The organism is Flavobacterium granuli (assembly GCF_900129705.1).
GTDB classification, from domain to species: domain Bacteria; phylum Bacteroidota; class Bacteroidia; order Flavobacteriales; family Flavobacteriaceae; genus Flavobacterium; species Flavobacterium granuli.
Window position 1 is genome coordinate 1 of record NZ_FQWO01000007.1, and the last position, 115,343, is coordinate 115,343.

Annotated in this window: 100 protein-coding genes, 1 tRNA gene and 1 pseudogene (1 of these 102 running past the window's edge); 58 read left to right on the forward strand and 44 right to left on the reverse strand. The window is 35.8% G+C overall.

The window, feature by feature from the left end:
- The 7 genes from BUB25_RS10170 to BUB25_RS10200 form a co-directional block, all read left to right on the forward strand.
- On the forward strand, positions 1 to 1,056 hold a 1,056-nt coding region (locus BUB25_RS10170), incomplete at its 5' end, for a T9SS type B sorting domain-containing protein (RefSeq protein ID WP_139256904.1).
- A gap of 58 nt (positions 1,057 to 1,114) precedes the next feature.
- Entirely contained in the window at positions 1,115 to 2,023 is a 909-nt protein-coding gene (locus BUB25_RS10175) for a PorP/SprF family type IX secretion system membrane protein (protein WP_072943844.1), read from the forward strand.
- 21 nt (positions 2,024 to 2,044) lie between these two features.
- Positions 2,045 to 3,982: an OmpA family protein gene (locus tag BUB25_RS10180; protein WP_072943846.1), complete on the forward strand. Its 1,938-nt coding sequence runs from the start codon at positions 2,045 to 2,047 to the stop codon at positions 3,980 to 3,982.
- Positions 3,983 to 4,807: 825 nt separating this feature from the next.
- Positions 4,808 to 10,507 (forward strand): DUF7507 domain-containing protein, encoded by a 5,700-nt coding sequence (locus BUB25_RS10185; protein ID WP_084089492.1) that lies wholly within the window; start codon positions 4,808 to 4,810, stop codon positions 10,505 to 10,507.
- A 60-nt stretch (positions 10,508 to 10,567) separates the two neighbouring features.
- Positions 10,568 to 11,476, forward strand: coding sequence for a PorP/SprF family type IX secretion system membrane protein (locus tag BUB25_RS10190; RefSeq protein ID WP_072943850.1), 909 nt, complete (start codon positions 10,568 to 10,570; stop codon positions 11,474 to 11,476).
- Between the two features lie 9 nt (positions 11,477 to 11,485).
- On the forward strand, positions 11,486 to 11,884 hold the full coding sequence (locus tag BUB25_RS10195; RefSeq protein WP_072943852.1) for a flagellar motor protein MotB: 399 nt from the start codon (positions 11,486 to 11,488) through the stop codon (positions 11,882 to 11,884).
- 37 nt (positions 11,885 to 11,921) lie between these two features.
- A complete protein-coding gene (locus BUB25_RS10200) occupies positions 11,922 to 13,859 on the forward strand; it encodes an OmpA family protein (protein WP_072943854.1) in 1,938 nt (645 codons plus the stop codon).
- A gap of 56 nt (positions 13,860 to 13,915) precedes the next feature.
- On the opposite strand, the gene BUB25_RS10205 is transcribed toward BUB25_RS10200, so the two are convergent.
- The 8 genes from BUB25_RS10205 to pyrR form a co-directional block, all read right to left on the reverse strand.
- Positions 13,916 to 14,371, reverse strand: coding sequence for a CAP domain-containing protein (locus BUB25_RS10205; RefSeq protein WP_317047069.1), 456 nt, complete (start codon positions 14,369 to 14,371; stop codon positions 13,916 to 13,918).
- Positions 14,372 to 14,742: 371 nt separating this feature from the next.
- The gene (locus BUB25_RS10210; RefSeq protein WP_072943868.1) at positions 14,743 to 15,246 is read right to left on the reverse strand and encodes a CAP domain-containing protein; all 504 of its coding nucleotides are present in this window, start codon (positions 15,244 to 15,246) and stop codon (positions 14,743 to 14,745) included.
- A 356-nt stretch (positions 15,247 to 15,602) separates the two neighbouring features.
- Positions 15,603 to 16,106 (reverse strand): CAP domain-containing protein, encoded by a 504-nt coding sequence (locus BUB25_RS10215; protein ID WP_072943870.1) that lies wholly within the window; start codon positions 16,104 to 16,106, stop codon positions 15,603 to 15,605.
- Positions 16,107 to 16,270: 164 nt separating this feature from the next.
- A complete protein-coding gene (gene pdxH / locus BUB25_RS10220) occupies positions 16,271 to 16,915 on the reverse strand; it encodes a pyridoxamine 5'-phosphate oxidase (RefSeq protein ID WP_072943872.1) in 645 nt (214 codons plus the stop codon).
- Positions 16,916 to 17,020: 105 nt separating this feature from the next.
- Complete coding sequence (locus tag BUB25_RS10225; protein WP_072943874.1) at positions 17,021 to 17,926, reverse strand: ribonuclease Z; 906 nt, start codon at positions 17,924 to 17,926, stop codon at positions 17,021 to 17,023.
- Positions 17,927 to 18,009: 83 nt separating this feature from the next.
- Positions 18,010 to 18,342, reverse strand: coding sequence for a ribonuclease Z (locus BUB25_RS10230; RefSeq protein WP_072943876.1), 333 nt, complete (start codon positions 18,340 to 18,342; stop codon positions 18,010 to 18,012).
- 57 nt (positions 18,343 to 18,399) lie between these two features.
- A complete protein-coding gene (locus BUB25_RS10235) occupies positions 18,400 to 19,326 on the reverse strand; it encodes an aspartate carbamoyltransferase catalytic subunit (RefSeq protein WP_072943877.1) in 927 nt (308 codons plus the stop codon).
- Positions 19,327 to 19,332: 6 nt separating this feature from the next.
- Entirely contained in the window at positions 19,333 to 19,878 is a 546-nt protein-coding gene (gene pyrR, locus BUB25_RS10240) for a bifunctional pyr operon transcriptional regulator/uracil phosphoribosyltransferase PyrR (protein ID WP_072943879.1), read from the reverse strand.
- A 266-nt stretch (positions 19,879 to 20,144) separates the two neighbouring features.
- Here pyrR and BUB25_RS16620 point away from each other — a divergent pair, with 266 nt between their 5' ends.
- Positions 20,145 to 20,318: a hypothetical protein gene (locus BUB25_RS16620; protein WP_170066900.1), complete on the forward strand. Its 174-nt coding sequence runs from the start codon at positions 20,145 to 20,147 to the stop codon at positions 20,316 to 20,318.
- A 66-nt stretch (positions 20,319 to 20,384) separates the two neighbouring features.
- Here BUB25_RS16620 and BUB25_RS10245 read toward each other — a convergent pair whose 3' ends face one another.
- From BUB25_RS10245 to nagB, 3 genes are all read right to left on the reverse strand, one after another.
- On the reverse strand, positions 20,385 to 22,001 hold the full coding sequence (locus BUB25_RS10245; RefSeq protein WP_072943881.1) for an ABC-F family ATP-binding cassette domain-containing protein: 1,617 nt from the start codon (positions 21,999 to 22,001) through the stop codon (positions 20,385 to 20,387).
- Between the two features lie 125 nt (positions 22,002 to 22,126).
- The gene (locus tag BUB25_RS10250) at positions 22,127 to 23,215 is read right to left on the reverse strand and encodes a glycoside hydrolase family 18 protein (protein ID WP_072943882.1); all 1,089 of its coding nucleotides are present in this window, start codon (positions 23,213 to 23,215) and stop codon (positions 22,127 to 22,129) included.
- Between the two features lie 186 nt (positions 23,216 to 23,401).
- On the reverse strand, positions 23,402 to 25,339 hold the full coding sequence (nagB, locus tag BUB25_RS10255) for a glucosamine-6-phosphate deaminase (RefSeq protein WP_072943884.1): 1,938 nt from the start codon (positions 25,337 to 25,339) through the stop codon (positions 23,402 to 23,404).
- Positions 25,340 to 25,971: 632 nt separating this feature from the next.
- Here nagB and BUB25_RS10260 point away from each other — a divergent pair.
- The 8 genes from BUB25_RS10260 (at position 25,972) to BUB25_RS10295 (ending at position 33,692) form a co-directional block, all read left to right on the forward strand.
- Positions 25,972 to 26,673 (forward strand): LytR/AlgR family response regulator transcription factor, encoded by a 702-nt coding sequence (locus tag BUB25_RS10260; protein ID WP_072943886.1) that lies wholly within the window; start codon positions 25,972 to 25,974, stop codon positions 26,671 to 26,673.
- A gap of 179 nt (positions 26,674 to 26,852) precedes the next feature.
- The gene (locus BUB25_RS10265; RefSeq protein ID WP_072943888.1) at positions 26,853 to 28,289 is read left to right on the forward strand and encodes an MFS transporter; all 1,437 of its coding nucleotides are present in this window, start codon (positions 26,853 to 26,855) and stop codon (positions 28,287 to 28,289) included.
- 152 nt (positions 28,290 to 28,441) lie between these two features.
- Positions 28,442 to 29,626: a hypothetical protein gene (locus BUB25_RS10270; RefSeq protein ID WP_072943891.1), complete on the forward strand. Its 1,185-nt coding sequence runs from the start codon at positions 28,442 to 28,444 to the stop codon at positions 29,624 to 29,626.
- A 129-nt stretch (positions 29,627 to 29,755) separates the two neighbouring features.
- Complete coding sequence (locus BUB25_RS10275; RefSeq protein ID WP_072943893.1) at positions 29,756 to 30,751, forward strand: metal-dependent hydrolase; 996 nt, start codon at positions 29,756 to 29,758, stop codon at positions 30,749 to 30,751.
- Positions 30,752 to 30,761: 10 nt separating this feature from the next.
- Positions 30,762 to 31,322, forward strand: coding sequence for a 2'-5' RNA ligase family protein (locus BUB25_RS10280; RefSeq protein WP_084089494.1), 561 nt, complete (start codon positions 30,762 to 30,764; stop codon positions 31,320 to 31,322).
- A 141-nt stretch (positions 31,323 to 31,463) separates the two neighbouring features.
- A complete protein-coding gene (locus BUB25_RS10285) occupies positions 31,464 to 32,606 on the forward strand; it encodes a saccharopine dehydrogenase family protein (RefSeq protein ID WP_072943895.1) in 1,143 nt (380 codons plus the stop codon).
- Between the two features lie 139 nt (positions 32,607 to 32,745).
- A complete protein-coding gene (locus BUB25_RS10290; protein ID WP_139256905.1) occupies positions 32,746 to 33,456 on the forward strand; it encodes a GYF domain-containing protein in 711 nt (236 codons plus the stop codon).
- Positions 33,457 to 33,488: 32 nt separating this feature from the next.
- A complete protein-coding gene (locus BUB25_RS10295; protein WP_072943928.1) occupies positions 33,489 to 33,692 on the forward strand; it encodes a YqaE/Pmp3 family membrane protein in 204 nt (67 codons plus the stop codon).
- A 24-nt stretch (positions 33,693 to 33,716) separates the two neighbouring features.
- Here the strand turns inward: BUB25_RS10295 and BUB25_RS10300 are convergent, their stop codons facing one another.
- The 4 genes from BUB25_RS10300 to BUB25_RS16625 form a co-directional block, all read right to left on the reverse strand.
- Positions 33,717 to 34,310 (reverse strand): 2OG-Fe(II) oxygenase, encoded by a 594-nt coding sequence (locus BUB25_RS10300; RefSeq protein ID WP_072943930.1) that lies wholly within the window; start codon positions 34,308 to 34,310, stop codon positions 33,717 to 33,719.
- Between the two features lie 158 nt (positions 34,311 to 34,468).
- Positions 34,469 to 34,843, reverse strand: a complete 375-nt coding sequence (locus tag BUB25_RS10305; RefSeq protein ID WP_072943931.1) for a YchJ family protein — start codon at positions 34,841 to 34,843, stop codon at positions 34,469 to 34,471.
- Positions 34,844 to 34,855: 12 nt separating this feature from the next.
- Positions 34,856 to 35,086 (reverse strand): hypothetical protein, encoded by a 231-nt coding sequence (locus BUB25_RS10310; protein ID WP_072943933.1) that lies wholly within the window; start codon positions 35,084 to 35,086, stop codon positions 34,856 to 34,858.
- Positions 35,087 to 35,104: 18 nt separating this feature from the next.
- Positions 35,105 to 35,251 carry a hypothetical protein gene (locus BUB25_RS16625; protein WP_170066902.1) on the reverse strand — a complete coding sequence of 49 codons (147 nt, stop codon included), beginning with the start codon at positions 35,249 to 35,251 and terminating at the stop codon, positions 35,105 to 35,107.
- A 279-nt stretch (positions 35,252 to 35,530) separates the two neighbouring features.
- On the opposite strand from BUB25_RS16625, the gene BUB25_RS10315 reads away from it, so the two are divergent.
- Positions 35,531 to 38,374, forward strand: a complete 2,844-nt coding sequence (locus tag BUB25_RS10315; RefSeq protein WP_072943935.1) for a PAS domain S-box protein — start codon at positions 35,531 to 35,533, stop codon at positions 38,372 to 38,374.
- Positions 38,371 to 38,763, forward strand: coding sequence for a response regulator (locus tag BUB25_RS10320; protein ID WP_072943937.1), 393 nt, complete (start codon positions 38,371 to 38,373; stop codon positions 38,761 to 38,763). Before BUB25_RS10315 ends, BUB25_RS10320 begins: the two co-directional genes overlap by 4 nt.
- Positions 38,764 to 38,817: 54 nt before the next feature.
- Here BUB25_RS10320 and BUB25_RS10325 read toward each other — a convergent pair whose 3' ends face one another.
- Positions 38,818 to 39,375, reverse strand: coding sequence for a hypothetical protein (locus tag BUB25_RS10325; protein WP_072943939.1), 558 nt, complete (start codon positions 39,373 to 39,375; stop codon positions 38,818 to 38,820).
- An 88-nt stretch (positions 39,376 to 39,463) separates the two neighbouring features.
- Here BUB25_RS10325 and BUB25_RS10330 point away from each other — a divergent pair, with 88 nt between their 5' ends.
- The 7 genes and pseudogenes from BUB25_RS10330 to BUB25_RS10360 all read left to right on the forward strand — a co-directional run bounded on the left by BUB25_RS10330 (position 39,464) and on the right by BUB25_RS10360 (position 44,051).
- Entirely contained in the window at positions 39,464 to 39,712 is a 249-nt protein-coding gene (locus tag BUB25_RS10330) for a hypothetical protein (RefSeq protein ID WP_072943941.1), read from the forward strand.
- Positions 39,713 to 39,864: 152 nt separating this feature from the next.
- The gene (locus BUB25_RS10335) at positions 39,865 to 40,305 is read left to right on the forward strand and encodes a KTSC domain-containing protein (RefSeq protein WP_072943943.1); all 441 of its coding nucleotides are present in this window, start codon (positions 39,865 to 39,867) and stop codon (positions 40,303 to 40,305) included.
- 166 nt (positions 40,306 to 40,471) lie between these two features.
- Positions 40,472 to 40,711, forward strand: coding sequence for a hypothetical protein (locus BUB25_RS10340; protein WP_072943945.1), 240 nt, complete (start codon positions 40,472 to 40,474; stop codon positions 40,709 to 40,711).
- Between the two features lie 300 nt (positions 40,712 to 41,011).
- The gene (locus BUB25_RS10345) at positions 41,012 to 41,788 is read left to right on the forward strand and encodes a DUF4369 domain-containing protein (protein ID WP_072943947.1); all 777 of its coding nucleotides are present in this window, start codon (positions 41,012 to 41,014) and stop codon (positions 41,786 to 41,788) included.
- An 18-nt stretch (positions 41,789 to 41,806) separates the two neighbouring features.
- Positions 41,807 to 42,193 (forward strand): annotated as a pseudogene (locus tag BUB25_RS10350) (TlpA family protein disulfide reductase); the annotation flags it as partial.
- Between the two features lie 174 nt (positions 42,194 to 42,367).
- Positions 42,368 to 42,451 (forward strand) — tRNA-Tyr (locus BUB25_RS10355).
- Positions 42,452 to 42,740: 289 nt separating this feature from the next.
- Positions 42,741 to 44,051: a site-specific integrase gene (locus tag BUB25_RS10360; protein ID WP_072943960.1), complete on the forward strand. Its 1,311-nt coding sequence runs from the start codon at positions 42,741 to 42,743 to the stop codon at positions 44,049 to 44,051.
- 350 nt (positions 44,052 to 44,401) lie between these two features.
- Here BUB25_RS10360 and BUB25_RS10370 read toward each other — a convergent pair whose 3' ends face one another.
- The gene (locus BUB25_RS10370) at positions 44,402 to 44,680 is read right to left on the reverse strand and encodes a MerR family transcriptional regulator (protein WP_072944228.1); all 279 of its coding nucleotides are present in this window, start codon (positions 44,678 to 44,680) and stop codon (positions 44,402 to 44,404) included.
- 890 nt (positions 44,681 to 45,570) lie between these two features.
- Here BUB25_RS10370 and BUB25_RS16630 point away from each other — a divergent pair.
- From BUB25_RS16630 to BUB25_RS10410, 9 genes are read left to right on the forward strand one after another with little or no spacing between them, the layout of a single operon-like run.
- Complete coding sequence (locus BUB25_RS16630) at positions 45,571 to 45,741, forward strand: hypothetical protein (protein WP_158234600.1); 171 nt, start codon at positions 45,571 to 45,573, stop codon at positions 45,739 to 45,741.
- Positions 45,738 to 46,115 (forward strand): single-stranded DNA-binding protein, encoded by a 378-nt coding sequence (locus BUB25_RS10375; RefSeq protein WP_072943964.1) that lies wholly within the window; start codon positions 45,738 to 45,740, stop codon positions 46,113 to 46,115. The genes BUB25_RS16630 and BUB25_RS10375 overlap by 4 nt, the downstream gene beginning before the upstream one ends.
- Before the next feature lie 44 nt (positions 46,116 to 46,159).
- Positions 46,160 to 47,233, forward strand: a complete 1,074-nt coding sequence (locus BUB25_RS10380; protein ID WP_072943966.1) for a DUF932 domain-containing protein — start codon at positions 46,160 to 46,162, stop codon at positions 47,231 to 47,233.
- Between the two features lie 52 nt (positions 47,234 to 47,285).
- Positions 47,286 to 47,660: a hypothetical protein gene (locus tag BUB25_RS10385; RefSeq protein ID WP_072943969.1), complete on the forward strand. Its 375-nt coding sequence runs from the start codon at positions 47,286 to 47,288 to the stop codon at positions 47,658 to 47,660.
- Complete coding sequence (locus BUB25_RS10390) at positions 47,647 to 48,186, forward strand: PRTRC system protein E (RefSeq protein ID WP_072943971.1); 540 nt, start codon at positions 47,647 to 47,649, stop codon at positions 48,184 to 48,186. Before BUB25_RS10385 ends, BUB25_RS10390 begins: the two co-directional genes overlap by 14 nt.
- A 17-nt stretch (positions 48,187 to 48,203) precedes the next feature.
- The gene (locus tag BUB25_RS10395; RefSeq protein WP_072943973.1) at positions 48,204 to 48,422 is read left to right on the forward strand and encodes a PRTRC system protein C; all 219 of its coding nucleotides are present in this window, start codon (positions 48,204 to 48,206) and stop codon (positions 48,420 to 48,422) included.
- 17 nt (positions 48,423 to 48,439) lie between these two features.
- The gene (locus BUB25_RS10400; protein ID WP_072943975.1) at positions 48,440 to 49,615 is read left to right on the forward strand and encodes a hypothetical protein; all 1,176 of its coding nucleotides are present in this window, start codon (positions 48,440 to 48,442) and stop codon (positions 49,613 to 49,615) included.
- Positions 49,612 to 50,334, forward strand: a complete 723-nt coding sequence (locus BUB25_RS10405) for a PRTRC system protein B (RefSeq protein WP_072943977.1) — start codon at positions 49,612 to 49,614, stop codon at positions 50,332 to 50,334. The genes BUB25_RS10400 and BUB25_RS10405 overlap by 4 nt, the downstream gene beginning before the upstream one ends.
- A complete protein-coding gene (locus BUB25_RS10410) occupies positions 50,334 to 51,140 on the forward strand; it encodes a PRTRC system ThiF family protein (protein WP_072943980.1) in 807 nt (268 codons plus the stop codon). The genes BUB25_RS10405 and BUB25_RS10410 overlap by 1 nt, the downstream gene beginning before the upstream one ends.
- Before the next feature lie 267 nt (positions 51,141 to 51,407).
- Here BUB25_RS10410 and BUB25_RS10415 read toward each other — a convergent pair whose 3' ends face one another.
- From BUB25_RS10415 to BUB25_RS10470, 12 genes are all read right to left on the reverse strand, one after another.
- A complete protein-coding gene (locus BUB25_RS10415) occupies positions 51,408 to 51,956 on the reverse strand; it encodes a sigma factor-like helix-turn-helix DNA-binding protein (RefSeq protein WP_072943982.1) in 549 nt (182 codons plus the stop codon).
- Between the two features lie 203 nt (positions 51,957 to 52,159).
- The gene (locus tag BUB25_RS10420) at positions 52,160 to 52,600 is read right to left on the reverse strand and encodes a DUF3872 domain-containing protein (protein ID WP_072943984.1); all 441 of its coding nucleotides are present in this window, start codon (positions 52,598 to 52,600) and stop codon (positions 52,160 to 52,162) included.
- 11 nt (positions 52,601 to 52,611) lie between these two features.
- Complete coding sequence (locus BUB25_RS10425; RefSeq protein WP_072943986.1) at positions 52,612 to 53,172, reverse strand: conjugal transfer protein TraO; 561 nt, start codon at positions 53,170 to 53,172, stop codon at positions 52,612 to 52,614.
- Between the two features lie 27 nt (positions 53,173 to 53,199).
- On the reverse strand, positions 53,200 to 54,093 hold the full coding sequence (traN, locus tag BUB25_RS10430; RefSeq protein WP_072943988.1) for a conjugative transposon protein TraN: 894 nt from the start codon (positions 54,091 to 54,093) through the stop codon (positions 53,200 to 53,202).
- 25 nt (positions 54,094 to 54,118) lie between these two features.
- Positions 54,119 to 55,447 carry a conjugative transposon protein TraM gene (gene traM, locus BUB25_RS10435; RefSeq protein ID WP_072943990.1) on the reverse strand — a complete coding sequence of 443 codons (1,329 nt, stop codon included), beginning with the start codon at positions 55,445 to 55,447 and terminating at the stop codon, positions 54,119 to 54,121.
- 12 nt (positions 55,448 to 55,459) lie between these two features.
- Positions 55,460 to 55,720, reverse strand: a complete 261-nt coding sequence (locus BUB25_RS10440; RefSeq protein ID WP_072943992.1) for a nitrogen regulatory IIA protein — start codon at positions 55,718 to 55,720, stop codon at positions 55,460 to 55,462.
- Positions 55,721 to 55,731: 11 nt separating this feature from the next.
- Entirely contained in the window at positions 55,732 to 56,355 is a 624-nt protein-coding gene (gene traK / locus BUB25_RS10445; protein ID WP_072943994.1) for a conjugative transposon protein TraK, read from the reverse strand.
- A gap of 24 nt (positions 56,356 to 56,379) precedes the next feature.
- Positions 56,380 to 57,372 (reverse strand): conjugative transposon protein TraJ, encoded by a 993-nt coding sequence (traJ, locus tag BUB25_RS10450; protein ID WP_072943996.1) that lies wholly within the window; start codon positions 57,370 to 57,372, stop codon positions 56,380 to 56,382.
- A gap of 3 nt (positions 57,373 to 57,375) precedes the next feature.
- Complete coding sequence (locus BUB25_RS10455) at positions 57,376 to 58,008, reverse strand: DUF4141 domain-containing protein (RefSeq protein WP_072943998.1); 633 nt, start codon at positions 58,006 to 58,008, stop codon at positions 57,376 to 57,378.
- A 34-nt stretch (positions 58,009 to 58,042) separates the two neighbouring features.
- Positions 58,043 to 60,538, reverse strand: a complete 2,496-nt coding sequence (locus BUB25_RS10460) for a TraG family conjugative transposon ATPase (RefSeq protein ID WP_072944000.1) — start codon at positions 60,536 to 60,538, stop codon at positions 58,043 to 58,045.
- Complete coding sequence (locus tag BUB25_RS10465; protein WP_072944003.1) at positions 60,535 to 60,864, reverse strand: DUF4133 domain-containing protein; 330 nt, start codon at positions 60,862 to 60,864, stop codon at positions 60,535 to 60,537. Before BUB25_RS10465 ends, BUB25_RS10460 begins: the two co-directional genes overlap by 4 nt.
- 11 nt (positions 60,865 to 60,875) lie before the next feature.
- Positions 60,876 to 61,181: a DUF4134 domain-containing protein gene (locus tag BUB25_RS10470; protein ID WP_072944005.1), complete on the reverse strand. Its 306-nt coding sequence runs from the start codon at positions 61,179 to 61,181 to the stop codon at positions 60,876 to 60,878.
- A 191-nt stretch (positions 61,182 to 61,372) separates the two neighbouring features.
- On the opposite strand from BUB25_RS10470, the gene BUB25_RS10475 reads away from it, so the two are divergent.
- Genes BUB25_RS10475 through BUB25_RS10495 form a run of 5 tightly spaced genes read left to right on the forward strand, consistent with a single transcriptional unit; the run spans position 61,373 to position 66,775 of the window.
- Positions 61,373 to 62,608 (forward strand): hypothetical protein, encoded by a 1,236-nt coding sequence (locus BUB25_RS10475; RefSeq protein ID WP_072944007.1) that lies wholly within the window; start codon positions 61,373 to 61,375, stop codon positions 62,606 to 62,608.
- Complete coding sequence (locus BUB25_RS10480) at positions 62,605 to 63,063, forward strand: three component ABC system middle component (protein WP_072944009.1); 459 nt, start codon at positions 62,605 to 62,607, stop codon at positions 63,061 to 63,063. Before BUB25_RS10475 ends, BUB25_RS10480 begins: the two co-directional genes overlap by 4 nt.
- Complete coding sequence (locus BUB25_RS10485) at positions 63,060 to 64,928, forward strand: DUF3732 domain-containing protein (protein ID WP_072944012.1); 1,869 nt, start codon at positions 63,060 to 63,062, stop codon at positions 64,926 to 64,928. The genes BUB25_RS10480 and BUB25_RS10485 overlap by 4 nt, the downstream gene beginning before the upstream one ends.
- A 3-nt stretch (positions 64,929 to 64,931) precedes the next feature.
- Positions 64,932 to 65,969, forward strand: coding sequence for a nucleoid-associated protein (locus BUB25_RS10490; RefSeq protein WP_072944014.1), 1,038 nt, complete (start codon positions 64,932 to 64,934; stop codon positions 65,967 to 65,969).
- 5 nt (positions 65,970 to 65,974) lie between these two features.
- Positions 65,975 to 66,775, forward strand: coding sequence for a TIGR02391 family protein (locus BUB25_RS10495; RefSeq protein WP_072944017.1), 801 nt, complete (start codon positions 65,975 to 65,977; stop codon positions 66,773 to 66,775).
- 13 nt (positions 66,776 to 66,788) lie between these two features.
- On the opposite strand, the gene BUB25_RS10500 is transcribed toward BUB25_RS10495, so the two are convergent.
- From BUB25_RS10500 to BUB25_RS10510, 3 genes are read right to left on the reverse strand one after another with little or no spacing between them, the layout of a single operon-like run.
- The gene (locus tag BUB25_RS10500) at positions 66,789 to 67,421 is read right to left on the reverse strand and encodes a conjugal transfer protein TraD (protein WP_072944019.1); all 633 of its coding nucleotides are present in this window, start codon (positions 67,419 to 67,421) and stop codon (positions 66,789 to 66,791) included.
- 2 nt (positions 67,422 to 67,423) lie between these two features.
- A complete protein-coding gene (locus tag BUB25_RS10505) occupies positions 67,424 to 67,840 on the reverse strand; it encodes a DUF3408 domain-containing protein (protein ID WP_072944022.1) in 417 nt (138 codons plus the stop codon).
- Positions 67,841 to 67,844: 4 nt separating this feature from the next.
- On the reverse strand, positions 67,845 to 68,612 hold the full coding sequence (locus tag BUB25_RS10510; RefSeq protein WP_072944024.1) for a ParA family protein: 768 nt from the start codon (positions 68,610 to 68,612) through the stop codon (positions 67,845 to 67,847).
- Positions 68,613 to 69,335: 723 nt separating this feature from the next.
- Between BUB25_RS10510 and mobA the strand changes: the two genes are divergently transcribed.
- Positions 69,336 to 69,767: a conjugal transfer protein MobA gene (gene mobA, locus BUB25_RS10515; protein WP_072944026.1), complete on the forward strand. Its 432-nt coding sequence runs from the start codon at positions 69,336 to 69,338 to the stop codon at positions 69,765 to 69,767.
- Between the two features lie 6 nt (positions 69,768 to 69,773).
- On the forward strand, positions 69,774 to 71,075 hold the full coding sequence (mobB, locus tag BUB25_RS10520) for a conjugal transfer protein MobB (protein ID WP_072944028.1): 1,302 nt from the start codon (positions 69,774 to 69,776) through the stop codon (positions 71,073 to 71,075).
- Between the two features lie 27 nt (positions 71,076 to 71,102).
- On the opposite strand, the gene BUB25_RS10525 is transcribed toward mobB, so the two are convergent.
- Positions 71,103 to 71,660 carry a hypothetical protein gene (locus BUB25_RS10525; RefSeq protein ID WP_072944030.1) on the reverse strand — a complete coding sequence of 186 codons (558 nt, stop codon included), beginning with the start codon at positions 71,658 to 71,660 and terminating at the stop codon, positions 71,103 to 71,105.
- A 210-nt stretch (positions 71,661 to 71,870) separates the two neighbouring features.
- Here BUB25_RS10525 and mobC point away from each other — a divergent pair, with 210 nt between their 5' ends.
- Positions 71,871 to 73,892 carry a conjugal transfer protein MobC gene (gene mobC, locus BUB25_RS10530; RefSeq protein WP_072944032.1) on the forward strand — a complete coding sequence of 674 codons (2,022 nt, stop codon included), beginning with the start codon at positions 71,871 to 71,873 and terminating at the stop codon, positions 73,890 to 73,892.
- 26 nt (positions 73,893 to 73,918) lie between these two features.
- On the opposite strand, the gene BUB25_RS10535 is transcribed toward mobC, so the two are convergent.
- Together BUB25_RS10535 and BUB25_RS10540 are read right to left on the reverse strand one after the other, a co-directional pair.
- Positions 73,919 to 79,312: an N-6 DNA methylase gene (locus BUB25_RS10535; RefSeq protein ID WP_072944034.1), complete on the reverse strand. Its 5,394-nt coding sequence runs from the start codon at positions 79,310 to 79,312 to the stop codon at positions 73,919 to 73,921.
- Positions 79,299 to 79,736, reverse strand: a complete 438-nt coding sequence (locus tag BUB25_RS10540) for a DUF1896 domain-containing protein (protein ID WP_072944036.1) — start codon at positions 79,734 to 79,736, stop codon at positions 79,299 to 79,301. The genes BUB25_RS10535 and BUB25_RS10540 overlap by 14 nt, the downstream gene beginning before the upstream one ends.
- A gap of 557 nt (positions 79,737 to 80,293) precedes the next feature.
- Here BUB25_RS10540 and BUB25_RS10550 point away from each other — a divergent pair.
- Genes BUB25_RS10550 through BUB25_RS10565 form a run of 4 tightly spaced genes read left to right on the forward strand, consistent with a single transcriptional unit; the run spans position 80,294 to position 87,260 of the window.
- The gene (locus tag BUB25_RS10550) at positions 80,294 to 83,296 is read left to right on the forward strand and encodes a type I restriction endonuclease subunit R (RefSeq protein ID WP_072944038.1); all 3,003 of its coding nucleotides are present in this window, start codon (positions 80,294 to 80,296) and stop codon (positions 83,294 to 83,296) included.
- Positions 83,289 to 84,470, forward strand: a complete 1,182-nt coding sequence (locus BUB25_RS16635) for a restriction endonuclease subunit S (protein WP_072944040.1) — start codon at positions 83,289 to 83,291, stop codon at positions 84,468 to 84,470. Before BUB25_RS10550 ends, BUB25_RS16635 begins: the two co-directional genes overlap by 8 nt.
- A 3-nt stretch (positions 84,471 to 84,473) precedes the next feature.
- Positions 84,474 to 85,595, forward strand: a complete 1,122-nt coding sequence (locus BUB25_RS10560) for an AAA family ATPase (RefSeq protein ID WP_072944042.1) — start codon at positions 84,474 to 84,476, stop codon at positions 85,593 to 85,595.
- Positions 85,596 to 85,610: 15 nt separating this feature from the next.
- Positions 85,611 to 87,260, forward strand: coding sequence for a type I restriction-modification system subunit M (locus tag BUB25_RS10565; RefSeq protein WP_072944044.1), 1,650 nt, complete (start codon positions 85,611 to 85,613; stop codon positions 87,258 to 87,260).
- Positions 87,261 to 87,339: 79 nt separating this feature from the next.
- On the opposite strand, the gene BUB25_RS10570 is transcribed toward BUB25_RS10565, so the two are convergent.
- The 6 genes from BUB25_RS10570 to BUB25_RS10595 form a co-directional block, all read right to left on the reverse strand.
- Complete coding sequence (locus BUB25_RS10570) at positions 87,340 to 88,224, reverse strand: ORF6N domain-containing protein (protein ID WP_072944046.1); 885 nt, start codon at positions 88,222 to 88,224, stop codon at positions 87,340 to 87,342.
- Entirely contained in the window at positions 88,224 to 90,311 is a 2,088-nt protein-coding gene (locus BUB25_RS10575; protein WP_072944049.1) for a type IA DNA topoisomerase, read from the reverse strand. Before BUB25_RS10575 ends, BUB25_RS10570 begins: the two co-directional genes overlap by 1 nt.
- A gap of 60 nt (positions 90,312 to 90,371) precedes the next feature.
- Positions 90,372 to 91,826, reverse strand: a complete 1,455-nt coding sequence (locus BUB25_RS10580) for a DUF3945 domain-containing protein (protein ID WP_072944051.1) — start codon at positions 91,824 to 91,826, stop codon at positions 90,372 to 90,374.
- 82 nt (positions 91,827 to 91,908) lie between these two features.
- Positions 91,909 to 92,217, reverse strand: coding sequence for a helix-turn-helix domain-containing protein (locus BUB25_RS10585; protein WP_072944053.1), 309 nt, complete (start codon positions 92,215 to 92,217; stop codon positions 91,909 to 91,911).
- A gap of 277 nt (positions 92,218 to 92,494) precedes the next feature.
- Positions 92,495 to 93,340 carry an RteC domain-containing protein gene (locus BUB25_RS10590; protein ID WP_072944055.1) on the reverse strand — a complete coding sequence of 282 codons (846 nt, stop codon included), beginning with the start codon at positions 93,338 to 93,340 and terminating at the stop codon, positions 92,495 to 92,497.
- Positions 93,341 to 93,461: 121 nt separating this feature from the next.
- Entirely contained in the window at positions 93,462 to 95,891 is a 2,430-nt protein-coding gene (locus BUB25_RS10595; protein ID WP_072944058.1) for a bifunctional aminotransferase class I/II-fold pyridoxal phosphate-dependent enzyme/GNAT family N-acetyltransferase, read from the reverse strand.
- A 254-nt stretch (positions 95,892 to 96,145) separates the two neighbouring features.
- On the opposite strand from BUB25_RS10595, the gene BUB25_RS10600 reads away from it, so the two are divergent.
- From BUB25_RS10600 to BUB25_RS10615, 4 genes are all read left to right on the forward strand, one after another.
- The gene (locus BUB25_RS10600; protein ID WP_072944060.1) at positions 96,146 to 96,529 is read left to right on the forward strand and encodes a DUF7793 family protein; all 384 of its coding nucleotides are present in this window, start codon (positions 96,146 to 96,148) and stop codon (positions 96,527 to 96,529) included.
- A 56-nt stretch (positions 96,530 to 96,585) separates the two neighbouring features.
- Positions 96,586 to 97,494: a helix-turn-helix domain-containing protein gene (locus BUB25_RS10605; RefSeq protein WP_072944062.1), complete on the forward strand. Its 909-nt coding sequence runs from the start codon at positions 96,586 to 96,588 to the stop codon at positions 97,492 to 97,494.
- A gap of 227 nt (positions 97,495 to 97,721) precedes the next feature.
- A complete protein-coding gene (locus BUB25_RS10610) occupies positions 97,722 to 99,248 on the forward strand; it encodes a MauE/DoxX family redox-associated membrane protein (protein WP_072944064.1) in 1,527 nt (508 codons plus the stop codon).
- Positions 99,249 to 99,331: 83 nt separating this feature from the next.
- Positions 99,332 to 99,595 carry a DUF6520 family protein gene (locus BUB25_RS10615; protein WP_072944067.1) on the forward strand — a complete coding sequence of 88 codons (264 nt, stop codon included), beginning with the start codon at positions 99,332 to 99,334 and terminating at the stop codon, positions 99,593 to 99,595.
- Between the two features lie 73 nt (positions 99,596 to 99,668).
- On the opposite strand, the gene BUB25_RS10620 is transcribed toward BUB25_RS10615, so the two are convergent.
- From BUB25_RS10620 to BUB25_RS10630, 3 genes are read right to left on the reverse strand one after another with little or no spacing between them, the layout of a single operon-like run.
- Positions 99,669 to 102,275, reverse strand: coding sequence for a S9 family peptidase (locus tag BUB25_RS10620; protein ID WP_072944069.1), 2,607 nt, complete (start codon positions 102,273 to 102,275; stop codon positions 99,669 to 99,671).
- Between the two features lies 1 nt (position 102,276).
- Positions 102,277 to 103,647, reverse strand: coding sequence for a RagB/SusD family nutrient uptake outer membrane protein (locus tag BUB25_RS10625; protein ID WP_072944071.1), 1,371 nt, complete (start codon positions 103,645 to 103,647; stop codon positions 102,277 to 102,279).
- A gap of 18 nt (positions 103,648 to 103,665) precedes the next feature.
- The gene (locus tag BUB25_RS10630) at positions 103,666 to 106,698 is read right to left on the reverse strand and encodes a SusC/RagA family TonB-linked outer membrane protein (RefSeq protein ID WP_072944073.1); all 3,033 of its coding nucleotides are present in this window, start codon (positions 106,696 to 106,698) and stop codon (positions 103,666 to 103,668) included.
- Positions 106,699 to 108,088: 1,390 nt separating this feature from the next.
- Here BUB25_RS10630 and BUB25_RS10635 point away from each other — a divergent pair.
- From BUB25_RS10635 to BUB25_RS10670, 8 genes are all read left to right on the forward strand, one after another.
- The gene (locus tag BUB25_RS10635; protein ID WP_139256906.1) at positions 108,089 to 108,436 is read left to right on the forward strand and encodes a helix-turn-helix domain-containing protein; all 348 of its coding nucleotides are present in this window, start codon (positions 108,089 to 108,091) and stop codon (positions 108,434 to 108,436) included.
- A gap of 1,044 nt (positions 108,437 to 109,480) precedes the next feature.
- Positions 109,481 to 110,107 carry a Crp/Fnr family transcriptional regulator gene (locus BUB25_RS10640; protein WP_072944080.1) on the forward strand — a complete coding sequence of 209 codons (627 nt, stop codon included), beginning with the start codon at positions 109,481 to 109,483 and terminating at the stop codon, positions 110,105 to 110,107.
- Positions 110,108 to 110,180: 73 nt separating this feature from the next.
- Positions 110,181 to 110,978 (forward strand): sulfite exporter TauE/SafE family protein, encoded by a 798-nt coding sequence (locus BUB25_RS10645; RefSeq protein ID WP_072944083.1) that lies wholly within the window; start codon positions 110,181 to 110,183, stop codon positions 110,976 to 110,978.
- Between the two features lie 79 nt (positions 110,979 to 111,057).
- Positions 111,058 to 112,332 (forward strand): NAD(P)/FAD-dependent oxidoreductase, encoded by a 1,275-nt coding sequence (locus BUB25_RS10650; protein ID WP_072944085.1) that lies wholly within the window; start codon positions 111,058 to 111,060, stop codon positions 112,330 to 112,332.
- A gap of 157 nt (positions 112,333 to 112,489) precedes the next feature.
- Positions 112,490 to 113,080, forward strand: a complete 591-nt coding sequence (locus BUB25_RS10655; protein WP_072944088.1) for a TetR/AcrR family transcriptional regulator — start codon at positions 112,490 to 112,492, stop codon at positions 113,078 to 113,080.
- Entirely contained in the window at positions 113,077 to 113,364 is a 288-nt protein-coding gene (locus BUB25_RS10660) for a cupin domain-containing protein (protein ID WP_072944091.1), read from the forward strand. Before BUB25_RS10655 ends, BUB25_RS10660 begins: the two co-directional genes overlap by 4 nt.
- Before the next feature lie 6 nt (positions 113,365 to 113,370).
- A complete protein-coding gene (locus BUB25_RS10665) occupies positions 113,371 to 114,681 on the forward strand; it encodes a TolC family protein (protein WP_072944093.1) in 1,311 nt (436 codons plus the stop codon).
- Positions 114,681 to 115,343, forward strand: the 5' portion of a protein-coding gene (locus tag BUB25_RS10670) for an efflux RND transporter periplasmic adaptor subunit (RefSeq protein WP_072944095.1). The gene runs 435 nt beyond the window's last position; 663 of the gene's 1,098 nt are visible here — the first part of the coding sequence; the start codon lies at positions 114,681 to 114,683; its stop codon lies beyond the right edge, outside the window. Before BUB25_RS10665 ends, BUB25_RS10670 begins: the two co-directional genes overlap by 1 nt.

The following is a 115,343-nucleotide window of genomic DNA, read 5'->3' on the forward strand; positions in this document are numbered from 1 at the left end:
AATGTAACTTGTAATGGCGCCAATGATGGAACCATTACCGTAACTGCGCCTGCCGGTGGTTATGGAACTTATGAATACCGATTGAACACTGGAGCATGGCAATCTAGCGGGAACTTCAGCGCTCTGGCCAATGCTACTTATAGTGTGCAGATTCGCGATGCGGCAAATCCTGCTTGTGTAATTGTATTGGGCGACCAAATCATAACGCAACCCGCTGCCTTGACTGCCGCTGTGGACAAAACAAATGTGACTTGTAATGGCGCCAATGATGGAACTATTACCGTAACTGCGCCAACTGGTGGTTATGGAACTTATGAATACCGATTGGATTCTGGAGCATGGCAAACTAGCGGGAACTTCAGCGCTCTGGCCAATGCTACTTATAGCGTACAGATTCGCGATGCCGCAAATCCTACTTGTGTAATTACTTTGGGGGACCAAATCATCACGCAGGCTAATGCTACAGAACCTATAATTCCTGAACCTATATGTAATACAGACAGAACATCAACTATTAGTTTGAATAGTTATCTTCCAACTGGTACTCCTTTAACCGGCAATTGGACTAATGACAGAAATATTGTATTAAGTGACAGTGAGTTTAAGCCCTATAATCTAGCTGTTGGAGAGTACAATTTTGAATATCAGGTTATGATTGAAAGTTGTCCTATAACTTATTTTGTAAAAATAACCATTATAAACCAAGATTGTGGAATTGTATTGGGTTGTGGTGCTATTGAGGTACATAATGCCTTTACACCTAACAATGATGGCATAAACGACAGTTTTGAAATTGACAATATTGAAGATGTTGAATGTTATCCTGAGAACACGGTTGAAATTTACAATCGATGGGGTGTATTGGTTTTTGAAACTAAAAATTACAATAATACAACCAATAACTTTAATGGAATTTCAAGAGGTAGAACCACTATAAGCCAATCTTCAGGTTTACCAACAGGAACATATTATTACATCTTGAATTACACTTCTGTTGATACAGTTGGTAAAATTCAGACTAATAAGAAAGACGGATATTTATACCTAACAAGATAATTCCAACACAAATCTAACACCTGAGGTTTAAAATCCCTCAGGTTTAAAATAGAATAAAATGAAGAAAAAAATAATATTATTCGCTTTACTGTTTATCGGGATTGTAAGTTATGCACAACAAGATTCACAATTCACGCAATACATGTACAACACAATTACTGTTAATCCTGCTTATGCAGGATCTAGAGGAGCCATGAGTATATTTGCCTTGCATCGTACTCAATGGGTAGGACTTGATGGAGCGCCAGTAACTAATGCCGTGTCAATAAATACGCCTTTGAATGGAAGTAACTTAGGCTTGGGTGTGTCAGTTATAAATGATAGAATTGGACCCACTCATGAAAATACGATCTCTGCAGACTTATCGTATACGGTCCCAACTTCGGAAACATTCAAGCTTTCTTTTGGTGTTAAAGCAACAGCCAATTTGTTTGATTTGGATGGATCAAAATTGACACCTAAAGTTTATGGTGATGTATCATTGGAAAGTTTTAATAAATTTACCCCAAATATAGGCGCTGGAGTATATCTCCATTCAGACAAAGCTTATCTGGGGCTATCAGTTCCGAATTTCATAGAAACGAATCGATACAATGACAATGATGTTGCGATTGCAAAAGAAAAAATAACTTCTTATCTGATTGCCGGATATGTGTTTAATTTGAATAGTTCCATTAAGTTCAAGCCTGCTCTTCTTACCAAAATGATTAAGGGAGCACCTCTGCAGGCTGATATTTCAGGTAACTTTCTATTCAATGACAAATTTATGCTTGGAGCCTCCTATAGATGGAGTGCCGCCCTTAGCGCAATGGCAGGATTTCAAATTTCTGAGGCTTTGTATATAGGCTATGCTTACGATCATGAAACCACCCAGTTAAAACACTATAATTCAGGATCTCATGAAGTATTTTTCAGATTTGAGTTATTTAAGAACAATGATAAGATAACCACTCCAAGATTCTTTTAAAAAAACAAATAGTATCTTCATATGAAAAATTATATATTCTTATACCTAGCCCTACTAAGTGTTGTTTCATTTAGTAGTCATGCACAAAAAACGAAAGTAGCTTCAGCCGATAAAAAGTACGACAACTATGCTTACATAGAGGCCATAAAAACTTATGAAAGAGTTGCTGAAAAGGGATACAAATCGGCAGATTTATTCCAAAAGTTAGGAAACTCGTATTATTTTAATGCTGAACTTGATAAGGCAGCAAAATGGTATGGCGAATTATTCTCTATGACGCAAGATGTAGAACCTGAATATTATTACAGATATTCACAGTCTTTAAAATCTATAGGGCAGAATAATAAAGCCGATGAAATGTTAGCCTTATTCAATCAAAAATCAGGAAATGATACCAGAGGAAAAATTTTCAAAAAAAACACCAATTATTTAGAGGTCATTAAAGCAAATTCAGGGCGATATAATGTCGAAAATGCCGGTATAAATTCCCAATACTCGGATTATGGTAGTTCCTTTTTACACAATAAAATTGTTTTTGCATCAGCTAGAGATACCGGAAGTATCAACCAGCGAAAACACAAATGGACCGATCAAAATTTTACAAATTTATACACGGCTGATTTAGATGACTCTATGAATCCTGGTGTGATTTCTCCATTTTCAAAAAATGTGAATTCAAAATTCAATGAATCCACTCCCGTTTTCACAAAAGATGGAAAAACAATGTATTTTACACGAAACAATTATCTGGACGGTAAAAAAGGAAAAAATGGAAATAACATTACTTTAATAAAAATTTATAAAGCTAATTTAGAAAATAACCAGTGGATTAATATAACAGAACTACCTTTTAATAGTGATAACTACAGTACAGCTCATCCTGCTTTAAGTACAGATGAAAAAACATTGTATTTTGCTTCTGATATGCCTGGAACATTGGGACAGTCAGATTTATTCAAAGTTAGCATAAAGGATGACGGCAGTTTCGGTACACCTCAAAACCTAGGAAACACCATTAATACCGAAGGAAGAGAAACCTTTCCATTTCTAACAGATGAAAATGAAATCTATTTTGCTTCAGACGGACACCCTGGCCTTGGCGGATTAGATATTTTTATGTCTAAAATAAAAGCAGATGCTACTTTTGGCGAAGTCCAAAATGTAGGTAGTGATGTAAATTCTCCAAAAGATGATTTTGCCTATTTAATCGATACTAAAACTAGAAAAGGTTTTTTTACCTCTAATAGAGACGGCGGAAAAGGATATGATGATATTTACAAATTTCTAGAAACTAAAAAACTCAGTTGTGAACAAGAATTATCTGGAATTATAACTGATCTCAAAACTTCCCAAATTTTGCCAAATGCAAAAATAAGCCTTTTTGATGCAACATTCCGTCTTATGAACTCTACCCTTTCTGATCAAAACGGAAACTATTCTTTCAATGTAGAATGTGGAAGGACGTATCATGTGAGAGCCGAAAAAACGGAGTATACTACCAAAGAAGAAAAAATAGATATAATAAGTCAAACCGGAAAAACAAACTTATCCATAGCTTTAGAAAAAGAAGCTTGCCAGGTAGCTGTTGGCGATGATTTGGGAAAATGCTTCGGGATAAAAATGATTTATTTTGATTTAGATAAGCATTTCATTACACCAATAGCGACTTTAGATCTAGAAAAAATACTAGATGTAATGAATCAGAATCCCACTATGAAAATAGACATTCGATCCCACACGGATAGTAGGCAAACCTTTAAGTATAATGAAATTCTATCAGGCAAAAGAGCCAAGGCAACTTTAGAATGGCTGGTTAAAAAAGGAATTAATCCGAACCGTCTTACTGCTAAAGGCTATGGCGAAACCCAATTGGTAAATAAATGCTCAGATGGTGTGAAATGTACTGAGGAAGAACATCAAATGAACAGACGCAGTGAATTTATAATTACGGCATTATAAAGTATTGGTTAAATTTAAAATTCTCTTAAAAAAGATCCCTTAAAGCTTTCACTTTAGGGGATTTTTTTATACTCTAAAAATAAGTATTCTATATAACGGTAAGTATTTTCTAATAAAGTCAAGTCTTTAAAAAAAAAAACAACCAATTAAAAACCAAATACTTATCCTATTAACTCTTTACTAAATAATGGCACTAATTAAACTTATTAATTGAATAATTTTCATCAAAAAAACACCTTTAAACGACTATTTTGGTTTTTTACGGAAAAAAAAAAACAATATCATTAATTAGTCTTAAATTTAACTATGACTAATTAATAATATTGTTTTTAAATAGTCAGAAAGTGTAAGCATTTGAATTTTTTACCCCAAATAAAAATTCCATGTCTTATAATATAGTGTATCTCTAAACACATGCTCTTGAAGTTTTGAATAAAATAATTTATTATTCATTCAAAAATTAGTATTTAAAAAACGTATTAACAGTTCTTTATTTTTTTAATACAACAAAACTTAAATAGATTGATTACCAGACGAAAAAATCAATCAAAAAACAAACATTTTTAAAAAGTACAAAATCTAGTTTAACTTCTAATGGAAATTTTTAGCATTAGTATTTTGACTCTTTAAATTCAAACTTCAATACTACTTAATCAACAATGAGATTTGCTGATCCATTTATATTTAAGTAGATGAAAAAAACTGACAACGATTGAGATTGAATCTTCGTCATGACGTTTCAGCCTTCAATGTACAAAACAATTCCGAGAAGTAGATTTTACTGTTTACAATTGTATCATTTTCTAACGATTTAATTAAATCAATATGAAATCAATCTTTACCCATTCGACAAAATCATTTATATTTCATTTAGTAAGCTTTTTTAGTTTAACAATGGCTGTTGCCCAAACAACAACAACATTTCCTAATCCAAATTCCTGTACATCTGGTGATTTGGAATTAGTTGGTGCAACTCTCGTTGAGGGAGTCGGTTGCGATGCCTGTGACCAAATACCTCAAGAGATAACCAGAACACTAAAAGTCTCTATTAATAACACCACTGGTTCAACTAGGACATCTTTTGCTTTTTGGGGACAATTAGAAATCTATGACGGGAATACGGGATTATTAAAACCTTCCGAGTCCGGACCAATAAGTGGTTGTGGTGGTCCACTACCAGGTAATACTATAACAAGTTTAGCCACTATTCCAATTAAATATACTTGTGGTGATATTTTAAAGATAACTAATCTATTTCTAGCATGGACAGATGCATCTCCTGGCAGTACTTGTGCTTCTTTAAATTCTGCCACAATTGCTCCCAAGTGTGGAACATTACCTTCTATAAAAATTGAAAATGGCGTAAATGGTGAATTTGCTGTCACTAATTTACAATGCTTTGGATCAAATAATGGAAGTATTGACTTAACCCCAACCGGTGGAACAGCTCCATATTCTTATACTTGGACTGCTTCTGATGGGGGAATTATTCCGGTTGGACAAGAACACAGTCAAGATCTTAATGGCTTAGTGGCAGGTATCTATACTGTAAGAATTGAAGATGCTAATCATTGTAGCATTACAAAAAGTCGAACTATTATACAACCTGAGAACCCACTTATAGCTACTATTGATTCCGCTGTTAATGTAAATTGCAAAGGTGGCGCAACAGGCTCTGCAACTGCTTCGGCTACTGGCGGAACTGCAGCTTATACCTATAGTTGGAATACCAATCCTATTCAAAACACAGCTGTAGCCTCTGGATTAGCTGCAGGTACCTATACCGTAACGGTAACGGATTCCAAAGGTTGTTCTGATACTGAGCAAATTACAATTACTGAACCTCAAAATGCGCTTGTTGCTTCAATTGGTTCTGTGGCGAATGTAAACTGTAAAGGTGCCGCAACAGGCTCTGCAACTGCTTCGGCTACTGGTGGAACTGCAGCTTATACCTATAGTTGGAATACCAATCCGATTCAAAATACAGCTGTAGCCGCTGGATTAGCTGCAGGGACCTATACCGTAACGGTAACGGATTCAAAAGGTTGTACTGACACTGAACAAATTACTATAACAGAACCGCAAAATGTGCTTGTTGCTTCAATTGGTTCTGTGTCGAATGTAAACTGTAAAGGTGCCGCAACAGGCTCTGCAACTGCTTCGGCTACTGGTGGAACTGCAGCTTATACCTATAGTTGGAATACCAATCCTGTTCAAAATACAGCTGTAGCCTCTGGATTAACTGCAGGTACCTATACCGTAACGGTAACGGATTCCAAAGGTTGTACCGACACCGAACAAATTACTATAACAGAACCGCAAGATATGCTTGTCGCTTCAATTGGTTCTGTGGCGAATGTAAACTGCAAAGGTGGCGCAACAGGCTCTGCAACTGCTTCGGCTACTGGTGGAACTGCAGCTTATACCTATAGCTGGAATACCAATCCAGTTCAAAATGCAGCCCTAGCTTCTGGATTAACTGCAGGTACCTATATTGTAACGGTAACGGATTCCAAAGGTTGCACCGACACTGAACAAATTACAATTAGTGAACCTAAAAATACGCTTGTTGCATCAATTGGTTCTGTGGCGAATGTAAATTGCAAAGGTGGCGCAACAGGCTCTGCAACTGCTTCGGCTACTGGTGGAACTCCCGTTTATACCTATAGCTGGAATACCAATCCGGTTCAAAATACAGCTGTAGCCTCTGGATTAGCTGCAGGTACCTATACCGTAACGGTAACAGATTCTAAAGGTTGTACCGATACTGAACAAATTACTATAACAGAACCGCAAAATGTGCTTGTTGCTTCAATTGGTTCTGTGACGAATGTAAATTGTAAAGGTGATGCAACAGGCTCTGCAACTGCTTCGGCAACTGGTGGAACTCCCGCATATACCTATAGTTGGAATACCAATCCGGTTCAAAATACAGCTGTAGCCTCTGGATTGGCTGCAGGTACCTATACTGTAACAGTAACGGATTCCAAAGGATGTACAGACACTGAACAAATTACTATAACTGAACCGCAAGATGTATTAACATGTTCTATTGTACAAGACAAAGCCGTTTCATCTAATGGTTTAAGTGATGGTGAAGCCACTGTTACTCCTCTTGGTGGAAATGGAGGGTACACCTACTTATGGGATAATGGGGAAACTACTGCTAAAGCTCTAGGTCTTAATGTAGGATTACATACCGTGACTATTACCGATAGTAAAGGTTGTCAAACAACTTGTCAAGTAACAATCAGTCAACCTGATGTGCTATCTTGTAGCATTATTCAACATGCTCCTGCTAAATGTTATGGAGATAGTAACGGTATAGCCTCAGTAACAGCTGTAGGTGGTAATGGTGAATATACCTATTTATGGGATAACGGAGAAACCACTGCGCAAGCAATTGCTTTAAATGCAGGAAATCACAGCGTTACCGTTACCGATAAATTAGGATACCAAACAACTTGTAACATAACTGTTGGGCAACCAAATGCAGCCTTAAGTTGTTCAATTATACAAAACAAAGCTGTTTCTTCTAATGGCTTAAGTGATGGTGAAGCCACTGTTACTCCTCTTGGTGGAAATGGAGGATACACCTACTTGTGGGATAATGGGGAAACTACTGTTAAAGCTGTAGGTCTTAATGTAGGACTACATACCGTGACTATTACCGATAGTAAAGGTTGTCAAACAACTTGTCAAGTAACAATCAGCCAACCTGATGTGCTATCTTGTAGCATTATTCAAGATGCTCCTGCTAAATGTTATGGAGATAGTAACGGTATAGCCTCAGTAACAGCTGTAGGTGGTAATGGTGAGTACTCTTATTTATGGGATAACGGAGAAACCACTGCGCAAGCAATTGCTTTAAATGCAGGAAATCACAGCGTTACCGTTACCGATAAATTAGGATACCAAACAACTTGTAACATAACTGTTGGGCAACCAAATGCTGCCTTAAGTTGTTCAATTATACAAAACAAAGCCGTTTCATCTAATGGTTTAAGTGATGGTGAAGCCACAGTTACTCCTCTTGGTGGAAATGGAGGATACACCTACTTATGGGATAATGGGGAAACTACTGCTAAAGCTCTAGGACTTAATGTAGGATTACATACCGTGATTGTTACCGATAGTAAAGGTTGTCAAACAACTTGTCAAGTAACAATCAGCCAACCTGATGTGTTATCTTGTAGCATCATTCAAGATGCTCCTGCTAAATGCTATGGAGACAACAATGGGATAGCCTCTGTAACAGCTGTAGGTGGTAATGGTGAATATACCTATTTATGGGATAACGGAGAAACCACCGCACAAGCCATTGCCTTAAATGCAGGAAATCATAGCGTTACTGTTACCGATAAATTGGGATACCAAACAACTTGTAATATAACTGTTGAACAACCAAATGCTGCGTTAAGTGCTACCGCTATTATTGTAAACAATAATAATTGTGTGGGATGTAGTAACGGTTCAATAACTCAAACAGTCAGTGGTGGTACAAGCCCATATACCTATTTATGGTCTAATGGTTCAACTACCAAAGACATAAATTCACTATCTAAAGGCACCTATTCTGTTGAAATTAAAGATTATAATGGGTGTATCATAAACTACACTTATACGATAGTTGAGTCAGGGATAGCCTTGGTAAAAACAGGAACTTTCAACGATAGCAACTCAGACGGATATGCGCAAGCGGGAGAAACTATCAGTTATGCTTTCTCTGTCACTAATACTGGTGAGATGACTCTAACCAATATCTCCATTACCGATCCTTTAGTGACCATTATTGGAGGACCTATCACTACACTTTCCATTGGAACAACTGATTCTACCACTTTTACCGCTTCTTACCTAGTGACACAAAGCGATATTGATGCTGGAATGGTTATAAACTCTGCTTTGGCAATAGGGAAAGATTCAGAAAATATTGATGTAAAAGATATCTCAGGAACTGATATAAATAACGATACTAAAACCATAACTCAGCTGATACAATCCTCTTCAATAGTTGTCTCCAAAGATGGATTTTATAATGACACCAATAAAGATGGAATTACAAATGTTGGTGATAAAGTTATTTATAATTTCACGGTAAAAAACACTGGTAATGTAACATTAAAAAATATTACTATAGCTGACTTGTTGCCTGGATTAGAAATTTCAGGTGCTCCAATTGATCTTGAACCTAATGCTATTGATAATAGTACATTTACTGCCTTTTATTCAATTACTCAAAAGGATATTAATGCTGGATTCGTGTACAACTTAGCAACGGTAAGTGGAACACCACTTGTAGGAGAACCAGTTACGAGTACTTCTACTGATCCTACTCCTTGTGTTTCCTGCCCAGTTAATCCTGATTGTCCTGCAGAAACTGATTGTAGTAATTATACCGTTACTCCCCTAAATCAAACACCTTCTTTAGTTATCACCAAAGATGGAACTTATATCGATACTAATGAAGACGGTATTACAAACATTGGCGATAAAGTAGCTTACAACTTCACGGTACGAAATAACGGTAATGTTCCATTGACAAATATAACCATACATGACCTATTGCCAGATATACAGATTTTAGGCGGGCCAATTGACTTGGAACCCAATGCTATTGATAGTAATACATTTACCGCTTTTTATACAATTAAGCAAAATGATATTAACACTGGTTTTGTTTACAATTTAGCTATAGCTACAGGAAAACCGCCTTTAGGAGAACCCGTTTCAGCAACCTCTACAGATCCTACACCTTGTACTTCCTGTCCTGCTAACCCTAATTGTCCAGCCGAAACTGATTGTAGTAGCTATACAGTTACTCCGCTCAATCAAAATCCCCGCTTGCAAGTTACTAAAACGGCAACCGTTAGCAGTAATGGTAATGATACAGATGTCTACAGTTTCGTTGGCGATGTAATCAATTATACCATAATAGTAAAAAATACCGGTAATGTAACACTTCATGATATTATAGTGATAGATGAATTAACAGGATTGACTACACAGCCTATCGCAACCTTGGCACCTGGTGAATCTTTGGAAGCTATTCTCCAAACTTATACAATAACCAAAAATGATTTAGCTCAAGATTCAGTCGTCAATATTGCAAAAGCGACAGCAAAAGATCCAAATGGAGTGGCAATCCCACCAGCTTCAGGTACTGTGACTGTTGAAAAAGCCAGCGTATTAGGATGTGAAAGTATTGTCGTTCATAATGCTTTCTCTCCAAATGGAGATGGAATTAACGAAACCTTTATAATTGACGGTATCGGAGATACTACTTGTTATCCTGAAAATACAGTAGAAATTTACAACCGCTGGGGAGTATTAGTTTTTGAAACAACAAACTATAATAATCAAACTAATGTTTTTGATGGCTATTCAAGAGGTAGAACAACCATTAGTAAATCATCCGGTTTACCTACAGGAACCTATTACTATATCTTGAATTATACTTCGGTTGATCTCAGTGGTAATATCCAAACCAATAGAAAAGATGGGTATTTATACCTCACACGATAAACCTAACTCAAATCTAACTCCTGAAAACTAAATATTCTCAGGTTAAAAAAAACAAGATAAATGAAGACAAGAGTATTATTATTCGCCTTGCTGTTTACTGGAGCTGTAAATTATGCTCAACAAGATGCGCAATTTACACAGTACATGTATAACACAATCAATATCAATCCCGCTTATGCAGGATCGAGAGGAGCTTTGAGTATATTTGCTTTACATCGCACACAATGGGTAGGCCTAGACGGAGCACCCGTTACTAATGCGATATCAGTCAATACACCTTTAAATGAAAGTCGCTTGGGTTTGGGAATATCTCTGATAAATGATAAAATTGGCCCCACACATGAGAATACTATTTCGGCAGATTTATCTTATACCATACCTACTTCTGAGACTTTCAAACTCTCATTTGGAATCAAGGCAACTGCTAATCTATTCGATTTAGATGTTAACAAACTAAATCCTGTTGATGATGATCCTAGCCTCCACGATTTCAATAATAAATTTTCACCAAATATTGGTGGAGGAATTTATTATCATTCTGATAAAGCCTATGTGGGACTATCTGTTCCTAATTTCATAGAAACCAATCGATATGATGACAATGAGGTGGCCATATTTAAAGAAAAAATTAATTATTATCTTATTGCTGGATACGTCTTTGATTTAAGCAGTTATGCAAAATTCAAACCTGCACTTCTTACAAAAATGGTTAAAGGGGCTCCTCTCCAAGTAGATGTATCCGGGAATTTTATGCTCTATGATAAATTTGTTGTTGGTGTCGCCTACAGATGGAGTGCCGCATTAAGTACTTCAGTTGGATTCCAAATATCAGATGCATTATATATTGGATACGGTTATGATCATGAGACTACAGATTTGAAACATTATAATTCAGGATCTCACGAAATATTTCTTCGTTATGATATATTTAAAAAGAATAATAAAATAACAACCCCAAGATTCTTCTAAAAAAATATTATGAAAAAAAACCTACTTGTTTTACTAGTATTAAATGTCTATTCGTTTAACGGCTATACTCAAAATGAAAAATTCTATGTAACTGAAATAATAAGCGATAAATATGCCTATGTAGATGTTGTAAAGACCTACGAAAGAATTGTAGCAAAAGGCTATAAATCCATAGTCATGTTTAAAACAATTGGAGATTCCTATTATACAAATTTTGAATTAGACAAAGCAGCAAAATGGTATTGTGAACTATTTGCCATGACAACTGATTTAGAACCTAAATATTATCAACAATACGCCAAGTCATTGAAAGCTATAGGTGAAAATGATAAGGCCAATGAAATTCTCAAACGTTTAAACCAAAAATATGAAAATAGAGTTGATAATACTTCTTTAAAACTACAATAAATTGATAACAACACGATTCTTCTAAAAAACAATCATTATGAAAAATAGTATACTTCTTTTTATCACCATAGTTAGTGCTTTTTCATTTAACTGTTTTGCCCAAAAAGCAAGAGTTTCCATAGCCGAAAAAAAATATGACAACTATGCCTATATAGATGCTATAAAAACTTACGAAAGAGTTGCAGAGAAAGGGTACAAATCGGTAGATATGTTTAAAAAACTAGGGAATTCCTATTACTACAATGCCCAACTGGATCAGGCTGCGAAATGGTATGCTGAATTATTTGCCATGACCCAAGATTTAGAACCAGAATATTATTATCGTTATGCCCAATCCTTAAGGTCTATAGGCAATAATGCCAAGGCGGATGAAATAATGCAAAAATTTAACCAACTAGCCGGAAACGACAGCCGAGGAACACTTTTTGAAAAAGATCGAAATTTTCTTGAGGAAATTAAGGCCAATTCAGGAAGGTATCAAGTCGAAAACGCAGGAATCAACTCTAAATACTCTGATTATGGTTCTTCATTCTATCTGAATAAAATAGTCTTTGCTTCCGCCAGAGATACCGGTAGTCTGGGCCAAAGAAAACATGCCTGGACTAATCAATATTTTACTAATCTATATGTAGCTGATTTAGATGAGGCAATGTCTCCTGCTAAAGTCCTGAAATTTGACCGCAATATAAAATCAAGATTCCATGAGTCAACCCCAACTTTTACCAAAGACGGAAAAACAATGTATTTTACCCGAAACAACTTTCTGGAAGGAAAAAAAGGAAAAGATGGTAATAACATTACTTTAATAAAAATATATAAGGCTAATTTTGAAAATGATAAATGGACAAACATAACCGAACTTCCATTCAATAGCGACAGCTATAGTACAGCACATCCCGCCTTAAGTGCCGACGAAAAAACATTGTATTTTGCTTCGGATATGCCAGGAACATTCGGACAATCTGATTTATTTAAAGTAAAGATTAACGAAGACGGAAGCTTTGGAACACCCGAAAATTTGGGAAAAACCATCAATACTGAAGGCCGGGAAACCTTCCCGTTCCTAACCAATGAAAACGAAATTTATTTTGCTTCAGATGGGCATCCGGGCCTGGGAGGTTTAGACATCTTTGTTTCTAAAATGAATGCAGACGGCACTTTTGACAAAGTTCAAAACATAGGAACCGATGCCAATTCCCCTCAAGATGATTTTGCTTATTTAATAGATACCAAAACCCGAAGAGGTTTCTTTTCCTCTAATAGGGATGGAGGTCAAGGTTATGATGATATTTATAAATTTCTTGAAACTAAAAAATTAGTTTGTGAACAAGAACTCTACGGTGAAATTACCGATTTAGCTACCGGTGAAATCTTACCAAATACAAAAATAAGTTTGCTAGATGATTCACTCAGTTTACTAAATACTGTATATTCGGATGAGAAAGGAAATTATTTCCTAACTGTAGAATGTGGCAAACGATATAGTGTTAGAGCAGCCAAAGAAGAATATACCACCAAAGAAGAAATAATCACTATCGTCAAAGAAAATGGTAGAACACATCTGCCATTTGCACTGGAAAAAGCAAGATGTAAAGTGGCAGTAGGTGATGATTTGGGTAAATGTTTTGGAATAAAAATGATTTATTTTGACTTTGACAAATCAGACATTCGAATGGAAGCTGCCTTAGATCTGGAGAAAATATTAGATGTTATGAATCAATATCCAACTATGAAACTCGATATCCGCTCTCATACTGATAGCCGAGGAACTTTCAAATACAATGAATCTTTGTCAGACCGAAGAGCAAAATCTACCATAAAATGGTTGGTTAAAAATGGTGTCAATAAAAATCGACTCACAGGTAAAGGCTACGGAGAAAACCAACTCGTAAACAGATGTACTGACGGTGTAGATTGCTCCGAAGAAGAACATCAAATGAATAGACGTAGCGAGTTTATCATAACTGAGTTATAAATTAAAAGTAAGAGGCCGATTTAAAACGGCCTCTTACTTTTTAATAGAAAATGTTATTATATTCTAACGAAAATATTAGTGTAATATTTTTTTCCAGTAACAGCATCTTGATCAATTGCAATTCCAAAATGAGTGAAATTTCCAACAATATTTCCTTTATGGGTTGCACTATTCAACCAAGCATTTACTACAGTCTGAGGGTTATCATAATTACGAGCTATATTTTCGGCGACCGCTTTGGCGCCTAAAGCTTGTATAATATTCTCTGAACGAGCCACAAAACCATCATGATTTAAAACATCATTAGCTATCATGTAAATATTATGTTCTTCTGACTTATAAGAAATATGATTTATTTTCTCAAGAGGATTTAAGCCAACACTAACTCGGTAATCATTTATTAAATTCATCACTTCTATTTCAGAAGTACTGTAAGTGTAATCCAAAACAATTTCAGGTTTGGACGCTATCTTTTCTCGTCCAGACATATCCGAAGAACAAGAACTTATCATAAATATTGCCGCTAAAAGTAGAATTTTGGGGAGTAAATACAATTTCATATAGGTAATCTGGAATTTTTTTTTTGCGTTGTATCAAAACGCTTTCCTAATTCCAAACATACATGCTTCTTTATCAAATGTCCAAAAAATATCGACGAACTACATAAATTTAACCATTCTTTATTATTTTTCGTACTGAAAAAAGGAAAATGATAAAATACAGCCTAAAAGAATGAAAGCAAAATCAATCAATGAGAAATAGACATTAAGTAATTAATCATAACAGCTGTACATTTAGAAACAGAATCACAATCACTAAAAAAACTCTTGTTATAAATAAAAAGCTGACTTTGGGGAGAAGTCAGCTTTTTAGAAGTAATCGATTAAATTTTTGCAAAAATATTAGTGTAATATTTTCTCCCATTTTCCGGATCTGCTTTTATCGCTATCCCAAAATGAGTAAAGTTGCCAAGGATATTCTCTTTATGACCAGGACTATTCAGCCAAGCTTTTAAAGCATCTTTAGGAGAATTATAATTATAAGCAATATTCTCTGCTACTGTTATTGCACCTAAAACTTTTATGATGTTTTGAGAACGTGCAACAAAATCGTTATGATTTACAACTTTATTAGCAATCATATAGTTGTCATGCTCTTCAGATTTATATGACATATGATTTATTTTCTCTAAACGATTTAACCCAACACTAACTCTGTAATCATTTATCAAATTCATGGCTTCCAATTCAGTTGCAGTATAATCGTAATTTTCAACCACACTTAGATTGGTATCTAACGCATCTGCATCAGAAGTATCAGAAGAACAGGAATTCATTATACATACCACTGATAGGAGCAATACTGTACGAAGTAATTTTGTTTTCATAATAGTAGTAGTTTAAGTTTAAAGTAGATTGCGGGGCAAACTCCTTTAATATATTTTCTAAAAATTCATAGATTAAATTTACATCTTTTTCCGTTAAAAAGCACAAAATAATCGACTAAATACATCTTTTTTAAAAATGAATATGTATTTTCCTATAATTTACAGTAAATAGCTATTCTTAGAATGAAAAGAAACCGTTGCTGTTTTTTTCTTTCAATAGTTTAAAAAAGGAATTAGCTATGAAAATTAAGTAACTAATAAAACATGCTTATAGAAATTATTAGCATTATTTATAAGCCCAAAAAAAAAAGCCGTATCCTGGGGGATACAGCTTTTATAATGATTTTTGATAGCGCTTATATTTTAGCGAATATATTGGTATAATACTTTTTTCCAGTGGCTGGATCTTCTCGAATTGCCATTCCAAAGTGAGTAAAATCACCTTCAATGTTCTCTTTATGACCAGGACTATTTAACCAGGCAGTAACAGCACTTTTAGGGCTTACAAAATTAAATGCAACATTCTCCCCTACTTTCTTAGCTCCTAAAACATTCATAATATTTTCTGAACGAGAAACAAAACCATCATGACTAGGTTCTTTTTTAATGATCATGTAATTATCATGCTCTTCAGATTTAAAAGAAATGTGATTAATTTTTTGTAAAGAATTTAAACCTACACTTACACGATACTCATTTATCAACTTCATAGCTTCCAATTCAGAAGCATTATAAGTATAATTTTCAACTATTTCAGTTTTAGCTTCAACTGAAGCTGTTTCTGAAGTATCAGAGCTACAGGAATTTAAAGTAAATATCGTAACTGCTAGCAATACTGTACGTAGTAATTTTATTTCCATAAAATAGTAGTTTAAGTTTAAAGTAGATTGTGGGGCAAACTCCTTTAAAGAAATTTAGATATTTAATCTTTTTCGTTACTCAAACATATCAAAAATTTCGCTAAACAAAGTAAAATAATCGATGAACTACATTATTACTAAACTATTGTAATTTTTTTCCTAAACTATGGAGATAATCTTTCTATCTTCCATGAAAAATCATCTTGGCTAGTATATCGAATTCTATCATGCAAACGATTGGGTCTTCCTTGCCAAAATTCCACTTCATGAGGAACTACTAAAAAGCCTCCCCAGTGTTTTGGTCTTGGGATAACCATACTCTCGTACTCACTTTCTAATTGCTTTAAATTTTCCTCCAAAAAAGAGCGAGACGGAACCACTTCGCTTTGGTTTGAAACAATAGCTCCCAATTTGCTACCATCTGGTCTGGAATCAAAATAATTATCCGAAACTATTTCAGCGGTTTTTTGTGCAATTCCTTTAATAATTACTTGGCGTTCCATACTGTGCCAAAAAAAAGACAAACACACTTTAGGATTATTAGCAATTGCCTTTCCTTTTTCTGAATTGTAATTGGTGTAAAAAATAAAACCTTCTTCAGTGAATTTCTTTAATAAAACGACTCTAGATTTAGGAAATCCATCCAAGCCTATTGTGGCTACAGTCATAGCATTCACTTCCTCGGTACCGCCAAAATCTTCTGTCTCATGAAACCATCTGTTAAAAAGATTGATAGGATCTTCTGGAATATTGGATTCCAACAATTCACTTTTATCGTATGATTTTCTATAATTACTTAAATCTTGCATTTCTTTGATTTAAAAGGATTAATTCTTCTTTAAATTTACTGCTTTTTAAACTTTCGAGAAATTAAAATTCCTGTTGAAAAAACAACTTCCATAAATTGACAGCTATTAAAGGTCAAAACTTTGTCCGTCATCTGCCAAAAGTACTTCTGAAAAAATAGTCTGGGCTTCCTCTTTAAAAAGTTCTATATTTTCATATCGGGTAGAATAATGTCCCAAAATTAATTGCTTAACATTGGATTTCAAAGCAATTGTGGCAGCTTCTTTGGCTGTTGAATGCATTGTTTTGGCCGCTAAAGCTTCTTCAGATTGTAAAAAAGTAGCTTCATGATAAAGAACATCTACGCCATCTATAACTGGAATTATATCCTCATTATAAACAGTATCCGAACAAAAAGCATAACTCTTTGGCGCTGCTGGATCAAAAGTCAATTTCTCATTCTCAATGATTCTTCCGTCATCTAAAACAATATCTTTTCCGTTTTTAATATTTTGGTAATAACATTCCTCTATTTCATAATTTTGAGCGGCCTCAATATTGAGTTTCTTTTTATCAATTTTCTCTTGAAACAAAAAACCATTAGTATAGACACGATGTTTTAAAGGAATTGTCTTTACTGTAACTTTTTGGTCTTCATAAACTATTTCACTTTCATTAGACTCTAATTCATGAAAGAACAAACCGTAATTAGTCCACGAGTTGGCCAATCGCAGCTGCAATTTTATAATTTCTTTGATTCCTTTTGGTCCGTAAATATGCAAATCAGTAGTTCGATTCAACAAAGTAAAAGTGGACACTAAACCTATAAGCCCAAAAAAATGATCCCCATGCAAATGAGAAATAAAAATATGGTTTATTTTTGAAAATTTAATTTTGTTTTTGCGAAGTTGCACTTGGGTTCCCTCCCCACAATCGATAAGAAATAATCTGTTTTTTATTTCTAAAATCTGAGAAGTAGGATTGGTAAAAGTACGCGGAGTGGCTGCATAGCAACCCAGAATGGTTAATTTCAAGATATTCTCTTATTTGGCAAAATGGTTATTGCATATTTGATTACAGCATTTAAACGATTAAACAAATAACCGAATAGACTGTGTTAAAAACCCAAATCTCTTTCAATCTCTTCCATTTCAATGATATCGTGTGCTTCCAGTAAAGAAGGCACTACAGTCAAAGTATCTGGAATTGCGTTATAATCAAAATCTGAAATGACAATAACAAATGATTTTTTGGCTTTTTTATGCAACTTAGACAAAGGCATAAATGGTTTAACATCAGTTAGGGTCAATTCATTATACGAGAGAAGATCTATAACTATATTATGCTTTTCGAATGTTTTATATTGATGCGTTACTTTCATTAAAAAAGAAGCAATATCTCCCTGAGTGTCTTTAATTGTAATGGTATGTCCTTTTTGATCTACTTTCATTGTATGTGTTTTATCAAAATTATGCAATGCTGAGCCTTCGATGCTTATATTATAAAATTACTGGATTTTAGATGCCAAAAGATAAATCACCGCCATTCTGATAGCAACACCGTTTTCTACTTGGTTTAAAATCACCGATTGACTTGAATCGGCAACTTCAGATGTGATTTCCACTCCCCTATTGATGGGTCCCGGATGCATTATTACAATCTCTTTACTAAGAGAATCCAATAATGGTTTATCTACCCCATATTGTTGGGCATATTCTCTAGTTGATGGGAAAAAATTCACATCCATTCGTTCATTTTGTACCCTCAACATATTAGCAACATCACACCATTCCAATGCTTTTCTCAAATTCGATTCCACCGTTACACCCAGTGATTCAATGTATTTTGGAATTAGTGTTTTAGGTCCGCAAACTTTTACTTCGGCACCCTGCATTTGCAAAGCATAAATATTAGACAAGGCTACTCTAGAATGTAATATATCACCCACAATCACCACTTTCTTACCTGCTACATCTCCCAATTTTTCTCTGATGGAATAACTGTCTAATAAAGCTTGAGTAGGATGCTCATGAGCTCCATCACCAGCATTGATAATACTTGCTTTAACATTTTTGGATAGAAAATAAGCCGCTCCAGGATTCGAATGGCGCATTACCACCATATCCACTTTCATCGAAAGGATATTGTTTACGGTATCGATAAGGGTTTCTCCTTTTTTAACGGAAGATTGTGCTGCCGAAAAACTAATAACATCAGCCGATAGTCGTTTTTGGGCTAATTCAAAAGAAAGTTTAGTACGGGTACTATTTTCAAAAAATATGTTTGCAATGGTAATGTCACGTAAAGAAGGTACTTTCTTAATTGGTCGATTGATAACTTCTTTAAAATGATCGGCGGTTTCAAAAATAAGGTCAATATCTTTTTTGTTGATGTATTTTATACCTAATAAATGATTTACACTTAATTCGCTCATCGCTATTTATTGATTATTATTAATTAAAAAGACCCCGTCTTCCCCTTCATTTTCTTTCCAATTCACTTTTACTTTTTCATCATTGATGGCATCTACCTGTCTTCCTCTATAATCTGGTTGTATGGGTAAATTACGGCTAAAGCGTCTGTCAATTAAAACCAACAATTCAATTTCCGAAGGCCTTCCAAAGGATTGAATCGCAGTCAATGCGGATCGAATGCTTCTACCCGTATACAAAACATCATCAATAAAAATGACTTTTTTGTTTTCGACTATAAAATCAATTTTGGTTTTATTGGCTTCCAATGGTTTGTCGGTTCTACGAAAATCATCTCTAAAGAACGTAATATCCAGATACCCCAGTTTAATTTCAGGTGTATTGTATTCTTTTTCTAATATCTCTTTCAATCGTTCTGCCAGAAAAGTTCCCCTTGGCTGTATTCCTACCAAAATAGTATCCGAAAAATCAAGGTGCTTTTCAATTAACTGGCAAGCCAAACGATGTAGAATGATATTGACTTCTTTGGAATTGAGCAATACTTTTTGAGTCATAGTAAAGATTGGGTTTGGTTTTGCAAATATAAGAATTATGAGTTAGGAATTTTGAATTATGGCCTGAGTTTTTTTTAAGTATAAAAGTATCAACTTTAAATAAAAAGCTCCAAAATTATTTTATTTAAAATCAACAAAATTATATAAGATATCAAAAAAAATGTGCAACAAGTTATTTTGTCAATTATCGTATCTTTATAGTATCAAAATCATTCAAAAAATGATTTCCAAACACTGTTAAATAAAAATTTAAAAACCAAGAAATCATGCAAAACAAACTAACAAGAATAGCAATGCTTTTAATTGTATTGATTTCATTTACGAGTTGTTCCGTAATTGAAGGAATATTTAAAGCAGGAATGGGTGTTGGAATTTTTATTGTAGTTGTTATAGTTGTTATCGTCATTTTTGTAATAAGTAAAATTCTAGGGAAAAAATAACAAATTACTGCACAAAAAAATCCCGCTCTCATTGAAAACGGGATTTTTGATATATAACAACATGTTTTAAGAATACATTTTTGCTCTAAGTTCTTGAATCTTTTCATCATCCAAATACTCGTCAAAAGTCATGTAACTGTCGATAACTCCGTTTGGCGTTAGCTCCACTACACGATTTCCTACAGTTTGTGCAAACTCATGATCGTGTGTGGTGAAGATTACGGAACCTTTGAAGTTTTTCAAAGAGTTATTGAATGCCGTAATAGACTCTAGATCCAAGTGATTTGTAGGTTCGTCAAGCATTACAACATTGGCACGTTGCATCATCATGCGAGACAACATACAACGCACTTTTTCTCCTCCTGACAATACACGACAGGTTTTCAAGGCTTCTTCTCCTGAGAAAATCATTTTCCCTAAGAAACTACGAATATTTACCTCATCACGTTCTTCTTCGGTTTTAACCCATTGACGCAACCAGTCCACAAGAGATAAGTCATTTTCAAAGAAAGAATGATTTTCAGCAGGTAAATACGATTGAATAGTGGTTACACCCCAATCAAAACTTCCTGAGTCTGCTTTTTGGTTTCCGTTTAGGATTTCATAGAAAGCGGTTGTTGCACGAGAATCTTTGGAAAAAAGTACAATTTTGTCGCCTTTGGCCATATTTAAATCGACATCCTTAAACAAAAGTTCACCATCGATTGAAGCACTTAAACCCTGAACATTTAAAATCTGATCTCCTGCTTCACGCTCTTGATCAAAAATAATAGCAGGATAACGACGGCTTGATGGTTTAATCTCAGAAATATTCAATTTACTAATCATTTTTTTACGAGAAGTGGCTTGCTTTGACTTGGCCACATTCGCACTAAAACGACGTATAAATTCTTCTAATTCCTGTTTCTTTTCTTCGGCTTTCTTATTTTGTTGTGCGCGTTGTTTAGCCGCTAATTGGCTTGACTCATACCAAAAAGTATAGTTTCCTGAATAATGGTTAATTTTAGAAAAGTCAATATCCGAAATGTGAGTACAAACCGAATCCAAAAAGTGACGGTCATGCGATACTACAATTACCGTATTTTCGTAATTTGCCAAGAAATTCTCTAACCAAGCAATGGTTTCAAAATCCAAGTCATTGGTAGGCTCATCCATAATAAGCAAATCAGGATTTCCAAATAAAGCTTGTGCCAAAAGTACACGTACTTTAATTTTTCCTTCCAAATCTCCCATCAATGTATAATGGTGTTCTTCACCAATACCAAGATTGGATAGCATTGAAGCCGCATCAGAATCGGCGTTCCAACCGTTCATTTCTTCAAATTGAACTTGTAACTCCCCTATCCTATCAGCATTTTTATCATTATAGTCTAAGTAAAGTTCGTCCATTTCTTTTTTGACCTTGTACAAAACCTTGTTCCCCATCATTACGGTTTCTAACACGGTATGTTCATCAAACATATTGTGGTTTTGATTCAAAACCGACATACGTTTACCCGGCTCCAAATGAATGTGACCTGAAGTAGGATCCATTTCACCCGAAATAATTTTAAGAAAAGTAGATTTTCCAGCACCGTTTGCGCCAATAACTCCATAGATATTACCGTGTGTAAAGGTGGTATTTACTTCGTCGAATAAAATTCGCTTGCCAAACTGAACTGATAAATTATTAACTGTTAACATGAATGTCTTTTATAAATTTTCTGCAAAAATACGAAAAAAATACTGATTTTTTACTCGAAAAAAAACCTGATAAAAACTATCAGGTTTAAGAAAATCTAACTTTATTTTTTCATCATAAAAACACATTAATTTGCTGTTTTCACTTGATATATGGCCTCTAGCAAGCCGTTTCTATTCGTGTCCAAAACCAGTTCCCAAAACATAATTCCACCTAATTTTTTTTGAATTGCATAAGTTGTTTTTTCTATTACACTGGAAATATCGTCCCCTGTGGCAAATAATTGTTCTTTTTCATTGTACCAATAAGCCGCTTTTGCCTTTTTGTCCCAATGGTATTTCCAGCCTTTTTCGTCAGTAAACGCAGTTGAATAATCTTTAAAATTTACTCCACTAGTATGTATTCCGGCTTGATATAGCCCATTATTAACATTAGCGACTTCTTTCCAAACTCTGGTATAAAAAGCGGCTCCGATAACCAGTTTTCTGGCTGGGATTCCTAACTTCAATAGATAATCTACCGCTCGATCTGTAGATTCTTCACTCGCATTAGTGCTAAATATAGGGGTGTGATGCCCTGTAATCTTTGAATAGCCGTTGACCAAATCGTAACTCATAATATTTACCCGATCAACCAATGGCATAATTTTTTTCCATTCTATTGATTCGTCCAAAAATTTTTGAAAACCACCGGCTGCAAAACTAAGTTCGTTTTTGTTTCCCAAAAGCTTACGAAGAATGATTATTAACTCCGTGAAATTTTCCTTGTCTGCCAATTGATACAAATGCCCCGGATGTCCTTCAATCGTAGGGTATTCCCAATCCAAATCGATACCGTCACAGTTAAAATACGCATTGGTTTCCCGTACTGATTCAGCGAAAACTCTACGTCCTTCAGCCGTAGAAAAAGCTTCCGAACAAGGCGCGCAGCCTCCCCATCCTCCCAAAGACAACATCACTTTAAGTTTTGGATTTTTATTTTTTAACGAAACCAAATGTTTAATCGCCAGCGAATCCTGAGCATTATCAACGGATAATTTTCCTTCTTTCAGATGACAGAAACTGTAGATTATATGAGTGAGTTTATCTACTTCATAGTCATCTATTTTTTTGTCATCTCCCGTATAGTAAGCTATAACAGCTAATTTCTTTTGTCCTTGGACATCCGAACATAATAAGATTACAACTATGAAAAAGAACAATTTTAAATATTTCATCTTAAATAATGGTTTAGGTTAATTTTAGGTTTATAAATCTAGTTAATTCCAAATTATATCTACAGAAAAAACTTAGCAAAAAAAAATACCGCTAATTCGCGGTATTTTTTTAGAAGCTAAAACTAAGCACATAAAAATGCATTATTGCAACTATTTATGTGTCCAATAAAATTTAGCTGCTGTTTTTTAATAATCAAAACGCTTAAAAGCTTCTATTGCTTCGTATTCTGCCAGACCTAAATCATCGTACAACTTTGCCGTATTCTTGTTGCGATCTTCAGCTCTTACCCAAAATTCTCTGGAGTCGTTTCCTTGAAACATAACTCTGTCTTTTTGAGATTGATGATACAAAATGGCGTGTCTTTTTAATAAAACCTCGTCCGGACTTAAAGGAACAGCCATATCTATTTCATGTAAATCCCACTCATGCCAAGCCCCACGGTACAACCACAACCAACAATCGTTCATATATGGTTCCGACTTCAATTGCTTCATCGCCGCAAAAATAGCATTCAAACAAACCTCATGAGTTCCGTGCGGATCAGCAAGATCACCGGCTGCAAAAACCTGATGCGGCTTAATTTTAGCAATAATATCGGCTACAATGGCGATGTCTTCTTTTGCTAAAGGATTTTTCTTTATTTGCCCGGTTTCATAAAAAGGCAAATCTAGAAAATGGGTGTTTTCATCTTTCAATCCTATATATCTTGTGGCAGCGTAGGATTCCCTTCTTCTGATTAATCCTTTCAATTTTCTAACTTCAAGCGAGTCGATTTCATTTTCTTTTTTATTATTCAAAAAGTCAATAGTGGACTGGAAATCTATATTGCCTTTATCCTTGCCCATAAAATCATTACAAACTTCCGCAAATTTTAATGCTTCATCATCCGTAACGGCAATGTTGCCGGAAGTTTGATAAACCACATGAACATCGTGTCCTTGTTTTATTAGTTTCGAAAAAGTTCCGCCCATAGAAATCACGTCGTCATCCGGATGCGGACTAAAAAGGATAATTCTTTTCTTGGCAGGATTGGCTCTTTCTGGTCTGTGTGAGTCATCTGTATTGGGCTTACCTCCCGGCCATCCGGTAATGGTATGCTGCAAGACATTGAACATATTAATATTCAAGTCATAAGCAGAACCTTCTTGCGCCAAAAGATCCGACATTCCGTTATTATTGTAATCCCTGTCTGTTAATTTTAAAATCGCCTGATTTGTTTTTTGACAAAGCCATACGATAGCCTTGCTTTTCAGTTCCGGTGTCCAAATGCATTCTCCAACCAACCAAGGTGTTTTGAATCGAGTCAGTTCTGAAGCTGCTGACTGATCCAAAACGAAAGTCGCATTGGTATGATTTTGCAGGAAAGTGGCGGGAATTTCTGAACTAATATCACCTTGAATGGTTCTCTTTATAATATCGGCCTTGTTTTGCCCCCAAGCCATCAATACAATCCTTTTGGATCTCAAGATGGTTGAAACTCCCATTGTGATGGCTCTTTTAGGAACATTGTCAATACCATTGAAATCCGAAGACGCATCCACTCTTGTGATATGATCCAATGTAATGATTCGCGTTCCTGAATTAATATGAGAACCCGGTTCATTGAAACCTACGTGACCTGTGCGCCCGATACCCAATAATTGAAAATCCAAACCACCGGCTTTTTTAATGTTCATCTCATAATCAACGCAATACTGATTCAATTCTTCAATTGCAACAGTTCCGTCGGGGATATTGATATTTTCCGGTTTTATGTCAATATGATTGAAAAGGTGCTGATGCATGAAATAATGGTAACTCTTACTGTTTTCTTTTGTCATTGGATAGTATTCATCCAAGTTGAAAGTGACAACATTTTTAAAGCTAAGTCCTTCCTCTTTATGCATGCGCACTAATTCTTCGTACACTTTTATAGGCGAAGAACCTGTAGCCAAACCAAGAACGCATGGCTTGTTTTTTTCCTGTTTAGACCTGATTAATTGTGCAATTTCTTGAGCGACAACTAAAGAAGCTTCGACGGAGTTTTTGAAAATTTCATTGTGAATTTTCTCAAATCTGGTATCTTCAAATTTACCTACGCTTTTATAGCTAATATCCGATTTGATTTTTAACGCATTTTTCATTTTTATTTTTTTTAATTGATTGATTAGACAATTATTATAGAAATATTATTTTTACAAATATCCTTTACTTGCTTTTAATCCGGTTCGTTTTGTTAATTTTATTTGATTTTCAATGAGATAAAAGTACCTAAACCGTTTTTCTGCCAAAAATAAATTATACAAACTACCCAATACTTTATACAAACGACAGGAATTATTCAATAAAGTGTTTTTTGATGTCATTAATAGGCTAAATCCATAGTATTGGAGATTTTCATCCAATAAAAGCCGATTTTAGTTTTCAAATTCTTTTTGAGTATATAAATAAAATACCTCAAATAATAAATCGAACATTGAGGCATCAAAATCCTTACTTTATTAATCATCTTCAATTAATTAAAAATACATTCGAGTACAGCAATCACCAAAATAATAATCTCATAATCAAGAGCATTTTAAAAATTATCAGCAAAGCGATTCAAGAATTAGAAATACTAAATATTTTTGTACTTTCACAAAATGCAAAAAACCAAGAAAGGGATTGTTTTATCTACTGCTAAAAAGAGACTGAAACTGGTTTTTCAAAACAATTTTACTGCACAAAAAACAGTAAAATTCAATTATTACATCCGATTAGAAATACCCATTCAAAAATGAAGATTAAATGTGTTTTGATTGATGATGAGCCGTTGGCCACAGAAGTATTGTTGAATTACTTCACTAATTTTACAGATTTTGAGATCATTGGCACGTTTCGCAATCCCATAGAAGCTTTGGAGTTTATAAACAGTAATACAGTAGATGTTGTCTTTTTAGAAATCCATATGCCGGTGATGACAGGATTTGAATTAATTCGATTAATTGGCAACAAAACTAAAGTTGTAATTACGACCGCTTTTAGAGAATTTGCCGCCGAAAGTTACGAATTGGATGTTTTGGATTATTTAGTAAAACCCATACCACTTCCTCGTTTTATCAAATGCATTCACAAAATCGAAGCCGATTACAATTTAAAGAATAATTTCAAAATTGAATCCCTTAAAATAGATCCGCATATTTTTATCAAAGTAGATAAGAAAATGGTAAAAATTATTATCGATGAAATTCTGTTTATCGAAGGAATGAAAGAATACATCAAGCTCGTAACAGCCGATAAAAGCTATATCACCCACAAATCATTAACTTCTTTGTCAGAAGAATTGCCGCAAGATCAATTTACCCGCATCCATAAATCTTACATTATTGCTGTCAACAAAGTAAAATCTATTGAAGGAAATAGAATACAAGTTCATTCTCATACCCTTCCGATAGGCCGGAACTACAGTAAGGATGTGAAAATAAGGATTTTAGAATAAGACAAATAACTCCCAAAAATTTTTCAAAATCATTAAAATAGGCCGTTGATAATAGAAATATTGTCGATTGTATAATTTTAATCAATTTTCTTATAAATAATTTTTTTTTAATTTACTTAAAAGATACTTTTACCAACTGAACTAATTTAATAATCTAAAAATTTAACCTAACTTTAATTATGAATTCAGAAAATTCGCAAACCAAATGGGGGCAATTTATCCCTTTAGCCATTGTCTTCTTTTTTTGGGGATTTGTTGCTGCCAGTAATGATATTTTAATTCCAGTTTTCAAAACAGCCTTTAATCTAACACAAGGCGAAAGTCAATTAGTCTCATTAGCTTTTTATATAGCCTATACAGTAGGTTCACTGATATACATGGGAATTTCTGTTTTAATTAAAGAAGATATTGTAAACAAAATAGGTTACAAAAATGGATTAGCTTTAGGATTGGCTATTTCAGCTTTAGGAACCTTATTATTTTATCCGGCTGCCAATACAGGTTCATTTCCTTTAATGTTATCCGGTTTATTTATTGTGGCATTGGGTTTCTCTTTACAACAAACTGTTGCCAATCCACTAGCTATTGCATTAGGACCTATTTCAACTGGTTCCCAGCGTTTGACTATGGCCGGAGGAATCAACAATCTAGGAACTACCATTGGTCCGCTTATCGTTAGTTTTGCCATTTTTGGAACCAATACAAACGGAAGTACTAATATGAGTATAGAAAGTGTAAAAATCCCTTATCTTATCTTAGGACTTGCCTTCTTGTTAGTAGCGATCTTATTGAAATTTTCATCTATTCCAGAGCGTCCGGCAACCATTTTAGAAGTGGCTGATGAAAATGCTTCTACAAAAAAATCAGCATTGCAATATCCTCAATTGGTTTTAGGAATGATTGCCATCTTTTTATATGTTGGAGTTGAAGTATCTACAGCCAGTAATTTACCGGCATATATGGAAACCCATTTAGGATTTTTGACACATGAAGTTGCTCCATACATTTCTTTATACTGGGCGAGTTTGATGATTGGTCGTTGGACTGGAGCTGTTGAAGCTTTTACCAATGATCTTAGTTTGAGAAAAATATTGCGTTTTTTAGCTCCTTATTTAGCTTTTGGAGTATTCTTAGCTGTAAATGCAATTGCTAAACATGATTTAACTCCTTTTTATGTTTATGGTTTAATCATTCTTGTACTTATTGCAGCTGATATTGCCAGTAAAGGAAACCCTGCCAGAATGCTACTTATATTCTCATCTTTAGGAATTTTAGCCCTTTTAATAGGAATGTTTACCCATGGAATGGTTAGTGTTTATGCTATTACAAGCGTTGGTTTGTTCTGTAGTACCTTGTGGCCTTGTATCTTTACTTTAGCAGTAAGTGGCTTAGGTAAAAATACCAGCCAAGGAAGTAGCTTCTTAATCATGATGATCATGGGTGGAGGAATTATCAGTTGGTTACAAGGTTTTATCTCGGAGACCATTGGTATCCAAAACAGTTATATCGTTGGAGTTTTGTGCTTTGCCTACTTAGCATTCTATGCTTGGAAAGTAAGCGGAATCCTTAAAAGTCAAGGAATTAATTTTGACTCAAAAATAGCTGGAGGACATTAATTACATCTATTAAAAATATTAAATTGCAATAGAAATTAATACTTCATACTGAATAAATTAGAAAACCACCAAATAGTTGTTTGGTGGTTTTTTTATGGCAATGATTTTGAGTTTCCAATTTAAAAAAAATATATTTGTTTAAAATTTAACCTATGAAAAAAACTATACTTTTATTTTCCTTTATAATCCTTGTGGCTGCTTGTGGAGCTAAACAAACACGTAGTCTGCTTTCGTCAGGGAATTATAATGAAGCGATTAATAATGCGGTATCAAACTTAAGAACAAACAAAGACAAAAAAGGGAAACAAGACTATGTGTATATTCTCGAAGAAGCCTTTGCTAAAGCCAAAGAACGAGATTTAAATTATATAAATTTATTGGCCAAAGATGCTAATCCGGCGCAATTAGAAAAAATGTATACGACCTACTTGCAATTAAATGAGCGCCAGGAAAAAATCAAACCTTTGCTTCCCTTGCGATTAATTAATGAAGGTAGAAATGCTATTTTTCCTTTTGATAATTATAATGACCAAATCATAGACAGTAAAAATGCTTTATCGGCTTATTTGTATTCCAATGCAAAAAAATTGCTTTTGACTTCTGATAAAATGAATTTTCGCAAGGCTTATGATGATTTAGCTTATTTGAATCAGATAAATCCAAACTACAAGGATGTCTTGAAATTGATGGATGATGCTAAATTTAAAGGAAACGATTATGTTATGGTTAATACTAAAAATGAAACCAACATGATTATCCCCGTTCGTTTGCGCAACGATTTGTTGGATTTTAGTACCTATGGGTTAAATGACAAATGGACCGTTTACCACAGTAACAAGCAAAAAGGCATTAATTATGATTATACGATGATGATTAATTTTAGAGAAATAAACATTTCGCCTGAGCAAATCAAAGAGCGAGAATTTATCAAAGAGCGTCAAATAAAAGACGGTGTTAAGAAACTATTAGATGCCAATGGAAAAGAAGTATTGGACAAGGATGGCAAAGTGGTTATGGTGGACAATCTTAGAAAAGTAACGGTTCAGATTTATGAATTCAGACAATTTAAATCCTCTCAAGTCACCGCAAAAGTGGATTACATAAATTATAAAAACAATCAACTTTTACAATCTTTTCCGATAAGCAGTGAATATATTTTTGAGAATATCTATGCTACTTATAAAGGGGACAAACGCGCTTCTGACGATAATTACTACTCTTATTTTGACAAAAAAGCCGTTCCTTTTCCTAGTAATGAACAAATGATTTATGACACTGGCGAAAATTTAAAGGCCAAAATAAAAGACGTTATTAATAGAAATCCATTTAACAGATAGATTTCATTACTGTCAAACTGAAAAGTTATTTAGAAAAATATTTGAGTTTTATTGCCCGCTCCTATTTTCTAAATAACTTTTCTCTTTTTAAAGCCCGTAAAAATAATACAATCAACCGTAAAATTATAAATGGATTCAATAACCCAAATTGCTTTAGGAATTGCCGTTGCCGAAGTTTGTGCAGGGAAAAAACTTAAAAACAGCAGCTTTTTATACGGTGCTATTTTGGGAACAATTCCTGATATAGATGTTTTAGTGGGTTTATTCCTAACAGCTGTTGAGGGAATTAGAATTCACCGAGGTCTTAGTCATTCTCTTTTTTTATTTCTTTTTCTATCGCCTTTTTTTGGCTGGCTTGTTAGCAAAATTGAAAGAGGAAAAATAAACTTCCTTAGTGCTACAAATATGGTTTTTTGGTGCCTCTTCACCCACGTACTACTCGATATGTTTACTTCTTGGGGGACACAAATTTTATGGCCACTTGAGCATCGTTTTGCTCTAAAAACTATATTTGTAATTGATCCTTTGTATACTATTCCCTTACTTATCACGCTAGTAATGCTTTGGAAAACAAAAGAAATACCGCTTCGTCAAAAATACGTTTGGAAAGGCTTATTCATTAGCAGTGCTTACCTGATTTTATCCTGCTTTATAAAATTATATGCTTTAAATCAATTTGAAAAGGCATTGAAGAACCAAGGAATCCAATATACTGAAATTATAGTAAAACCAACGGCTTTTAATCTCATTTTATGGAATGCAAACGTGTCTACAGCAGATGATTACTTACTTGGCGATTATTCGCTTCTGGACAGCCAAGCTATTTCTTTTACTTCTTATTCGAAAAACACAACTTTAGAATCGAAATTAAAAGGAAACTCTGATTTTGAAAAGCTCAAAAAAGTGAGTGAAGGCTGGTATATCATTTCTCAACAAAATGAAAACTTGTACTTCAATGATTTGCGTTTTGGCCTCTTGAACGATAATCCTAAAGATCCACAGTTTGCTTTCAGTTATCAATTTATCGTAACTGATTCCGGCTTAAAAGCAATCGAAGTGCCAAAACAAAAACGAGATGGAAAACTATTGCTGAACAGAATTTTAAACCGAATAAAAGGAAATTAATTATCATAGTATGCAGAATCGTTATTCCCTAGTAATCAGTCCACCCGATGTTATTATTGATTTGGTTAAATCCATGAAAGAGCAATTAGCAGATCAAATTGGTTGGTTTCACAGTAAAAATTCCTTGGCGCATATTACCATCAATGAATTTATGGCTACCGAAGCTGAAATCGAGAACATCAAGAAGCAGCTGGCTACTATATCAGATGCTCTGGAGCCAACAACAGTCTGTTTGAATCATTTTGACAACTATCCTAACGGCGCTTTTTTTATCGCCCCAGACGAAAATTCAACCGAAAAGCTGAAGAAAATAATCAAACACATCCATCAATTCTTTCGCACTAAAACACTTTTTAAAAATAACGAACCCCATCTTTCCATTGGACGCCAACTAAAATCGGATCAACTAACAACAGCCTACCGAACATTTACTCACGTCGACATGAATTTTCTTTGTGACAATGTTACTTTGCGCCGTTTTGATCCAAACAAAAAACAATTTGAAATAATCGACCATTTTATGTTTAATAATAATCCAAATTCCTCCTTTGTGCAGGGAACACTTTTTTAGTCTGACTTTTTCCTCTCGCAAAATCTACAATTCAGCATTGCTTAGATTTGATAACAAAAAAACTATCTCGGTAAAACCCAAAATAGAAAGCGTAAAATTTTCTTAAATAGTATTTCAAGAAAAAAAACGTAACTTTAAGATATGAAAAAGCATTATAACATTATTATTGCCGGCGCTGGTGGTATTGCCGAAGCTGTTGCCTTACTATTGAACGAATGGAGTGAACTGACTCCAACTATTTTCATTGGCGACAGGAGTCTTCCCAAAGCTCAAAATGTAGCCCAATGGATTCAAGAAGGCAGTACAAAACCCTCTAATATCAAAGCTTATCATTTACCAGAAAATGGAATTTCTGACGAAATGAAAGCCATCCTACAGCAAGGAGATATCATTCTCGACTGCTTACCCGGTAGTCAGGCACCTAGAATAGCGCAGTTTGCCAAGGACTACGAACTGCATTATGCAAACCTTACAGAATACGTTTCAGAGACCGAAAAAATAATAACTTTGGCCAAAGGAGCTAAAACAGCCTTTATACTTCAAACCGGTCTTGCACCCGGCTATATTGATTTGCTTGCTCATGGTCTTTTTCTACAATTTTGTAAAGACTATAAAGTGAATACCGTCGATAAATTGGAGTTAAAAGTAGGAGCGCTTACAAAGCATGCCGTAGCTCCCCATTTTTATGGTTTTACTTGGAGCCCAGTAGGTGTTGCCACAGAATATCTTAAAGATACAATTGTACTGAGAAACTATATCAAAACCACACTTCCTTCCTTATCCGAAAGAGCCACAATTATCATTAACGGCACCGCTTATGAGGAAGATTTAACCTCTGGTGGCGCAGCCGATTTACCGGATGCACTTATTGGAAAAGTAAATTCACTGAGCTACAAAACCTTGCGATTTCCGGGACATTATGCTTGGGTTGATAAGCAAATTTCGAATTTTAAAAACTCCAATGACCTCATTAAACAGCTGCAGCAAAAAATGGAATCCGTCATACCACATATTGAAGACGATCAAATTGTACTCTATGCCGCAGTAGAAGGTAAAGATGAAGAAGGTATTTTGCGCAGACGCGAAATTGTAAAACAAATACTTCCTCTAAAAGTAGGTAAAAATCAATTGCGAGCCATTCAAACCACAACGGCAGCTCCATTAGCCCAAGCGGCTCAACTGCTACTTGAAGGCAATTATTCCGGTATTTTGCTTCAAAGCCAAATTGATCCTTTCCTCTTTTTGAACGGAAAATTTATCACAAACGTCTACGGAAAATTCTAAAAGAATAATTCCATTTTTCGAAACTTAATTTCAAGTATAACATCCGATATGAATTCGAAAAAACAACTCATAAAAATGATTTGTTTTTGTACTTTTGAAATATAAAGAATCGCAAAAAATAAAAAGCCTCAATACTAAAATGAACACTTATTACCTACACGACGGAAATGAAAGTAGCGGTCCATTTGGACTGGAGGAATTAAAAACTAAGAAAATTACCAGTACAACTCCGGTTTGGTGTCAAGGCATGGTGGATTGGAAAAATGCTGGCGAAGTACCTGAATTGAGGAGTCTTCTAATGATTGTACCGCCACCTATAAAAGTAAGTGCACCGATACCTGAAGTCGAAAAGATCAAAAAAAATCATCTTATTTTTGGAATCAAAAGAAGCTACTTTTATTTAGCTTCCACCTTATTGCTTCTAATTATTGGTACATTTATTTTTAATATAGTTCGTGAAAACAGAAGAGCCGACTTAGAATTAAAAAACAGGATTACTGAAAAAGACAACCAACAATACCTGATACAACAAAAAGAGATTGAACAGCAAAAAAAACTGCTCGCTGAACAAGAACAAATGGAAGCAGAAAGAATTGCTAGAGAAAAAAAAGAAACGATTACCAATAGACTTTTGGAAATCCAAAATACTCTTTCGGACAATAATAACAATTTGGAAATCTTCAAAAAAAAATTAATCGATGCTTCCGATTTTAAATTTTTTAGAACCGCCGAAGAGAAAAGGGAAGAAATCAATCTGATTCATAATCAAATTCAATCCTTGAAAAAGGATATTGAAAAATTAGAACAAGAAAACAATCAATTAAAACTAGAATTAGAAAGAGTTCACTAATAAATGCTCTGCCAAAAAACGAAACCAAAAACATGAGATATGTAATTGCCTTTTTTTTACCTTGGTTGTCTTTAATATTACAAGGAAAAATTCTGTCTGGAGTTATTTGCTTGTTTTTACAAATCACAATTATTGGATGGATTCCGGCTTGCATTTGGTCATTTACCGCTTTAAATAGAATGTATGCCGACCGAAGAACTCAAAAAATAGTACAGGAAATCAGAAGGAATAATTGAGTTTTTTCTAATCTGTTTTATTTCTTAATCGCATTTTAACCATCCTGTAATACTCATTCTGGTCTTTTGTGTTACCAAAACCTCATGTACTAATTCATCACTTTTAAAGAAAACGGTTTTCCCTTGAGTTGGTGCTATTTTTTGATTGTTATTGAGTTGATGTATCAATAGTTCTCCTCCGTCACTACTTTGCCAATTGCTGTTTAAATAACTGATCATGGAGTATTTTCGGCTGGGATTATTCTTGAACTGATCTAAGTGTTTCAGGTAAAAATCGCCTTTTTCGTATAAGGAATAGTGAAACTCGTAGCCCGTTATTCCGGTGTAGCAACTTTGATTTAAATAGATTATAAAAGCTTCTATCTGCTTAAAAAAAACATTCTCAAACGAATTATTGTTTTTCTTATCTAACCAATAAATTGAATCACTTCTCACGGCACTATCATAAGAAATAAGTTCTGAATTTCCTGTTCCTGCTTCGATCAATAAACTTTTTTGCTGCAAAGCAAGTAAATTTTGTTTCAGATTGTTCGCTAAATCATCGCTTAAAAAATTTTCAGAAATCCCTACTTTATTTTCAATATATGAAGCAATAAGTGCTTCAAAGTTATTTTTCATGGCTGTTTAAATTGGCTGTATAGACAGCCAACGTTGTAAGGTACTATAAATTAGTACTTATCTAACAAACAAGCAATACTATTTCAACCAAAATATATCCGGTGTACAAATAAGCTAGAACTCTAGTTTGGTCATTTTGTCAAGTGTAGCGTAGCTTTTTAGAAAAAAGTACCGTCAACATAATACCATTTCCCATTTTCAAGTTTAAAAATAGAGTGTTCATGATGAATCTCAGATTGAAGTTGGTTATTGATATAAAAAGCCTTAAAAGTCACTGAATTTATTGAGGAATTCAATACCAACAATTTAATCCATTGATTGCTTGTTGCCCATTCTAGAATATCCTCTCTTTTATGGTGCTTGCGGGTTGAAAAATGGGTAGTTGCTACTAAATAATCTGCGTTATGGGTAGCAAAAGCGGAATAACGGGAACGCATCAAAGCCTCCGCTGTAGGTGCATGTTTCGTTCCACTGATATAGGGTTTGCAACAGTTTTCAAATTCGAGTTGTGAACCACAATAGCATTTTATCATTTTATAAAACAGTTATAGATGTCCATTAAGTGCCACTATTCTTTGATGCAATTGATTCAATAATACCTGATATTTACTAATTTCAATTAAATCCTCATCATCTTCAGAAAAATCAAGCAGATCATCTAATTCCTCACTAACTTCTACCAATTTATTATTAGCTTCTTTAGCATTTTTATTAGCTATTAAATCTATAATTTCCTGAACATTTGCTTTTAAAGCATTCAATTTATGGTCTTCCATATCCTTTATAGTTTAAATTTATTCTGAAGATTTAGTATCATTAAATTTCTTTACAATCTGCTTTAGTTTTTCCTTACGAAGCATTTGAGCTTGTTTTGCTTTGTCTTGGGCTTTGTGCAATTTGTCGTTATGTTTTTTGATGTTTTTTTCGTTATTTCTACTCATTTTTTAAATATTTTAATGTAACAAAACCTTGTTTTTCCCATTCTGGACAACAAAGTTCGGCCAACTGCAAAGTTCGTTTTTTTAATTCAAACTAGATGGCTTTTACTTGATCAAAGTTTAGCTTTTTAACTTGTAAGCTAAATCCGTTTTTAATTTTTAATTGTTTTAAAATTAACACTAAATTTAGATAGAAAACTTCTTTTTTTATGCTTACTAAACTTTTTTATATATATTTATCGCATTATAAAAAGTTAGCCCAAAACCTACCAAATAATATAAATGGATTCTGAAAAAAAGTGGTCCCAATTCATCAATTGGCTTTTAAAAAAACCAAAAAGTATTGGCTTTTTCATATCTCTTTTCCTGAGCGTTATTGTTTTTTATATCGTTTCACAACAATATCAAATTGCAAAAAAAAATGAACATCTGGAAATGGATAACTCATTAAAAGCGATTAATCAAAATATTGACCAATCACTTAAAAACTGTTATACCGCTGCGCTTACACTAGCACTTACGCTCAATAATGACGGTATTCCTGAGGACTTTGAAGCTATTAGTAAAAAACTATTGCAATCTAATAATAGTATTGATGCTGTACAATTAGTTCCCAATGGTGTCATTCGATATGTTTATCCTTTCAAAGAAAATCAAGCCGCTTTAAATTTTGATATTTTAAAATCGAAAGAGCATCAAAAAGAAGCCTTAAAATCCATTACAACTAAAAAAATGTATTTTGCCGGTCCATTAGAATTAAAACAAGGTGGCATTGGGATTGTAGGGAGATTCCCCGTTTATATCAAAAATAAATTTTGGGGATTTTCGGCCGTCATTATTAAACTGAATACCTTATTAAAAATATCTGGAATTAACTCGATTAACAAGTCAAAATATTCTTTCCAAATCTCGAATAAAAACCCGCTCACACAAAAAGAAGATTTTTTCTTGCCCTACGCAGGCGATTTATCTAAGACTTATTATGTAACCAACACAATTCCTGATGGTGACTGGAAACTATATTTGATAGCTAAAAACCCTAATAGCTTTTTCATTCCGCTTTTGCTACCCGCTGCATTAGGTTTTATTTTGGCAGCTTTATTTGGTTTTTCGATAACATTATTATTAAAAAAACCAGCCGAATTACAACTATTAGTCAATGAGCAGGCATCGAATCTTGAAGAAAGTGAAATAAAATTCAAAACTATTTTTGATCAGGCTTCTGTGGGAATTGCTCAGATGGATTATAATACCGGAGATTTCATCCAGATTAATAAAAAATACTGCGAAATGCTGGGCTACACTCCATTGGAAATGAAAAATAAAAATTTTCAATCTGTAACCCATCCTGAAGATTTAGAAACCAGCTTGTCTTATATGAAAAAGCTCAAAGAAGGAAAAATAAGAGAATATTCAATCGAAAAAAGATACTTAACCAAATCTGGCGGAGTCTTTTGGGGAAAACTTTCCATTTCTCCTTTTTGGGAAACAAATCAAAAAAACACAACTCACATTGCAATTGTTGAAGACATAACATTAAGAAAAGAAAACGAGAATTTAATTCAAAAAAGTCAATTGCGATTTAAAAGTTTATTTAACAACTCTCCTGTAGCGCTTTGGGAACAAGATTATTCAGCTGTAAAAAAGCATCTAGAATCCCTGAATCTGATTAACGAAAGCCCAGAAAAAGTTTCTCTTTATTTAAATACAAATCCTGATTTACTATTAAAATGTTTCTCATTGGTAAAAGTTATTGATGTCAATAAACAATGTCTTATTCAATATGCTCCAAGAACCAAAGAGGAAATCCTCAATAATAACAGCATTATTTTTGACAAAGAAGCCATTCCTTCTTTTACAAAACATCTGATAGCGATTTGTAAAGGGCAAAATTATTTAAAAATGGATGCCCAAATAAAAAACCCAAAAGGAGAAATAAGAGATATCAATCTTATTTATAGCGTGGTCAAAGGCTATGAAGAAACGCTGGAAAGAGTCATCATATCTACGGAAGATATTACTGATCGAAAAAAAGATGAAAAACTGATTTTAAATTCACAGCAAAAAATCGAATCCCTTATAAACACTATAGACGGAATCGTTTGGGAATGTGATATTCAAACCTTACATTTTAATTTCATCAGTAAAAAAGTAGAAAACATCTTAGGATATACAGCTGACGAATGGTTAGCATGTCCCACTTTTTGGCAGGATCACATCTATGCTGATGATCGTGAGCATGTGTTAAAATACTGCTCGGACAAAGTCATTGAAAATTTAGACCATGATTTTGAATATCGAATGGTGGCCAAGAACGGTGCTATAGTCTGGCTAAGAGACATCGTAAATATCGTCTATGAAAACAAACAAGCCTTGAGTATGCGCGGTATTATGATTGACATAACTAAAACCAAAGAAATCGAAAAAGATTTGAACAATTCCTTCCATTTGGTCAACGAACAAAATAAGCGATTATTAAATTTTTCATATATCGTTTCACACAATTTAAGATCGCATACCAGCAATATTTCATCTATCATTAATTTGATTGAAACTTCAGAATCCGAAGAAGAAACCAAAGAAATGGTACAATTATTAAAATCAGTTTCAAATTCTCTTAATGAATCTATTTTCAATCTGAACGAAATTGTAGATATTCGAAAAAACGCCAATTTAATTACCGAAAAACTAAACCTTAAACAATATATTACAAATGCTTTAACCGTTCTTTCGGACCAAATTAAGAATAAAAACGCAAGAATTATATGTACTGTTGAAGACACGATTGAAGTGAATTATAATCCGGCCTATCTCGAAAGTATCTTGTATAACCTTCTTTCTAATGCAATTCGCTATAGCCATATAGAACGAAATCCTACAGTCTCTATTTCTTGTTCTGAAGAAAACAGCAAAAAAATACTGAAAGTCTCAGATAATGGCATAGGAATAGATTTAGTCAAAAATGGTGACAAGATTTTTGGAATGTACAAAACATTCAGTAACAACCCTCATTCCAAAGGAATTGGATTATTTATAACAAAAAACCAAATTGACGCTATGGGTGGAAAAATAAGCGTAGAAAGCGAACCTAACATAGGAACAACATTTAAAATCTGTATTCAATGAAAAAGAAAGTATGGGTAATTGATGATGACCCTATCTACCAAATCATCGCAAATAAAGTAATTCAAAAATCTAAAATGTTTGCAGAGTCTGAATCTTTCAAAAATGGAAAAACAGCTATTGATGCTTTAAATGGCCTAGTCAAAAATACTGAATTACTTCCGGATTTAATTCTGCTAGACATCAATATGCCCATTATGGATGGTTGGGAATTTATGGAGAAAATGAGTATTATTAAACCTATAATCAACAAGCAAATTCTTATTTATATAGTAAGCTCTTCCATAGCTCAAGAAGACAAAACAATGGCAAAAAATCATCCAGATATTTTAGGCTATCTGTCAAAACCACTGTCAATAGATGACTTGGTGCTTATTGCTTCGAATGATTAGAAGAGTTTTCTTTTAATCATTCGATTATAATTGGTATCAAAAAAAAAAGTTTTTTTACTGATTTTGTAATGCTATTTTCCTTTTTATTTCCTCCAAAGTTGCTGTAGTAAAAATCAATTCGTCAATGATTTCTTTTCTTAAAACATCCAAATCCTCGTATTCAAAATATTTGGCCCATGAATTCAGATTAAAAAGATTACGAATCTGCTTTATTTTCTTTGTTGTTTCAAAACTCGTTCGCAGAATCGCTTTGCCATCATAATTTGGATTGTTTTTATGTTGATAATTCACGGTTCTCTTCACATAATCAGCCTCTAAATAATACAATTCATCCAAGGCATTGTCAGGATAAAAATTATCCCATGAAGCATAACCCAACTTAGTTTTAGAAGTTGACTCGGGCTCCATAGGCTCTAAACGCCATTTACTATTGGCTAATCTTCCCCAATGATTCGACAATCGATACATTCCCTTAGCAGTATAATAGTAAGAACTCCCGGATTTACTTTGATACTGTATCGATAATCCAGCAATTGCATCCAAAGACATTTCATCAAAAACACAAAAGGTATTCTTAAATGAATTAGGGCTAGGTCGAAAGTTTTTTTCCATGGGCAAATATAACCAGAAAGCGCAGAACATGAAAACACAAGTTATAATTGATTAACTTTGCCAATTCAAAATATTAAAAAAAAAGATTATGACTAAAGATGCCGAAGAAAAAATGCTTCAAAAAGGAGTTTTTACAGGAATCATTGAAAAGGACGAAAACAACAATTTTTTTTGTGGTGAATATCTTTTAGACTATAAAATGGTTATGGCTAAGCACGCTGTTGGTGATTGGATTACTATAAAATCAATTATTGAAAATCCAAGCGATATCAGTTACAATAAGTACCCTAAAAAGTCAAAAAACTTTGATAAAGCAAACAATAAACCACAACAATAATTTATCAATTAAAATAAATAAAAGCTCATTTTATGATTTTTTTTTTACTACAAAGTAAAAACTTAAAAAAAAGTGTACCTTTGCAAAAAATTGTTGATTTTGGAATTATAGTATAATAATTCCATATTAAAAGACAAGTAGTTACCATATTTATGAAAAAAATAGTTGAATACCGCAAGCTGCTAAACGTAGACAAAACTGCAGAGTTAAAAGATTTAAAAACCATCTACCGCAATGCGATGAAAGAAGCGCATCCTGATAAATTTCAAGGAGATGAAGCTGGTCTAAAAGCTGCTGAAGAAAACAGTAAAAAAATTATTGAAGCCTACCATTTCTTGGTAAGTATCAATCCGGAAACGATCAAACAAAACTTACCAGAATATACAGAAACAATTAGCACTTCAACAATTACGGATTACAAATTCGTTGAAGGTCGATTAATCATCAACTTTTCTAACGGAAGTGTTTATGAATACATTAGTGTACCAAAAGCAACTTATGTAAAAATGGTAAATGCTGATTCTCCTGGAAGATTTGCAAAAAGACACATTCTTAACTCTTTTACTTGGAGAAAAACAATTAACCAAGATTAGATTTAAAACAGAATAAATTTAGAAAAGCATCCTCATCTCGAGGATGTTTTTTTTTATGCTCTACTATTTCCTTATTTCAAGTTTAAAAACAAAGAAAACCATTGCTAATTTAACTTCCTTTTAGTACTTTTAACAGCAGATCTAAACAAACCTAAACTTTTTTATAATGGATGACCCTTGTCGCTTATATAAATCGCAATACAAAAAAGCAAAAGAAACGCTAGATCAATTATTAGTACAAAAAGCTGAAATCGATTTTAAATTAGAATCAAACCCTATTAGTGCTTCCTTGCATAAGGATTTAAGAACAATAAATCTAGAAATCAAAATTACGCAGAACGAGCTAGAACATGCTGAGTCCAATATACAGGATTGTGAACAGAAACACAATCTGACTAAAAATTAAGACAGCTGCTGCGCTACTAATTTACATTCCATATTTTCCAACAAAATTTATCTGTTACACATCAAACTGTAGCAGATTTTGCATGTGCAACAATAAATAACAATCTAAATATCAACTAAGACAATATTTCTGCTATTTAAAACAATTACTAATTGAATATGTCAAAAAAATAAGAAACGAATAAAGAGGTTTTGATTTTTGGCATTGTAAAATATAACAAAAAATTAGCTCACAAAAACATTTATACTTTGATAAAATTAAATACTTTTGCACACTTAACTTAATTAACTAAATTAAATAATGAAAAAAATAGTTTTATTACTTTCAGCTACTGTTGTTTTTATTTCTTGTAGCAAAGTCGGAAAAGATGAATTCCTAATCACAGGTACTGCAACCGGTATTGAAAACGGGAAAACAATAATCCTGGAAACACCTGATGAAAACGGTATGGGAGTAGTTTCTATCGATACTGTAAAAGTTGAAAACGGTAAATTTGAAATCAAAGGAAAAGTTACCGAACCTTCTTTCCACATGTTACAATTAGAATCAGAAGCTGGTAAAGCCCCTTATTCTAAAGTTCTTTTTATCCTGGAAAACGGAGAAATCAATATTGCTATAGACAAAGACAGTATCCATAAATCTAAAGTTTCAGGCACTTACAGCAATGACGAGTATGCTAAATTTAATGAAGAGATGAAAGTAGTTCAAAAGAAACTAATGGATTTTCAAAATAAAAACATGCAAGCTATGAAAACAGCACAAGAAACTAAAGATACTGCTGTTATCAATAATCTAATGAAAGGCTATTCAAAAATACAAGAAGAAGTAGGTGTTGCGTCTAAAACAAAATACACAACTTATTCTGAAACACACCCAAAATCATTCATCAGTGTTTTAATCGTACAAGGAATGCTTAATGACCCAAGTGCTGATATTAAAAAAACAGAAGCAATTTACAATAGCTTAGATGAAACTTTAAAAAATTCTAAACCAGGTAAAGCTATAAAAACGAGACTTACTGAAATGAAATCGCCTTCTGTTGGTGCCAGTGCTCCAGCTGTAGGTGACGCTAAATGAACTTCTAATTTTTCTGCTCCTAATCCTGACGGAAAAGTCATTTCTCTAAAAGAGAGCTTAGGAAAAGTTACCATTGTAGATTTTTGGGCGTCTTGGTGCGGTCCTTGTCGTCAAGAAAATCCTAACGTAGTGGCAATCTATAAAGAGTTTCACTCAAAAGGATTAAACATTATAGGAGTTTCACTAGACAAAGATGCTGCTAAGTGGAAAGAAGCCATTGCAAAAGATAAATTAACCTGGACTCAGGTTTCTAATCTGAAGTTTTGGGATGAACCGATAGCCAAACAATACCAAGTTGAATCTATTCCTGCTACTTTTATTCTGGATGCTTCCGGAAAAGTAGTTGCAAAAGACTTAAGAGGCGACGAACTTAGAGCAAAAATCAAAGAACTTTTGGCTAAATAGTCTGTTTCTTCAATCAAAATTAAAATCTCCCTAGTGGAGATTTTTTTTTATTTTATTCAATACCAATACGTTAAAAATAATACTAAAATTAAGTGCAAAATTAGTTTGTAGAAACGAAAACTGTTTCTATATTTGCACCGCTAACAACAACTAAGTGTTGTACTCAAAGGCTTCGGGGAGATACTCAAGCGGCCAACGAGGGCAGACTGTAAATCTGCTGTGAAAACTTCGCAGGTTCGAATCCTGCTCTCCCCACCAAAAGGGTAAAAGAAGCAAAAAGGCAACTTTTTCAATCTTTTCAAAAACCCGCAAAAAACGTGGTAAAACCTGCAAATCCAAGGATTCGCAGGTTTTTTTGTTTTAAAGCACTTTTCAATATTTATAAAAACGCTGAAAGTTTCTATGGCAAAATCGTGGCACATTACCGTGTTCGCAAAATGTGCCACAGAATACCACTTAAACACTAGTAAATACAGAGGTTAACGAGGTTAACGACTTGTTTTTTTGATGCTATAATTCTACATTTATTAATCTAAAAAGTTGAATTATGTTAGAGAGCAGCTTTGGGTTGGTTTTCTTTTTGAAAATCCCCCGCAATGAAAGTAAAATTAGAACAGTTTATCTTAGAATAACTGTAGATGGAATCCCTAAGGAAACATCCACCAAACGAAAATGGGACAGCGCCCGCTGGGACCAGAAAACCGAAAGGGCTATCGGCACCAAAGAAGATGCGAGATCCCTTAACTTTTTTCTGGATTCACTGATTTTAAAAATCAATGAATACAAGACCGACATCATGTACAGCGGAAAACCGATAACTTCCCAAAAGATCATGGATTACATATTAGGAAACGTTACTCCAAGGGTTAAAGTACTAGAAGAATTTCAAAAACATAATGATGAAATGACTGCCTTACTGGGAAAAGGATATGCTAAAGGAACTCTTGATCGTTTTACCATTACGATAAATCATTTAAGGTCATTTATTCGATTTAAATTTAATACTGATGATATTGAATTTACAGATCTAAATCTTGAATTTATTAAGGACTTTGAGTTTTACCTGAGAACAGTGCGAAATTGCAGCAACAATACCACGCTTAAATACATTGCTAATTTTAAAAAAATTGTCATTCGTGCAATCGATAAGGAAGTCATCCTAAAAGACCCTTTTAAAAACTTTAAAAGCCGAAAAACCAAAATAGTTAAGAAACCTCTTTCCACACAAGAACTGTATGAATTGGAAAGGCATTATTTTACCACAGAAAGACTTAATGTCGTCAGAGATGTATTTGTATTCCAATGTTACACGGGATTGGCTTACATCGACGCATATCAATTAAAAAAAACCGATATCAAAGATGGTATTGACGGGAATTCTTGGATAATGTCTGAAAGACAAAAAACGGGTTCTCCTACAAATGTCCCACTATTGCCTCAAGCACTCAAAATAATTAAGAAATATAAAGAACACCCTCTTTGCTTAAAGCGTGGCACCGTTTTACCAGTTTCTTCCAACCAGAAAATGAACGAGTATCTTAAAGAGATTGCGACTCTATGCGGTTTTCCCTTCACATTAAATACACATATGGCACGTCGAACCTTTGGAAGTACAGTTACATTAAACAATAATGTCCCCATTAATGTAGTTAAAGAAATGCTAGGCCATGCTTCTGTTAAACAGACGGAAGCCTATGCCATTACAGAACAGGTAACTATTGGACGCGAAATGTCACTGCTCAATAAAAGATTGACTAAAACGTCCTTTAAGATGTCCAAAGTAGATTTAGCTGTACTTTCAAGATTAGAAAAAGATATAAAAACAATTAAGGAAAAATATAATATACCCTCATCTTAATTCATATACCGGAAACATAAATAAATAGTACAACAAAGAGGTTATCTCATTAGTTATGAGATAACCTTTTTTCATGTAGTTCAACTTCGCTCCTATAGTCTGGATGGTATGAGGGGCTGTACTTGAAATATCCAAAATCTTGAAGCTGTTTAAAGTATTTATGGTATGTTGGCAGTGTATTTATGTGCGACAATGCCATTATTTTACTGCGACTAACTTTGATTCTCTGCCATTGTCTCTGCCTGTAACCTAAATTTAGAATTGCCGCTAAAATGGCCAGATGCCATACGTTAAGCCTTGAATCATCCATACAAATGGATAAATAGTTCATGATTTGGTCTTCACTTGGTTTATTTGTCTGATTCATCATTGAAAAGTTTCTGAAGATCTTCTTTATTGTAATAATACGAACCCAGAACTTTTTTAAATCGGACTTTCTGTGTCACTCTGAGATTCTGCACTGAACCTGCAGAGATATCCAGCAGCTTTTTAACAGCCTTACTTTTGAGCCATTCTGGCTGTACTAATTCCGTTTGCGCAGGAGTGGTCTCTTGAACTATAATGCGCATTTTATCTAATAATTGCAGACCAAACTGCCTTAAATCTTCTTTTGTTATAATTTCTTCCATAACATTTTTTTTAAAATTTGACTGTCGCATATTTTCATTTACCAAAAAATAAATTCTGCTTTTTTGATTTCTTTTTTTTAATCGGTACAATTACTAAATTATTACAATGGTATAGAAATAATCAACCTTCGACTTTAAAAGGAGATTTTTGGCTATGATTGGCTGTTTATCAACTCCTGGTAATTAATTTTTAGTAGAGGCAACTTCAAAAATGCTTTCAAAAACGAGCCTTAAGCAAACGAATCATCCTCGGTTTGAAGAAAACCTTTCTCGATAGTATTTTGTAATTTTTGCCGAGATTTTTTTTGCAATTCTCCTTATTCGTAAATCTCACCCTGATAAGTATTAGTTTGATGTTCTATAACTTTTCCATTCTACAGTGCATCACCTTTTCTATCGGTATAGTCTCTAGTTTAGTATTTTTTTTCGGCCCATATCGCTCCTTATAAATCATGAATATCATCCCCAGTGATTAATATGACATGCAATCTAAAAATGATACAATCTTATTAGAGAAAATGTCTTTCTCATGGTACTATTTGTCCTTATTTGGAATCCAATATCTTCAAAACAAATATTTGACGGATTAAGACTTCGATCAGTTATTCTAGCTATTTTTTTTTTACCATTTTATCTCATTTAACTTCCTTTCTTCCTATTTCATTTGGTGAGGAGCACGGATGCTTGGTTCTTTTTTTCAGGAGCAAAGGTATTTACGGGCTCTTAACGGATAACCAAGGTCAGGCCCTTTGAGGTTTTGAATAAAATCTCCACCCATGCGGGTTGTATTTTTCTCAAAAACCTTGGTTTTCCTAAACCCTACCTTTTTATGCTCATGAAACAAAACAAGCATACTCCGGCTCTTTACACGAATAAAAAAAATGTCACATATGAAAAACAATGACTTAAATATTACAAATGAAACAAAACAGCGCCTCCTCTCATTGCCGAATAAATATTTTAAAAAAATAGGCAAACCTAATAAGGCTCACAGAGGAGAACAGATTGAAAGAAAATCAAGTGTAACAATAGTGAATAACAGTAAAAAAAGAAAATCATGAACATCATCGGAAGACTGACAAGGGATGCAGAAGTACGCAGAACGTCACAGGAAAAACAAGTAGTAAACTTTTCGGTAGCTACTAACGACAGCTACAGAAACAAGCAGGGCGAACGCATAGAGCAGACAACATACTTCGACTGTGCGTATTGGCTTAGTGCAAAAGTAGCGCAGATACTTACAAAAGGTACGGTGGTAGAACTGACAGGCAGAGTAAGTGCAAGGGCGTGGACAGGCAATGACGGACAACCACACGCAGGGCTGAACTTCAACACCTCGCAAATCAAACTGCATGGGGGTGGCAAAAAATCAGAAACGGTGCAGGCTCACGCAGGAAACAGCAACGATAAGGAAAATGACGACCTCCCATTTTAATCAAGAGCATTCAAACAATTATCAAATTTTTAAATCATTTTATCATGGCACATAATATCAATTTCAACAGCACAACAGGACGTTATTCATTCTTTAGCGTAAAAGAAAAAGCGTGGCACGGCTTAGGGCAAATCGTAGCGCAATACCCTACAAGCGAAGAAGCAATCAAGCACGCAGGATTAGATTATGAAGTCATAAAAACACCACTATATACCAAAGGTTCGGGCATCATCGAAACCAGAAACGGTATTGAAATAGGCAGTAGCGAATTGGAAGTACCTTCCTATTATGCCAATATCCGTGCCGATAACAATGCCGTATTGGGCGTGGTTGGCAAAGACTATCACATCGTACAAAACCGTGAAGCATTCAATTTTTTTGATGCTATTGTAGGTGGTTCACAAGGAATATTGTACGAAACCGCAGGAGCATTGGGACAAGGGGAACGCATCTTTATCACTGCCAAACTACCCGACTATATCCGAGTAGGAAATGGCGATGATGTAACGGAAAAGTACATTTTCCTGACCACTTCACACGATGGCAGTGGAAGCATAACAGCAGCCTTCACCCCTATCCGTATTGTTTGCCAAAATACCCTTAACGCCTCGCTTCGTTCGATGAGCAACGTGGTACGCATCAAACATACTTCGGGAGCAAAACAGCATTTGGAAAATGCCCACAAGGTTATGGGATTAGCGGATACCTTAAGCAACCAGTTAGAAGGAATATTCAACCAATGGGCTAAAGTAAAGGTGACTGACCAAGAAGTAAAAAAACTAATCCAATTGGCTCTTTGCCCGAACAAGGAAACATTGGATTTGCTTAAAAAGGGTGCGGAAGATGAAGTTTCCACCGTGTTCAAAAATGTGGTGCAAGATGCCTTTGCATACGCTATGACAAGCGACACTCAACAAATGGATACCACCAAAGGCACATTGTTCGGGGCGTACAATGCCGTGACAGGCTACTATCAGAATGTACGCAATTACAAAGATGATGAAGCCAAGTTACAAAGTATTGTAATGGGTGGAACAGCTCAAATGAAATCACAGAAAGCATTTGAATTATGTACTGCCTTTTCAATAAACGGCTCGGAAATCTTAAATCTCAATTAATAACTACAGGCGATTGCCTTTACAGGTGGTCGCCTATTTAAAATTTACAATCATGACAAAGGAAAACAAGAAGAAAAATGAATTTGCAGATTACCTTTTCAACCAATTTGTAAAAGCAGAACGCAGGGACAAACAAGATTGGTCGCTGAATTATTGGAACGTTTTAACCCAATTTGCAGAGATTGGGTTGTCTGATGAAGAACAGTCTGAAGAAAGATTATACGTATTTAAACTTGATATTATAATTAGGGAAGCTATGTCAGGCTGGAACACACACCTATTGATCCTGCGTGGAAAAGAAGCCGAACAGGATTACAGGGAAAGAATGAAAAAATATGAAGAACGCTTACGTGCCATTGGACATGACGAAGCAACAATTAAGCAAATGTTAGACTATAAAATCAAATTAAATTATGGAACCGACTAATTTTTTCAATCAGATAGCGCAAATGGGCATTACGGGAGATTTACAGCTCACTATATCAAAGGGTATAGATAACACCATTATTGTTTCCATAATGCTTCAAAATGAGCAATGTGGTGATAATTCGAAACAAATGATACCACCGCTTAATCTAAGAGGAACGGCAGAAGAATTGGACGAGGGATTTTTTCAGCAGATAACAACGCCTTTGCAAACCGCTTCGGGTTTAATGGTAAATATGGAAGCCTTTATGAAGCAATTGGAAGTAGCCAAAAAGCAATCGGCAATGGAAAAGGAAAAATCCGACATACAAAAGAAAGAACAGGAAACCAAAGACAAAAAGTTTAAAGATGGTATGGCAAAGGCTGACGAATTGGAGACAGCGGGCAAATTCCGTGAAGCATGGATGAAAGTACCCGAAATTACCGACTACCCTGAAAAAGCGGACGAGATACGCAAACGCAAATCGGAACTATCAAATCAATTTTCTTCAACAGGTCTATTTGCGACAGAACAACCTACCGTTTAACACAAAATCCAATAGTTATGTTATTAGCAACACAGTTAGAACGAGTATTTATACTTAAAGATAAAGGACAGGACATCACACTGACCGACCCCGAACCACGCTGGAGTGTGGAAGCGGTATTGAATTTTTACGCCAATACGTATCCCATTCTAACCACCGCAAAAGTATCTGCCCCCATCATCCGTAATGATATGATAGAGTACAAATTAGAGAGCGTAATGGGAACAAAAGGTTAAACCAAAAATAAAAAACAATGAACTATGCAACGCAATATCCTAGCGGGAACTATCTGCGTACCTCAGCAGAAAACACAACGGCAACTGCACCGACAATTGGGCGAGTTCTCACAATGGATGCAAAGAGCCAAAGACACAAACGAAGTACGGAAAGACAAACTGAAATCTGTACCCATAGCAATGCTTCCAATGGTTTTCTAAAGTGTGGGTTTCTGCCTAAACTGAAAACAACACAATCCATACAGGATTGTAAGAAAACAGCAAAAACGCAAAGGGATTTTTACAAATCCCTTTCCCAACTTGCAGAGCATTACCGCATTGAACTGTTACAAACGCAGGAATATAGCTATCCCTACAATATGGCTTTGGCTATTTGGGATGCTGAAACCAAATTAAAACAAAACAATGTCAATTGGGATAATTTACGTTTGGTACAGGATAGTAAGAAAACATTTTTTACGAGCGAAGAACGATACAGCATAGGTACAACCCTGTACTATATTCCAATTGTGCCACTCTTTCTAATGCTCCATGACCCAAAGCGTAAAAAGACGGCTCAATTGCTTGTTTCGGTTTGCAGTTATCTGTACCATATTGTCGATATACCGTATTACCGACAGGAAAACTGCTATCTGTATTGGATGTACGAAATGATGAACGATTGGGTGGAACAAGATGATTATACCGAAAAAACGGACAGCTGTATTGCAGAGATTGCAAAAGCCGAATGGATAGGCGAACGGGTTGAACAGAAGCTATTCAACCGTATCAATTTACAGGTATTTGAACAGCGGTATAACCACTTTAAAAGCCGTGACAAATTCGACCAGGAGTGCCAAAAAGTAGCTTGCGATGCCTTTGCCCTTTATTCACAATATCCACACGAGAGCATTTTCCGAAACGCACCAAGACCCGAAGAAGACCCCTATACTGATGAAAACGAATCCGAAACTATTGGAATGGAAAAATACATCTCCTTTATAGCTGATACTACAGGTTGGCTGTATGAGAGACTTGCCGACAGTATTAACAATGAGTTTAACGAGTATGGAGCAATGGAAGAACCAACGATTTGTAAATACTTTGACGGAAGCAATATAACACAAACCAACCTTGATTTTGAGAACCGCCTGTTTGCCCTTTTGGACGAACTATGCACACTACTGTATGATTATAAAACAACAAGAAAATGAGCAACGTAAACGACATAACCGATAATTTTGGAACGCTTTACCATCCAAAATCTGCATTGGTTTTTTACCAAACCAAAGGGACAAATACCTATATGTACGTGGAGCATTTTGATATGAACAAAAACGGAAATCCTATCAATGCCCATCCATTGACCGTAAATGAAGCCAAAATATTGGCAAAGGCTTTGCACACCGATAAAGAAAAGGACAAAGCCTTTTTAAAACCAAAAGGAATTTTGCCGACCAATATACTGCATATTAATCCGAGCGAAAAAGGCACTGTACTTTGGTACACCAAGGCACAGGAACAGCAATTGTATTTTGTAAACGGTTTGGGCATACCCAACGGCAAAGCGTCTGTACCGTCAATGCTTTGGTATGCTAGTAAAAACAGCCTTGTCGTATTTGCTCTTACTACCGACAGAAGACCAACAGAAAATACACCATTGTATTTTGCTCCTTTCTTCAACATTTATGAAGATGGTAAAGTATGTATGGGAACTGTAAGTATAGACATTAAAAATTCTGCTTCTGTAGAGGAATTTACCGATGCTTGGGAAGACTACTTTTTTAACAGCTATTTCAGCCATTTATTAGGAAAACAAAATCCCATAAAAGGGAATTGCGTAAGCCTTTGGAAAAAATTGATTGAAACAGGTGAAGCCTTTCCTAAAGATGTATTGAAAAAGAACAACAAAACCCTTAAAAATATTTTGTGATGAATACCGAAAAACTAAAAGTACATTTTACAGATAACTATCTGATAACTCCCACCAATCCCATTACGGTAAACTTAATCGGTGCAGGTGGTACAGGCTCAAAGGTTTTGACCGCTTTAATGGAAATAAACCACAGCTTAATCGAATTGGAACACGCAGGGTTACAGGTGCGTTTGTGGGATGATGATATTGTGACCAATGCCAATTTAGGAAGACAGCGTTTTGCAGAAAGTGAAACAGGGTTATACAAATCCGTTGCACTCGTTAACCGTGCAAACCGCTTTTCAGGGACAAATTGGAAAGCCGAAACCGTAAAGTTTGAAAAGGATAGTTTGGGCAGAATCCCCGAAGAAGCAAGGGCAACTATTTACATTACCTGCGTGGACAATGTACAGGCGAGATTTGGGGTTGCTAAAATACTAAAAGAAGTAAGCAACCACAGACACCACAGGGACGAACCAAAATATTGGTTGGACTTTGGTAACAGCCAGCATACAGGGCAAGTGTTACTATCTACCATAGGAAACATTCGCCAACCCAATTCAGAAAAATACGAAACGGTGGCAAGCCTGCCAATGATTACGGAAGAGTTTGGCGAATTGTTGAAGCAGTCTGAACAAGAGGACGACACACCGAGTTGCAGTTTAGCGGAAGCATTGGAAAAACAGGATTTGTTTATCAATTCCTCTTTGACCCAAATGGGCTGTTCGCTTTTATGGAGCTTGTTTCGATATGGTATGACACCGTACAGAGGCTTTTTTCACAATCTGAAGGACTTTCGTACCCACCCCATAAAAGTCGCCTGATAACCGAAATCGGGCGGCAAAAAGACACTCCCTCCTATGGTCGGGACAGTCTTTTTGCGGCAAATCGGTGCAACCACTTTGCCAAAATGCACCCACTCAAACGTCCTCTCTTCACATTTTACCAAACAGGTTGCGTTCTGATTTCTAAGGGATATTCATTATCCCTTTCGTTGTTTTAGGGGACTTCTTTTCTTTTCCCATCAGCGACCAAAGAAAAGAAGCAAAAGAACGCCGCCTTACTATAACTGGATTTTCTGCCATTATTAATTACTGAATTGGCTGTGTTTTCCACACAGAAAAGCCTTCAAAAAGATGTTCAATGCTTTCAAACTCTATAAATGCGATTAGTTCTTTTTTGCACAGTTCCTTAAATCCCTTGAAACACACAAAACTTTTCAGAGGTATTTCAGCTAGTTGTCCTATAGTTTGAATATCCAAAACCTCGAACATACTATTCATTCTCTTACTAAAAGGAAAATGGCTTGCATAAAGCATTTTATTCAGGTCAATTTCCGTTTTATTTTTCCGTTTTTTGATTTGTTGAGTCTCGCATTTAAATTCGTATTTTAACTGTTCCAATTTAAGCTTATAGTCTTCAATTTCAGCAAGTAACTGGGTTACGCTCTTTACTTTTTTATATGTTCTTTCGTAAATTTGGCGAACGCTTTCACGCGTGACCCCATAAATGGCAGCCACTTCCTGAAGCGTCATTTTTTCTATCAAGAGGTTCTGCAATACATCATACTCCTTCTCAGAAAGTACTTTTCTGGACATTTCGATATAAAATCTATTGGTACGTGCTATTACATCTTTCATAAGAATGTTGTTAAAATCTCATTATTAAAATAGTATTTGGATGCCACAATTTAGAACCAAGATAATAATGTTTAATCAGTTATACAATGAGCTTAATAGAGATCCATAGGGTAATAGCAAATAAAACAACCCGAAGATAATCTTCGGGTTGTGATTAAATACGAATTTTATAGCGAGAGAACATAAAAACCTATATCTGGCGGCTAATTACTACTGTTAAACTCAAAACTCAACTGCTTTTCGTTGCCAAAATTATCCAAAATCCATACTTCAAAGGATTGGGAAACGGTGGAATGCGAAGTATAATACAACCTGAATTGCTTCGCCTGCAACGGATACAAATCGTTGGGCAGATACGGCGGTTCATCGTAATACTGTAAAGTTCCTTGTCCGCCAAATTGGAAGTAACGAATAAAGTATTGTGTGTTACTATAATTGCCGGTTGGCTCTATCGTCAGCCTAATCTCCACGATATTGCCATTAGCAATTTCTTCGGGTACGGGCATCACCTTTACCTCAAAAGGGAAATCATTTTGTATTTCCAGTTCGTCTTTGTTACAGGATGTAACGGAGCTTATCAGGATTGCCAGCAATACATACATTGGCAGTAATCCTATTCTGAATTTATTGAAAAATGTTATCATTGTTTTATATTTTAAAAGTTAATCCTCAATCCCAGACCCGCTGATGGTCGGAACTGTTCCAGGTCCGTACCCCACAAAACTTTTGTACGCCCCTGCAGGATCAGTACAAAACGGTCGGACAGGTATGTTTCAAAAGACAACCGTCCGCCTGCACCGTAAATGAAGTTGTCTTCAGTCAGTATTTTTGCCCCGTCATACAACAAAGCTTTGCCACGGTTAATGCTTTCATAACCCAGTACACCAGTTATTGCTGCATTCAGGGTAATGTTCTTACGGGTATCACCCAACAGGAAGAAACTGTAACCACCTTCTGCTGTGTATGTTTCCTGTGGTAAGCGGAGGTTTTTATATTCATCATACTGGTGCGTATATTCCAATGCCCAAAGCTGATAATTACCATTTCTACCGTTTAAGGTCATTCCGATATTGAGGAAGTAGTTACTGCTGGGATAGTCATCGGATAAGGTTCCTGCGTTTACTTCCAGTCCTTTCTGTTTAGGCAGCATTCGCTGTGCCTGTGCGATAGTGATGCCTATAAGGACAAACATCATCGTATAAATATACTTTTTCATTTTTCTGTTATTACGTTTAATGGATTACTAAAATTTCAGGTGCATATCGTTAATCAAACGTGCCTTAATCAAATCGGAATTTTCTACCTGAAATGTTTGATGTCTGCCCCCGTTCTTCTCGAAAATCTCAATCAATAACACTTTGTCATCGGCAATGGTAAACTGATCCAACAGGAACACATTTTGTTTGGTCATTTTCCCGCCAATCTCGTCCAGCGGCTTGTAAGTGCGTAGTGGCATTATTGGTCTTTCCTGCACCACGGTTCGCTTTGCGATCTTTTTGTCCACTACCTTGAAATTGATAAAATCAATCTGGAAAGGAACATTGGTACGGTTTGCGAGTTCCGTATAGAAATAGTATTTACCATTATGGATGTAAATTCCTTTCAGGATAAACTGTATGCCGAAACTTTTCGCCCCGATATGCTTTACAATTCGATTGTCGTTTTTGTAAATTGTTTCCAGTAACAAGCCTGCCAGGGATGGTGAGTTGTTACCCAACTCTTCAAAAAGCACATCACTTCCATTAGCCTTGTCCACTGTCTTTTGCATTGTTAGCAGGTCATAACTCAACACCTCCGGGGATGAGCTGTAATGCACATTGAAGCTGTAAAAATGGCCGTCATTGGTAATTACCGAAAAATTGGTTTCCGGTTCAAATTCTTTTACCGATGCTTTTACACGAAGTACATTTTCAGCATCTTCTGCTTTTCCCGCAATCAGGTATTCACTGCCTAAATCCACGTAGCGGATAGCGGTCGGGAAAATCAGATGCGAAGTCTTGTCATAAGTAACTTCCATACAGTACGGTTCTATCTTGCCCAAAGCAAGAGGAATTTTTGCACTGTCCTGTGCAAAAGAGGATACGACAAAGCCAATGATCATGGCAAATGCCCAAAAGGTTCTAAAATGATTTTTCATTATTTAATTCTATTTATGTTTAACATTATTTTTTGGAGACAAGGAACAGTTGATGACCTGTCTTTAAGGTAACTTTCGGTGTCTTCACTTTTTTGGAGAAATAACCTGAAATGCCCTGTACTACACCACGGCTCAAATCAGCGGCAGCCTGTTGTCCTGCCGATTGGGTAAGCATCAGGCTCGTCCCGGATTGCTGGCTCATATTGCCAGCCATTTCAGTAAGAGCATTCATTTCAGGCGAATATGGCACATACAAACCCTGCTGACCGTCCAGATCATAAATCGTAATATCAACTGGGATGATGTTTCCGTCCAGTTCTATGGAAGTAACCTTCATCTGTAAACGTCCTCCCTCAAGTTTGGCATTAGCCGTTAAAATTGTTCCTTTGGGAATGGTACGATTAGGCGTTTGAGCGGGTTCCAATAAGCGTAAGCGTACACCGCTTTCACCGGTAATGGTCTGCGTTTCCTGTACACAGGCTTTGATGCTGTTTTTGGGTTGTACCACTTGTTCTAAAGCACTGGCAGTATAAAAACGGCTGTTTTTGTTTTGACTCCAATCTGCTAAAAAGACACTATCGTTAGGCTCTCGGTACAAGGCCGATACAGTGTTCTTTCTTGTAGCAGTAAATGCCACAAAATGCTCTTTTTGTATAGACGAAGACGACTTAGAAACAGCATCATTGGCAGGTACAACTTCTCTCATATTTGTACCAGAAGGAAGATATTTTGCAGCCATCTGATAGGATTTCTCCATTAATGCCAATTGGTCATCTACCGTTACTTTGGCTGGAATATCTTTCTCCGCCAGTTTTCCCTTTAATTCCTCCAATTGCTTGCGGAGTTCCTGTATTTCAGAATTATCGTCCTTATAGAAGGAACCTAATGTGCTTTGCACATTGCGGTAACTGTTCAAAGCGGGATTACTTTGTTTTCCAGATCCGTTGGCACTGCTGTAGCTTTCTTCCTCTTCAGGTAGCTCATCTCCCACTTCTCCTTTTTCGTCTGCATTCCAATAATCAGAAAGAGATGTGAGAGCGTTCCTTTTTTCCTCGTTCTTACGTTCCAGCATTTCCTCCTCGTATGCCTTACCCTTATCGGCAGGCATTCCTGCACCGGTAGCCTCAGGTACAACCTCGTTTAGTCCGATTTTCTCGATTTCTTTTTTCTCGGAAGACGGTTTAAAGATCAGATACATACAGCCGAGGAACACAACACCCATTAAACCGAAGATGAGCGGTTTTTTAAGCTTTTGGGCTTTGTTCTGTGTACTGTCTTGCAGTACATCAGCGGTTTCTTTCAGGTTACCTTCCGTTACCCGAACAACCGTTTTTTTGTTTTCATTTTCTTTCATAAACCTTATTTTTTAAAATTGTGATAATGTGTCCTTCAAGAGTGTGGGACTTCCTTTCTTTTTGAGAACAGGATTTTCGATATGCTCGATGACCATATCGTTATTGGACTTATTGGCATCATACCATACTTTGAATATGACCCCTGCGGTAAGCAACAGATACCCCGCAAAAAAGTACAGCGTGTACTTGTGCTGTTTTCTTAAAGGCAGTGTTCGCCAACGTTCATCCAGTTTCTCAAACCACTTGTCCATATCAGTTCGTAATTTTTTCATATCCTGCGTTTTTAGCGTTCAATGACTTCGATGTCTTTGTTTTCCACAACAGCAAACTTTTCGATATTGAAACCCTGCGGGTTATTGTCCGAACGGACAGAATTCACAAGAAAACAGGAAGTAACCAGATTACGTTTGGTCACATTACTGGAACGGATGATGAACTGTCTGGCATAGGTACGTACCGAATAGGGATAGGTGTCGAAATTGCAGACCACACTATCCACTTCGATACGTTGCTGTACGTTACCCGATATAATACGATTGTAATATCCCTTTTCCGAAAGGTCTTTATAATAATCAAAAGCACTTTTATCGGCAAGGTTAAACGCCCGGCTCATATTACTTTCGATAGCATTCTTATCGGGAGCCAGCGTAAAGAACAGTTCGTGAAAACGTCTTACATGTTCCCTTGCTTCGACCGGTCGGTTGATGGACGCATCCTGTGCAAGTGCCAGCATCAGTGATTTGCCATTGTCCAGTACATAGATCTTCTGGCGTTGTTCTGCTGCAAAGCGGTAGGATTGCCATACTGCATATCCTGCAACACTGATGCAGAGAACAGCAAATACAAGAGCGTACAACCTGATTTGGCGAAAACTGTTTTCGATATTTCTTAGCGTTTTAAATTCCATTTTTTACTGATTAATCGTTCTACATTATTTGAGTAATTGCCCGCCGATATTTCCTGCTGCCGAGCCGGCTCCGGCTCCAGCAATATTTCCGGTTTTCATTGCGGTTTGATTTACATTACGAGTAAAATTCCCTGCCCCACCAGCCTGAATAATCCAGCCTGTCACGGTTGGGATAGTAAAATATCCCACAATTCCAATGATCATAAAAATCACATACACGGTATTTGACGTATCGGGAATGAAAGTCGGGTCAGCAAGCATTTCGATATCCCTTTCTATAATCAGGGATTGTATCTTGGCAAGCATGGAGCTGAACAGGTCGGCAACTGGTAGCCATAGATATACACTAACGTATCGGGTAAGCCATTGCGTAAGTGTGGATTGAAAACCATCCCAAACCGATATAGCAAAAGCTATCGGACCCAAAATGGACAACACAATCAAAAAGAAAGTACGTATGGTGTCAATTACCAGAGCAGCTGCCTGAAATAAAATTTCCAGCAATTCCCTGAACCAGTTTTTTACAGACTGCTCAATGTTGTACATCCCTCTTTCCATATACATCCCCGACATCGTAACCAGATCGGATGCTGACCAGCCCAGTTCTTCCAGTTTTTTATCGAACTCTTCGTCCGATACCAAATAAGCGTTTTCAGGATTTCGAAGCATGGCTTCTCGTTCCAACAGGTCTTTTTTTGTCTGCAGGTCGTTCAGGTCAAGCACCTGATTTTCTAGAATGGCATGTGTCCCCTGTACCACCGGGCTTAACACAGCATTGATAGTTCCAAGTACCATGGTCGGGAAAAACATAATACAAAGACCCAATGCAAAAGGACGGAGCAAAGGGTACATATCAATAGGCTCTGCCCTGCTTAGTGCCTCCCATACTTTAATAGCTACATAGAATAGGGCTCCCAAACCAGCCACTCCTTTAGCCACTGCCGCCATATCTGCGGACAGTGGCATCATCTCATCGTACAAGGAGCGCAGAACCTCGTGAAGATTATTAAATTCCATAACTTACCAGTATTTTTGGTTAGCTGTTCCGTAGAGTTCAAGTACTCTTTTAGTATTGTTCTGCTTTTTTGCCCTTAGCAAGCTTACAGAGATATTTTTGTTCGTGTAATAGCGTACAAGGCTGTGGTATTCCTTCACTTCTTTGTACACACGGTCAATAATATCCATACGCTCTTTGTCATTCAATGACAAACTGGAAGAACTTACAATCTGCTTTAGTTCTTTCAGCAGTTCGGTACTTTCGTTAAGCAGTGCTGCATAACCATTGGCGATAGCTATTAATTCTTGAGCAGAAAAATTGGGGTCGTTCATCATCTTGCCAAAATTCTGAACATACATTTCCGACACATCACCAACCAGCAGTACTGTCTGCTGCACCTTGCGGGCATCTTTCACCAAATTATTGACAGCTTGCAACTTATCATAGTATTCTTTGCCCTGTTTATATACCTTTTCCACTTCCTTGAAATTTTTAATAACATTGGACACTGTGGATGAAGTCTGTACCATTTCATTGGCACTATTAACAATTCCCTGAGCCAGATTTGTGGGATCCGTAACGACCCATTGGGCTTTTGCGGACGGTGCTACAGCAAACATAAGTGCTGTGCACACCATGAATAGTATTTTTTTCATTGTTCTTCGATTTATAAATGATTAATAATTGTATTTACTTTTCTCTTCTTTGTAGGGCTATCCGTTTGATAGCGTGCTCTACATTTCCATCTAGTTCACCGGCAAGCTTCATCACTTCCATTTTCTCCGTTTCTTCGGTGGTATAAGCGAGATACTCTTCAACCGACACTTCTGTGGCATATACAGCCGAATGGGTTCCCCCCAGACCAATCCAAACTTCCTTGTATAGCCGTGACGGGTCATTGTTCATATTGATGGAAAGTACCTGTGCCTTTTCTTTATCAGTCAAGCCAAGCATTGCCTGTATGTCATCAAACTTATTCATGTACTTGCGCTGGTCGAGCAGGATTTTACAATCGGAATTGTTGATGATAGTTTCCTTGACAATGGGCGACTGGATGATGTCATCGACTTCCTGTGTTACGACGATAGCTTCACCGAAAAACTTCCTTACCGTTTTGAAGAGATACTTTATGTATTCTGCCATTCCCTCTTTGGCAATGGCTTTCCAAGCCTCTTCAATCAGGATGAGTTTGCGGATACCTTTCAATCTTCTCATCTTATTGATGAACACCTCCATGATGATGATAGTCACAATTGGAAAGAGAATTTTATGATCTTTTATCGCATCAACCTCAAACACTATGAAGCGTTTGGAAAGCAAGTCTAATTGCTTTTCAGAATTGAGCAGGTAATCGTATTCGCCTCCTTTGTAATAAGGTTCCAGTACGTTCAAAAAATTAGCGATGTCAAAGTCTTTTTCCCTTACCTTTTTTTCTTCCAATACCTTACGATAATCGCCCTGCACATACTCATAGAAACCATTGAAAGAAGGATATACATCATCCTGTTTGATACGCTCTATATAGCCACTTACCGCATTGGATAATGCAACTTCTTCGGAACGGGTCGGCGGTTCATCATCACGTTTCCAAAGTGTAAGTATCAGGGTTTTGACACTTTCTCTTTTCTCTATGTCAAACACACCATCATCGGTGTAGAATGGATTGAAGGCAATGGGATTGTCTTCTGTGTAAGTGAAGTAAACCCCGTCTTCGCCCTTGGTTTTTCCTTTGATAAGTTCGCACAATCCCTGATACGAGTTACCCGTATCCACAAGCAGGACGTGTGCGCCTTGCTCATAGTATTGCCTCACCATATGATTGGTAAAGAAAGATTTACCGCTTCCCGAAGGACCCAATATAAACTTGTTTCGGTTCGTGATAATACCTCGCTTCATTGGCAAATCGGAAATGTCCAGATGTATGGGTTTTCCGGTCAGGCGGTCTGCCATCTTGATACCAAATGGTGATGGCGAATTGTGATAATTGGTTTCTTCAGTAAATAAGCACAAAGCGGGTTCAATGAACGTGTAAAAGCTTTCTTCACTTGGAAAATCTCCAGCATTTCCAGGCATTCCCGCCCAATAGAGCGTAGCAACGTCCGTGGTGTTATGGCGTGGCTTGCATTCCATCAGTGCCAAAGCACTACCACTATCATTCTTTAGCTGTTTGAATTCGCTAGGGTCATCCGACCAAGCCATAACGTTAAAGTGTGCCCTGATGGACGACAGTCCAAAACTGTGTGCTTCGTTGAGGTACCGCTCTATCCATTCTTTATTGATCTGGTTGGCACGACTGTATCGAGCCAGTGAGTGCATATTCCTTGCGGACTTCTCAAACTTTTGCAGGTTGTCTTCGCTGTTATCCAAAAACAGATATTGGTTGTAGATATGATTGCAGTTTAAGAGCAAGCCCACTGGAGCAGCGAACGACAAACGGCAGTCACTCCGGTCGGTAGATAGTTTTTCATAACGGGTATCTGCTGATACAGTTGAAGGCAGATCGTCCGTATCGGATAAAGTGTGCAGGCACAATCTTTTGTTCCCAACGCGTACTTCTTCGGCTCCGAGTGCTATGTCCTGCATTGGTGTTCCGGCTTCCCTTGACAGCGTCAGATATTGTTCCAATAATCCTTGTTTTTCATCCGTACCAATGATGTCTTCTTCCGTTAAGCGTCGTAACCCGATAAATCCGCTGTCATTTGCAATACGTTCAAACTGTGAAACCGCTTCCATAAAACGATGGATCGCTTCCTTATCCCTGATTTCTTTTGGTATGAGAGCACCTTTACAAAGCGATGAAAAATTACTCTGTGTACGCATTCTTTCCTTAGTGGTTTTGGTCAGGAACAGGTAGCAATAATGGTTAAGAAAAGGACGTTCGTTAAAATGCTGTTGGTAGGATTTGCCCAAAAAGCTCAAACCATCATCCCCAATATCGGGTGCATAGTTTTCCTTGATATACCAGTCCTGTTTATGGATAACTGTATAATCTGGCAACGTCTTGATGGCTTTGTGCCAAGCAGAATGAATGGCTTCATATTCCGCAGAAGCTACCGTAAACAGTTCCGGCAAACGCACTTCAAAACAGGCAGTAATGTCTGCATCCTTGGACAGAATACAATTGTTTTCCACTGCCAGTAAGGGAAACTTATTTTCCAGTGTAGTGGTCTTGGCTACATTCCTCATACGGCATTCGATTTAGGGGTGAACTTTAAATATCGGTGTACAGGCTTGCGGCAGATGATGTATCTGGGATGCTTTTTTCTTGCACCGATTTTCATCAGCCCATGTTCTCCATACTTTTTGTTCAGTGAAAAGGTCTGCCATACTATCAGCGAAGCACCACCAGTTCCAAGAAACAGGCAGATGTAGGAATTGACCCCGGCCATGTAAAGTATCATGACCAGAATAAGCGTTCCTAGCAGTCCACCAGCGAAAATGAACAGGTATTGTGCTTTGAGCCCCTTAAATTCGACCGTTCTTCCGATTCCTTTGTTGATGTTGTAATTCATAAGGCAAGGGATTAAAGAAAGAATGAACGCAAAATAGTAGCTGCAACAATCAAGAAGATACAGGCTCCAAACCAGCTTGCTGCAGTCTTGCTTGTATCGGGATCTCCGCTACTGAACTTGCCGTACACTTTAACCCCTCCAATGAGACCTACCACGGCTCCAATAGCATAGATGAGTTGTGTGGCAGGATCGAAATAGGCCGTAACCATTTGAGTGGCTTCGGTGATACCAGCTGAACCGTCTCCCTGTGCCATCGCACCCAAACCTGTCAGCATTACCATTGCTGCCAGCAGGATTTTTTTTCTTTGTTTTTTCATGATTAAACACTTTAGATTGTTTTTGTTATGCCGCAGTATGCGGATTTCCCTGACAAAGATGATATGGAAATGAAGATGTTATAAGTATGTGTCTTTGAATGGTAATACTTGGCATTAAATGACAGAATTATTGTATATTAGCAAACTGATCATTATAAGAACCAGATGAATTAAGGAAATGCAAATTGCCTATGAACGACATAGAATTATTATTAACAAAACATACAGTTGCGGCTCAGACAATAGGGTTTGATTATCAATTTTACTATTTCATTTATCTATCCTTAGGCCTTAAATTTGGTGAAAAAATTGGATTTGAGGTCAAAGAAGACGTACATATTGATATGGCAGATGGTACAACGGTTTTACTTCAAATGAAGCATTCTGTCCTCCAAAATGCAGCAGGACAAATTCAAAATTTAACCTCTTTAGATTCTGACTTGTGGAAAACGCTAAGTAATTGGAGTGATTTTATCAAAGCAGATAAAAATAATAAGGATAATTTTCTAAATAAGCATACTTTTATTTTAGTGACCAATAAAAACCACTGGGATAATAACTTCATTGATGCTCTTGAAATTTTTAAAAAGGATTTTGATCTTGATAAACTATTGCATATTCTTTCAGCACTGGAGGAAAAAACTCAAGATACAACTCTCAAAAATTACATAAAAAATGTACGCACTCTCGGTAAAAAAAGGTGCAGATTTTTTTTTCAAAAATTAATGATTGAAACTGGTGTTGACAATATCATACAGAAAATAAAAAACAAGATTTTGGAAAATGTAAAACAGCATAAATTTGTTGACCCTATTTTTGAAAGTCTCTACTCAAACATGCATGTGGCAAAATTCACAGATATAAAAGACAGAATCAATTTTGAAATAAGCTTTGATGATTTCAACAATAGATTTGGTAAGTGTTTTGAAGTTGCATTTGTGGCAGGCTCGTTGCCTCAAAGAAATTTACCAGTGTTGCTTCCTGATAATTTGGAGGAGCAGATATTTATTAAACAGCTTATAGATATAGGAGAAGTTGACTCAGGTTCAATATATATAAGAGATTATACAACTCAAATGCTCAAATTTCTTAACGATTTTACATATTGGTCAGAAGAGAGTTTTTTACTTCCAATGGATATTGAAAGTTTCAAGCAGAATAGTATTCAAATGTGGTTGAATGAATTTAAAGTAAAATATAGAAATATTGAAAGAAAAATAAAATCAGGAGAAAAACCGAGTGACTTAGAAGAGGATGTTAAAAGCATGGGGTTAGAAATTATAGATTATGTTAAGAGACAAAATTTAACGATACAAGGTTTTACACCATTGGGGCTTGAATCAAGCAATGGACATTATTACGTGTTATCTGATAATCTGGAAATAGGCTGGCACTTTGACTGGAAAGAAAAATACAAGAAATTATGAAGGAAGTTTACTACGTTTATAATAATGAAGCTATAGCCAGCTGTGTGTTTTTGTCAATCTTAGATAAAATTGAAAGTATTGATATCGCTCGAAGCTGTTTAATTTTACCTTTTTTATTAGATGATAAAACTGTCAGTTTTATAAAAAAAAATAATAGTTCAGAAAGCAATTTGGAACACCTCGTTAATATTAACCAAAGATTGTTTGCTTCATTCAATAAAAGATATTTATCATTATTGCCTGTATCAATTAACTCGTTAATAATTTTAAAAAAAGGAGAACAATTGTATGTCAATGACAATATAATAAGAAAAAGTAATACTAAAATTAATATTGATGTTGAAGAATTAGGTGATCGATTTTCAAAATTACGGGAGGTTATTCCAGTTTTTTTATCACTTATTGAAAATTATTCCACTAATCAACTTTACAGAATACTAAAGGTCCAATTATGAAATTCACTCTCCACGAAATAAAATTATGGTTTAAAAATGATTTTTCTGAATCAAAAAGTTATGAATTCCTTCCTAACAAGGTCAATGTAATTACTGGAAATGCTACTACAGGTAAGTCAAGTTTTTGGAGCATTATAGACTATTGTCTCTTATCAGGAAAAGTAAACCTACCTAATACTATTTATGAAAAAGCTTTGTGGTTTGGTATACGATTTACAATAAATGACAAAGAAATTTCTATTATAAGAAAAGCTCCTGAGAAAGGGACTCCTGCATCTGATCTTATATTTAAAGAAGGGGGATTTCCGGATAATTTTGAAATTAAAACACCAATTGAAGAAGCAAAAACTTTTTTAGATAATGAATTTGGAATTACTGATGCTTTAAGATTTCCTTATGGCAATGAGTTTGGTAAATCGTCGCTTAATATTTCATATAGACATTTTCTATTATTTAACGCTTTAACAGAAACTGTTATTGGTGCTCCTGAAACATACTTTGATACAATTTTCTTCGGTAAGGAAGAATATGAAAATGCACTTAGCCATATTTTTGATTTAGTGATAGGTGTAAATGATTTGGAAAATATAAAAGCACTTGAACGTCTTAAGGAAATTGAAAATGACTTAAAAAAAATTCAAAGTCAAAATAAGAGTAATGAAACCAAAGAGAAAAACTTTGGTGTTAATGTAAATAGACTGCTGGATAAATGCAAAGAATACAATTTTGTTGAATTTGACTATTACAGTGAAACTACTGAAGAAGCTTTAGATACAATTCAGGAAGTAATTGAAAACACAAAGCAGAAAGCATCTAACTCTAACTTGTTTTTAGAATTAGATATACTGAACAAAGATCGTAGTAGAATCCAAGGACAGATAAATGCTGTAACCCAGTACCAAAGGGAGTACGATCTATACAGAAGAAATTTAAATAAATCAGCAGACAGCTTGCAGCCTATAGAATTTCTTAATAAAAATCTGTCTGACCAGCTGGTAAACTCTTATGAGACAAAACTTTTTCTCGATTCTCTACAAATATCACTATATAATATCAAAAGTTCGCTTACAAAAAAAGTTACTGAACCTGTAAAAGTAGATGGTGATGTTAAGGAATTAAAAGATCAGTTAAAGTCTATTAATGATAAAATTGAGGACTTAACTAAAATTCAAAAAAGCTATCTAGCAGAAGGTCAAAAATTTATTGTGTTAGGTGAAATAAAAAATGCGTACGAACAATTGCTTAAGCGTGAAGTTGCTAAACCAATTGACGCGGTTAAACTCAATAGGCTAAGTGAAGAGAAAGATAGACTTTCTAAGGTACCAGGAGAAACTTCGCAGATAAAATATACTATGCGGACATTTTTAAACGAATGTATACAGCGTAATTTTGATCTTTTAAAATCCCTGCCTGCATATAAGGATAGTAAATTGGATTTCAATACCGAGAAAATGATTTTACAGCTTATTCCTAAAGGACAGCTGTTTCCTTTAGATAATGTTGGAAGTAAATCTAATTATATGTTTATGCACTTATGTGTTTATTTAGGACTGCATGAACACATGATTAATATACAACAGGATCACGTTCCTCAGTTTTTATTTATTGATCAGCCAAGTATTCCTTATTATGCTAGTGACAATCAGAAAGGGAATGATGATAAAACTAAGCTGCTTGACGCTTTCACATTACTAAACTCTTTTATTGAATATATAAATAAAACAAAAAAGCAGTCCTTCCAAATTTTCATGGTTGAGCATGCGTCTAAAGATTATTGGATTGAAAACAATTTATCATATTTTCATACAGTAGATGAATTTAATGATGGTAAGGGGCTAATTCCTCAAAATATTTACAACAATTAATTTATGCACAATATATTACTGGGAAAAATAGACAAGCTAATCATCCATTATATTGGTAACAAAAACAGTGGTGATGGAGTAAGATTTGCAGAGGAATTGACAGATTTTAACAAAGTAGAAGACCGTTTAAGTCACCTGCTGGCTTCAAATTTCAAAGCGGAAGAATTATTTCATTTTTATTTTGATCCAAATTTGGAACTTAATCCCATTTATCAGTTTGTAAGTTCTGTTTTTAGGAATGAACAATCATATATAGAAGAATCAAAAAATATCGGAAGATATCTTTATGATAAAAGTACACACCCTAATATAAAAAGTGGAGAATTGTGTATAGTTTATATAAAAGGCTGTCAGCTGAACGAAGAGATCGTTGACTGTATTGTACTGTTCAAATCTGAAAACAAAGAAACAATCCTTAAGATTAACAACACAAATAAAGGGTTTGATTTGACAGATATTTCTGGTTTAAATATTAATAAACTTGACAAAGGATGCTTGATTTTTAATACTGAAAGAGAAAGGGGTTTTGTTGTATCTATTATTGACAACACTAATAAAGGTTCTGAAGCTCAATACTGGAAAGACGATTTCTTAAGTGTTCAGCCTAAAAAAGATGAATTCCATCAGACAAATCAATTTTTAGGCATTGCAAAACAATTTGTAACCAAACAACTTTCTGATGACTTTGATTTAAGCAAAGCTGATAAGATAGATTTTTTGAATCGTTCGGTCGATTACTTTAAGAAGCACGAAACTTTTAATAAATCTGAATTTGAAGAAGAAGTATTTGGAGATAATAATGTAATTGAATCTTTTAGAAAATTTGACAGTATCTATAGGAAAGATAATGAATTAGACTTAAAAGATAACTTTCAAATATCTTCGCAGGCTGTAAAAAAACAATCACGAGTATTTAAAAGTGTATTAAAACTCGATCGAAATTTTGATATTTATATTCACGGAAATAAAAATTTAATAGAAAAAGGGGTTGAAAATGATGGTCGAAAATATTATAAAATCTATTTCGAAGAAGAAAAATAAAACTAATGGCAAGTAATAAACGGCAAATGTTCGCCCCTCATATTTTAGAGGGGTTGTGTAGAGCAATTGGTGATACCGAAAACGGTTTATCAGGAACAGAAATTGGTCAGATTCTATTAAACTCAAACATACCTGATGTCGATCCACAAAATACTAAGTGGAAAAGATTGTATAGTGCATTTGCCGAATGGCAAAATAGACATCAGTGTTCAAATCATATTCTCAGGTTCATTCAAGATGCCTTACAACCTGTTAGATATATTGGAAAGGAAGAAACCTTTCATAATAGAAGATTAGAAATTAATAAAAGATTATCTTTTATTGGGACAGAACTTACTGAGAATGGAAAATACAAGGAAGTAGAAAAAGCTACGACGATTGCAGAAGCAGAGCAAAGAGCAAATCGTTTAAAGCATAAGTTGGAAAATCGAAACGTGCATACAGCAATATTTGAGTATTGTAAAGCTGAGCTCTTAGTAGAAAACTATTTTCATTCAGTTTTTGAGGCGACAAAGAGTATAGCTGATAGGTTACGGCAAATGACAGGTCTTTATGCTGATGGCAACGCTTTAGTGGAGACTTCCTTTTCAACTAGTAATCCGATGATTCGAATAAACTACTTAAGGAATGATACTGATAGAAGCGAACATATTGGACTTTGCAATCTAATAAAAGGTATTTTCGGCTTAATAAGAAACCCAACAGCACATGAGCCTAAAATTAAGTTTGAGATTACTGAAGATGAAGCTCTTGATATTCTAAACACAATATCATTCATTCATAAACGACTTGATAAAGTTATATGATATAGTGGAGAGTTCACACAAACTCCCCAATATCAAAATCCTCAAAATCATTTTTCCGCAAAATGGAAGAACCAGGATTCGTTTCAGAAGAAAAGCTCCCGTCTAATAGCTCAGCTATTTTACGGGAAGCACATTCCATAGAATTTTCCAGTAAGGTGAATAATTCGGTTCCTTGTATTTTCTGAACTATAGCAATTGCTGTTTCCTTTTGAGATGGCTCCAATTTTTCTTTTTGCAGCAGCATCCCCACGGAGCTTAGTTCTTCAAAGGTAACCCCTTGGGCAAAACCGTTATCCCCACTAGATATTCCATACCTGTTCCATTCTTCTTCCTCTTTCTCCAAATCAGGCATATTTCCAAAAACTTCGTCCAGTTCATCCTGAGGAATTTGCATATCGACATCTTCTTCGTCGATTTCAACATCAAAATTATCTATTTCCTGTTCCTGCTCTCTAATTTGGCTTTCAGTGGCACTCTTTGGCACTGGAAGGCTTCTCATTGGTTTGGGCTGCCCCATAATATCGGATAGTTTTGGATTGGGTTTTTCGTGCGTTGGTTTTTGCTCCTCCCCTTTCCTGATGACAATCTTATCCTCTAGAAGTAGTGCAATAACAAAAAGCAGGCATATAACGATTACTGTTTCCATAATTATAAAATAGGTTTGTATTTATCGTTGAAACTTGTGGTAATCTGCTCACCAAACTCCTGAAAATGATATTCGAGAAGATTATCTAAGTAGGCATAAATGGTTATTTTATCTTCACCTATTACCTGTACTATACGGGACAGTTTCTCATGAAAGTCTGGTCGGATATATACTGTTTTGCCATCACGGGCATTGGTACTAGGCTTCTTAAAAAATATACTTTCGTAGTCCTGATCATTTGCTTTTTTGCCTTTATTCCGTTCCTTCGCTAAAGGTTTTTCCTGTAACGGTTTCATTGGAGCTTCGGGTTCTTCCGGCGGAAGTTGCAACCCTTCCTTTTTTACTCCATCTACCATTAAATTCATCATTAGCTCTTCGTTGATTTCAGGAATAGCTTTTTTCTTATTGTCTTTTTCCATACTATTATAATTGAACGATTCTTAAAAATTCCGTCATAAACTGGTCTAAGCGGCAAGCTTTCATCAAACGTTCATCGGGAGGCATTAAAGTTGAACGAAAAACGGTCTTGGCACCGGCTTCGCTCTCCTTGCGGAAACGTGTGCTGTTCATGATAAGGCATTGCATCAGACTTAATCCCAACTCATCAATCAATTTATTATAAACCTCATACAAGGGCGAGCGTTCACGACCATCTACCTGATTCCAAAACAGGTTAATGGTTTCAATGGAGGTTTCTCCTTTTTTCATAATAACATCCTTCATCAGCTGGGTAAAAATGAGCGTACTTTCCATAACTACACGATCTGCTATGATAGGTGTGAAAATATGGTGCATCCCCGCCAGAGCTTTCAAAATACCGGGAGTGTTTACTGTACCCGGAAGATCAAAAAAGATAAAATCAACCGGAAAAGAAATGGATTCTAAAAAATCATGCGCAGCTTCCAGTACACCTTCAGCTTTATGTTGAATGATTGGATAAGCTTTTTTGTTAATGGTTGTAAATTGTTTGAATGCCACCCTTTTTAAAAATTCATTTTCCATCACCATAGCCAAATCACGGGTCTTCATTTTCATTAAACTATGTTGTGGAAAATCGGCATCGAATACGGCTACATTGTAGCCCAAGCGATAATGTAGCGTACTGGCCACAAGTGCCGTAAAGGTGGTTTTGCCTACACCTCCCTTTTGGGAAGAAAAAGCAATGAATACTGTTTTGTGTTCTGTTTTCATTTTTAACTGTATTTAATTATTTACTTATATCGTTGCGTTGGTAGATACTTATCTGCTATTGCCTATACGTATGCAGTTTTGTAGAAAGCTATGTGGTCATTTAAACAGGTATTGCTCTGCTTGAATACTAACATATGTACCTCTATTTTTAGGCACCTATACATATAGGTTTGTATCATCAGACCTAGTTATATGCAAACCCAAGTCTGTAAATATGCACATATACAACTATATGATTTCATATCCTCAACTGCATCTATCCACATCCGTACGCTTGTACATACACAAGTGACTACATACATAATTAAGGAACTACATACCAACATAGTTATCTGTTTACATCCGCTTGCAGGTACAAAGAAATGCAGATATATACGTCCTTATTCTAAGGTGGAACGAATTGGCGTCCATTGGCACTATTTGGCACTGCAACACAGCTCAATGCTCTACTGAAGAGGAGTTTACTTTGTAAAGTGATTTTTATTAACGGCCTTATGCAAAAATATTATGAAATATCAAGTAAGAAAGTGAACGGCCCGAAGCCGTTTTTCCCTGCTTTATTTAATCCGTCCCGAAGGGCGGATTTTTGTGTTCACCAGAACACGGCAAGTTGTGTTTTGAGGCACTCGAAACTGAGTTCGTGCCTCAAAACAACTTGCCCTGCTGGGGGCTGAAAAGCCTTCCGAAGTCAGGCTTTTTGCTAAAGTTAAAAATGGATTAGTGATGAACGAAAACAGTAACAGAAAACAGAATAAAGGCGGACGGACGCCCAAGAGCAATCCGAGTATTCACCGCCACGTTTTTCGCCTTACGGACGAAGAAAACGCGAAATTATTATCGCTTTTTGAAGCATCGGGAATGGTCAATAAAGCAAAATTTATCATTTTCGTACTGTTTGGAAGAGAGATTAAAACGGTCAAAATAGACAAAGCTCTGTTGGATTTTTATATGAGGTTAACCTCTTTTCACAGTCAGTTCCGTTCCATTGGCGTTAATTATAATCAGGTCGTAAAGCTGTTGTACCGCAATTTTTCGGAGAAAAAAGCGGCAGCTTATCTCTACAAATTAGAAAAGCAGACAGCTGAAATGGCAGTATTATGTCAAAAAATTATTCAGCTAACAGAAGATTTTGAAGCAAATCATTTGAAAAAATAGTATTGAATGATAGCAAAAATCGGAAGAGGGAGCAATTTACACGGAGCTTTGGCATACAATCAGCTCAAAGTGGAGAAAGAAAACGGGCAAATTCTGTTTACCAATAGAATAATTGAAACACCTAATGCGCAGTATTCCGTTGCTCAATTGGTCCGATCTTTTGAACCTTATCTGATAGCCAACCGCAATACTGAAAAACCAATTTTGCATATTTCACTCAATCCTGACCCGAAGGATAATGTAAGTGATGAAAAATTCAAACTGATGGCTCAGGAGTATATGCAGGAGCTGGGTTATGGGGAACAACCTTTTGTAGTATTCAAGCACACGGATATTGACCGCACACATATCCATATCGTATCGGTTTGTGTGGATGAAGAAGGCAAAAAGATTTCGGATAAGTTTGAAAAAAGACGGTCTATGAATGTATGCCGTGAACTCGAAAACAAATATGGATTACTACCGGCTACGGAGAAAGGACATCGGCAGAATGACAAGATTTTTCGTCCCGTTAATTACCAAACAGGAGATATAAAAAGCCAGATTGCTTCGGTTGTCCGATATCTGCCTAAGTATTATAAATTCCAGACATTGGGGGAATATAATGCTTTGCTTTCCCTGTTCAATATTACCACTGAAAAAATAGAGGGAGAACTACAAGGAAAAATCAAGCAAGGCTTATTATACTTTTCTTTAAATGAAAAAGGAGAAAAAGTCGGGCATCCACTCAAGGCTTCCCTATTCGGTAAAAATGCAGGGATTCCGGCTTTGGAAGGACATTTTGAAGAATCCAAGGAAGCCTTAAAAAACCATACAGCAAAACTAACCATCAAAGCTTCGATTGAAATTGCCTTCCAATCGACAAATGATGAAAAGAACTTTAAGAAGCAATTAGCGGAACAGGGAGTTAATGTAATTGTTCGTAGAAATGATACAGGACGCATTTATGGCATTACGTTTATCGACCACAATTCCAGAACCGTTTGGAATGGCTCCAGATTAGGGAAAGAGCTTTCGGCCAATACCTTTAATGATTATTGGAACCATAATATCAAACCGGAAATAAAAAGGCTTAACGAACCTCATCCTAAAATATCTCAGCACAACGCAATGAAAGATCTACCAGCCGAAAAGCCCCATGAATTATTCGATTTCCTAAACAAAGAAGTCCCCGCTTCCAGCACAAATGAAACTAGTATCATGGAAAGTTTTGGGGGACTGTTGCCTGAAGCACAAGGAGAAGATTACGAAGAACAGGACTTTACCAATAAAATGAAGAAGAAAAGAAGAAGTAAGAGAGGTCAGTAGGTTTTGTTGTTTATTATGAACTCCTGATTATAAAGACACTTTCAATCCCAATGCATAGCTCCAGTGCAAAATCTTCGGAACAGTTGGTGTCTTGAACTGATAAATACCATAGACATATAATGAAAAAAGTATAAATGCTCCCCAACTCAATCCAATACACAATATACTTTGTCGTTCTGTCAGATTGAACATACCTGCAACGAATGATTTTACTATGAGTGCTGGAATAATACAGCATATTAACACACATATTACCCAAGGTAATATCCATAACTGCCTATTCTTTGCCTGCAAACCAATGATAGTTCCTTTAATGAAATAAATAATGCAGAAAATAAGGTAGGTAAATAATAGGGAGAGACCACAAATTTTAAATTTGTCGGTTTCTTCTCCCCAGAACTTTTGAGACAGTAAAAATCCGGAATAAAAAAACATACCGAAAATAGCAGCGATTTTTAAGACGAAAATAAAACCCTCAACGACCACAAACATTAGTCCTGTAGCAGAATCACTTTCTTCTTTTTTCCAAGCTATATATTCATCTTCACTTTCTCCCGGATCAGCATCAGGATTATTCCTATTCATATTATCCCCCTTTAATATTGATTATCAAATTGATGAGATAACCCAAAAATTTTTCAAGAGTATAAATTTAATAAAAAATCATTATTAAATCTGAACCTGGTTGGAGCCACTTAACGCCAAACACTGCCACGCACCGCTAATGCCTGCCACTTTTTTAAAGCCACGCTACACTGCCTTTAAATTAACACCCGAACATTTAATAATTAGAAAATGCAGGGAGAAGACGATTTAAGAGGTTTAGCCAAAATAATGGCTTTTATGCGGGCAGTGAGTATCCTTTTGGTACTAATGCACCTTTATTGGTTTTGTTACGGTTTCTTTATGGAACGTGGCTGGACATTAGAAATCATCAACAAAATTTTAGGCAATTTCGACAGAACGGCGGGCTTGTTTTCACACATCTTATATACCAAAATATTTGCTTTGATATTATTAGCATTAAGCTGTTTGGGAACAAAAGGCGTAAAGAATGAAAAGATAACCTGGACAAAAATTTATGTGGCTTTGGGAATTGGTTTTGTACTATTCTTTCTGAACACATCATTGTTAAAAATGTCATTAAACATCGCTGCATTTCTTTATATCCTTACCACAGGTTTGGGCTATATCTCCCTTATGGCTGCAGGAGTTTGGATTAGCCGTCTGCTCCGTACCAACCTGATGGACGATGTTTTCAACAATGAGAATGAAAGTTTTCTGCAGGAAACCAAGCTAATGCAAAATGAATATTCCGTTAACTTACCCACCAAATTCTGGTACAACAAAAAACAGCATAATGGTTGGATCAATATTGTAAACCCTTTTAGGGCAACAATTGTATTGGGCACACCCGGTTCGGGTAAATCGTATGCTGTAGTAAACAACTATATTAAGCAGCATATTGAAAAAGGTTTTTCAATGTATATCTATGATTTTAAGTTTGACGACCTATCTACGATTGCCTATAATCATTTACTAAAACACACTGATAAGTACAAGGTAAAACCGAAATTCTACGTCATTAATTTTGATGACCCTAGAAAAAGTCATCGTTGCAATCCCATAAATCCTGATTTTATGACCGATATATCCGATGCTTACGAATCGGCGTACACCATCATGCTGAATCTTAACAGGAGTTGGATACAAAAGCAAGGGGATTTCTTTGTCGAGTCTCCAATCATCTTATTGGCTGCCATCATCTGGTTTCTCAAAATTTTTGAAAATGGCAAATACTGTACGTTTCCTCACGCCATTGAACTACTAAACAAAAAATATTCGGACGTATTTACTATTCTGACTTCCTATTCTGATCTGGAAAATTATCTATCACCCTTTATGGATGCCTGGCAAGGCGGCGCACAAGACCAGTTGCAGGGACAGATAGCCTCGGCAAAAATTCCTTTGTCAAGAATGATCTCACCGCAATTGTATTGGGTTATGACAGGCGATGATTTTTCACTGGACATCAACAATCCGAAAGAGCCGAAGATATTATGTGTAGGCAACAATCCCGATCGTCAAAATATCTATTCCGCAGCACTGGGCTTATACAATTCAAGAATTGTGAAACTTATTAATAAAAAGGGACAGCTTAAAAGTTCGGTTATCATTGATGAGCTGCCTACCATTTACTTCCGAGGATTAGACAATCTTATAGCCACTGCTAGAAGTAATAAGGTTGCCGTTTGTTTGGGGTTTCAGGATTTTTCGCAATTAACCCGTGATTATGGAGACAAAGAAAGTAAGGTTATACAAAATACCGTGGGTAATATATTCAGCGGTCAGGTGGTAGGCGAAACAGCAAAAAGTCTTTCTGAGCGATTTGGAAAGGTGTTACAGAAAAGGCAGAGTTTGTCAATCAACCGTAATGATACGTCGACATCCATTTCCACACAATTGGACAGCCTCATTCCTGCATCTAAAATTTCTACATTGACCCAAGGTGTTTTTGTAGGGGCTGTATCAGACAATTTTGATGAACGTATCGAACAGAAAATCTTCCATGCTGAAATTGTTGTGGACAATGATAAAGTAGCTGCTGAAACCAAAGACTATCAAAAAATACCGGAAATACTATCTTTCATAAACGAGGCAGGAGAAGATATGATGAAGCAGGAAATCGAAACTAATTACAGACAGATAAAATTGGATATTATTCAGGTTATTGAAACTGAATTGGAGCGTATTAAAAATGATCCTGATTTACAACATTTGGTACAAAAGGATAATACAAAAAAAAGCAACAAATAAATGTAGCTTTTTATTTTGTTCCAGATTTAGATTGCCTTTAAACGTACAGAAGATCTTTCCTGAACATCATCTATTTTAATTGTTTCTTCTTGCTCATCTAACGTTAGCTCTTTATGTTCTGGAGTAATAGATAATTGGATTTTCCTGTCAATGGCCGCCAGTCCGGTTTTTAGTTCGCTCAACCTGCTCTCCTTTTTCCACGTACCGTTGACCATTTCCTGAAGTACAGGTATATCTTTTTGCAGTTCGGCAATTTTCTTTTGCTCCTGCTCGATATAGCCAGGTATTTTTTCCAAAGCACTAAGGAAATTCATTGACCCAAGCTTTGCGTCATTAGCAATCAAACCATTGTTATAGGTGTATTTTATGTTGCCTTCACCCTGTACGAAGAAACGATTGACCCTAATATCAACACCCTCTTTTTCAGACATTTCAGTTTTAACCAATAACGTAAACCCATACAGGCTGCCTATTTCTTCGTACTGACCTCCAGTACGGGCTTTATCAGCAATCTGATTAAGCTTGGCTCCAATCTCTTTTATATCTGCATTAGATGATAATCCATCAAGATGTACAGAATTCAGTACCGTACCATCCTCTCGTTTTTGTATGCGTTTTTGCAGGTTTCCCCAATCGAAGCTCATTCGTTCAAATCGTGACCCAGCAGACTCCAGTGTAGTGGTAATATCTTCCAGTTTGTACTTGGAACTGAACTTAGAACGATTAAATGCCTGTTTTTCGCTTTCCAATCCGGCAACCTGTTTCTCCAGTTTTGCTTTTTCCAAAAGGTCGGTATTCCCCGAAAGGATAGCGACATATTCCGAGAAATTCATTCCCGATTTTTCATCCATACTGCCTTCATCAATGGTTCGCTTTCCAAGATTGTTGGCTTTAAGCTGGTCAATAAAAAGCTGTTTATTGTACAGCAGATTAAACTTGTAGCCATCCAGCGATTTTTCGACTGCATAGATAATTACATCTACCTTGTTATTGGCAAAGAATTTGGCAATTTCATTGCCTTTGCGGACGGCCCTTCCGTCACGTTGGGCAAGATCGCTTGGTCGCCACGGCGTATCTAAATGATGGACAGCAACTGCTCTTTTCTGTGCATTTACACCAGTTCCCAACATACCTGTAGAACCAAACAGAACACGGATTTTTCCATCATTCATTCCGCTGATAAGCTCTTTACGTTGCTTATCATTTTTAGCTTCTTTTATAAAACGGATTTCATGTGGTGGTATGCCGTGATTTTCTACAAGTTTACGTTTTATTTCTCCATAGACATTCCATTCTCCAGGTTTGTAAGTACCTAAGTCTGAAAAGACAAACTGCGTTCCTTTCTGCGCATGGAATTTTTGGTAGTATTTAGCTATGTTGGCAGCACAATGGGAAGCTTTGTTATCGGGATGGTCATCGTATTTTCCGCTTACCATCCGCATATCGAGCGACATCTTACGGGCATAATCTGTAGCAATCAACATCTTTGCTTTTTCTTCCCGATCTGTCAGCGGAGGTCTCCCTAATAAGATCGCATTTCCTGATTTTGCAAACTCCATCAATTTCTGGATGAATACTTCTTGATCCGGTGTAGGCGGTATATTATAAAGCACCTCGTTCTTTTCCGGACGATCTATACCAATATCCTTAGCGGTTCTGTAATCTGTGATTTCCGAATAAAACTGTGCCAGTTCCGGCACTTTGATAAAGTAACGAAAGCGCTCTTTTGACACGATATTATTCGCTACTGAAAACTCATAATCGGTTGTTTTCCTTGCATATATAGCTGCCCAAGCATCAAAACAATTGATACCCTGTTTTTCCAATGCTCTTGGACGCAGATATTTGAATAATAGATATAGCTCGGTTAAGGAATTGCTGATAGTTGTTCCCGAAAGAAAGGTAGCGCCCATATCTCCTTGTATGCGATCCTGAATGGTGCGGATGGCAAAAAGCAGATTCATGGCCTTTTGACTTCCCATCATATTGCCTAAGCCTGCAACCCGGTCATGGCGGGTATTGAACATTAGGTTTTTGAACTGGTGGCTTTCATCAACAAATAAATGGTCGATGCCCATCATCTTAAAGTCCACTACATCATCTTTTCGGTTTTCGATGTTGTGTTCCAATGTTTTCAACCTAACTTCAAGGTTCTGCTTCCTAATGATTACACCTTTGAGCATTCCCCTTGAAATCTCCTTGCCCTGTGCTTCTAAAGCGGCAAGATTATCTCCCACGCTGTTGAGTTCGACTTGTAGGATTTCCTTTTGCATTTCTGGTGACTGGGGTATCATGCCAAACTGATCATGGGTCAATATCACACAGTCCCAATCGTTGTTTTTAATATCTCCGAAAATCCGTTGCCTTTTCTGTGGGGTAAAATCTTCTTTACCAGGATACATAATTTTAGCGTGTGGGTAGGCTTCACGGTACGTTTCTGCAATCTCATGAACATTGGCTTTCAATCCTATTATCATAGGTTTGTGTACCATTCCCAAGCGTTTCATCTCTTGTGCTGCGGTACACATCACCAATGTCTTTCCTGCTCCAACTTCGTGATCGCAAATCGCACCCTTGTTCAGTTTGATCATCCATACTGTGTCCTTTTGGCTCGAATACAGGTCATTAATACCTAAGCCTTTTCTGTCCAGTCCAGGAAATTCCTGATGACTTCCGTCGTATTGCGGTCGTACAAAACAGTTAAAGGTATCGTTATATTGTTTGGTTAGTCTTTTTTTAAACTCATCATTTTGGGCGTTAAGCCATTCGGTAAATGCTGTACGAATTTCATCAATCTTGGTATTCGCCATCTGTATGGCTTCCATATCCCGTACCTTGATCTCCTTATCATCAATCATGACCTTTTTGGTAATATCAGGAGTGGTGTTAACTAATGCATTTTTCAGCAGAGCAATCCCGTCAAATGTTCGACTTTCTGACTTGACGGCATATTTATCCCATATATGTACATTTTTCTGGTCGCATTTTATAGAAAAGTCATCAGAAGTCTCAGAATATTGGATACGCACCTCCGTATCGAAAAGATGAGAAGCAAAGAGCGCATAGATTCTAGTTGGTATCCAGCGTTCACCAAGATTGAAATCTAACTCTTCAAAATCGATACTTCTTGGTCTGGCTTCTTCCAAAGCAGTAAGGCTTTCTTTGGACTGCTTATCATCGGGACCGCTTTCGAGGTAGGTTTTTACTGCTGTGGCTTTCTCCACCACATTGCCTGCAATCCATCTTTCAGCTATTTCATATTCCTTTTCCATAGGATTGTAAAAAATACGTCCTTGTAATGCCTCTTTCAAATTGTCGGATGGCATACCACTGATTTTGGACATATACCCCAAATCAACCCTGCCGTATTTGTTCAGCGATGCGGCCAACGCCTCATCAGGATTATCAGCAGTCAATGTGATAATGGAGAAGCTTACCGGACGGTGGAAGATATCTGCCTTATGTACCACACCACCCACCACACGTTCCAGATAAGGGATTTCCTTACCTGAACTGTCTGTTTTGATAAGCTTGATATTATCAGCACTGTTTAGGTTGCCGTACCTTTTTACAAAGGCATCGTAAGCCTTATTAAATTTTTCTCTCTCTTCTTTATGTTCAATTTGCAGTTCGGCTTCCTTCTGATATAAATCGAGATAGCTATCCCGTACAGAAATATAGGCTTCAGCCCTTACTTTCTGCAAGGATGATAATTGCAGAGGATGAAACATTGCCTGCTTCTTATCACTTTCAAAATCTTTGAGATAACCTACCCAGCCGTTATCCACTGCAAGGCTATCGTTACGATGAAAAGACTGTATTCCCTTGGTATAAATTGCAGGTTCGGGAATAGTGTTCTCTGAGGTAATCTTTTCGATCACACCATTTCTGTTCACTACTGAAAACAAATCGCCAATGACTTCCTGCGCATTTCTTTCACTTGGAGTATTATTTACTGGAGAAATAGGAACAGGAGGTTGCTGCATCAAACCGCTGAACAGGTTTCCCTGATATCCGCTCACAGTTCTTTTTCTTTTGGCTGGTTGTTTTGTTGTTGCAATTGCTTTAACAGGAGTGGCAACAGCAGCCAGTTCTTCTGAATTTTCAAAGAGATCAAAAATGCTCAGTTGCCTTTCCTCTTTTACAATGTCCTTATTTGTTGTTGAAGCAGATAAAATCTGTGTTTCCAATGTAATTGATACAGGTCCGGAAACGGGAGGTGTAACCGTTGGTTTTATCGGAATTTGTACGACAGACGAATCGTTCCGTTCACCTTTATACAAGCCAATATCAAGATGTTTTCTAAAATCCTCCGTTACCATTTGTTTCAGGTCTTTGGCAATTCCCTCCACACCATTCGTGTGCGTATAGATAAATGCAGGTTGTCCGTACGGATCAGTACCAAGCACACGCGTAGTATGGACAATCCTTACGTTATCCTGAAACAAGGCATTGTTTGGTTTATTGTATTCCGCTATTTTGCTTTGACAAAACAGTTCTTCCGCTTGGGTCAAACTTTTCTTTGTAGAATTTTTTTGCAGGATTATCAAATCGCTACCGACTTCCGTACCGGCATAGTCAGTAAACAGGTTGTTTGGCAATCGAACTGCTGAAACCAGATTATTATCCTTCATCAATGCCCTACGAATGGTTTCATTTTTAGGGCTATTCAGTACACCCTGTGAAGTTATAAAAGCCAGTATACCGCCCTCACGGAGCATATCGGCTCCCTTCAGGAAAAAGTAATTGTGTATGCTTCGAGCAGCCTGTACTTTTGCAGTGTCCCTGCTTCTAGAATAGGAAAGATCAAAAACGGAAGTATCACCGAAAGGGATATTACTAGCAACCACATCATAGCTATTTTGTTCTCTTTCTGGTATTTCTTCAAAACCGTTTATTCGGACAGAACTGTCGGGATAGAGCTGCTTTAAAATTTTTCCTGTAAGCAGATCCTTTTCATAAGCGGTAACCTGAGGTGAGTCTCTATCGGCAAAAGATTGTATGAAAGAGCCAATACCGGCAGAAGGTTCCAGAAATTTTTGGATGTTTACACCGCTCTCCTGTAAAGAAGTGGAAATGGCATCAATAACCAAAGGCGGTGTGTAAAATGCCGTAAGTACGGAGCTGCGCATACTATCCACATAACTGCGGTACTGCTTTTCATCAGCGGCATTTTCTTTTAGTAGCTGATGGAGTTCCTGTGTAAGAGGAAAGAGTTCGTGTTCAGTCTTCTTCCAATGGTTAATGTCTATCGGGTTTTGGGCAGGGTTCAACACGAATTTAAGACCGCCAAATCCGCTGTATTGCATCATTATCTGTCTCTCGCTTACGGAGGCTTTTCGGTTGTCTCTTTCCACTCTAAAAGCAATCCGTAAGGCATCAATATTCCTTTGGAGATGTTGACGTTTACTGAAGCCCATTTTCTTCTATCCAAATGGCTATAGTTCCAGTCAGTTCGGTATAGAGCAGGTCAAACTCCGAAGAATCGGCAAAGTCATCCGTCAATTTGTAGTTTGTAAAAATAGGGTCGCAAACAGGCAACATCTTTAAGGCAAATGGTCGTAACTCTTCGTCTGCCATTCTCGTATCGAACTCGTTGCAGACCACCTGAAAAACGGTATCAAATCTGGAGAAGTACAATCCTTCAAATAAAACATAATCGGCAATATAATCGCATTGACCGAAGGGGTTTCCTGCCCGAAATGCGCCTTCATAAGCATCGGAAGCCCAACTTGAACGCTGGTCAATAAATTTAACATCATACGCTTTTTCGGGAAAGCTTGCAGTCAACAATTCTTGTAGTCGTAACCTGAAATACGACAGGTCTTTTTGATGTGTTTCCATACTATATTTTGTTTATGTTTTGCTTAATGGATAAATTTAAAGAAGGCAATAAAAGCTTTTGCAGATGTGGCGCAGTTTGGCTTTAAGAAGCAGAATTTGGAATAAGGAAATTAATTACAGAATTTAACTTATATCAATAAAAATTTTAGAAAGAATGCGAATTAAGTAGACTTATGAGTTTTTAGTAAGTGTACAAGGTAGCTTCACAACCCTTAAATAACTGGAAATCATTTTTACTGGTAATTAAGACACCCCACCATTGTATTTTTCCTTAACAATTTATTATTTCAATCCACAACATACAATGGTTATTTACACCCTTTGCTAGTGCATTTTTACTATATTTGACGCTATAAATTTAACTAGGCTTTGAATAAACTGGACTAAAGAGTTCTGAAAGAGGAATCAATCTCACAAACTTGGTTTGCGAAAAAATTAGACAAAAGTTACAACGCAGTTAACGAGTAAGCCCGAAATGTGAGACGACCTAGTATCAAATGTTTGTACCGAATTGCAAAAATCCTGGAAGTTAATATTAAAGATCTATTGAAAGAAGAATGACCAAAGAATCAAATATAGAAGAAAATCTAATTAAGCAACTTACGGATCTGAAATATAATTATCGAAAAGATATTATTGACAGAAAAACACTGGAACAAAACTTCAAAACTAAATTTGAAGCATTGAATCGTGTTCATTTAACCGAAAGTGAATTTATACGTTTACGAGAGGAAATTATTAATCCTGATGTATTTGCAGCATCTAAGCTGTTGCGTGAAAAAAACTATTTTCAACGTGAAGATGGTACGCCATTGCATTACACATTAGTAAACATAAAAGACTGGTGCAAAAATGATTATGAGGTAATAAACCAGTTGCGCATCAATTCAGAAAATAGCAATCACCGTTACGATGTCATTTTATTGATTAATGGCTTGCCTGTAGTGCAAATTGAATTGAAAAAGTTGGAAATTTCTCCACGAAAAGCCATGCAGCAAATCGTGGATTACAAAAATGATTCTGGAAACGGTTACAACAATACATTGATGTGTTTTATGCAGTTATTCATTGTGAGTAACAGCAATAGAACCTATTATTTTGCTAATAATAAAAACCAACATTTCAGTTTTAATGCTGAAGAACAGTTTTTACCTATCTACGAATTAGCTGATGAAAACAACAAGAAAATTAATTACTTAGAAGATTTCACGGATAAGTTTCTAAAAAAATGTACACTTGGTGAAATGATAAGCAAGTATATGGTTTTGGTCGAAAGCGAACAGAAATTGCTTGTAATGCGACCTTACCAAATATATGCAGTAAAAGCGATTGTAGATTGCATTCATCAAAACCGAGGTAATGGTTATATTTGGCATACTACAGGAAGCGGTAAAACCTTAACCTCTTTCAAAGCATCTACGCTACTGAAAGATAATCCAGATATTGAAAAATGTCTTTTTGTGGTGGATCGTAAAGACCTAGACCGCCAGACTCGCGAGGAATTCAATAAATTTCAAGAAGGCAGCGTAGAAGAAAACACCAATACCGAAACATTAGTAAGACGCTTGCTATCAACCGACTATGTCGACAAGGTGATTGTTACCACTATTCAAAAATTAGGTTTGGCTTTAGATGGAACGTATAAGAAAAACTACAAAGAACGCTTAGAGCCTTTGAGCAAAAAACGTGTAGTTTTCATATTTGACGAGTGCCACCGTTCACAGTTTGGCGATAATCACAAAGCCATAAAAGAGTTTTTTCCGAATGCTCAATTATTTGGTTTCACGGGTACACCTATCTTCGATGAAAATGCTACCTATCAAATAAGAGAAGGCGAAGAGGCTTCTTATAAAACTACTGAGGATATATTTCAACAAAGACTACACGCGTATACGATTACCCACGCCATAGATGATAGAAATGTACTGAAGTTTCATATTGATTATTTCAAGGGTAAAGGTTCTTTAAATGCCAAACCCGGCGAAGCTATTGCACAACAGGCTGTAGTAGAAGCCATTCTCGAAAAACACAATGCAGCAACAGCTTCAAGACGTTTCAATGCAACATTGGCAACAGCTTCAATTAATAACGCTATTGAATATTATCAATTATTCAAAACAATTCAAAAGCAAAAGGCAGCCGAAAATGAGGATTATGTTCCTCTAAACATCACTTGTGTATTTTCTCCTCCTTCACAACTAATAGCGAAAGACAACGACCAACAAAGTCAAAAGAATGCCGCGGATATAAAACAACTACAAGAAGATTTACCTCAGGAAAAAGAAGACAACAAACAAAATCCTGAAGAAAAGAAAAGAGCGTTAATAGAAATTATTAGCGACTATAATTTACATTATAGAACAAATCATTCTATAAACGAATTTGATTTGTATTACCAAGATGTGCAACGACGCATCAAAGACCAAAAATACACCAATAAAGAAGTTCCGCATAAAGATAAAATTGACATTACAATTGTGGTGGATATGTTACTCACAGGTTTTGATTCTAAATACCTCAATACCTTGTATGTAGATAAAAACTTGAAATACCACGGCTTGATACAAGCTTTCTCTAGAACCAACCGTGTGCTTAATGATACAAAGCCTTATGGCAATATTCTAGACTTCCGCTCTCAACAAGAGGCAGTGAACCAAGCCATTGCACTTTTTTCAGGTGAAAACAGTGGAAAAGCAAAAGAAATTTGGCTCGTTGACCCTGCCCCTGTTGTGATTGATAATTACCAAAAAGCCGTAGAAGCTTTGAGTATTTTTATGAAGGATAATAATTTAGTAAACGAACCCCAAGAAGTATACAACCTAAGAGGAGATGCAGCACGAATTGATTTTGTAAAAAAGTTTAAAGCGGTTCAAAAATTAAAAGTCGAATTAGACCAATATACGGACATCACCGAAGAACAAAAGCTGAAAATTGAAACGATCTTACCTAGTGAGACCTTGCAAGAGTTTAGAAGTTCGTACATAGAAACAGCGAAGAAATTAAGGAAAATACAACAAGAAGAAGGCGAAGATACACCAGATGAAGTACAACAACTCGATTTTGAATTTGTACTTTTTGCCTCTGCCGTAATTGACTATGATTATATAATGGGTTTGATTGCCGACAGTACGCAAAAGAAACCTGCCAAGCAAAAAATGACTAAAGCACAGGTAATTAGTTTACTGAGTGCCAATTCCAACCTGATGGACGAACAGGAAGATTTAGCGGAATATATTAATAAATTAGACTGGAACAGCGGGCAAGATGTACATACGTTGACCAAAGGTTATGAAACTTTTAAATTTGAGAAAAACGAAAAAGAACTGGCTATGATAGCTCACAAACACGGTTTGCAAACAGCAGACTTGAAAGCCTTTGTAGATACAATTATGAGCCGAATGATTTTTGATGGTGAAAAACTAACAGATCTTTTAGAACCACTGGAATTAAGTTGGAAAGAACGCAGATTAAAAGAACTAGCTTTGATGGAAGACTTAGTGCCCCAATTAAATAAAATAGCCGAAGGGCGAGACATATCAGGATTAACAGCTTATGATTAAGAAGACAAATACATTGATACCTGAAATTCGCTTTCCTGAGTTTTTAAATGAAGCTGAATGGGTAGAAAATACTTTTGAGGAGTTATTTAAAATTGGCAACGGCAGAGATTATAAGCATTTGGGTAAAGGAGAAATACCAGTTTATGGTTCTGGTGGATATATGCTTTCTGTAAATGATTATCTCTATGATGGCGAAAGTGTATGTATTGGAAGAAAAGGGACAATAGATAAGCCTATGTTTCTTTCAGGAAAATTTTGGACAGTTGATACCCTGTTTTATACTCATTCATTCAAAAATTGTCTACCAAAATACATTCATTATGTTTTTCAAAATATTAATTGGTTAAAGCATAATGAAGCAGGCGGAGTACCCAGCTTATCAAAAACTAATATTTACAAAATTAAAACATTAGTACCCAAACCCAAAGAACAACAAAAAATTGTCTCCTGCCTTTCTAGCTTAGATGAACTAATCAAAGCTCATAACCAAAAAATAGAAGCTTTAAAAAACCATAAAAAAGGTTTGATGCAAAACTTGTTTCCTCAAGAAGGTGAAATAGTTCCTAAGTATCGATTTCCTGAGTTTGTGAATGATGGAGATTGGGACGATAAAAAGTTGGGAAAAATTTGTGACGTTCGTGATGGAACTCACGATAGTCCGAAATATATAGCAAAGGGATTTCCACTAATTACATCGAAAAACCTTTTAAACAATGGATCGATGGACTTTACCAATGTAAGTTTTATAACTGAAGAAGACTATGTTCAAATTAATAAACGTTCAAAAGTAGATAAAGGTGATATTCTTTTTGGAATGATAGGAACAATAGGAAATCCTGTGGTTGTAAAAACTGAAGGTTTTGCTATTAAAAATGTTGCTCTAATAAAGGATATAGGTAAATTAAACCAAGAATTTCTTGCACACCAACTTAAAAGCAATTTCATTCAGAAACAATTCGAGAAAGTTAATGCAGGGGGTATTCTCAAATTTATTGCTTTAGGAATAATAAGAAACCTTAAGGTAATTGTTCCTTCACCCAAAGAGCAACAAAAAATCGCTTCTTGTCTTTCTTCCTTAGATGATTTAATTACAGGAGAAGCGGATAAAATAGAGCAATTAAATTTGTATAAAAAGGGATTAATGCAAGGTTTGTTTCCCAAAATTAACAATTAAACAATGAGTGGCAATATAAAAATATATAAATATAAAACATTAAAAAATGTCGCAGTTAGGTTAAAAGATGATTTAAACAACTGTCATTTTGTATTGTTATTTGCCTACAATGGAACGGGCAAAACTCGCCTGTCAATGGAGTTTAAAGACCAAAGTAAAAAGCGAAAGAAAAACCCTGTAACTGACACACTCTATTATAATGCTTTCACAGAAGATCTTTTCCATTGGAATAATGACCTTGAAAACGATACTGAAAGACATTTGATGATTAATAGAAATTCAAGATTTTTTAAAGGATTTCGGGAATTAGCACTTGAAGAAAAAATATTCATTTTTCTGGAACGATATGCTGATTTTGACTTTAGAATTGATTACGAAAATTGGACTATTGTTTTTAGTAAGCAGATTAAAAACTCGAAATTCCGACCTGAAAATGAAGAATTAGAATACATAATTCAAGACCACATCAAAGTATCAAGAGGAGAAGAAAATATTTTTATTTGGTGTATTTTTCTTGCTATCTGTGAGTTAACCATTGACGATGCTGAGTCGTATAGTTGGGTCAGAAACATATATATTGATGACCCAATTTCTTCATTGGATGACAATAATACCATAGCAGTAGCAAGTGATTTAGCTCAATTATTAAAAAAAGGAAAAGACAAAGTAAAAGTTGTAATTTCATCCCACCATTCATTATTTTTTAATGTAATGTATAATGAACTAAGGAATGTTGAACACAAAAGTCACTTTTTACACAAAAACGGTTCTGACGGTTACATACTAAGAGCTACTGATGATACCCCATTTTTCCATCACGTTGCTTTGTTAACGGAATTAAAAAAAGTATCAACTACACAAAAAGTAAATACATACCATTTTAATATGCTGCGTAGCATATTAGAAAAGACTTCTACTTTTTTTGGGTATGATGAATTTTCCAAGTGTATATATGGCATAGATGATGAAGTACTTTTTTCACGTGCCTTAAACTTATTAAGCCACGGAAAATATTCAATATACCAACCTGTTGAAATGAATGAAGATAACAAAGAATTATTTAATAGAATATTGAATGCGTTTTTGGAGAAATTCGAATTCCAATTACCTGAAATATTAGCATAATATAAAAACAAGTCAATGACTCAAAAAGAACAACAGCAACTCGGTAAAACCCTTTGGGATATAGCAGATAATTTAAGAGGTGCAATGAATGCAGATGATTTTCGCGATTATATGCTTTCCTTTCTATTCCTTAGATATTTATCATTCAACTACGAAGAATCGGCAAAGAAAGAATTAGGAAAAGATTACCCAGACGATACTCCAAAAGATGTAATGTCTAAACTTAAAGTCAATACTCCTTTAGAAATTTGGTACAAAGAAAATGCTAATGATGTTGAAGACTTTGAAAAACAAATGCGCCGTAAAGTGCATTATGTAATTGAGCCTCATCATCTGTGGAGTAACATTACCGAATTGGCACGTACACAAAATGCAGATTTATTAGTAACTCTGGAGAATGGTTTCAGATATATTGAAAACGAATCGTTTGAAAGTGCTTTTCAAGGTTTGTTTTCTGAAATTAATTTGAATTCTGAAAAATTAGGTAAAACTTCTAGCGAAAGAAACAAAAAACTCTGTACTATTATTCAGAAGATTTCAGAAGGAATAGCCGATTTTTCTGCGGATTCAGATACTCTCGGTGATGCTTATGAGTACTTGATTGGTCAGTTTGCAGCAGGTTCAGGCAAAAAAGCAGGAGAGTTTTATACGCCACAACAAATCTCAACCATCTTATCTGAAATTGTAACCTTAGACAGTCAAGACCCAACAATGGGTAAGAAGAAAAAATTAGACAAAGTATTGGATTTTGCTTGTGGTTCAGGTTCTTTATTGTTGAATGTTAGAACGAGAATTAAGGATAACGGTGGTAGTATTGGTAAAATATTCGGACAAGAAAAAAATATCACTACCTACAACTTAGCTCGAATGAATATGTTATTGCACGGTATGAAAGATACCGAGTTTGAGATATTTCACGGGGACACCTTACTCAATCAATGGGATATATTAAACCAAATGAACCCAACAAAAAAGATAGAATTTGATGCTATTGTCGCTAATCCGCCCTTTAGTTTACGTTGGGAACTAAACGATACCTTGGCAGATGATTTTCGTTTCAAAAGCTATGGTTTAGCTCCGAAATCAGCCGCGGACTTTGCTTTCTTATTGCACGGTTTTCACTTTTTAGGTAAAGAAGGAACAATGGCAATCATATTACCTCACGGTGTTTTATTCCGTGGTGGTGCAGAAGAAAGAATTCGAACCAAATTGTTAAAAGACAATCACATTGACACCGTAATTGGTTTACCTTCTAATCTTTTCTATTCTACCGGTATTCCTGTTTGTATTTTAGTTTTGAAAAAATGCAAAAAGCAAGATGATGTTTTGTTTATCAATGCAAGCGAGCGTTTTGAAAAAGGAAAACGACAAAATACATTAAGAGAGGGTGATGGTGATGAACCCAATGATATTCAAGATATCATAGATACATATAAATATCGACCAGAAAATGTCGATCGATATGCTCGCAGGGTTTCTATGGAAGAAATTGAAATGAATGGTTACAACCTTAATATTTCAAGGTATGTGAGTACATCACTTGACGAAATAAAAATTGATTTAAAAGAGGTAAACAAAAAATTGACTTCAATTAATGAAAGCATAAAAGAGAATACAGATAGACACAATGAATTTTTAAAAGAATTAGGATTAAATCACATTTAATTAAAGTAGTATTTACATCTGAACCGATTTAAGTCGCGGGTTGATTTGATGAAATAAACCCTCTGAAAATTCAGAGGGTTTATTGTTTATCCAAAATTTGGAGCATTCGGCCAATCTCAATATCCATTCTCGAAAAGGCAAACCATTTTTTACCCAGATCTTTCAATGATGCTCCGATGTGGTAGAGTTCTGTGCTATCAATAATCAAAAACCGGTCATGTGCATTGGAAAAGATTTTAACTTCAACCGGGGGATATTGACTATTGTATCGTTGCACATCTAACCGTAGCTGATTACTTATACTTTTAGTATAGATTGTTGCGGTAACATTATTATTTCTCTTACCCAACAAGGTTAGCACCGTATCGTCCACATAATTATCAATAAGAATAATGGAACTTTGGGCAGTGCGGATAGTATCCGATATAAAGGCATAGGCATCAAAAATTTGCCCGTTATAGAAAATACCCTTTTCACTGTGCAACTTTCCGCTTTCCAGTGCCTTAAAGATTTCTTCAAATTTCAGATCTGCTTCTGCGTGTTTCAGTTCCATCTTATCCAGTCGATGAAACAATGCTGCGTTATCAACGAGCATCTTACGCATTTTTACAAATGCATTCATTATCTCGATACTAACTTTTACGGCAATATCGCTACGGAGCACAGCTGAGAGCATAGCGATACCCTGCTCGGTAAAAGCATAAGACAGATAACGCCTTCCCCCATAATTCAAACTTGAGGTCACAAATTGTGACCTCAAGTTTATAGTATCAAATTCATCTTGGGTCAACTGGAAACAAAAGGATTCAGGAAAGCGGTCTGTATTCCGCTTTACAGCCTGATTGAAGACTTTAGTTTCTACCTGATAAATCCTTGCGAGATCGCTGTCGAGCATAACCTGCTCCCCTCTTATAGTATAAATTCGGTTCTCAATTTCCTGAAGGGTAGTGATAAAATTGCTCATTATTTCTTCGAAAGTTTAGATTTTTCAAATTCAAAGGAGCTTTCCGCTTTCTCATTCAATACAATATAGGCATCGAATTTCTTTCCGGCTTTACTTTTCATTCCTCTGATAAGAGAAGTTTTGCCAGTATTGACAAGACTTTCAATATCAGTTATACTTACCTGCACACCACATATATTTCGGAACTGTACCCAGTTGCAGACCTCATCAGGACATTTAACAATTTTATCCCTAATAATCAGTTGCAGCTTTTTGCATTTAGGACAAACAAGGGTAGGCAGGTTTTCTTGTGCAATGGCCGTTTGCAGCAATTCATTGGTAATGGATGTGGCATAGATTTCCATTTCTTTTTGGAAAGCTTCCGCATTACTTTCGTTGTTTTCAATTTTCTGCAAAGCCAGTTCCCACTCTGCGGTCATTGCTACATCGGCAATTTTCTTGTCTTTGACCAGTTCATAGACTTGCAATCCTTTATCGGTAGGTATCAGGGATTTATTTTCCCTTTGGATATAGTTACGGCTAAACAGGGTTTCAATAATGGCGGCTCTTGTGGCTGGTGTACCAATACCTACGTTTTGCATTGCTTTTCGCTCCTCTTCATTTTCAATCTCCTTTCCTGCCGTTTCCATAGCTGATAAAAGTCCGGCCTCAGTATAAAGCACAGGTGGTCTGGTTTTCTTTTCCAAAACTGAAGCATCTTTGATTTTGAGTTCATCACCTTTTTTCAGTTCGGGTAATTCCTGCACAGGTCCAGTATCATTATCGGAAAAACTACCTTTGATGGAACGCCAACCTGGTTCTAATATCTTGCAGCCTTTCAGGGCAAAATCATAATGCAAAGCCTGTAAAGTAATATCGGTAATCTCTTTTGTACAGGCTTGTGAAATTGCTTCCAGTAGTCGAAAGGCAATCATATTGTAAACGGCATTTTCCTTAGCCTGTAATGCTGATGGGATTTTGTCCGTAATCAGCAGACCATGATGATCTGTAACACGAAGGTCATTTACGATACGTTTATTGAAATGCCCCCATTTCACTTTGGTTACTCCTTGCTTGAAGGCTCCCATATCCTGCAAAGCCCTGATAAGATTTGGAATCTCTGCCCACATATCTTCAGGAATATATTTACTCCCAGTACGTGGGTAAGTAATAAATTTCTTTTCATACAGGCTTTGGGCAATGTTCAAGGTTTCTTCAGCCGTCAGGTTCAACTTATTATTGGCTTCTTTTTGCAAGCCTGTCAGGTCAAACAGCAGAGGCGGTTGTTCCGTCACATTTTTGGTTTCTACAGCGGTGACCGTAACTGTATTGCTATTTCTTTCGATGGACTTTAATGTATCTTCCGCCTGCTTTTTATCTTCCCATTTGTTTTTGGAAAGGCATTTAAAGTCTGTGAATTCTTTTGTATGGAACAATTGTATCTGCCAGTATTGCTTCAACGAAAAATTTCTGTTTTCCTGATAACGCTTACATATCAAAGCCAGTGTAGGTGTCTGCACTCTTCCGAGCGAATAGATGCCGTTGCCTGCGGCAATGCTCAATGCCTGAGAAGCGTTGATACCCAAAAGCCAATCCGCTCGGCTCCTGCCCTGCGCTGCCTGATATAATCCGTCAAAATCGCTACCAGGTTTTAGGTTGTCAAAACCCTGCTTGATTGCCTTTTCGGTCAGCGAACTAATCCAAAGACGTTCAAAGGGTTTGTTGCTTTTGAGGTATTCATAGATATAGCGGAATATCAGTTCACCCTCACGCCCGGAATCGGTTGCGACAATAATCTCTTCACTAAGGTCGATAACATGTTCAATTACTTTCAGTTGCTTTAATGCACCTGTATCTGTCGTATAGCCTTTGTCTTTTTTGACTTTTCGGACGGTCAATAAAAAAGGATTGGGAAGTATCGGCAGGGACGATTTCTGAAATCCGGAAATGCCGTAATCTTCCGGCATCCCCAGTCCCACCAAATGTCCAAAAGCCCACGTAACATAATAGCCGTTACCTGTCAGATAACCATCCTTTTTTTCGGAGGCTCTCAACAGGCTCGCTATTTCCCTTGCTACACTTGGTTTTTCAGCAATAACTACTTTCATGTGTTTATTTTTACTGTTTTTTATTTGTCACATGGAATGCAAAAGGCATTTCATGACACATTACATTTTACGCCCTTTGGATTTTGCAGGTGTTTTGGCTGCTTCCTGTTGCTCCTGCTGTTCCTTACTGTCGGGATTTTTTTGCCCTGATTTTAAAGGTTCTTTAAGATTCTTGGTCCCTTCATTGGTTTTGCCTTCAGAATTGACCGCCGTCTGCGTTTTATGAGCTTCAGTAGGCTTTGCCTGTTCTTTGATTCTGTTCGGGTTTTGGAAAGAAAAATCTGTTTTGTTTGTCTCTTTGTTGAAAGTGATGTAACCATTGTATTCTTTACCTTTCTTATCCACCAATCCACTAACATAGACAGTCTGACCGTCTTTGAACTTTTTATATTGCTCATTATCCAGTTCTTTACCTCTAAAAGTTTTCGGAGTTTCCTTCGACTGGCTTTGCTCATTGTTTTGCAATTGCTTATTGGTATTATTTCTGTCAAACAAGAACTCTACAAAACGTTTGTCGGCATTGAATTGTACCTCTGCATCAAACGAAGTTCCTTTTTTGGAAGTCATACCCTCTATATGAATCGGCTTACCCTCCATTAGGGTTTGCTTTTGTACATCATCCAGTTTCACTCCTTTGATCTCATCAGGGATTTTGATTTTGTCTGTTCGCAGAGCAACAAGCTCATTAGTCAGCCTATCTACGCTGACAATAGAGGGAATGGTCTCATTCGTTTTAGGATTAGTCAGATTGACCACACGCCCCATATTGCTTGTTTGGAGCAGGTTCTCTTTATCTTCCTTACTGAACTCATGACCGAAAAAAGCAAAATTCAGGTTAGGTTCTTTGCGGATACCGTGAATGGCAACCACAACCACTCCTTTATCATTTTGTTGCAGAGACAGACGTGCATCCATACGGGTAACGGCAGTGCCTAGATTAAGGCTTACAGGTACAAGCTCATTGGTTTTAAACCCTCTCAATAAAGGATCAAGGAGGTTCATCTTTTCAAGTTTTTCTTTGTTCAGTCCGAGACTGTTCATTGTTTCCCAGTCAATCTGTTCTGGTTTATAGCGGTATTCGCTTTTTTCTGATGTTGTCTGTGTTGTTGCCATACTATTTTTATTTTCTTGTTTATTATTATTTTTATCAGGTTCTGCTTTCACTTCGTATTGCTTCATCAGTTGTTCCCCTTCGGGACTTGGTCTACCCATCTGTTTTTGCATTTCATTTACCATATCAATAGCGACAGGTTCAGGAACTTTGAAAAAGGAAAAACGAGTAGGTTCCTTTAATTGGCTGAAAAAATTAGAAAAGAAGTTAGAAAATAAATCGCCATTCTTATCCACCCGCATAAACTGGTTCTGGTTTTTCTTTATAGGTTCAACGGTTTCCAGCTTGCCCTTTTTATCAATGCCCTTTACAGCCTGAATTTTCTTTTGCTCTTTATCCAGTACCAATAATATCTCAGATAATTGTTCGGGAGATTTTGGTGTATCTAAAGTTTGTTCGCTCATAATCTGAATATTTATATTTCAATATCGAAAGTAAAGAAGCTGCCTCTATTTCTCTAAGATTGGCTTTAATTGACATCATTTGTCAGCCGTTGACTTTTACTTTAGACATGGGAGCGGTAAAGCTTTCTCTGATGAACTGGTGCACATCTGAGAGCTTATAATAAATTTTTCCACTAATTGTATAATAGGGCAACTTGCCGGAGGAGCGGTAACGCTGTAGGGATCTTGGGCTTATCTTCAGTATTTGTAAAATATCCTGATTGTCCAACAGCTCTTCTCCATCAATAATCGCATGTTGATTTTTAGTCCCACTTGCCAATTCCATAAGGATGTCAAATCGCTCCATTATTCGCTCCATCCAAGCCATAAATTCTATTCTGTCGATATTCATATAGATATGTTTTAATCAATTATTACTTTTCGATTAATGATATATGCAAAATTGGAGGCTATTTGTTGTATTTTCTGCCAAGCTTTACCAATTGAAAATCATGATTTTGGAAATTTCTAGAATACAGACAATTATTAATAATTAAACTAAATTTGAATTTACACTATCAAAGAAACTCGAATTGGAGAAACATTTTGCCAATGGGTAAGGATGGGTAGATATAAAAAAAAGCAGTGTAATAAAACACTGCTTTAAAATAATAGAAGATTATAATTATTTATAGATCTTTATCCATATAATGCTCTAAAGAAGATTTGAGCTGGTCTAAAAATAAAGTGCGGTTACCTGCACGGTCTTTCATACGATGGAACGCATGATGAATATCCCCCAATTGTGTACGGAATAATAGCTGAAAAACTAAACTAATTTTACGGATTCCGATTTTACCATTGGAAATCGCACCAGATACGTATAGCGCATAAATCAATTCTATCATCGCGTTTTTAGATTCTGTCCAAAAGATATCTTTAGTAGATTCGGCATTTTGTAAAACCATATCAGGTTTGTCGACAGGATTGATTTTGAGAATCAAGTAATTATAAAGCAATTCATCGGCTATAATGCGCGACACTTTGTAATCATAATAAGTAGAGAATTGAGTATCAACTTCAAAGATAAAGCTGTTAAGGCCCGTATTAAGATTTATTTTTCCTAATTTAAAAAAATCATGATCTCTATCTGTCCGTCCTGAACGATAATACCGGTAAAATTCAGAATTACAGATATGTTCTTTGTATTCATTCTTTAACTGCTGTAATTCACAGGAAAAGTATTTATAGTACATTTTACCACTGTTTACTGGACAAGATGTCTCTATTCTATACACTTTGTTATAATAAATCAACTTTCCAAGTATTTGTGGCTTAATGATCCTAAAAAATTCAATTTCTTCATTTTCTTCTGTAAAATGATGATCCAGAACACGTTTTTTCATATCTGAAAGTAAATCCTGAAGAAAAACAATCATACGATAGGATTCATCAATAACATGCACTGATTCCAAACTAATTTCCTGTTCTTTTTTCAGTATACTGTAAAGAGCATCTTTATAAGTAGACTCCATAATCATAATAACTAATAAAGCGAATAATTAATTCATTTGTATATTTCATTGCAGACAGCATTAAATGATTCAATCGTTTTTTTAAACATTTTTTTTAATATTAGTTGTCAATATACTTTCGTCATTTTGCAATTGATTTGTAATCATTTTGCAAAGTATTCATAAGTTCCATTGCGTAATTATCTCTTGTCTGAACATAGGCTACTTTTGGAATTATCCTAGCTCCTAATTTTCTTTTTTCAAATGAGGCTGACACTCCAAAATCTATCTTTTGAAGCTGCAACTCATTAGCTCTTTTTATGGTTTGAAATAACAATTGCCTGTACAGTTGGTATTCTTTTGCCCATTTATAATCCATACCTATTAATTCCGGGACATAGGTATGATTGTCGTTTTTGTAGCAAAACATAATTCCTATGAATGGATTTTCAGTTTCTGCTTTCAATACCAGTACTATGAATTCCCAGTTTGGACTTTCATTCATGCTTTCGAAAATTTCTTGGGTATATCGGAATGTATTGATAGCGTAATTATTGTCTTTTACATTGTTGTAGAGTTGATATGCTCTTGCTATTTCTGATTTGCTCAATTTATCTTTTATTGCAACATCATAGTACTTCTCATAAGGTTCTATCTCTTTATTGAAGTGTTTACGGGAACGCAGCGATAATGTTTTTGTAAACTCTTCGTATGAATGCCAAACTTGGTTTTCAATTACACAGGATTCCGGCATGTCTATTTTGAAATAACCTTGGTCTACTATTGTTTTGTTGTAGCTGTTGTCTTTTTCGAAATCTCTTAAAACTAACATGTCTGCATTTAAGTCATTGTATTTTTCTTCCAGCTTATCCAATAATAGTTTCAATGCTTTTTCTGCCAAAGGATGTTCCTGATTGATGAAGCAGTGTTTTCCTTCGGTGAATAGAGAACCCATACCCAATACTCTTGAGGTGAGGTATAAAGGATTAGTCTTTCTTATTTCTTCCAAATGGATGGAGACCGATTCAGTAGCCAGCATATCGTCTTTCCAAAGGCCGTAGGTAAAAAAGGTCATTAATACTATGGTACCTTTATTGTCTTTAATAGTGAAATAATAAAAATCCCATTGGTTTGTTGGATCCGGATGCTGGCTGAATGTTTTTTCTAAATAAACCAGTCCTTCCCAATCAAAGATATTTTGTTTCCCCATGTATTGGTTCCATTCTTCTTTTATGATATCCTGAATGGTAATTTTTTCTTCGATAAAAAGCTCCTGCTCTTTTGATTCTGAAATGTTTTCTGCTTTTTTATTGTCCATTCCAAAAGCCTGTCTGATTTTGATTTCGCTATTATTTGTTTCTTCCAAAGCTTTAGGAAAATGATATTCCATCGCTTCAACCAAGGCTGTAATGTCCTGTTGTTGATTGTGACTAGATAGCGTAATTCTAATTCCAGTATTCTTTATCGGTACAGCAGGGTAAATTCCTAAATTCAGAAAAAAACCTTCCTTGAATAAACGTTTCACAAAGTTATAGGCCGTTGCGGGTGTACCCATTCCCAAAAAGAAAACCGGCGAATCGTTTTTTGAAATTATGGAAAGGTTTCCTTGAGACAGCAATTGGTTGAAGTAAGCAATTTTATTCGCCAAATCTTTTTGCATCAATTCTATTTCAGGAGATAGATGGATGCCTGCTGAGGCAATTGCAGCCGCTACAGAGGCAGGTTCTAACTGAGCGGAAAAGGTTAACGGCCCGCCAAAATTTTTGATTTTGTCCCTCAATTTTTGATTCTTGCAAAATACTGTTGCACCACTGGCTCCGAAGGTTTTACTTAGAGTACTTACCACAATGCAATTTTCAGGCAGTTCTTTGATAGCGTCAAAAACAAAACCGGTTCCGTTTTTGCCTTTCCAACTCATTCCGTGGACATCGTCAAAATAAAGGTTTAGTTGTGTATATTTTTGAGTCAAAGCCAATAATTCTGGAATGGGTGCATAATCACCAAACATGGAATATACACCATCAGCCATGTACCATATTTTGTTGCATTTGGTGGTTAGTTGCTTGATTTTATCTTCTAGCATATCCAAATTACTGTGTCTTATCAGTTCTACTGGAATTCCCCTTAGTTTTAAAAGTTGACATGCATTTTGGACGCTCCAATGCACCTGATGATCCATTATTACGGCATCCTCATCTCTAATGAGTGTTGGAATAATAGCTAAATGCCCCAACGTACTGTTCTTGGTTATAATAGGAGGAATATCATACATTTGTTCTATTTTACTTTCTAATTCATAGTATAGTGGATGTGAAATGTATGATTTTGACAACGGAAATTGTGTGCCATAATCCCAAATGGCTTGAATTGCAGCTTCTTTCAGCCGAATGTCCTGTTCTAAACCCAGATAACCTGTTGTTCCGAAATGGAACATTTCTTTTCCCTTGATTTGAATTGTTCTGCCTGTTAAAACTTTGTCTTCTGCGTATAAGTACAAAACACCTTCTTTTTTAGCTCCTGATAAAACCTCATCGACCGTATCAATGAAATTGTTGTGCTTGATTTTTGCCATATTATTAGAATTTAAGTTATTGAAATATAAAATTTTGTAAGTACTTCTTTCTTATTGGATACTATTTTTTGAGTAAAAATCTAAATAAATAATGAATAGCATTGTATAAAATATCACAAACTCCCGATATGGTAAGACATACTCCCGATTTGATAACTACAATGCTATTTTTATCGATTTGTGCTTTTTTTATGCTTTTTATAATTAGAATTATTACTATTTTTACAGATAACATTATATTTATCTAAAATATTATGAGATTTTCAGCTAGTTACTTTGAGAATGAATATGCCCATTTTTGGATTCGAAATAGTATTCTTTTTTTTGAATACAAACCCAATGTTGTTATTGATTTAACTGTAGCCCAGCGCATTGTAGCCGATCGAATACAGATACAAAATGAAAAGGCTTATCCTATATTGTGCGATATCAGGGGTATTGTGGATTCTGACAAAGCTGCCAGAGATTATTTGGCTCAATCTGGTTCCGTTTTGACAAAAGCTGTAAGTCTGGTTGGGCATCAAAGTATTTCTCTAATTATAACCTCTTTTTATCTTAAAATTGGTAAACCAAGTGTTCCAACAAAGCTTTTTACTGATGAGTCAGCCGCTTTGGCTTTTTTGGAAGCCTACAAGTAGTACCATAAATCACTACTTTTAATACATCTTTTAACTAGTACCTTATAGTTCCTATTATGCAACAAGAAATTAATCAACAACGTATTCAAAGTATGTATAAAATGCTTCTTGAGATGGGAAGTGGTAATTTTATGAATCGCATCAAACGTACAGAGCAGGACGATGAATTGGAGGCATTGGTTGTACTTGTTAACATGGTAGCAGAAGAAATGGAGGGGTCCGTTTTTCATTCGGGCTTTATTAATCCTCATTATACTTATACCAACCTTGTTCAAACCACTTTTATTCTGGATACCGATTTTATTATCAGAAGTTATAATTCAGGTGTCCCTATAGTATTAGGTTTTACTGATGAAATGCTCTATAATACCGCTTTCAGCAGTATGCTCTCTAAGGAATCTTTACCCATTTGGGAAAGTATTAAAGATTCCATACTTCATGATGATAACTATAATGTTACCTTGCAACTCATTTATATTACTCAAAAGCAATTGCTGTTACCTTGCTTTTGCACCATTTCACGAATGATGCACAGTACCAATATTTTAATCAGTTCCGTTACTACTGTTATTGAGAAGACCATAGTGGATAAAGCATTGGTTTCACCAGAAGATACTAATTTGCTTGGGGGGTTCAGTAGTTATTCTGATGTACAATTGATACAGCATGTCTATGATTATATTTTAAACCATTTGAATTCTCCATTGCCATCTTTAAAGGAACTTTCTCAAATTTTTGGAACCAATGATAATAAATTGAAACAAGGGTTTAAACTTTTATTTAAAACGAGTATTTATCAATTTTATGCTACTGAACGGTTGAAAAGAGCTCATCTTTTGATCCAGCAAACAACAATACCCTTAAACAGAATTGCAACTATTATGGGATTTAACACTTATCCCAATTTTTCAAGAACCTTTAAAAAACACTTTGATTATGCTCCTAATGCTATTGAGAGGAGGTAGAAGGTGAAAAGTAGAAGGTGAAAAGTGAGAAGTGAGAAGTAGGAATTAAATGCAATTCCAATTCCAAATCGTAGTGTTAACAAGCCAGTGTGAATAGGGAATACGTATACGAATTGCACCATTATTTAAAAACTCCCTTTGGAGCAAGTTAAGCTCCCGAATTGATAACACTTATTCCCTTGTTTTTTCGGAATTTTATATCGGATTAAATCTTAAAGTTTGTCGATATGAAACTACCTGTAACAATCAAAAGTATTATTATTGAAACGGTTTGTCTACTGTATGTTCTGTTGTTTGTTTATGCAGCATTAAATAAACTTTTAGACTTTGAAAATTTTCAGGTTCAATTGGGCCAGTCACCATTGCTTAGCGCATTTGCTGAACTAGTATCGTATACAGTCCCCGCTGTTGAATTTATCATTGCTTTTATGCTTCTGACGGTACGGTTGCGTTATACTGGTATGTATGCCGCGCTCAGCCTAATGGTAATGTTTACGGCGTATATATATATTATGCTTCATTTTAGTCCGTTTGTACCTTGTTCCTGTGGTGGTGTATTGGAAAAATTGAGTTGGAATCAACATCTTATATTTAATATTGTTTTCGTAGTACTTATGCTGATAGCAATTTTATTATACAGAACAAATGAACTCCCTGCCAGAACGTTAAATTTTAAAGAACGATTGACAAGAATTGGTGTTACTATGATCTTCAGTGTTACCGTGGTTACTGTCTTTTTTTTATTATCGGAAGATACGATCCATCGTAGCAATAATTTTACCAGACGATTTCCTCATCATCCTACTACGTTCAAATCAGAAATTGACTTGCAATATGATTCTTATTATATTGCTGGTTATGATGACGAATATGTTTACTTAGGAAATTCCACTGCACCATTGACCGTAACCATGGTTAACATTGCTCATCAAAATAAAAAGCAATTTGTTATTCAGTTACCCAAATACAAATTTTCATATACTGCGCCGCGGTTATTAGTAAAGCCACCCTATTTTTATTTTGCAGATGGAACGGTACCTTGTATCTTCAGAGGCAGTATATCTGACTGGAAGCCAAGTTTAGTAATGCATAAAAAGGCTTATTTTTCACTGATAGCGCCTGTGAATGTTGATAAAGCCGCTCTACGTGTTATCGGAAGTAAAACGCATGAGAATGTTTTGGCGACTATTGCATATACCGACAGCCTTCACCTGAATTACACTATTCTGGAAAAGCAGATAGACGGGATTTTTGATACTGACGGAATGCTTTTATATAACGCACAGCTTGACAAAATACTTTATACCTACTATTACCGTAACGAGTTTATCATTGCAAATGATTCATTAAATTCCTATTCAATTGGTCATACTATTGATACGACTACTCAAGCCCAGATTAAACTTGCCAAAATTGATTCAAAAAAAATCACAACACTAGCCAAACAACCCGTAATTGTTAATAAAAAAACGGCCACTTATGGAAACTACCTTTTTGTAAATGCCGCCTTAATCGGAAAGTTTGAACCAAAGGATATGTGGAAAAAGGCTTCAATTATTGATGTTTATGACCTTGTTAAAAACACTTATGCCTTTAGTTTTTACCTCTATGATAAAGGAGGGGGAAAAATGTCGGAATTTATAATTTCGAATGATCTTGTTATAGTGTTAACTGGAAAATATTTGACTATTAATAAATTACGCAGCGATTATTATGTGCCTTGGAATCCAAAGAAACCTAAGCAGACAAAATAATTGCGTATACAATATACCGCGCAGTATCAGGAGAAGATCGAAAACCTGTGACAGAGTAGATCATTAAATTTAATTATAACATTATGAAAACGACATTTTTTAAACCAATTTTTTCTCTATCGGCTATCGCTCTAGCCGTTTTTGGAGCATTTGCATTTACACCCGCGCCTGAAAAAGCGGAAGTAGTTGACATTTGGGGTCTAATTCCAAGTAGTAATTGTGCTGTAAGTACGGTGAAATGTGGTAATGATACCACTAAACCGTTTTGTAAAAGTGGTTCTGTTGAACTGTTTGATATGAACGAAGAACAAACTGATTGTTCTGTACATCTTTACAGACTGCAATAACAGTATGCTGTAGATTTAAAATGCAATGGCGGAATCTTACGAAGATTCCGCCATTGTTCTTTTATACTGTAATTTAAGGGATATCGTTAATATCTGTAACAGTCTTCTGTTTCAAATAGTAATCAAACCAATTTTTTGTTTTAATTGTCAGATCTTTCTGCAACTCGGGAGTGAGTATGGTATGTGTTTCTCCATTGTAAACCAGGAATATACTTTTTTTGTCTAACCTTCGTAACGCCATATGGAATGAGGCGCTTTGTGTCCAAGGAATGGTCGGGTCCTTTTTTCCTGCCCAACTTAGCAAAGGAGTACTAATATATTTTGCATTTGGCAAGGGTGAGTTTCGCTGATAACTATTCCAATCATTAAACGGCGATGATGTCATGCGATACTGCTCTCCTTCAAATCTCCATGTATTCGAGCGGGGAATATTTGAGGCATAAGAAAAATAGCTTCCAATTAAATCTGAGATTGCTGAACCGGAGATTGCTGCAGCAAAAGTTTTAGTTTGCGTTATGATAAAAGATACTTCATACCCTCCAAAAGAGTGTCCTATGATTCCAATGTGATTTTCTTCCACAATGCCGGTTGCCTTTACAGCGTTAACGGACGATTCTACGCAATCAAGTGCCGACATTCCGGGATCGTCAATTTTGTATCTAATGTCAGGCAAAAGTACTAGATAATCGTTGAGAAAATAGTTTGATGGTATGAAGCCCATGGAATCATATTCAGTAGGGTTGTAGTAATTGTGTAATCCGTGCGACAATATTTCGTAAATTAGAACGACCATGGGATATTTTTTAGCGGACTTGTAATTTGCAGGCTTATATAAAATACCTTTCAAGTTATCTCCAAATTTATTCTTATAGTAAATTAATTCAGCCTGACCCCAATCAAATTTTTTGCTTTGCGGATTGGATTGTATAATAACTTTTGAGAATGTGCCCGAATTATTTAAAAGTATAATACATGGTGGTAATGCTGAAGTTTGCTCTATACAAATATACATTTCAGCATCTTTAGCTTTTTGTATCCGATTTATTCCACTTTCCTTAAACAGCATCTTTTTAAGTGACCCATTAGGATACCATTTATAGTAACCACTTGCCATGTTGTCTCCCAGGACTTCCAAAATCAAGCCTTTGGTAAGGTCAAATTTTGGCGCGAATAAATTATCAAGATTGTGTGTCTTGTTTTCCTGATCAAGATTTGTGCAAATCCTGTAACACACTTTATTTTTGCTGCCGTGCGTAATCTTTTGAGTTTTACTTTCGTCAGGTGATAAAAGCCAAATGTCATATTGATCATAAGCTATGATATACTTACCATCGGCAGACCAACCCGGACTACCGTAAGGTGTTGGCGAACCGGAATTATCATTCTCTTTGTTTTTAAATGCTATTCCTATTTGGGCAGTTATATTCCTATGCTTTGTTTTCTCAATGTCATAAATCCACCAATTATTATCTCTGAAATAATTTATAAACTTGCCGTCAGGTGAAGTCCCCATCATGCCGATGGACGTCGCCTGTTTTTGTAAAATCAGTGTTTCCTTTCCTGTGTGGGTATTTTTCAGATATAAATCTGCCGGAGCATCGTATTCATATTGGGGTTCATATCGAAGGGCATTAAAGCAGACTGCATAATTTTTATCTGCGGTCAGCATAGCTTTAGGATTTTCAACCGTACCAATTTGCATTACTTTTCCACTTTCTACAGACCAAACAGCTAACTTGGGCTCGTAATTCGTGTTGCCCCGGTATTTATTTTGAGTGTATTCTAACGGGGTTGCGGTATCCCATATTTCAACCTGCTCCGTAGTAAAGGGTTTATGCGGCGTAGTAATCGCAAAAAAAATGCGTTTTCCATCAGGAGAAAATGTAAGTGCTGGTTTACTCAATCTCACTATGATGCGCTGTGCCATTAATGCTTCGTTAGTGCTTCCGTCAAGTGTGTACCTTTTTGAATCTGTGAGATTGTAATAGATAATCCTGTGGTTATCCGGAGCTAAAGTATCCTTTGGCAATTGCTGTAAAAATGCGACTGCGCTACCATTTTCACTCCAGCATAAATTTTTAAAACTTTCAGCGCTATCCTGCGCAATGGTTTTTTCGCTAAAATTTTCTGCAGGATCTATAATTCGTACTTCGTGAAAGGTACTCACAGCGATTTTACCCTCACGACTAATCGTGAACTCCTGAACGTCTGGAAAAATATAGGATTTATTCGTGTTGCAATCTAAAATCTGCAATTCGTTTGAACTCACATTTTTCTTCAACATTGCTAGATACTTTGCTTCAGCAAAAAATTCATGCTTACTAACATTCCTAAATGACTGCACTTTTCCAGATTTAAATTCCTGTAGGATTAAGCCTTTTTCGGGATCTGAAACGGTGACAAATCTTCCATCACTACTAAAAATGGCATTGTTCCCTGATGGGAAAATTAGTTTTCTATCTGATTTGCAATTTTGGACAAAAAGGGTGTCAGCACCATAATCGTATTGCAAACTATAGGATATCCATAAGCCGTCAGGAGAAATTGCTTCATCCTGCAGTGTACTCCATTTTGCATAATCTGCTGTAGTGATTTTGCGATTTACGGATTGCCCGTAACCGATTGCCACTGAAAAAATCAGCAGCACGGTTAGAGGAAATGTGTTATTAATTTTTATCATTTTAATATCCTGGATTTTGGGGTTGGAGATTATTATTAAGGAGTAATTCAGTCTGAGGAAGCGGCAGTAAAACCTGTGTATTTTGCCAACCGGGTTTTATCGGGCTCAAAACCTCGGTGGCTTTTCCTGTTCTTTTTAAATCGAACCATCTGTGTCCTTGTTCTGTAAATAATTCCATGCGTCGCTCTTGTGCAATCGCTGTCAGTAAACTTTCCTGAGCATCTGCCGTTGTATTTGGGAGTCCCGCACGAGTTCGAATTTTATTTAAATCATCTTGTGCTCCCGGGATGTTACCCAAGTGAGCATAAGCTTCTGCACGAATCAAATATTGCTCCGCAAGACGGAATAAAATCGAGTATTCCTGAGAAGTACCCGTATTTGCAGTTTTTTTGTATTTGAATGCGCAATACCACGTACCGGAGCTATTTGTGACCGTTTTAACCCAAAGATTTCTTCTAAGATCATTACTTTCGAAGGCGCTTACAAGACTGCTGGCCAGCGAAGGTCTTATTGGCGGTCCACTTGAAAAAACAAATGTCCTTGCCTCTTTTGTATTTACTCCCGCAACTCCCGGATGCAACGCCCATATAATTGCTGGCGATTCCCGAAGAAATTCTTTTGCTGGGTTACCTTCCCAAGAATATAGATTATTTGCAATCACTTCTGATGCTTTTTCTTCTGCCTTTACCCAGTCTTCTGTATAGAGGTAAACTCGCGACAACATTGCCGTTGCTACAGCCTTATTTATGCGGACCCTCTCTATGACAGGATAATTTTCAGGTAGTACACTTTCGGCTTGTGTCAGATCGGAAATAATATTTTGCCAGACCTGTGCTTGTGGTATTTTGAAGATCGTGGAATTGTTATTATAATCCGTTGAAGTTACATATGGAACATCCCCAAATACATTTACCAAGTAAAAGTGCAGATACCCCCGCAGGAATAAAGCTTCACCAGTTAGTCGTGCTTTGTCTTCGTCAGGAATGGCAGTTGAATTTGCTAATCCTTCAAGGATTGCATTTGCTGCGTAAATTTCTCCGTACGTTCCATTCCATAAAGATGCTATCAAGCTGTTTGAAGGAACAATTGTATGGTTGTTAAACTGCTCCATGTCGATACTTGAACCATAAAATTGCATTTCATCCGAATAGTTCGCCATTAAACTTGATAGGCCGCCTGGTGTGCCAGTAACCATCCCGTCTTCCCGTAAGCGTGCGTAAATATTAGCCATTGCTGCATTTGCTGTAGTCACATTTTCAAATACTGCCGGAGAAGTAAGCTGGGATTGCGGAGTATCAACTTCGGTAAAACTTTCGCAGCTGTAAAGCCAACATACGATGATGGCTACAATTATTCGATTTATATATTTCATTTGTACTATTTTTTAAGATTAGAATCCTAACTGAAAGCCTAAAGTAAACTGTCGTAAAGGAGGTACCGTTGTTGTAGATTGGTTTTCCGGGTCAGCACCGCGATAGTGTGTAAAAGTGAACAGGTTTTGAGTTTGCAGGTATACTCTTCCTGTAAAAGTTTTTGACCATGCGGACGGAATTGTATAGGAAAGATTTACACTTTTGAGCCTGATAAAAGAGGCGTCGCTATATGCCGCATCGCTTTCGATAAAATTGTAAAATGCGTCTACCACAGCAGAATTATCCCCTGTTGTATATTGCTGTGCTATCGCTCCGGTACCGTTCAGTGGGAAATGATTTCCAATTTCGGCAGGCTGATTTGTAAAAGTTCCTGCCAATGAAGAAGAATACAAATAATTTTTGCCTTGTTGTTTGACATACTGAAAAAGAAAATCAAACCCCCAATTTTTATATGACAGCTGATTACCGAAACCGCCATAATATTTGGGAGCTGTATCGACAACTTTTTGACGGTCACTATCGAACGTTATTTGTCCGTCACCATTGTAGTCCTGAAAGGTATACGCACCAGAATCAGGGTCAATTCCTGTATGGTTGAAAACCTTATTTATAAACAATGATTCTCCCACGACCAAGCTATTTGCATAAGTAGAGCTTTCAAGGTTTGGAAATGCCATCAGTTTATTTTTTGGAACTGTCAAGTTTAGAGTTGTTGTCCAGGAAAAATCCTTTTTGCGAAAGTTGACGGTTCGCAATTCCAATTCAAAGCCTGTATTTTGAACGGTCGCATCAAGGTTGGACTGAATTGAAGCAAAGCCGGTTGTACCGGGAAGTGGAACTCCGACCAATTGACTTGACGACTGGTTTTTGAAATATGCTGCCGTTAGAAATATGTTGTCTTTTAAGAAACCCAGTTCTATCGCCACTTCCATTTTTTTATTTGTTTCCCATCCAAAATTGGGATTGAATAAACGTGCTGGTGTTAAGCCAACCACGCCATCATAAAGATATCGCGACACTTCGTATGTATCCAGATACTGGTAATCTCCAATCTGGTCGTTTCCTGTGATTCCATAGCTGCCCCGAAATTTTGCAAAACTCAACACCTCATTATTTTTTAGAAATGATTCATTTGACACTAACCATGCAGCACCGATCGCACCGAAACTTGCAAAACGGTTTTCCGGACCGAAACGACTTGAACCATCGCGTCGACCCGTCAGATTGATAAAGTATTTTTCTTTAAAATTCAGATTTAAACGGGCAAAAACCGCTGTATAATTGTATTCAACAACCTTATGATTGAGTACCGAAACCCTTGTTGCCGCATCAAGGTTATTTATAAGCGCATCACTAGTAAAACCTGAGCCTGATTGTGCCAATTGTGTCGTTTTTTGATTTTGGAATGTAGTTCCGATAAGGAAATTCATCGCGATTTTGCCCCAACTTTTTTCATAACTCAGTTGCGGCTCAATAATCCACGATTTCCCGTTTCCGGAGCTCAGATATAAAGAAGCCTCATGGGTTGAGGTGTCAAAAGGATTGAATATGCTTGTGGGTCTTGTGTAACTTTGCGATAAGCTTGTGTTGTTATATCCCAGGCTCGTTTTTAGTTCAAGTCTCGGAAGTATCTGGTAAGACAACAGTGTATTGGCGATGAGGTTTTGCATGCTGTTCAGATATGTTGCCTGTAAATAGGCAAGAGGATTATCAAAGGTTCCTTCTTCCCAATTTAAGTTGCCGGCAGCGTCATATAGCGCAGGTGCATTTGGTGCCAAGGCATAAGCACGGGCAGTCAAATCCCTACCCGGCAGCGTGTTTTTATCACTGGAATAGTCTGCTGAGAAATTCAGATTAAAACGCTTGTCGGCAGACTTATGGCTTATGCTGCTATGAACCACCCCTTTACTATAATTCGACTCCCCTGGAAACACGGTAGTTTCTTTACGATAGGTTGCGCTAAGCAAATACTGCGTATTTGGATTTCCTCCGGAAACTGATACCTGAACATTGTTTATGTATGCCGTTCCTCCAATCAGTTCCTTTTTCCAATCGGTATAGCGCTTTTGGTCCCATGTTCCGTTGATGTCATATGCATCATCAGGATATTGGGTTATTCCATCATTGGAGAATGCTTCTGCACGCATTGCGAGGTATTGCGGGGTATTCATCAGATCTAAAGTGCGGGTTACTTTTCCAACCGTAGTAAAAGCATTTACATTAAATTTTGTTTCACCAGCCTTACCCTTTTTTGTAGTAATTAATACTACGCCATTTGCCCCACGCGAGCCGTAAATGGCTGTCGCATCTGCATCTTTTAGGACTTCAATACTTTCAATATCGGAAGAATTAATAGTATTGAGAGGGTTTGTTACTCCTAAAATCGCAGTGGATGCAATGGTTGCGTCTCCCAATGATTGTGAAGAATAGGGTAAACCATTTACAATATAAAGCGGTTCATTTCCATCGCCGCGGATACTATTGATACCACGAATTTGTATATTGAAACCACCACCAGGAATACCCGTGGATTGAATAATATTGACACCAGACATACGCCCCTGCATGGCAGCAAGGGGATTATTAACGGGTTGCTTTTCTATGTCTTTGGAAGTGATTTTGGCAATACTTCCCGTACGCTCCTTTTCTTTGACAGAGTAGTAGCCTGCATTGACGCGGACTTCTTGTAAAGAAGTTATGTCTTCCTGTAATTGTATGTTGACAGTTTTACGACCGTTTATGGGAACTATTGCTGTTTTGAATCCTATGAAAGAGACCATCAAAGTATCTGTAGCGGTAGCCGAAAGGATGTATTGCCCGTTGAAGTCGGAGTTAACGGTATTGTTTCTTTTTCCTTTTATGGAAATTGTCACACCGGGTAAAGGGCTAGTACCATCAGTGATGGTGCCGCTTATTTGGATTTGTTGGGGTGGGGACTGTATTTGCCTTAGTACCTTGTTGGCTAGAACAGGAGTGCAGCAGAGGTAAAGTCCGAAAATAAGCGGATACCAAAGTGCTCCCAAGCCTTTGTTTAATGAAATATTTTTCATATGTTTATATTTAATGTTTTTTATCGGTCATATGTAATTCGCAAATAGCTATTGGTGCTTGCATCGCATCAGCGTTATGCTCATTTCATGATATTGGTTTAGTTAAATGAAATGTGAGTTTTGTTTTGCTATGGTCCTCTAGTTTAGCTTGCCGGCGAGTTAGGGGACTTTTTTTGTTTTGTCTTAAAGTCATCCAGTAGAATGTCTTAAAGTCTTTAGGGATAGTGTTTTTTACTATATCATAGGCGTTTTTTAGTTATGAGTTGATGTTGCTGCTAAATAACCTATATCTCAACCATAAATCCACATGCACATCGTTGCTATAAAAAGTATAATTATTCCTATTTGTATTTGTCTGTAGTATTTCATGTGTGTGTGTGTTTTAGTTAGGGGTTATGAGTTGCTGTTGTGGCTAAATTACCTGCACTTTTATTAACAAATTCAAATTAAATTAACTAGGTGTTTTTATTCAAAGGACCTTTCAGTGCAGGTGTTTTAGTAGTAATCGTTTATCGTTGTTCGTCCATCGTTATCGGTTATTGGTCATTGGTCATTGGTTTAAAGTTGGCATAGGTATTCCCGACCAGTTACAAAAAGGGTATTTTCCTAACTGGGATTTATGAATAATGGGTTTAGGGTTTAAAAAGCTCCTTTTGCTCTCATTTCTGAAACAAACTTTAAAATTTTAATGTACCATTTGGAAAATAGAAATAAAGGCAATACTTTTAAAGTGCGAGTTTAAAGAGGGAAAGCTTAAATCTAAGTACCAAAAGAATTTTAGGTTTGGGTTGAGGTTTGATATAGAGGGGATTGTTATTTTATATAATTCCCTTTTTTATATATCAAGGTAGAGTTAAACACATCAGCACTAAAATTCTGATGGGGGAAGTGTCTCTGATAAGAGTACTTCTCGGTGTTTTTCTATCCTAACACAATGTTTATTTCAGTTTTGGGATAACAAAAGGCAGCTTGCTTTTAGCAGGTAGTTAAGGTGGTTTGGTAACGGTTGTACATAAAAAAATCGTTCTCATAATTTATAGGTTTATGGTTATGGAACGATGTATTTCGTGGTATGAAGCATCTTTGCAGAAAAAGCAAGGAGCGGTCTCACACTTTCAATCCGTGGGTGTCCTACGACCCTTACAATAATTAATAATTATTGTATGCAATTGAAAGCATATGTGAGAACCGCTCGCATGCCGTATACAAAAGTAAGAAACTTTTTGACATGGAGCGATTTCACGATACTCTCGTCTGCTAAATAGGACTTTACGGAACGAGAAAACATCGTTTAAATTATGCCAAAAGAGGCTAATTGTCAATTCGCTAGAACAAATATACTAAAATTATTTAATACACCAATATATAGGTGTAAAATTTCACGAAATTAATGATGAAAATTACAGAATATACCATATCGCAATTTGATTTTGACCTGATAAATCATATAAAAACGCTTAGGCTAGAGAAAAAAATCTCACAAGAACAGTTAAGTATAAGTATGGGATTAGCTCGCAGTTTTGTAGGTAATGTGGAGAATATTAATGAATCACATAAGTATTCAACTCGCCATTTAACTTTATTAGCCAGAGCTTTTGGGTATAAAAATATTTCAGACCTGATGAAGTTCCCTACTCCTCAATATGATAGAATTAAAGTAACCGTAAAGCAAACTATGAATGAAAGCGGTACTAAAGCTTTGAGGTCGGAGGTGGTGAAGATTGAGCATTTAAAGTAATTATACTATAATTTAAATGTATTTACGGAAAACCGTAAAATATAACAGAAATAGTTTTAAAGCATTAGACAGAGAATAAAATAGGACAAATAATTTGAGATTTGAAGTAGGAGAAACAACCACAATAGTTAAAAATCTTATCATAATTGCTAAGGCTTTGATTTAATGTTAAATATCCAAAAAGGGGAAAATAACTCTCCCTTTTTTGTTCATCATTTATAGATAAAATCAACAGTTGTAAATTTAAATTTAACACGTTCAAAATCTATAGTGCCCTTAACAAAATAAGAGGCACACAAAGTATTTTGTACTTTCCCATTGCCTAAAATAAGTTCATTCCCTCGCTTTAGAAATGCCATTGGATTTTTATATGTTATTTTTTTATTAACGTCCCGAATAAATGTAAAGCTGGCAAATAATGTATCTCCACGGAATTCTCAGGCGATTTTCCCAACCTTTTTTAGCCTATTAAAAAATTTCATCACCATATACCCAGTTATTTTTCCGTTTTTTAAAGTATTCATTTTTAATTCAATAGTATCATGTTCATATTATAATTAATATCACTAATATCTAGCTGTTAATTTATCCAAAACCTTATTATTTTCGTAAAAATATAATAAGCAAATGAGATACCTAGACATGCTCCCTAATAAAAGTAAATAAAGTAATCACTACACAATTTTTGCTATGAAAAATGCTTATTTATATGTCAGAGTAAGTACCGACGAACAAAAAAGAAAGAGGTTTTCTCTGATTGAACAAGAAGTTATACTCTTTTTACAAGAGGTTTAAATGAGTTTTTCATAAGAAACGAACTAAAAAGGCAGCCAAGATTGTGTCTGCCTTAACTGCACACACTGACGAAAAAAAAAAAAACTGCTACAATTAGTATAACTTATTCACGATGGTATAAATTTGAAAAATTGATCCAGAATAAGTCATTAAAATAAATGTATTAGCTAAAACAATTAAACTATTTAAAAAAAATAAATTCTAAAATCTATTTTTGACTACTTTTATGAACTTTCAAAAAACAAATAAATGAACGATATCCTTAAAAAAAAATTCCCATCCTTCTCAAATGCTCTTCTAATAGACATTAATACAAATGCCCTACAGCAATCTTTTGCTGCTGGAGATGTTATTATGCGAACAGGTCAGTACATAAAAAATACAGTGCTCGTTTTGAGTGGTAAAATAAAAATCTATCGAGAAGATGAAGAAGGCAGCGAATTTTTCATGTATTATTTACAGCCAGGTCAAGCCTGTGCTATTTCTATGATATGTGCAACAAAAAATCAAAAAAGCCAAATTATGGCAAAAGTAGTTGAGGATGTAGAATTAATTATGGTGCCATTGCAATTGATGGATAAATGGATGATGCAACATCGCAGTTGGTATGAATTTGTAATTGATACGTATCGAAGTAGGTTTGAGGAAGTGCTTGATGTAATTGACAGTATTGCTTTTAGAGCAATGGACGAACGCTTGGAATTTTACTTAAAAAGGCATAGAGATGCTTGTGATTGTGATGATTTAAAATTGTCGCATCAAGAAATTGCAACTGAACTCAATACTTCTAGAGAAGTTATTTCTCGATTACTCAAAAAACTAGAGCAACGAGGGGTACTAAAAATGCATCGCAATAATATTGAACTTTTAAAATAAATCTCCCTATGTGATAAATGTTACAGATTGTAAAATTTTAACTAGCAATATTTGCAGTATAAAATTTATAATTATGGAATATATAGGTTATTTTGCGTCAATTCTAATTGGCGTTGCTTTAGGACTGATTGGTGGCGGTGGCTCCATTCTTACTGTGCCCGTTTTAGTTTATTTATTTGCAGTTGAACCCGTACTAGCAACTGCTTATTCGTTGTTTATTGTTGGTCTAACCAGCGCGGTAGGAACTGTTGGCTATTTCAAAAAAGGGTTGGTAAACATAAAAACAGCCATTGTTTTTGGCATCCCATCAATTATCGCCGTTTTTACTACAAGAGCTTTTATCGTTCCTGCAATACCTAAAGAGATCTTTTCAACAGAAAACTTCACACTAACTAAAGATCTTTTTTTAATGTTACTTTTTGCTGTAATCATGGTTATTGCATCTTACACAATGATTAAAAAAGATAAAAAAAATACAATAGAAGAAGCCGGAGAACAAAAATTCAATTATCCATTGATACTTATTGAAGGTGCAATTGTTGGAATTATTACAGGTTTAGTTGGTGCAGGTGGAGGATTTTTAATAATTCCTGCGTTAGTTATTCTGAGTAAATTACCCATGAAAGAAGCGGTTGGAACATCGCTTGTAATTATTGCAGCCAAATCATTAATAGGCTTTTTTGGAGAAGGTGGAGAAAGTATTATTGATTGGCAGTTCTTATTTACCATTTCAGGTTTTGCAATTGTTGGAATTTTTATTGGAACTGCATTATCCAAAAAGATTGATGGTGCAAAACTAAAACCTGCTTTTGGTTGGTTTGTTTTGGTAATGGGTATTTATATCATCACCAAAGAGTTATTCCTAAAATAACACACGTATGTGACAAAAGTCACAATAGTCTGTTTGTAAATTCTTTACGTTTATATTCTCAATAAAAAAATCAAAAAAAATGGCTAATCATTATCAAATACTAATCATCGGTGGTGGAAATGCAGGACTTTCTGTCGCTTCCCAATTACTTATCAAAAGAAGTAATCTAAACATCGGAATCATTGATCCATCTGAAAAACATTATTATCAACCTGCATGGACATTGGTTGGTGCCGGTATATTTGATATTAATAAAACCGTTCGTAATGAAAAAGATGTAATTCCAAAGAATACAACTTGGATCAAAGAGGCTGTAGCTGAATTTATGCCTGATGAAAACAGAGTAAAATGCCTTACAGGTGATGAATTCACTTATGATTACTTAGTGGTTTGTCCCGGGATTCAATTGGATTGGAATAAAATAAAAGGACTTAAGGAAACGCTTGGAAAAAACAATGTTAGCAGCAACTACTCCTTTCAACACGCACCTTACACATGGGAAATGATTGAAAATTTCAAAGGAGGTACGGCAGTTTTCACAAACCCAACAACACCTATCAAATGTGGAGGAGCACCTCACAAAATTATGTATTTGGCTTGCGATTATTGGCGGAAGAAAGGAATTTTGGACAAATGTGATGTTCATTATATTTCTGGAGCAGGCGTAATATTTGGTGTCAAAGAATATGCCGATACATTAAAAAAAGTTGTGGCTAAATATAATATTCACGTTCATTATGGTGCTAATGTTACGGCGATAGATGGTGAAAAGAAAACAGTTGAATTTGAAACCAAAGAAATTGATGAAAACCTAAACCAGAAATTATCTTCTAAAAATGCCGGCTGCTACGGTATAATAGAAAATAGCGCTGATACAGAACTTAAAAAAGTAACATTGAATTTCGATTTATGCCATACAGTTCCACCACAATCAGCTCCTGATTTTATAAAAAATAGTCCATTGCGCGACACCGCAAATCCATTAGGATATGTGGAAATTGACAAAAACACAATGCAGCATACTCGTTTTTCAAATGTATTTGCTCTTGGAGATTGCACCAATGCGCCGTGTAGTAAAACGGGTGCGGCAATTAGAAAACAAGCTCCGGTTGTGGTAGAAAATCTTTTGGCAATTATGGATAATCAAAAAATGACAGCACAATACGATGGCTATAGCGCCTGCCCTATTCCTACTCAATACGGAAAATTAATGTTAGCTGAATTTGATTATACTAATACGCCAAAAATGACTTTTCCAATAAATCAGGCAAAACCAAATTGGGCCATGTGGATCCTTAAAACAAAAGTATTACCTTGGTTATATTGGAATAAAATTTTAAAAGGAACTGCATAATAGTTATTACCCATTTATTTTTTTGTTTGTTATCCCTTTTGAGTAAAATTGAAAGGGATTTTTTTTCCTTATGTGATAAATATCACCATTAAAACCATTTGCTGTCCTCATATTTGCAGAGTGAATATTCACTTACTTATTTTAAAATAAATATAAAATGGAAATTTCAGCAAAACAACTGGAGATAATTAAAGCGGCCGGAAGAATTCTAACTGCATCGGGCGTTAGTGGTTTGACCATAAAAGAGCTTGCCAAAGAAATGCAATTTTCTGAAAGTGCTATTTACAGACATTTTGAAAGCAAAGAGGAAATCATCATTGCCTTACTAGATTTTTTAGCTACAAATATGGATGAAAGATTAACAGCATCGCATTCTATAAATGAAAATCAAAAAGAGCAGTTTGTAAAATTATTTCAAAATCAATATTCATTTTTTAAACAAAATCCACACTTTGTTGTAGCCGTTTTTTCTGATGGCTTAATGAAAGAAAGCCAACGTATCAACGAAATGATTTATAAAATAATGAGTGTCAAAATCAAACATCTAAAACCACTGCTGATTGAAGGGCAGCACTTAGGTGTTTTCACCACTGCCATTTCTGCTGATGATTTAACGCATATCGTAATGGGAACTTTTCGACTCCAAATGTACAAATGGCGCATGGCAGAATTCCAATTTGATATTGAAATCGAAGGAAATAAGATGATACAATCTGTACTTACTTTAATCCATATAAAATTAAAATGAAACTAAACAATCTACATATTAGTGACAAAGCTGTTTCAACATTGCAATTATTTAAAGCAATGGAAGGAAATGTTATTGCGCTTAAAATTTTAAAGAATGAGCAACTCAAAGAACATAGTACAAAAACACCAGCATTATTAGTATGTATTGATGGGAATGTAATTTTTGAGAATGAAAATCATAAAAAAGAAATACTCCTCACAGGTGACTATATAATTATTGAAGCAAATGTAAAACATTGGATAAACGCAAAAATGGACAGCAATTTACTACTCATTAAATAAATTATAATGAAAAATATACTTCAAATACTACTACTCATTTTGCTTGGTTTTCAATCAAAAGCCCAAGATGTGGTTTCATTTAACTCCATTGATCAAGTTTTACATTATGCCGAAAAAAATGCGGCAATACTTAAAATTTCTAGCGAACAAGTGGCATTGTCAAAGTACCAAACTTTAATTTCAAAAATAAATGCGTTTAATCCACGAGCAACGGCTTCGGCTTCGGCTACGGATAATTTACAATTACCTTCTAATTATTTGCCGGCACAAATCTTTGGCGGTGTTCCCGGTACGTTCAAAGAAACACAATTTGGACAACAATACGTCAGTACCATTGCTATTACTCCGCAAATTGATCTGATAAATATTCCGGCTTGGCAGAAAATAAAAGCGTCCAAAATCAATGAAAACTATGCCGTCACAACGACTTTATTAGTCAAGAAAAATCTTTTTGAAACTATAGCAACCACCTATTACAACATCGTTTCCATTCAAAAACAAATTGAAATACTACATGCTAATTATTCGAATACTAAAAAGATTGAAGACATTGTTTCTAACAAACAAAAAGAAGGTCTGGCCAGACAACAAGATTTGAATCAAGCGACTGCAAATGTATTGCAGATTGAAGATAAAGAAACACAACTGGCTACTGTCCTACTCCAACAGAATAACATTTTGAAAACAGCCTGCGATATTCCAATTACAACTGTTTTAGAAATAAGTGATACGCAAGAAAATGCAACGGAAAATACTATTTTGGATGTTACCAATACTTTATTGAGTCAACAGAGCAAGTTGCTTCAAGAGGTTTCCAATCAAGAGTTGAAAAGTTTCAATTCCTCCTTTTTTCCAACACTTTCATTAGTGGGAAACTGGACCTATCAAGACAATAGTAATGCGGGCTTTTTTAATCCAAATTCAAATACGTTTCAAGCCTCTTATGTAGGACTTCGATTGAATTATGTACTGCCGGACGCTTCTAAATATCTGCAAAAAAGAAATTTAAAAACAAGTGCTGCGATTGCTAAAGAAAATGCAAAACACAATTCCCTTCAGGAAAACAATCAAAACCAACAGTTGAAATTAGAGCATCAGAAAGCAGTTGACAGTTATGTGATTAACCAAAAAATTACTGCACTGAAAATTGACACCTACACTAAAAATTTAGAAATATACCATCAGGATTTGATTTCGCTTGATAATTTAATGATTTCTTTTAATGATAAATTAAATGCCGAACTTAATCTAAAAGTGATAGCCACCAATATTTCCTATTTGACCACTAAAATCAACCTCAACAACACCATTCAATAATGAAAACAATAGTAAAAAGCACACTAATTTTAGCATCACTTGCACTGCTTTTTTCCTGTGGTAAAAAAACGGAAGAAAGCAAAGTAGAACGCAAAAACATCACCGAAATGGTTTTTGCATCGGGAACTTTAAAAGCCGATGACGAATACAATTTGATGGCACAAACGGAAGGATACATCACCAAAATCAATTTTAATGAAGGCGATGAACTGGCTGTTGGAAAAATTTTGGCTGTAATCGACAATCCGCAAAGTACTATCAATACTAAAAGTGGTTCCAAATTGTTGCAAATCGCAAAAGCAAATACTAGTTCCAATGCGCCACTTTTACAACAATCAAAAGCCAATCTAAACGCAGCAAAATTAAAACTCCAACAAGATGAATTATTAGCTGTTCGATATAAAAAACTCGTTGAAAGTAACAGCATTGCTAAGGTTGAGTACGAAAATATATTGATTGCCGTGAGCAATTCGAGAGCTTCAGTCTCGGCATTGGAACAACAATATCAAAATCTTTTGGTTCAAGCCAATCAGCAAGTAATTGTTCAAAACCAACAACTGGAAAACAGTCTGGTTCTTCAGGATTTTAATGAAGTAAAAGCATTGGTAAACGGCAAAATTTACAAACAGAAAAAGCAAGTGGGCGACTATGTCCGTAAAGGC

Bases quoted from the DNA above. Each gene is read 5' to 3' on its own strand.
- BUB25_RS10175 (WP_072943844.1), top strand. From the start codon at position 1,115: ATGAAGAAAAAAATAATATTATTCGCTTTACTGTTTATCGGGATTGTA.
- BUB25_RS10180 (WP_072943846.1), top strand. From the start codon at position 2,045: ATGAAAAATTATATATTCTTATACCTAGCCCTACTAAGTGTTGTTTCA.
- BUB25_RS10185 (WP_084089492.1), top strand. From the start codon at position 4,808: ATGAAATCAATCTTTACCCATTCGACAAAATCATTTATATTTCATTTA.
- BUB25_RS10190 (WP_072943850.1), top strand. From the start codon at position 10,568: ATGAAGACAAGAGTATTATTATTCGCCTTGCTGTTTACTGGAGCTGTA.
- BUB25_RS10195 (WP_072943852.1), top strand. From the start codon at position 11,486: ATGAAAAAAAACCTACTTGTTTTACTAGTATTAAATGTCTATTCGTTT.
- BUB25_RS10200 (WP_072943854.1), top strand. From the start codon at position 11,922: ATGAAAAATAGTATACTTCTTTTTATCACCATAGTTAGTGCTTTTTCA.
- BUB25_RS10205 (WP_317047069.1), bottom strand. From the start codon at position 14,371: ATGATAAGTTCTTGTTCTTCGGATATGTCTGGACGAGAAAAGATAGCG.
- BUB25_RS10210 (WP_072943868.1), bottom strand. From the start codon at position 15,246: ATGAAAACAAAATTACTTCGTACAGTATTGCTCCTATCAGTGGTATGT.
- BUB25_RS10215 (WP_072943870.1), bottom strand. From the start codon at position 16,106: ATGGAAATAAAATTACTACGTACAGTATTGCTAGCAGTTACGATATTT.
- pdxH (WP_072943872.1), bottom strand. From the start codon at position 16,915: ATGCAAGATTTAAGTAATTATAGAAAATCATACGATAAAAGTGAATTG.
- BUB25_RS10230 (WP_072943876.1), bottom strand. From the start codon at position 18,342: ATGAAAGTAGATCAAAAAGGACATACCATTACAATTAAAGACACTCAG.
- BUB25_RS10235 (WP_072943877.1), bottom strand. From the start codon at position 19,326: ATGAGCGAATTAAGTGTAAATCATTTATTAGGTATAAAATACATCAAC.
- pyrR (WP_072943879.1), bottom strand. From the start codon at position 19,878: ATGACTCAAAAAGTATTGCTCAATTCCAAAGAAGTCAATATCATTCTA.
- BUB25_RS16620 (WP_170066900.1), top strand. From the start codon at position 20,145: ATGCAAAACAAACTAACAAGAATAGCAATGCTTTTAATTGTATTGATT.
- BUB25_RS10245 (WP_072943881.1), bottom strand. From the start codon at position 22,001: ATGTTAACAGTTAATAATTTATCAGTTCAGTTTGGCAAGCGAATTTTA.
- BUB25_RS10250 (WP_072943882.1), bottom strand. From the start codon at position 23,215: ATGAAATATTTAAAATTGTTCTTTTTCATAGTTGTAATCTTATTATGT.
- nagB (WP_072943884.1), bottom strand. From the start codon at position 25,339: ATGAAAAATGCGTTAAAAATCAAATCGGATATTAGCTATAAAAGCGTA.
- BUB25_RS10260 (WP_072943886.1), top strand. From the start codon at position 25,972: ATGAAGATTAAATGTGTTTTGATTGATGATGAGCCGTTGGCCACAGAA.
- BUB25_RS10265 (WP_072943888.1), top strand. From the start codon at position 26,853: ATGAATTCAGAAAATTCGCAAACCAAATGGGGGCAATTTATCCCTTTA.
- BUB25_RS10270 (WP_072943891.1), top strand. From the start codon at position 28,442: ATGAAAAAAACTATACTTTTATTTTCCTTTATAATCCTTGTGGCTGCT.
- BUB25_RS10275 (WP_072943893.1), top strand. From the start codon at position 29,756: ATGGATTCAATAACCCAAATTGCTTTAGGAATTGCCGTTGCCGAAGTT.
- BUB25_RS10280 (WP_084089494.1), top strand. From the start codon at position 30,762: ATGCAGAATCGTTATTCCCTAGTAATCAGTCCACCCGATGTTATTATT.
- BUB25_RS10285 (WP_072943895.1), top strand. From the start codon at position 31,464: ATGAAAAAGCATTATAACATTATTATTGCCGGCGCTGGTGGTATTGCC.
- BUB25_RS10290 (WP_139256905.1), top strand. From the start codon at position 32,746: ATGAACACTTATTACCTACACGACGGAAATGAAAGTAGCGGTCCATTT.
- BUB25_RS10295 (WP_072943928.1), top strand. From the start codon at position 33,489: ATGAGATATGTAATTGCCTTTTTTTTACCTTGGTTGTCTTTAATATTA.
- BUB25_RS10300 (WP_072943930.1), bottom strand. From the start codon at position 34,310: ATGAAAAATAACTTTGAAGCACTTATTGCTTCATATATTGAAAATAAA.
- BUB25_RS10305 (WP_072943931.1), bottom strand. From the start codon at position 34,843: ATGATAAAATGCTATTGTGGTTCACAACTCGAATTTGAAAACTGTTGC.
- BUB25_RS10310 (WP_072943933.1), bottom strand. From the start codon at position 35,086: ATGGAAGACCATAAATTGAATGCTTTAAAAGCAAATGTTCAGGAAATT.
- BUB25_RS16625 (WP_170066902.1), bottom strand. From the start codon at position 35,251: ATGAGTAGAAATAACGAAAAAAACATCAAAAAACATAACGACAAATTG.
- BUB25_RS10315 (WP_072943935.1), top strand. From the start codon at position 35,531: ATGGATTCTGAAAAAAAGTGGTCCCAATTCATCAATTGGCTTTTAAAA.
- BUB25_RS10320 (WP_072943937.1), top strand. From the start codon at position 38,371: ATGAAAAAGAAAGTATGGGTAATTGATGATGACCCTATCTACCAAATC.
- BUB25_RS10325 (WP_072943939.1), bottom strand. From the start codon at position 39,375: ATGGAAAAAAACTTTCGACCTAGCCCTAATTCATTTAAGAATACCTTT.
- BUB25_RS10330 (WP_072943941.1), top strand. From the start codon at position 39,464: ATGACTAAAGATGCCGAAGAAAAAATGCTTCAAAAAGGAGTTTTTACA.
- BUB25_RS10335 (WP_072943943.1), top strand. From the start codon at position 39,865: ATGAAAAAAATAGTTGAATACCGCAAGCTGCTAAACGTAGACAAAACT.
- BUB25_RS10340 (WP_072943945.1), top strand. From the start codon at position 40,472: ATGGATGACCCTTGTCGCTTATATAAATCGCAATACAAAAAAGCAAAA.
- BUB25_RS10345 (WP_072943947.1), top strand. From the start codon at position 41,012: ATGAAAAAAATAGTTTTATTACTTTCAGCTACTGTTGTTTTTATTTCT.
- BUB25_RS10360 (WP_072943960.1), top strand. From the start codon at position 42,741: ATGTTAGAGAGCAGCTTTGGGTTGGTTTTCTTTTTGAAAATCCCCCGC.
- BUB25_RS10370 (WP_072944228.1), bottom strand. From the start codon at position 44,680: ATGGAAGAAATTATAACAAAAGAAGATTTAAGGCAGTTTGGTCTGCAA.
- BUB25_RS16630 (WP_158234600.1), top strand. From the start codon at position 45,571: ATGAAAAACAATGACTTAAATATTACAAATGAAACAAAACAGCGCCTC.
- BUB25_RS10375 (WP_072943964.1), top strand. From the start codon at position 45,738: ATGAACATCATCGGAAGACTGACAAGGGATGCAGAAGTACGCAGAACG.
- BUB25_RS10380 (WP_072943966.1), top strand. From the start codon at position 46,160: ATGGCACATAATATCAATTTCAACAGCACAACAGGACGTTATTCATTC.
- BUB25_RS10385 (WP_072943969.1), top strand. From the start codon at position 47,286: ATGACAAAGGAAAACAAGAAGAAAAATGAATTTGCAGATTACCTTTTC.
- BUB25_RS10390 (WP_072943971.1), top strand. From the start codon at position 47,647: ATGGAACCGACTAATTTTTTCAATCAGATAGCGCAAATGGGCATTACG.
- BUB25_RS10395 (WP_072943973.1), top strand. From the start codon at position 48,204: ATGTTATTAGCAACACAGTTAGAACGAGTATTTATACTTAAAGATAAA.
- BUB25_RS10400 (WP_072943975.1), top strand. From the start codon at position 48,440: ATGAACTATGCAACGCAATATCCTAGCGGGAACTATCTGCGTACCTCA.
- BUB25_RS10405 (WP_072943977.1), top strand. From the start codon at position 49,612: ATGAGCAACGTAAACGACATAACCGATAATTTTGGAACGCTTTACCAT.
- BUB25_RS10410 (WP_072943980.1), top strand. From the start codon at position 50,334: ATGAATACCGAAAAACTAAAAGTACATTTTACAGATAACTATCTGATA.
- BUB25_RS10415 (WP_072943982.1), bottom strand. From the start codon at position 51,956: ATGAAAGATGTAATAGCACGTACCAATAGATTTTATATCGAAATGTCC.
- BUB25_RS10420 (WP_072943984.1), bottom strand. From the start codon at position 52,600: ATGATAACATTTTTCAATAAATTCAGAATAGGATTACTGCCAATGTAT.
- BUB25_RS10425 (WP_072943986.1), bottom strand. From the start codon at position 53,172: ATGAAAAAGTATATTTATACGATGATGTTTGTCCTTATAGGCATCACT.
- traN (WP_072943988.1), bottom strand. From the start codon at position 54,093: ATGAAAAATCATTTTAGAACCTTTTGGGCATTTGCCATGATCATTGGC.
- traM (WP_072943990.1), bottom strand. From the start codon at position 55,447: ATGAAAGAAAATGAAAACAAAAAAACGGTTGTTCGGGTAACGGAAGGT.
- BUB25_RS10440 (WP_072943992.1), bottom strand. From the start codon at position 55,720: ATGAAAAAATTACGAACTGATATGGACAAGTGGTTTGAGAAACTGGAT.
- traK (WP_072943994.1), bottom strand. From the start codon at position 56,355: ATGGAATTTAAAACGCTAAGAAATATCGAAAACAGTTTTCGCCAAATC.
- traJ (WP_072943996.1), bottom strand. From the start codon at position 57,372: ATGGAATTTAATAATCTTCACGAGGTTCTGCGCTCCTTGTACGATGAG.
- BUB25_RS10455 (WP_072943998.1), bottom strand. From the start codon at position 58,008: ATGAAAAAAATACTATTCATGGTGTGCACAGCACTTATGTTTGCTGTA.
- BUB25_RS10460 (WP_072944000.1), bottom strand. From the start codon at position 60,538: ATGAGGAATGTAGCCAAGACCACTACACTGGAAAATAAGTTTCCCTTA.
- BUB25_RS10465 (WP_072944003.1), bottom strand. From the start codon at position 60,864: ATGAATTACAACATCAACAAAGGAATCGGAAGAACGGTCGAATTTAAG.
- BUB25_RS10470 (WP_072944005.1), bottom strand. From the start codon at position 61,181: ATGAAAAAACAAAGAAAAAAAATCCTGCTGGCAGCAATGGTAATGCTG.
- BUB25_RS10475 (WP_072944007.1), top strand. From the start codon at position 61,373: ATGAACGACATAGAATTATTATTAACAAAACATACAGTTGCGGCTCAG.
- BUB25_RS10480 (WP_072944009.1), top strand. From the start codon at position 62,605: ATGAAGGAAGTTTACTACGTTTATAATAATGAAGCTATAGCCAGCTGT.
- BUB25_RS10485 (WP_072944012.1), top strand. From the start codon at position 63,060: ATGAAATTCACTCTCCACGAAATAAAATTATGGTTTAAAAATGATTTT.
- BUB25_RS10490 (WP_072944014.1), top strand. From the start codon at position 64,932: ATGCACAATATATTACTGGGAAAAATAGACAAGCTAATCATCCATTAT.
- BUB25_RS10495 (WP_072944017.1), top strand. From the start codon at position 65,975: ATGGCAAGTAATAAACGGCAAATGTTCGCCCCTCATATTTTAGAGGGG.
- BUB25_RS10500 (WP_072944019.1), bottom strand. From the start codon at position 67,421: ATGGAAACAGTAATCGTTATATGCCTGCTTTTTGTTATTGCACTACTT.
- BUB25_RS10505 (WP_072944022.1), bottom strand. From the start codon at position 67,840: ATGGAAAAAGACAATAAGAAAAAAGCTATTCCTGAAATCAACGAAGAG.
- BUB25_RS10510 (WP_072944024.1), bottom strand. From the start codon at position 68,612: ATGAAAACAGAACACAAAACAGTATTCATTGCTTTTTCTTCCCAAAAG.
- mobA (WP_072944026.1), top strand. From the start codon at position 69,336: ATGAACGAAAACAGTAACAGAAAACAGAATAAAGGCGGACGGACGCCC.
- mobB (WP_072944028.1), top strand. From the start codon at position 69,774: ATGATAGCAAAAATCGGAAGAGGGAGCAATTTACACGGAGCTTTGGCA.
- BUB25_RS10525 (WP_072944030.1), bottom strand. From the start codon at position 71,660: ATGAATAGGAATAATCCTGATGCTGATCCGGGAGAAAGTGAAGATGAA.
- mobC (WP_072944032.1), top strand. From the start codon at position 71,871: ATGCAGGGAGAAGACGATTTAAGAGGTTTAGCCAAAATAATGGCTTTT.
- BUB25_RS10535 (WP_072944034.1), bottom strand. From the start codon at position 79,312: ATGGGCTTCAGTAAACGTCAACATCTCCAAAGGAATATTGATGCCTTA.
- BUB25_RS10540 (WP_072944036.1), bottom strand. From the start codon at position 79,736: ATGGAAACACATCAAAAAGACCTGTCGTATTTCAGGTTACGACTACAA.
- BUB25_RS10550 (WP_072944038.1), top strand. From the start codon at position 80,294: ATGACCAAAGAATCAAATATAGAAGAAAATCTAATTAAGCAACTTACG.
- BUB25_RS16635 (WP_072944040.1), top strand. From the start codon at position 83,289: ATGATTAAGAAGACAAATACATTGATACCTGAAATTCGCTTTCCTGAG.
- BUB25_RS10560 (WP_072944042.1), top strand. From the start codon at position 84,474: ATGAGTGGCAATATAAAAATATATAAATATAAAACATTAAAAAATGTC.
- BUB25_RS10565 (WP_072944044.1), top strand. From the start codon at position 85,611: ATGACTCAAAAAGAACAACAGCAACTCGGTAAAACCCTTTGGGATATA.
- BUB25_RS10570 (WP_072944046.1), bottom strand. From the start codon at position 88,224: ATGAGCAATTTTATCACTACCCTTCAGGAAATTGAGAACCGAATTTAT.
- BUB25_RS10575 (WP_072944049.1), bottom strand. From the start codon at position 90,311: ATGAAAGTAGTTATTGCTGAAAAACCAAGTGTAGCAAGGGAAATAGCG.
- BUB25_RS10580 (WP_072944051.1), bottom strand. From the start codon at position 91,826: ATGAGCGAACAAACTTTAGATACACCAAAATCTCCCGAACAATTATCT.
- BUB25_RS10585 (WP_072944053.1), bottom strand. From the start codon at position 92,217: ATGAATATCGACAGAATAGAATTTATGGCTTGGATGGAGCGAATAATG.
- BUB25_RS10590 (WP_072944055.1), bottom strand. From the start codon at position 93,340: ATGGAGTCTACTTATAAAGATGCTCTTTACAGTATACTGAAAAAAGAA.
- BUB25_RS10595 (WP_072944058.1), bottom strand. From the start codon at position 95,891: ATGGCAAAAATCAAGCACAACAATTTCATTGATACGGTCGATGAGGTT.
- BUB25_RS10600 (WP_072944060.1), top strand. From the start codon at position 96,146: ATGAGATTTTCAGCTAGTTACTTTGAGAATGAATATGCCCATTTTTGG.
- BUB25_RS10605 (WP_072944062.1), top strand. From the start codon at position 96,586: ATGCAACAAGAAATTAATCAACAACGTATTCAAAGTATGTATAAAATG.
- BUB25_RS10610 (WP_072944064.1), top strand. From the start codon at position 97,722: ATGAAACTACCTGTAACAATCAAAAGTATTATTATTGAAACGGTTTGT.
- BUB25_RS10615 (WP_072944067.1), top strand. From the start codon at position 99,332: ATGAAAACGACATTTTTTAAACCAATTTTTTCTCTATCGGCTATCGCT.
- BUB25_RS10620 (WP_072944069.1), bottom strand. From the start codon at position 102,275: ATGATAAAAATTAATAACACATTTCCTCTAACCGTGCTGCTGATTTTT.
- BUB25_RS10625 (WP_072944071.1), bottom strand. From the start codon at position 103,647: ATGAAATATATAAATCGAATAATTGTAGCCATCATCGTATGTTGGCTT.
- BUB25_RS10630 (WP_072944073.1), bottom strand. From the start codon at position 106,698: ATGAAAAATATTTCATTAAACAAAGGCTTGGGAGCACTTTGGTATCCG.
- BUB25_RS10635 (WP_139256906.1), top strand. From the start codon at position 108,089: ATGATGAAAATTACAGAATATACCATATCGCAATTTGATTTTGACCTG.
- BUB25_RS10640 (WP_072944080.1), top strand. From the start codon at position 109,481: ATGAACGATATCCTTAAAAAAAAATTCCCATCCTTCTCAAATGCTCTT.
- BUB25_RS10645 (WP_072944083.1), top strand. From the start codon at position 110,181: ATGGAATATATAGGTTATTTTGCGTCAATTCTAATTGGCGTTGCTTTA.
- BUB25_RS10650 (WP_072944085.1), top strand. From the start codon at position 111,058: ATGGCTAATCATTATCAAATACTAATCATCGGTGGTGGAAATGCAGGA.
- BUB25_RS10655 (WP_072944088.1), top strand. From the start codon at position 112,490: ATGGAAATTTCAGCAAAACAACTGGAGATAATTAAAGCGGCCGGAAGA.
- BUB25_RS10660 (WP_072944091.1), top strand. From the start codon at position 113,077: ATGAAACTAAACAATCTACATATTAGTGACAAAGCTGTTTCAACATTG.
- BUB25_RS10665 (WP_072944093.1), top strand. From the start codon at position 113,371: ATGAAAAATATACTTCAAATACTACTACTCATTTTGCTTGGTTTTCAA.